89 protein-coding genes, 1 tRNA gene and 1 pseudogene (1 of these 91 only partly in view) are annotated in these 95281 nt (G+C 63.3%); 58 read left to right on the plus strand and 33 right to left on the minus strand.

Annotated elements, in window-relative coordinates; translation table 11 throughout:
- From HG250_RS08485 to purB, 4 genes are all read right to left on the minus strand, one after another.
- A protein-coding gene (locus HG250_RS08485) for an MBL fold metallo-hydrolase (protein WP_240957026.1) crosses the window boundary here: on the minus strand, window positions 1–782 show its 5' portion. It extends 13 nt beyond the left edge of the window; only the first 782 of its 795 coding nucleotides appear in the window; its start codon is at window positions 780–782; the stop codon falls past the left edge of the window.
- Window positions 782–1468 (minus strand): orotidine-5'-phosphate decarboxylase, encoded by a 687-nt coding sequence (pyrF, locus tag HG250_RS08490; RefSeq protein WP_170004629.1) that lies wholly within the window; start codon window positions 1466–1468, stop codon window positions 782–784. The genes HG250_RS08485 and pyrF overlap by 1 nt, the downstream gene beginning before the upstream one ends.
- A complete protein-coding gene (locus HG250_RS08495; RefSeq protein WP_170004631.1) occupies window positions 1465–1923 on the minus strand; it encodes a LapA family protein in 459 nt (152 codons plus the stop codon). The genes pyrF and HG250_RS08495 overlap by 4 nt, the downstream gene beginning before the upstream one ends.
- Before the next feature lie 70 nt (window positions 1924–1993).
- Complete coding sequence (gene purB / locus HG250_RS08500; protein WP_170004809.1) at window positions 1994–3304, minus strand: adenylosuccinate lyase; 1311 nt, start codon at window positions 3302–3304, stop codon at window positions 1994–1996.
- Between the two features lie 252 nt (window positions 3305–3556).
- Between purB and HG250_RS08505 the strand changes: the two genes are divergently transcribed.
- Window positions 3557–6328 carry a DUF3857 domain-containing protein gene (locus tag HG250_RS08505; RefSeq protein WP_170004633.1) on the plus strand — a complete coding sequence of 924 codons (2772 nt, stop codon included), beginning with the start codon at window positions 3557–3559 and terminating at the stop codon, window positions 6326–6328.
- Window positions 6329–6344: 16 nt separating this feature from the next.
- Here HG250_RS08505 and radC read toward each other — a convergent pair whose 3' ends face one another.
- Window positions 6345–7040, minus strand: a complete 696-nt coding sequence (gene radC, locus HG250_RS08510) for a RadC family protein (protein WP_240957028.1) — start codon at window positions 7038–7040, stop codon at window positions 6345–6347.
- Window positions 7041–7139: 99 nt separating this feature from the next.
- On the opposite strand from radC, the gene HG250_RS08515 reads away from it, so the two are divergent.
- From HG250_RS08515 to HG250_RS08555, 9 genes are all read left to right on the plus strand, one after another.
- The gene (locus tag HG250_RS08515; protein WP_170004637.1) at window positions 7140–10379 is read left to right on the plus strand and encodes an intermembrane phospholipid transport YdbH family protein; all 3240 of its coding nucleotides are present in this window, start codon (window positions 7140–7142) and stop codon (window positions 10377–10379) included.
- Complete coding sequence (locus HG250_RS08520) at window positions 10376–10591, plus strand: YnbE family lipoprotein (protein WP_240957016.1); 216 nt, start codon at window positions 10376–10378, stop codon at window positions 10589–10591. The genes HG250_RS08515 and HG250_RS08520 overlap by 4 nt, the downstream gene beginning before the upstream one ends.
- A 56-nt stretch (window positions 10592–10647) precedes the next feature.
- Window positions 10648–11064 (plus strand): YdbL family probable chaperone protein, encoded by a 417-nt coding sequence (locus HG250_RS08525; protein ID WP_170004639.1) that lies wholly within the window; start codon window positions 10648–10650, stop codon window positions 11062–11064.
- 227 nt (window positions 11065–11291) lie between these two features.
- The gene (locus HG250_RS08530; protein WP_170004641.1) at window positions 11292–11618 is read left to right on the plus strand and encodes an AtpZ/AtpI family protein; all 327 of its coding nucleotides are present in this window, start codon (window positions 11292–11294) and stop codon (window positions 11616–11618) included.
- Window positions 11619–11679: 61 nt separating this feature from the next.
- Window positions 11680–12468, plus strand: coding sequence for a F0F1 ATP synthase subunit A (locus tag HG250_RS08535; RefSeq protein WP_338103889.1), 789 nt, complete (start codon window positions 11680–11682; stop codon window positions 12466–12468).
- A gap of 47 nt (window positions 12469–12515) precedes the next feature.
- On the plus strand, window positions 12516–12743 hold the full coding sequence (locus HG250_RS08540) for a F0F1 ATP synthase subunit C (RefSeq protein ID WP_170004643.1): 228 nt from the start codon (window positions 12516–12518) through the stop codon (window positions 12741–12743).
- Between the two features lie 80 nt (window positions 12744–12823).
- A complete protein-coding gene (locus HG250_RS08545) occupies window positions 12824–13318 on the plus strand; it encodes a F0F1 ATP synthase subunit B family protein (protein ID WP_170004645.1) in 495 nt (164 codons plus the stop codon).
- Complete coding sequence (locus HG250_RS08550; RefSeq protein WP_170004647.1) at window positions 13311–13880, plus strand: F0F1 ATP synthase subunit B family protein; 570 nt, start codon at window positions 13311–13313, stop codon at window positions 13878–13880. Before HG250_RS08545 ends, HG250_RS08550 begins: the two co-directional genes overlap by 8 nt.
- 81 nt (window positions 13881–13961) lie before the next feature.
- Window positions 13962–14591: a flavodoxin family protein gene (locus HG250_RS08555; RefSeq protein WP_170004649.1), complete on the plus strand. Its 630-nt coding sequence runs from the start codon at window positions 13962–13964 to the stop codon at window positions 14589–14591.
- Here HG250_RS08555 and gloB read toward each other — a convergent pair.
- The 5 genes from gloB to aroA all read right to left on the minus strand — a co-directional run bounded on the left by gloB (window position 14588) and on the right by aroA (window position 19687).
- Window positions 14588–15352 (minus strand): hydroxyacylglutathione hydrolase, encoded by a 765-nt coding sequence (gene gloB / locus HG250_RS08560; RefSeq protein WP_170004651.1) that lies wholly within the window; start codon window positions 15350–15352, stop codon window positions 14588–14590. The two genes, HG250_RS08555 and gloB, sit on opposite strands and share 4 nt — an antisense overlap.
- 100 nt (window positions 15353–15452) lie before the next feature.
- Window positions 15453–17159: a 30S ribosomal protein S1 gene (gene rpsA, locus HG250_RS08565; RefSeq protein WP_170004653.1), complete on the minus strand. Its 1707-nt coding sequence runs from the start codon at window positions 17157–17159 to the stop codon at window positions 15453–15455.
- 274 nt (window positions 17160–17433) lie between these two features.
- The gene (gene cmk, locus HG250_RS08570) at window positions 17434–18057 is read right to left on the minus strand and encodes a (d)CMP kinase (RefSeq protein WP_170004655.1); all 624 of its coding nucleotides are present in this window, start codon (window positions 18055–18057) and stop codon (window positions 17434–17436) included.
- Window positions 18054–18338 carry a CBU_0592 family membrane protein gene (locus HG250_RS08575; protein ID WP_170004657.1) on the minus strand — a complete coding sequence of 95 codons (285 nt, stop codon included), beginning with the start codon at window positions 18336–18338 and terminating at the stop codon, window positions 18054–18056. Before HG250_RS08575 ends, cmk begins: the two co-directional genes overlap by 4 nt.
- A complete protein-coding gene (gene aroA / locus HG250_RS08580) occupies window positions 18335–19687 on the minus strand; it encodes a 3-phosphoshikimate 1-carboxyvinyltransferase (RefSeq protein ID WP_170004659.1) in 1353 nt (450 codons plus the stop codon). Before aroA ends, HG250_RS08575 begins: the two co-directional genes overlap by 4 nt.
- Window positions 19688–19961: 274 nt before the next feature.
- Here aroA and HG250_RS08585 point away from each other — a divergent pair, with 274 nt between their 5' ends.
- From HG250_RS08585 to rimM, 5 genes are all read left to right on the plus strand, one after another.
- Window positions 19962–20291, plus strand: coding sequence for an FYDLN acid domain-containing protein (locus tag HG250_RS08585; RefSeq protein WP_170004661.1), 330 nt, complete (start codon window positions 19962–19964; stop codon window positions 20289–20291).
- Window positions 20292–20430: 139 nt separating this feature from the next.
- Window positions 20431–20506, plus strand: a tRNA-Ala gene (locus tag HG250_RS08590).
- Between the two features lie 139 nt (window positions 20507–20645).
- Window positions 20646–22133 carry a signal recognition particle protein gene (gene ffh, locus HG250_RS08595; protein ID WP_170004663.1) on the plus strand — a complete coding sequence of 496 codons (1488 nt, stop codon included), beginning with the start codon at window positions 20646–20648 and terminating at the stop codon, window positions 22131–22133.
- Window positions 22134–22165: 32 nt separating this feature from the next.
- Window positions 22166–22675 (plus strand): 30S ribosomal protein S16, encoded by a 510-nt coding sequence (rpsP, locus tag HG250_RS08600; RefSeq protein WP_170004665.1) that lies wholly within the window; start codon window positions 22166–22168, stop codon window positions 22673–22675.
- 5 nt (window positions 22676–22680) lie between these two features.
- Window positions 22681–23175, plus strand: a complete 495-nt coding sequence (gene rimM / locus HG250_RS08605; protein ID WP_170004667.1) for a ribosome maturation factor RimM — start codon at window positions 22681–22683, stop codon at window positions 23173–23175.
- Window positions 23176–23182: 7 nt separating this feature from the next.
- On the opposite strand, the gene HG250_RS08610 is transcribed toward rimM, so the two are convergent.
- A complete protein-coding gene (locus HG250_RS08610) occupies window positions 23183–24136 on the minus strand; it encodes an NAD(P)/FAD-dependent oxidoreductase (protein ID WP_240957017.1) in 954 nt (317 codons plus the stop codon).
- A 40-nt stretch (window positions 24137–24176) separates the two neighbouring features.
- On the opposite strand from HG250_RS08610, the gene trmD reads away from it, so the two are divergent.
- The 5 genes from trmD (at window position 24177) to HG250_RS08635 (ending at window position 29521) form a co-directional block, all read left to right on the plus strand.
- Complete coding sequence (trmD, locus tag HG250_RS08615) at window positions 24177–24923, plus strand: tRNA (guanosine(37)-N1)-methyltransferase TrmD (protein ID WP_170004669.1); 747 nt, start codon at window positions 24177–24179, stop codon at window positions 24921–24923.
- Entirely contained in the window at window positions 24920–25297 is a 378-nt protein-coding gene (gene rplS / locus HG250_RS08620) for a 50S ribosomal protein L19 (protein WP_170004671.1), read from the plus strand. The genes trmD and rplS overlap by 4 nt, the downstream gene beginning before the upstream one ends.
- 230 nt (window positions 25298–25527) lie before the next feature.
- A complete protein-coding gene (locus HG250_RS08625; RefSeq protein ID WP_240957018.1) occupies window positions 25528–27732 on the plus strand; it encodes a S9 family peptidase in 2205 nt (734 codons plus the stop codon).
- Window positions 27733–27833: 101 nt separating this feature from the next.
- Window positions 27834–28859: an aspartate-semialdehyde dehydrogenase gene (locus HG250_RS08630; RefSeq protein ID WP_170004817.1), complete on the plus strand. Its 1026-nt coding sequence runs from the start codon at window positions 27834–27836 to the stop codon at window positions 28857–28859.
- 17 nt (window positions 28860–28876) lie between these two features.
- Entirely contained in the window at window positions 28877–29521 is a 645-nt protein-coding gene (locus HG250_RS08635) for a 2-hydroxychromene-2-carboxylate isomerase (RefSeq protein ID WP_170004675.1), read from the plus strand.
- Window positions 29522–29523: 2 nt separating this feature from the next.
- Here the strand turns inward: HG250_RS08635 and HG250_RS08640 are convergent, their stop codons facing one another.
- Entirely contained in the window at window positions 29524–30783 is a 1260-nt protein-coding gene (locus tag HG250_RS08640) for an Nramp family divalent metal transporter (protein ID WP_170004677.1), read from the minus strand.
- A gap of 76 nt (window positions 30784–30859) precedes the next feature.
- On the opposite strand from HG250_RS08640, the gene HG250_RS08645 reads away from it, so the two are divergent.
- The 4 genes from HG250_RS08645 (at window position 30860) to rimK (ending at window position 35051) form a co-directional block, all read left to right on the plus strand.
- On the plus strand, window positions 30860–31639 hold the full coding sequence (locus tag HG250_RS08645; RefSeq protein ID WP_170004679.1) for an alpha/beta fold hydrolase: 780 nt from the start codon (window positions 30860–30862) through the stop codon (window positions 31637–31639).
- Between the two features lie 52 nt (window positions 31640–31691).
- Window positions 31692–33557: a M2 family metallopeptidase gene (locus HG250_RS08650; protein WP_170004681.1), complete on the plus strand. Its 1866-nt coding sequence runs from the start codon at window positions 31692–31694 to the stop codon at window positions 33555–33557.
- A gap of 130 nt (window positions 33558–33687) precedes the next feature.
- Entirely contained in the window at window positions 33688–34149 is a 462-nt protein-coding gene (locus HG250_RS08655; protein ID WP_170004683.1) for an ATP-dependent zinc protease family protein, read from the plus strand.
- The gene (rimK, locus tag HG250_RS08660; protein ID WP_170004685.1) at window positions 34146–35051 is read left to right on the plus strand and encodes a 30S ribosomal protein S6--L-glutamate ligase; all 906 of its coding nucleotides are present in this window, start codon (window positions 34146–34148) and stop codon (window positions 35049–35051) included. The genes HG250_RS08655 and rimK overlap by 4 nt, the downstream gene beginning before the upstream one ends.
- A 10-nt stretch (window positions 35052–35061) precedes the next feature.
- Here rimK and HG250_RS08665 read toward each other — a convergent pair whose 3' ends face one another.
- From HG250_RS08665 to rpsF, 4 genes are all read right to left on the minus strand, one after another.
- On the minus strand, window positions 35062–36501 hold the full coding sequence (locus HG250_RS08665; RefSeq protein WP_170004687.1) for an AMP nucleosidase: 1440 nt from the start codon (window positions 36499–36501) through the stop codon (window positions 35062–35064).
- 155 nt (window positions 36502–36656) lie between these two features.
- The gene (gene rplI / locus HG250_RS08670; RefSeq protein WP_170004689.1) at window positions 36657–37280 is read right to left on the minus strand and encodes a 50S ribosomal protein L9; all 624 of its coding nucleotides are present in this window, start codon (window positions 37278–37280) and stop codon (window positions 36657–36659) included.
- 13 nt (window positions 37281–37293) lie between these two features.
- Window positions 37294–37518 carry a 30S ribosomal protein S18 gene (rpsR, locus tag HG250_RS08675; RefSeq protein ID WP_170004691.1) on the minus strand — a complete coding sequence of 75 codons (225 nt, stop codon included), beginning with the start codon at window positions 37516–37518 and terminating at the stop codon, window positions 37294–37296.
- Entirely contained in the window at window positions 37518–37883 is a 366-nt protein-coding gene (gene rpsF, locus HG250_RS08680) for a 30S ribosomal protein S6 (protein ID WP_170004693.1), read from the minus strand. Before rpsF ends, rpsR begins: the two co-directional genes overlap by 1 nt.
- Window positions 37884–38112: 229 nt before the next feature.
- Here rpsF and HG250_RS08685 point away from each other — a divergent pair, with 229 nt between their 5' ends.
- Window positions 38113–39060 carry a DUF808 family protein gene (locus HG250_RS08685; protein ID WP_170004819.1) on the plus strand — a complete coding sequence of 316 codons (948 nt, stop codon included), beginning with the start codon at window positions 38113–38115 and terminating at the stop codon, window positions 39058–39060.
- Between the two features lie 19 nt (window positions 39061–39079).
- On the opposite strand, the gene HG250_RS08690 is transcribed toward HG250_RS08685, so the two are convergent.
- Window positions 39080–39355 (minus strand): hypothetical protein, encoded by a 276-nt coding sequence (locus HG250_RS08690; RefSeq protein WP_170004695.1) that lies wholly within the window; start codon window positions 39353–39355, stop codon window positions 39080–39082.
- A complete protein-coding gene (locus HG250_RS08695) occupies window positions 39352–40821 on the minus strand; it encodes a glutamate ligase domain-containing protein (protein ID WP_170004697.1) in 1470 nt (489 codons plus the stop codon). Before HG250_RS08695 ends, HG250_RS08690 begins: the two co-directional genes overlap by 4 nt.
- A gap of 78 nt (window positions 40822–40899) precedes the next feature.
- On the opposite strand from HG250_RS08695, the gene HG250_RS08700 reads away from it, so the two are divergent.
- The 4 genes from HG250_RS08700 (at window position 40900) to dnaN (ending at window position 44781) form a co-directional block, all read left to right on the plus strand.
- Window positions 40900–41727, plus strand: a complete 828-nt coding sequence (locus HG250_RS08700; protein ID WP_170004699.1) for an LD-carboxypeptidase — start codon at window positions 40900–40902, stop codon at window positions 41725–41727.
- Window positions 41728–41763: 36 nt separating this feature from the next.
- A complete protein-coding gene (fabD, locus tag HG250_RS08705) occupies window positions 41764–42699 on the plus strand; it encodes an ACP S-malonyltransferase (RefSeq protein ID WP_170004701.1) in 936 nt (311 codons plus the stop codon).
- A gap of 24 nt (window positions 42700–42723) precedes the next feature.
- Window positions 42724–43476 carry a 3-oxoacyl-[acyl-carrier-protein] reductase gene (gene fabG, locus HG250_RS08710; RefSeq protein ID WP_170004703.1) on the plus strand — a complete coding sequence of 251 codons (753 nt, stop codon included), beginning with the start codon at window positions 42724–42726 and terminating at the stop codon, window positions 43474–43476.
- Window positions 43477–43656: 180 nt separating this feature from the next.
- Window positions 43657–44781 (plus strand): DNA polymerase III subunit beta, encoded by a 1125-nt coding sequence (dnaN, locus tag HG250_RS08715; RefSeq protein ID WP_170004705.1) that lies wholly within the window; start codon window positions 43657–43659, stop codon window positions 44779–44781.
- A 33-nt stretch (window positions 44782–44814) separates the two neighbouring features.
- Here the strand turns inward: dnaN and HG250_RS08720 are convergent, their stop codons facing one another.
- The gene (locus HG250_RS08720; RefSeq protein WP_170004707.1) at window positions 44815–46134 is read right to left on the minus strand and encodes an FAD-dependent oxidoreductase; all 1320 of its coding nucleotides are present in this window, start codon (window positions 46132–46134) and stop codon (window positions 44815–44817) included.
- A 297-nt stretch (window positions 46135–46431) separates the two neighbouring features.
- On the opposite strand from HG250_RS08720, the gene HG250_RS08725 reads away from it, so the two are divergent.
- Both HG250_RS08725 and lepA read left to right on the plus strand, forming a co-directional pair.
- Entirely contained in the window at window positions 46432–48654 is a 2223-nt protein-coding gene (locus tag HG250_RS08725; protein ID WP_240957019.1) for a putative bifunctional diguanylate cyclase/phosphodiesterase, read from the plus strand.
- 140 nt (window positions 48655–48794) lie between these two features.
- Complete coding sequence (lepA, locus tag HG250_RS08730; RefSeq protein ID WP_170004709.1) at window positions 48795–50612, plus strand: translation elongation factor 4; 1818 nt, start codon at window positions 48795–48797, stop codon at window positions 50610–50612.
- A 75-nt stretch (window positions 50613–50687) separates the two neighbouring features.
- Here lepA and HG250_RS08735 read toward each other — a convergent pair whose 3' ends face one another.
- Window positions 50688–51956 carry a glutamate-5-semialdehyde dehydrogenase gene (locus HG250_RS08735; protein WP_170004711.1) on the minus strand — a complete coding sequence of 423 codons (1269 nt, stop codon included), beginning with the start codon at window positions 51954–51956 and terminating at the stop codon, window positions 50688–50690.
- A 52-nt stretch (window positions 51957–52008) separates the two neighbouring features.
- Complete coding sequence (locus tag HG250_RS08740; protein WP_338103894.1) at window positions 52009–52854, minus strand: pyrroline-5-carboxylate reductase family protein; 846 nt, start codon at window positions 52852–52854, stop codon at window positions 52009–52011.
- Window positions 52855–53075: 221 nt separating this feature from the next.
- Here HG250_RS08740 and proB point away from each other — a divergent pair, with 221 nt between their 5' ends.
- The 4 genes from proB (at window position 53076) to ligA (ending at window position 58982) form a co-directional block, all read left to right on the plus strand.
- Window positions 53076–54239 carry a glutamate 5-kinase gene (proB, locus tag HG250_RS08745; RefSeq protein ID WP_338103890.1) on the plus strand — a complete coding sequence of 388 codons (1164 nt, stop codon included), beginning with the start codon at window positions 53076–53078 and terminating at the stop codon, window positions 54237–54239.
- A gap of 162 nt (window positions 54240–54401) precedes the next feature.
- Window positions 54402–55154, plus strand: coding sequence for an outer membrane protein assembly factor BamD (locus tag HG250_RS08750; protein ID WP_170004715.1), 753 nt, complete (start codon window positions 54402–54404; stop codon window positions 55152–55154).
- 88 nt (window positions 55155–55242) lie between these two features.
- The gene (recN, locus tag HG250_RS08755; protein ID WP_170004717.1) at window positions 55243–56907 is read left to right on the plus strand and encodes a DNA repair protein RecN; all 1665 of its coding nucleotides are present in this window, start codon (window positions 55243–55245) and stop codon (window positions 56905–56907) included.
- The gene (gene ligA, locus HG250_RS08760; protein WP_170004719.1) at window positions 56904–58982 is read left to right on the plus strand and encodes an NAD-dependent DNA ligase LigA; all 2079 of its coding nucleotides are present in this window, start codon (window positions 56904–56906) and stop codon (window positions 58980–58982) included. Before recN ends, ligA begins: the two co-directional genes overlap by 4 nt.
- A 4-nt stretch (window positions 58983–58986) precedes the next feature.
- Here the strand turns inward: ligA and HG250_RS08765 are convergent, their stop codons facing one another.
- From HG250_RS08765 to HG250_RS08775, 3 genes are read right to left on the minus strand one after another with little or no spacing between them, the layout of a single operon-like run.
- Complete coding sequence (locus tag HG250_RS08765) at window positions 58987–59673, minus strand: DUF2459 domain-containing protein (protein ID WP_338103891.1); 687 nt, start codon at window positions 59671–59673, stop codon at window positions 58987–58989.
- On the minus strand, window positions 59646–60551 hold the full coding sequence (locus HG250_RS08770) for a 50S ribosomal protein L11 methyltransferase (RefSeq protein ID WP_170004721.1): 906 nt from the start codon (window positions 60549–60551) through the stop codon (window positions 59646–59648). Before HG250_RS08770 ends, HG250_RS08765 begins: the two co-directional genes overlap by 28 nt.
- A gap of 6 nt (window positions 60552–60557) precedes the next feature.
- Window positions 60558–61268: an SDR family NAD(P)-dependent oxidoreductase gene (locus HG250_RS08775; RefSeq protein ID WP_170004723.1), complete on the minus strand. Its 711-nt coding sequence runs from the start codon at window positions 61266–61268 to the stop codon at window positions 60558–60560.
- A gap of 147 nt (window positions 61269–61415) precedes the next feature.
- On the opposite strand from HG250_RS08775, the gene sdhC reads away from it, so the two are divergent.
- From sdhC to sdhA, 3 genes are read left to right on the plus strand one after another with little or no spacing between them, the layout of a single operon-like run.
- Complete coding sequence (sdhC, locus tag HG250_RS08780) at window positions 61416–61796, plus strand: succinate dehydrogenase, cytochrome b556 subunit (protein WP_170004725.1); 381 nt, start codon at window positions 61416–61418, stop codon at window positions 61794–61796.
- A 40-nt stretch (window positions 61797–61836) separates the two neighbouring features.
- Complete coding sequence (sdhD, locus tag HG250_RS08785) at window positions 61837–62256, plus strand: succinate dehydrogenase, hydrophobic membrane anchor protein (protein ID WP_240957020.1); 420 nt, start codon at window positions 61837–61839, stop codon at window positions 62254–62256.
- Window positions 62256–64124, plus strand: a complete 1869-nt coding sequence (gene sdhA / locus HG250_RS08790; RefSeq protein ID WP_170004727.1) for a succinate dehydrogenase flavoprotein subunit — start codon at window positions 62256–62258, stop codon at window positions 64122–64124. The genes sdhD and sdhA overlap by 1 nt, the downstream gene beginning before the upstream one ends.
- 75 nt (window positions 64125–64199) lie before the next feature.
- Here the strand turns inward: sdhA and ypfJ are convergent, their stop codons facing one another.
- Window positions 64200–65072: a KPN_02809 family neutral zinc metallopeptidase gene (gene ypfJ, locus HG250_RS08795; protein WP_170004729.1), complete on the minus strand. Its 873-nt coding sequence runs from the start codon at window positions 65070–65072 to the stop codon at window positions 64200–64202.
- 127 nt (window positions 65073–65199) lie between these two features.
- Here ypfJ and HG250_RS08800 point away from each other — a divergent pair, with 127 nt between their 5' ends.
- From HG250_RS08800 to HG250_RS08820, 5 genes are all read left to right on the plus strand, one after another.
- Window positions 65200–65955 (plus strand): 3-hydroxybutyrate dehydrogenase, encoded by a 756-nt coding sequence (locus HG250_RS08800; RefSeq protein WP_170004731.1) that lies wholly within the window; start codon window positions 65200–65202, stop codon window positions 65953–65955.
- A gap of 79 nt (window positions 65956–66034) precedes the next feature.
- Entirely contained in the window at window positions 66035–67492 is a 1458-nt protein-coding gene (locus tag HG250_RS08805) for a M28 family peptidase (protein WP_170004733.1), read from the plus strand.
- A gap of 148 nt (window positions 67493–67640) precedes the next feature.
- Complete coding sequence (gene guaB / locus HG250_RS08810; RefSeq protein ID WP_170004829.1) at window positions 67641–69095, plus strand: IMP dehydrogenase; 1455 nt, start codon at window positions 67641–67643, stop codon at window positions 69093–69095.
- Between the two features lie 21 nt (window positions 69096–69116).
- Window positions 69117–70295, plus strand: coding sequence for an RsmB/NOP family class I SAM-dependent RNA methyltransferase (locus tag HG250_RS08815; RefSeq protein WP_170004735.1), 1179 nt, complete (start codon window positions 69117–69119; stop codon window positions 70293–70295).
- Between the two features lie 61 nt (window positions 70296–70356).
- On the plus strand, window positions 70357–70860 hold the full coding sequence (locus tag HG250_RS08820) for a tetratricopeptide repeat protein (protein ID WP_240957021.1): 504 nt from the start codon (window positions 70357–70359) through the stop codon (window positions 70858–70860).
- Between the two features lie 31 nt (window positions 70861–70891).
- Here HG250_RS08820 and HG250_RS08825 read toward each other — a convergent pair whose 3' ends face one another.
- Together HG250_RS08825 and HG250_RS08830 are read right to left on the minus strand one after the other, a co-directional pair.
- Complete coding sequence (locus HG250_RS08825) at window positions 70892–71365, minus strand: RNA pyrophosphohydrolase (RefSeq protein ID WP_170004739.1); 474 nt, start codon at window positions 71363–71365, stop codon at window positions 70892–70894.
- A complete protein-coding gene (locus HG250_RS08830; RefSeq protein ID WP_170004741.1) occupies window positions 71362–72318 on the minus strand; it encodes an alpha/beta hydrolase in 957 nt (318 codons plus the stop codon). Before HG250_RS08830 ends, HG250_RS08825 begins: the two co-directional genes overlap by 4 nt.
- Before the next feature lie 240 nt (window positions 72319–72558).
- On the opposite strand from HG250_RS08830, the gene HG250_RS08835 reads away from it, so the two are divergent.
- From HG250_RS08835 to HG250_RS08845, 3 genes are read left to right on the plus strand one after another with little or no spacing between them, the layout of a single operon-like run.
- Complete coding sequence (locus HG250_RS08835; protein WP_170004831.1) at window positions 72559–74469, plus strand: 2-oxoacid:acceptor oxidoreductase subunit alpha; 1911 nt, start codon at window positions 72559–72561, stop codon at window positions 74467–74469.
- On the plus strand, window positions 74466–75512 hold the full coding sequence (locus HG250_RS08840; protein WP_170004743.1) for a 2-oxoacid:ferredoxin oxidoreductase subunit beta: 1047 nt from the start codon (window positions 74466–74468) through the stop codon (window positions 75510–75512). Before HG250_RS08835 ends, HG250_RS08840 begins: the two co-directional genes overlap by 4 nt.
- 34 nt (window positions 75513–75546) lie before the next feature.
- Window positions 75547–76458 carry a metal-dependent hydrolase gene (locus HG250_RS08845; protein WP_170004745.1) on the plus strand — a complete coding sequence of 304 codons (912 nt, stop codon included), beginning with the start codon at window positions 75547–75549 and terminating at the stop codon, window positions 76456–76458.
- On the opposite strand, the gene HG250_RS08850 is transcribed toward HG250_RS08845, so the two are convergent.
- Window positions 76415–77110 carry a phosphatase PAP2 family protein gene (locus HG250_RS08850; protein WP_170004747.1) on the minus strand — a complete coding sequence of 232 codons (696 nt, stop codon included), beginning with the start codon at window positions 77108–77110 and terminating at the stop codon, window positions 76415–76417. The genes HG250_RS08845 and HG250_RS08850 overlap by 44 nt on opposite strands.
- Before the next feature lie 102 nt (window positions 77111–77212).
- Between HG250_RS08850 and HG250_RS08855 the strand changes: the two genes are divergently transcribed.
- The 3 genes from HG250_RS08855 (at window position 77213) to HG250_RS08865 (ending at window position 81247) form a co-directional block, all read left to right on the plus strand.
- Window positions 77213–78649, plus strand: coding sequence for a cryptochrome/photolyase family protein (locus HG250_RS08855; RefSeq protein WP_170004749.1), 1437 nt, complete (start codon window positions 77213–77215; stop codon window positions 78647–78649).
- A 67-nt stretch (window positions 78650–78716) separates the two neighbouring features.
- Window positions 78717–80030 carry an SAM-dependent methyltransferase gene (locus tag HG250_RS08860; protein WP_170004751.1) on the plus strand — a complete coding sequence of 438 codons (1314 nt, stop codon included), beginning with the start codon at window positions 78717–78719 and terminating at the stop codon, window positions 80028–80030.
- A 23-nt stretch (window positions 80031–80053) separates the two neighbouring features.
- The gene (locus tag HG250_RS08865; protein WP_170004753.1) at window positions 80054–81247 is read left to right on the plus strand and encodes a serine hydrolase domain-containing protein; all 1194 of its coding nucleotides are present in this window, start codon (window positions 80054–80056) and stop codon (window positions 81245–81247) included.
- A 28-nt stretch (window positions 81248–81275) separates the two neighbouring features.
- On the opposite strand, the gene HG250_RS08870 is transcribed toward HG250_RS08865, so the two are convergent.
- The 3 genes from HG250_RS08870 to purF all read right to left on the minus strand — a co-directional run bounded on the left by HG250_RS08870 (window position 81276) and on the right by purF (window position 83953).
- Window positions 81276–81659: a PilZ domain-containing protein gene (locus tag HG250_RS08870; RefSeq protein ID WP_240957022.1), complete on the minus strand. Its 384-nt coding sequence runs from the start codon at window positions 81657–81659 to the stop codon at window positions 81276–81278.
- 98 nt (window positions 81660–81757) lie between these two features.
- Complete coding sequence (locus tag HG250_RS08875) at window positions 81758–82471, minus strand: SDR family NAD(P)-dependent oxidoreductase (RefSeq protein WP_420821317.1); 714 nt, start codon at window positions 82469–82471, stop codon at window positions 81758–81760.
- 9 nt (window positions 82472–82480) lie between these two features.
- Complete coding sequence (gene purF / locus HG250_RS08880; RefSeq protein WP_170004757.1) at window positions 82481–83953, minus strand: amidophosphoribosyltransferase; 1473 nt, start codon at window positions 83951–83953, stop codon at window positions 82481–82483.
- Window positions 83954–84207: 254 nt separating this feature from the next.
- On the opposite strand from purF, the gene HG250_RS08885 reads away from it, so the two are divergent.
- The 8 genes from HG250_RS08885 to HG250_RS08920 all read left to right on the plus strand — a co-directional run bounded on the left by HG250_RS08885 (window position 84208) and on the right by HG250_RS08920 (window position 93064).
- On the plus strand, window positions 84208–85449 hold the full coding sequence (locus HG250_RS08885) for a lipoprotein-releasing ABC transporter permease subunit (protein WP_170004759.1): 1242 nt from the start codon (window positions 84208–84210) through the stop codon (window positions 85447–85449).
- Window positions 85442–86173 carry an ABC transporter ATP-binding protein gene (locus tag HG250_RS08890; RefSeq protein WP_170004761.1) on the plus strand — a complete coding sequence of 244 codons (732 nt, stop codon included), beginning with the start codon at window positions 85442–85444 and terminating at the stop codon, window positions 86171–86173. Before HG250_RS08885 ends, HG250_RS08890 begins: the two co-directional genes overlap by 8 nt.
- Window positions 86174–86206: 33 nt before the next feature.
- Window positions 86207–86485 (plus strand): hypothetical protein, encoded by a 279-nt coding sequence (locus tag HG250_RS08895; protein ID WP_170004763.1) that lies wholly within the window; start codon window positions 86207–86209, stop codon window positions 86483–86485.
- Window positions 86486–86498: 13 nt separating this feature from the next.
- The gene (locus tag HG250_RS08900; RefSeq protein ID WP_170004765.1) at window positions 86499–87008 is read left to right on the plus strand and encodes a glutathione peroxidase; all 510 of its coding nucleotides are present in this window, start codon (window positions 86499–86501) and stop codon (window positions 87006–87008) included.
- Window positions 87001–87366: a hypothetical protein gene (locus HG250_RS08905; protein WP_170004767.1), complete on the plus strand. Its 366-nt coding sequence runs from the start codon at window positions 87001–87003 to the stop codon at window positions 87364–87366. The genes HG250_RS08900 and HG250_RS08905 overlap by 8 nt, the downstream gene beginning before the upstream one ends.
- 81 nt (window positions 87367–87447) lie before the next feature.
- Window positions 87448–90921, plus strand: a complete 3474-nt coding sequence (gene dnaE / locus HG250_RS08910; protein ID WP_170004769.1) for a DNA polymerase III subunit alpha — start codon at window positions 87448–87450, stop codon at window positions 90919–90921.
- A 119-nt stretch (window positions 90922–91040) separates the two neighbouring features.
- Window positions 91041–92636: a long-chain fatty acid--CoA ligase gene (locus HG250_RS08915; RefSeq protein WP_170004835.1), complete on the plus strand. Its 1596-nt coding sequence runs from the start codon at window positions 91041–91043 to the stop codon at window positions 92634–92636.
- Window positions 92636–93064, plus strand: coding sequence for a DUF1330 domain-containing protein (locus tag HG250_RS08920; protein ID WP_170004837.1), 429 nt, complete (start codon window positions 92636–92638; stop codon window positions 93062–93064). Before HG250_RS08915 ends, HG250_RS08920 begins: the two co-directional genes overlap by 1 nt.
- 51 nt (window positions 93065–93115) lie before the next feature.
- Here the strand turns inward: HG250_RS08920 and HG250_RS08925 are convergent, their stop codons facing one another.
- Window positions 93116–94186, minus strand: a complete 1071-nt coding sequence (locus HG250_RS08925) for a PA0069 family radical SAM protein (protein ID WP_170004771.1) — start codon at window positions 94184–94186, stop codon at window positions 93116–93118.
- Between the two features lie 653 nt (window positions 94187–94839).
- Between HG250_RS08925 and HG250_RS08930 the strand changes: the two genes are divergently transcribed.
- Window positions 94840–94983, plus strand: coding sequence for a hypothetical protein (locus HG250_RS08930; protein WP_170004773.1), 144 nt, complete (start codon window positions 94840–94842; stop codon window positions 94981–94983).
- 74 nt (window positions 94984–95057) lie between these two features.
- Here HG250_RS08930 and HG250_RS08935 read toward each other — a convergent pair.
- Window positions 95058–95281: pseudogene (locus tag HG250_RS08935) on the minus strand (IS5 family transposase); the annotation flags it as partial.

Genomic DNA, 95281 nt, shown 5'->3' on the forward strand with positions numbered 1-95281 from the left:
GCAAGCGCGATCGTGTGGGCGATGGCGCGGCGGTCCTGCGGCGGAGAATGGCTGACCAGAATAGTGTCCGCCGCGGGAAACGCCGCGCCGAAACTGCGCGCTGCCGAGGCGTAATTCGCCACATCCGCGTCGGCAAGATTGCCGAGCGTCTTCGCATCGCGCCCCTTGATGAGGCATCCGCCAAAGGCGATGTTTGTGCCGGTCACGCCGATGGCGATGTTATCGCTGGTGTGGCCGCCGCCCGGATAGTGGATGGCGAGCGGGGCAAGCCTGTTCTGCGCCGGTCCGATCGCCCAGCCATTGTCGAATGCGAGCGCCCTGTCCGCCGGCAGCATTTCCTGTGCGATCGCCTCGCTATTCGTCAGCGGATGCGCCCAGCTGGTGACGCCCGCCGCCCGCAGCGCGCCGATCCCGCCCATCTTGTCCTGATGAGCGTGGGTGACGATTGCATCGCCGACCGGTGCGCCGAGGACATCTGCCGCGTAATCGAGGATATTGCGGGTCTGCGCGTCGCTCCAGGCCGTATCCACCAGGATACTGCGCTGGCCGGCGATGACGATCAGCCCGTTCGAGCGCACCGGCCCCATTCCGGGCAGGTCCAGCGTGCTGGTGTGCATCACCACATTGTCGGCGATACGGCTGAACACGACTTCGCCGAACGTCTCGGATGCGTAGGCTTCGCGCGTTTCGGCAAGACGGTAAGCATCGCGCGGAGCCTGATAACACCCGCCAAGCAGCAGCGCCGCAGCAGCGATGACCGGAACCCGCAGCGCCGGATACATCACAGCGTCGCCTCGATCGCGCGGGCAGCCTGCAGCGGATCGCCAGCACGGCTGATCGGCCTGCCCACGACCAGCACTCTGGCCCCCGCATCGCGCGCGGCACGCGGTGTCACGACTCGTTTCTGGTCCCCTTGCGCGGGGCCGGTCCCATTCGCGCCGGGGCGCAGGCCGGGCACCACGAAGAACCCGTCCTTCCACTCGCGGTGAACGGCGGAAATCTCGTGCCCCGAACAGACGATGCCATCCAGCCCGGCTGTCCGCGCCAGATCGGCAAGCCGCAGGACCTGATCATGCGCCGAACCTGCGACACCGGTGCGCGCCAGGTCTCGTTCGTCCAGGCTGGTGAGCATAGTGACCGCGACGACTTTCGTGCGTTCGCTTGCGGCGGCCTTCGCATCTTCCATCATCGCGCGGCCGCCGCCGGCATGAACGGTGACGATGGCCGGTTCCAGCACGTTCACCGCCTGCATGGCACCGGCCACTGTATTCGGAATGTCGTGCAGCTTGAGGTCGAGGAAAATGGGCAGTCCGATCTTGGCGACTTCATGCACACCATGGCTGCCGTGGGCGCAGAAGAACTCAAGCCCCAGCTTCAGCCCGCCGATATGCGACTTCACCTTGCGGGCGAGATCCACGGCGGTGCCGAGGCTGGGCAAGTCCAGCGCCAGATAGACAGGATTGCTCATTCGGCATCCCGGGGAAATGTCCTGTTCCCGGCAGGAACGTCGCTGCCATCGCTTTGCAGATGCTGCCCGCTTCGCGGAGCGGTGTCGGCATTCGGAGCGATGGGGGTGTAGCGATCCCGCTCCCGATCGTGCCCGGCGGCGAGTGGTTCTTCCGCCAAGCGATCATGCGGATCACCGGCGGCGACCGGCACCGCCTCGTCAGTGGCAACGGGCGTGCGGACCTCGTTTTCCAGATGCGTGATGCGGCGCGACAAGCGCCATTTGACACCGCGATGAAACAGCCAGAGCGGAATGAAGCCGATCAGGAACGATATGATGACGATGGCGGGAATGTTGGTTTCCACCACCAGATCGCTCCAGATCTGGACCGCGACTTTCTGGTCCCAATTGGCGAAGGAGAACAGCAGCAGCCCGAACAGCAGAAGACCCCAGGCGATAGTACGGAAAACCTGCATTCTGAACGCTCCGGTATTGCATGTCGGCAGCAATGCTAGGCCGCTTCGCAAGGTTTGGGAAGGCGGGCCTTCAGCCGAACACCCGCTTGAATATCGTGTCAACTTCGCGGAAGTGATATTCGAGGTCGAATTTCTCCTCCAGCTCCTTGTCGGACAAGGCGGCGGTGACCTGCGGATCGTCCTTCAGAAGTTGCAGCAGGCTGAGCCGCCCGTCGGATTCCCACACTTTCATGGCATTGCGCTGGACGATGGCATAGGCATCCTCGCGCGACACGCCCGCTTGCGTCAGTGCCAGCAGCACCCGCTGCGAATGGACGAGGCCGCCCATCCGGTCGAGATTGGCCTGCATCCGTTCGGGATAGACCAGCAGCTTGTCCACGACGCCGGTCAGACGCGCCAGCGCGAAATCGAGCGTGATGGTCGCGTCCGGCCCGATGAAGCGTTCCACGCTGGAATGGGAAATATCGCGTTCGTGCCACAGGGCGACATTTTCCAGCGCGGGCAGGGCGTAGGCGCGGATCATGCGCGCCTGTCCGGTCAGATTCTCCGTCAGGATCGGGTTGCGCTTGTGCGGCATGGCGCTCGACCCCTTCTGTCCGGGTGAGAAATATTCCTCCGCCTCCAGAACCTCCGTCCGTTGCAGATGCCTGATCTCAACGGCGAGCCGCTCGATCGAGCCGGCGATCACCGCCAGCGTGGCGAAATACATGGCGTGGCGGTCACGGGGGATCACCTGCGTCGACACCGGTTCGACCGCCAGGCCCAGGCGTTCGGCCACATGCGCCTCGACCGCGGGATTGATATTGGCGAAAGTGCCGACCGCTCCCGATATCGCGCAGGTCGCGATCTCGGCCCGGGCGTTTACGAGCCGCTGGCGGCAGCGCCTGAATTCGGCATGGGCCTGCGCCAGCTTCAGGCCGAAAGTGACCGGTTCGGCATGGATGCCGTGGCTGCGCCCGATGGTAGGCGTGTATTTATGCTCCTCCGCCCGTTTCTTCAGCGCGGCGAGAAGCAGGTCCAGATCCTCGAGCAATATGTCGGACGCACGCGCCAGCTGGATTGCCAGCGTGGTGTCGAGCACGTCGGAACTGGTCATTCCCTGATGCATGAAGCGGGCTTCCTCGCCCACCTGCTCCGATACCCAGGTCAGAAAGGCGATGACATCGTGCTTCGTGACGGCCTCGATAGCGTCGATGGCTTCGACATCGATGGCGGGGTTCGTCTCCCACCAGTCCCACAGCGCCTTGCCCGCGCTTTCCGGTACGACGCCCAGCTGCCCCAGCTTCGTGGTGGCATGCGCCTCGATCTCGAACCAGATGCGGTAACGCGCTTCCGCTTCCCAGATGGCGGACATTTGCGGGCGGGCGTAGCGGGGGACCATGATGTTTCCGTTCTGATCATTGGCGCAGGGTTGAAGATCGTCCGGTGCAGCAGGCATTGCCATGCTGCACCGGATGCGCGGCTAAGGGGCTAAGCCTCCCTGCGCAAGAGCGACAGGTGCGGCATCCACGGCGAATGCGGCGTAATCCGCATTGCAAGGACTCAGCTTCCGTGGTTGAACGGTGCCATTCAGGGGTTGGATGGAACTGGGGCAATTATGTCTGGGCTTTGGCGTTTTTGGGCGAGTCTGCCCGTGCTGGCGATCGCGGCACCGGTCCTTGCAGGTGAAACCGTGCGCTACGAAAGGGCGCCGGAATGGGTAGAGCCGCAGTCGGTTCTTTCCGCGAGCGACACGAAAGGGCCGGCTGAAGTTCTGCTGGTCTGGCAACACCGCCTGGAAGACGGACAGGTGCATTCCTTTCGCGACCGCGCCGTGCGGATCGACAACAGCGATTCGCTAACATCCGAGGGGACGTTGCAGCTCGAATGGATGCCCGACAAGGGCGACCTGTTCGTCCACTCGCTGCAGATTCTGCGTGATGGAGCAACCATCGACCTGCTCGCCGAAGGAGAAAAATTCGAGATCATCCGGCGCGAGCGCGACCTTGAAAATCGATTGCTCGACGGGAAACTTACCGCAACGCTTGCCGTCCCGGGCCTGAGGCAGGGCGACGTGCTGCGGATGAGCCACTCGGTCACCGTGCGCGATCAGGCGCTGGGTAAGGACATGCAGGCCTATCAATATCTGCCTTCCGCGCCGCACCGCATCGGCACAGGCATGATGCTGGCGAGTTGGCCCGCCGATCTGGATGTGAAATGGCAGGCGGGGCCGGATGTCGAACTGGCGGAACCCGAGCTTAAAGGAGGCTATCGCTGGCTCCGTGCCGATTTCCCGCTGCCGAAGCGCGACAATCTGCCCGGCGATGCACCATCGCGCTACAGCCGCGCCAGCATGGTCCGCATGGCGACCTATGAAGACTGGCGCGATCTGTCGCGCAGCATGGCACCGCATTACATTGCGGCGGCTAATATCGCCCGAAGTGGCGGCGCCTCCGCCGAGGTGTCGCGGATCATGGCGGCAAGTGCCGATCCGCTGGAGCGCGCCGCGATGGCGACTCGCATCGTGCAGGACGAGGTCAGCTATCTGCTCGACGGGCTGGATGGCGGCAATTACCTGCCGCAGGATGCCTACGATACCTGGGCGAAACGCTATGGCGACTGCAAGGCAAAATCCGTTCTGCTGACGGCCATGCTGCGCCGCATGGGCATCGCCGCCGACCCGGTGCTGGTGACCACCCGGGGCGGGGACGCGATACCCGAATTGCTGCCGATGCCGGGCAATTTCGACCACATGATCGTGCGGGCGAATATCGGCGGCACGGATTACTGGCTGGACGGCACCAGCACGGCGACGCGGTTGACGAATATCGGTGAAGTGCCGGCATTCCATTATGCCCTGCCGCTTGTGACCGAAGGAGCCGATCTGGTGCCCATGACGCAAAGGGCGCAGCCATACCCCGACAATATCGTCGAGATTCAGCTGGACCAGTCCGCAGGATTCGACCTGCCGTCCATCATCACCATGACCAATCGCTTTGCCGGGGTCAGCAGCGCGAATATCAAGAACTTCGTCGATTCGGCAGACGAGGACGCGCGCCGCGAACTGGCCAGAAACATGGTTCCAGGCACAATGGACGGAGGACAGATCGTCTCCGTCGATCTGGATTACGACGACGATGCGGCCGTGGGAACGATCAAGGTCGTCGGAGTAGCTATGACCGCTTTCGCTTATGAGCGGGGCGAGATTTCTTCGGATCTGAAGATCCTTACCGGAAACGGACAATTCACGGCTGATCGCGCCCGCGCCGCGTGGCGCGATATTCCCGTGGCGACGTCCGGCCCGAGGCGCCAGCGCTGGACCATCGCCATGACCCTGCCTGATGGCGGCAGGGATTACCGGATCGAAGGCGAAGGCAATGTCGATGCGGCCGCAGCGAACACGCTGTATCGTCGCACGTTCCGCCGGGATGGCGCCGTGCTGACGGTGTCGGATGACGCGACGTGGATGGCCGGTGAAATCGCGGCCGAGGACATCCCCGCGCAGAAGCAGGCGGTGCTCGCCCTCGCCAATGCCGATTTCAGGGTTGTGGCACCCGGCGATGCGAAATGGCGCTGGGACTATTCCGAAGACGAACTGACCCGCAGGCTTGCCCCGGCCGCGAGGCTGCACGACCGCGCCGTGGCGGAGGCCGATGAGGACGATTACAACCCGCTTCTGTCACGGGCCCGCTTTGCCGCCACCTATTTCGACTACGAACGCGCGATGGCAGATTATGCGCGTGTGCTGGGCGGCGAACCCACAGCGGACCTTCACCTCGAGCGGGCGCTCGCCGCCAGCGCAATCGGTCTTGACGAAAGCCGTCTCGCCGATCTGCGCGCAGCCTATGATTTGCAGCCCGATGTGGATATCGGCACGGAACTGGCGGTGCAACTTGGCGCAATGGGCCGGACCGAAGAAGCGCTCGATCTCCTGGATGCCCTGCCTGCAGCGCAGGAGGCGCTCGACACGGTGGCCGGCTCGCGCGCCGAAATATTGGCAGGGGCCGGGCGCACGGAAGAAGGATTTCGGATCATCTCCGAACGGGTTGCCGCGCGTGATGCTTCCGCGGCCATTCTGAACGAAGACTGCTGGTTCCGTGGACGGTTTGCCGCCGCCATCAAGTCTGCCTTGAACGATGCGCTGGAAATCTGCACGCGGGCCGTCGAAAGCGCCGCTCACGCGGCCGCTCCCATGGATAGCAGGGCGCTGGTGCATTACCGCCTCGGCAATCTGCCGCAGGCGCTGGCCGATCTCGACGAGGTTCTGAAGCTTGCGCCCGCTCAGGGTTCTTCGCGTTACTTGCGCGGAGTGGTTCGGCTGGAAGAGGGCGACAGGGGCGGGAAGGCGGATATCGAGGCGGCATTGCGGCAGTGGCCGGCGCTGCGGGACACTTTCGCGGAATGGGGGATTGAGCCGAAGATCTGACTTCATCTCCGGAGGATCAGATCAGACCCTTCGTTCGCAGCGAGACATGGCCGTCGCGCCCGACGATAATGTGGTCATGCACGACGATGCCGAGCAGCCGACCGGCTTCCGCGATCCTGTTGGTGATCTGGATATCGGCGCGGCTGGGTTCGGGATTGCCGCTGGGATGGTTGTGAACGAGGATCAGGGCGCTTGCCCCGATATCCAGCGCCTGACGGATTACCTCGCGCGGGTGGACCGCAGCCTCGTCGATCGACCCGTCGCCGACATGATGGTCCAGCACGAGGCGATTTTGCGTATTGAGGAACAGCACCCGGACCCGCTCGACCGTCAGATGGGCCATGTCGATGGTGAGATAGTCGATCAGCGCCTGCCAGCTGCCCAGCACCGGCTTCTGCGTGATCTCGCTACGCGCCATCCGCCGCGCGGCCAGGGCAACGCTCTTGAGCGCGGCGGCAGTCGTTTCGCCGACGCCTTTTACGGATTGCAGCGCACCCGGATCGGCGTTCAGAACCGCGGGCAGGCTGCCGAACCGCTTGATAAGAGCCTTGGCCACGGGTTTGGTGTCGCCCTGCCGCATCCCGGCGAACAGCAGATATTCCAGCACCTCGTAATCGGCCAGGGCTTCGGCACCGCCGTCCAGCAGCCGCTGGCGCAGGCGGGCGCGGTGGCCCTTGCCGGGGTGCTCCGATCGATCTTCAGCTTCAGGCAATTTTTCCCCCGCCAGTAATCGGCCGAAAGCGGCGCCCGCGACATTGGGAGCGGCACGGTCCATTGCCTTTGCAGCGGCTTCGGCGCAAGTGGGTGAGGCATGGCGCTGACGGACGAAAACAGTCTCGAACAAGAGCAAACTGCGCCCAGCGGGCGTAGCCGGCTGTTCTGGATCATGTGGTCGGGCCTCGCAGCGGCGATCCTGGCGGCCGCCGTGCTGGCGACAGCCTGGTTCTCGCGCGAGAATATCGCGCGCGACCTGATCGAGGATCAATTGGCAGCGCTCGACCTGCCCGCGACCTACGATATCGAGAAGATCGCCGGGCGCGAGCAGATCCTGCGCAATATCGTGGTCGGCGATCCTGACGATCCGGATCTGACGGTCGAACGCGCGTCCATCGCGCTGACCTATGACGGCTTCGGCTTTCCCGAACTGGGCCGCATAGAATTGCTGCGCCCGCGTCTGTTCGGATCGTGGCGCGGCGGCAGGGTGAGCTTCGGCAGTCTCGACAAGGTGCTGTTCCCGGACAGCGGCGCGCCGCCCGGATTGCCGGAGATCGATCTGGCGATCCGCGACGGACGCGCTTTGCTGGCGACGGACTACGGCAAAATCGGCCTGAAGGCGGAGGGTTCCGGCAGGCTCGACGACGGGTTCACAGGAATGGTGGCGGCAACCGCGCCGACGATCGCGGCGGCAGGTTGCAAGGTGGGAAATGCGACGGCCTATGGGCGGATCGGATCGACTGCGGATGGACTGACCTTCGCTGGTCCCCTGCGCTTCTCCGCGCTCGAATGCCCGTCACAGGCGGTGGTCCTGCGCGATACGTCCTTGCGGACGGAACTGCGTACCGACGCTGCTTTCGATCGTTTTGGCGTGACCACCCGCATCTCCGCCGGACGGGGACAGCTGGATGCTGCTTTTCTGAACGGGCTGACGGGGACGGTCCGGGCGGATCTGAGCGGCGGGCGCGTGACGTCGAGCTACGCTCTTGCAGCCAGAGGCGCGCAGACGGGTCAGATCCGTGCGGCGTTGCTGACTGCCGAAGGGACGTTTCGCGCCAGCAATGGACTTTCGCGATGGGAAGCGGATGCGGATGTGGAGGCGAATGGCATCAGGCCCGGCGATTCGCTCGACAGGCTGATCGCCGGCCTGGGCATTCAGACCAGTGGCACTTTGCTGAACCCGCTGCTTCGTAAATTGCGCGGGGCCTTCGCCGCAGCGGCACCCGGCAGCAGGCTCGCTGCCTCGGCTATCCTGCGCCGCAACGACGAACGGACCACGATCATCGTTCCCGAGGCTCGCCTGCGGTTGGGCGGGGGCGCAACCCTGCTGCGACTGTCCAGCGCCCAATTACGCACCAACCCCAAGGGCCGGGCGCTGTTTTCCGGCAATTTCGTCACCGGTGGGGCGGGTATTCCCCTCATTTCCGGGCGCACGGAACGGGGTGAAAGCGGCGACCTCGTCCTGCGGCTTGCCATGCGTGAATATTCGGCCGGTACATCGCGGCTTGCCCTGCCCAGTTTGGAAATGCGGCAGGCAGCGGACGGGGGGCTGCGGTTTACGGGGACCGCACGGGCATCCGGACCGCTACCGGGCGGATTCGTCCGCGACCTGGCATTGCCTGTCGACGGCAGTTATTCGGCCGCGGGCGAACTGGCGCTGTGGCGCCATTGCACGGATGTGCGTTTCAGCCGGCTGCAATATGCCAATCTGACGGTGCGGGGGCGGGCGATTACCCTCTGTCCCGAGAACGGAGCGCCGATCCTGCGTAATGGCCAGGGCGATCTGCGGATCGCTGCACGGGCGCCATCGCTGGACGTTTCGGGAAACCTTGGATCGACCCCGATCGCCTTGAGCAGCGGCGCGCTGCGCTTCGCCTATCCCGGTGTGCTCGACATCCAGAATGTAAAGGCCGCCATAGGCCCGAAAGCCACGGCGACGCTTTTCCGCATCCGCGGGCTGCAGGCGCGGCTGGAGCCGGGAGGGGGGATCGGCGGCGTTTTCGACGATGCCGACGTGACCATAGCGAATGTTCCTCTCGACCTGCTCGGTACCAGCGGCAACTGGACATATGCCGGGGGCGCACTCTCGCTGGGCGAAGCCGGCTTCGTTTTGCAGGACAGGGCCGACCCCGACAGGTTCGAACCGCTGGATGCGCGGAATGCGACACTTACGCTGCGTGCCAATCGCATCGTCGCGGCAGCAGACCTCTACAGCCCTGTCAGCGACCGGCTGATTGCCGGCGTCGCGCTCCGGCACGATCTTTCGGACGGGACCGGCTTTGCCGATCTCGCCGTCCCCGGCATCGTATTCGATGACAAGCTGCAGCCCGACCAGCTGAGCCGCCTCGCGCTGGGTGTGGTTGCCAATACGCGCGGCATGGTGACCGGCACCGGACGGCTTGACTGGAATGCCGCAGGTGTGCGCAGCACCGGGGCGTTCTCTTCGCAAGCGCTGGATTTTGCAGCGGCATTCGGGCCGGTGCAGGGTGCCTCGGGAACGGTGGTGTTTTCCGACCTGCTCGGCCTGACGACGGCGCCGAATCAGCGCATATCGGTGCGCTCGGTCAACCCCGGCATAGAAGTGACCGGCGGGACCGTATCCTTCGCCTTGCGGAGCGGCAAAGTCCTGGCGGTGGAGGGCGCCAGCTGGCCTTTCCTCGGCGGCACGCTCACCCTTGCCGAAGTGGATCTGAACCTCGGCAGTCCGGAGGAACGTCGCTATGTCTTCCACATCACCGGCCTCAGCGCCGCCCGCTTCATCGAAAATTTCGGGCTGGAGAATTTCGCTGCGCGCGGCACCTTCGACGGGCGAATTCCGGTCATCTTCGATGCAGCAGGAAACGGCAGGATCGAGGGCGGATTGCTCATCTCCCGCGCGCCCGGCGGCACGATCTCCTATGTCGGCGAACTGACCTACGAAGACCTTTCAGCCATGGCGAATTTTGCATTCGATGCCCTGAAAGCGATCAATTATTCGGAAATGCGCATTGCAATGGACGGCGAACTGACCGGCGAACTCGTGACCCGCGTCCGTTTCGATGGGGTGACGCAAGGGGAAGGCACGAGGAGCAATTTCATCACCCGGCGCATTGCCAGGCTGCCGCTGCGCTTCAACATCAACATCCGCGCGCCATTCTACCAGCTCATCACCACCATCCGGTCGATCTACGATCCTGAATTCGTGCGCGATCCGCGCGAGCTCGGCCTGCTGTCGGACGATGGCGAGCGGCTGAAGGCCGAGACGATCGACCCACCGCCGGCCGAACTCGACGACAATCTGATGCCCGGCACCGAACCCGATATCATTCAGCCCACAGAAAGCGAGAAACTGCCATGAGGCCTGACAAACCGACAGCAGGGGTACGGCTGAAAGCCGGGCCTGCCGCCGCCGCCGCGATGCTGGCTCTTGCCCCTGCCGGATGCATATCGGTCAACGCGCCTGAAGAGCCGATCGTGATCGAGTTGAATATCAATATCCGGCAGGAGGTGATATACAGGCTTGCCGCCGATGCAAGTACGACGATCGACGAGAATGCGGACATCTTCTAATGGTGTTCTACGATACTTTGCCGCAGCAGGTGCAAATTGAACTGGAAGTGATTGCAATGACCCGATCTGACCTTCGTCGCTCCTTCGCTCGCGATATTCTTGGCGGCATGGTCGCCTTCGCGCTGCTGGCCGGTCCGGTCGCCGGCACGGCACAGGCACAATCCCGCGATCCCGCCTATGATTCCGCGCGCAGCGCCGGCAAGGTGGGTGAGAAGATGGACGGCTATCTCGGCATCGTCGGGCCGGAAAGCGCCGAGCTGCGCCGGATCGTGAACGACATCAACATCAAGCGTCGTGCGCTTTATGCCCAGCGCGCCCAGGCGGCCAATGCCACCCTGCAGGAATATGCCCTGACGGCCGGCTGCCTCGCCATCCTGCGCACGGCCCCCGGGGAGAAATATCAGGCGCCGGATGGCAGCTGGCACACGCGCACGTCGCAGCCGCCCATGCGCGACAGCCGCTGCCCCGCCTGACATGGCAAGATCGATCTGAGCGCCGCTCCCGTCAACCGGCAGGGGCGGCGTCTTGCCGTGTCGTCTGGCCGGCTGGCCGGTGCGCAGCCTCTCAAGCAAGGCTCGCCGCAGTTGACTCGCCAACCTGTGCCGCCTAAGGGGACCGCGCCTTCAGCAGGCTGTTTTCGCCTGTGCCGGTTGTTTGCGTTGAGGTTGGCGTTGCCCGACTTGATATGTAAGGGACAGGCATGAGCGACGACAAGCCTGCCCGGGAACCCATAGTCGAGGATGCGCGGATCGACGCGCTCGAAGCGCGGCTGAAAGCCGCACGAGAGCGCGAAGAGGAGCGCAACCGGCCAAAGGCCTCGGTTGCCGATGCGAATTATCGCAGCGGAAACAGGGTGCTGGCGGATCTGCTAGGCGGGATTCTCGGTGGTCTGGTAATCGGCTGGGTCATAGACTATTTCGCCGGTACCACGCCCTGGGGTCTGTTGGTGATGCTGTTCCTCGGGATAGTGGTCGCCTTCAGGAATATCATCACGGCGGCAAACCGTCCGCCCGAAGATCCGCGCTGACGCGGGGATCGGGGCCCTGATAACCAAGCAAAGTCCCATGGGGCGTTAAGGACCTTCAAGCGTGGCAGCCCAGCAGGCCAGTGTCGACCCGATGCACCAGTTCACCATCGAACCGCTAGCCGGTGCGAGCACGTGGGAACTGGTCGGGTACAATATCGCCTTCACCAATTCGGCCCTCTGGATGGCGATCACCGCCATCGTGCTGACGGTCTTCGTCCTCGGCGGCCTGCGGCGGGAACTGGTGCCCGGCCGCTGGCAGATGGCGGTAGAAAGTTTCACCGGCTTCGTCGACGACATGCTGGAAGCGAACATCGGCAAGGCGGGGCGCAAATATCTGCCCTATGTCTTCTCGCTCTTCATGTTCATCCTGTTTGCCAATATCCTTGGCCTGCTGCCGCTTGGCGTGATCGGCCTGCACCCGTTTACCTTCACCAGCCATTTCACCGTCACCGGCATCTTCGCGATCATCTCGTTCTCCATCGTGCTGATCGTGGGCTTTGCAAAACACGGCTTCCATTTCTTTTCGCTATTCGTGCCCGCAGGCACGCCGCTCCCCATGATCCCCCTGATCTTCGTCATCGAATTGGTCAGCTTCATGGTGCGGCCTTTCAGCCTGGGCCTGCGGCTGTTCGTCGCCATGATGGCGGGGCACGTCCTGCTCGAGGTTCTTTCCAGCTTCGTCATCTCGGGTGCCAATGCGGGCATCGGGACCGGCATATTCGTGGGCGGCGCGACCTTCATCCTGATGATCGGCATCTGCGCGCTGGAACTGCTGGTTGCCGGGGTCCAGGCCTATGTCTTCGCCCTTCTGACCGCATTGTACATCAACGACGCGGAAAACCTTCACTAAGCCCAATTTTTTTCGACAACGCGATATCTTATAAAGGAGTTTTACAAATGGACGCAGAAAGCGCACGCATGCTCGGTGCCGGTCTCGCTGCCGTGGGTGCCGGTCTGGCCTCGCTCGGCGTGGGTAACGTCTTTGCCAAGTACCTCGAAGGCGCGTTGCGCAATCCCGGTGCGGCCGACGGCCAGCAGGGCCGCCTGTTCATCGGCTTCGCCGCCGCAGAACTTCTTGGCCTTCTGTCCTTCGTCGTCGCGATGATCCTGATCTTCGTCGCCTGATCTGACCAAAACGGAATACCGGCCGGGACAGCGCGCCCGGCCGGACCTGATTATTTACTCAACCGCCGGGACCGGATCCGATGCCTCAGATTGCCCAGCTTGCAGAAACCTATTCCAGCCAGATTTTCTGGCTGCTGGTTATCTTCGGGCTCGTTTTCTTCATTATCGGACGGGGCATGGTTCCGAAAGTGGTCGAAACCGTCGGTCAGCGCGATGCGCAGATCACCAGCGACCTGGCGGCAGCTCAGGCTGCCCGTGACCGGGCGGACGAGGAAGAGGCCGCCTGGCGGACGCGGGAAAACGAAAACCGTGCGGCCGCGCAGGCGATCATCGCCGATGCCAAGGCTGACGGTGCAAAGCGCAACGAGGTCCGTCTCGGTGAAGCGCAGGCCCGAATTGACCGCGAGACGGATGATGCGGAACGGCGTATCGAACAATCACGGCGCAGTGCGCTCGAAGAGATCGAGGCAGTGGCCGCCGATGCCACGCAGGATATTGTCCGCAGACTTGCGGGGCTCGACATCGACGATGTCGCGGCGCGCTCTGCCGTCAAGGGAGCGATGAACCATGGCTGATACTCCTGGCATCATCGCCGATTACGACAACGATCCGATAGGCGCTGTCGTGGACCCCGGCCAGGCCGGTGTTCACATCGAGCCTGAATTGTGGGGACTGGCCCCCTATCAGATCGTCGCTTTTGCCATGCTGGCGCTGATCCTGATCATGATCTGGAAAAAAGTTCCCGGGATTATATTGGGCGGGCTCGACAACAAGATCGCCGCCATACGCGACCAGCTTGACGAGGCGAAGCGCCTGCGTGCCGAGGCCGAAGCGCTGCGCGACGAATATTCGGCAAAGATCGCCGGCGCAGAAGAGGATGCCGGTGCGATGCTCGAAAGCGCTCGCAACGAAGCTGCGATGATCATCGAGCGGGCGGAAGCAGACGGCCGTGACATGGTGGTCCGGCGTGAGCGGATGGCGCAGGACAAGATCGCCGCGGCAGAACGCGAAGCGGTGGATGAGGTGCGCGCCCGTGCGGCGAGCGCCGCCGCCGGTGCTTCGCGCCGCCTGATTGCCGAACGCCACACGGCGGAGGCCGACCGAATGCTGGCCGACGAGATGATCGCCAATATCTGACCGTCTGGCCGGATCAGGGCAACCGATGCGGAACCGATCGGCGGCTTTACGCGCTCTCCTTCCCATAGAAGGAGAAAATCATTGTCAGCTTCCAAGTCGCTTTCCGCAATCGCTATCAATTGTTCGCTGAAGAAGTCGGGAGGCGAGAAGAGCTCGACCGACGTGATGATCGGCGTGCTGCAAAAACATCTCGCGTCCTACGACGTGCCGGTCGCCGAAACCATCCGGATCGCAGACTTCAACGTCCTGCCGGGTGTAACCTCCGACGAAGGCGAGGGCGACGACTGGCCCGTCATTCGTGAAAAGATCCTGGCACATGACATATTGATTTTCGGCGGGCCCGTCTGGATGGGACAGCTCGGTTCAATTGGCAAACGTGTGCTGGAACGCATGGATGCCTTCCTGAGCGAGACGGATGATTGCGGCCGAATGCCCAGCTTCGGCAAGGTGGCTGTTGCGGCAATCGTCGGGAATGAGGATGGCGCTCACTGGCTTTCGGCGCAGCTATATCAATCCCTCAGCGATACGGGCTGGTCGATCCCGCCGTCTGCCGCCAGCTATTGGGTGGGCGAGGCCCTGGGTAGCACCGATTTCAAGGATCTGGACGAGACGCCGGACAAGGTGACGCAAACCGCGAAGATGGAGGCTTCGAACGCAGCGCATCTGGCGGGGCTGCTCAAGGCCGATCCTTACCCGGGAACAGGCAGCTAACCGGCGAAACTATCCTTGGCATTGCGCAGGGCGGCGAAAGTCTCATGTGAGGCTGTGCCGCCCCAGCGCGCCTGCATTTCCGGCGAATCGGCCCGAAGGAAGGGATTAGTGGCGAGTTCGCGGCCCAGCCTGGTCGGCACAGTGGCTTTTCCCTCGATCCGCTGCTCAGCGATCTCCGCAGCATAGGCCTGAAGCTCGCGGTTGTCGGGATCGGCGTGCAGGGCGAATTTGGCATTGGCCGCAGTATATTCATGTGCGCAATACAGCATGGTTGCTGCGGGCAGAGCCTTGATGCGTTGCAGACTGGCCCAGAACTGTTCCGGCGTTCCTTCGAACATCCGGCCGCAGCCCAGCGCAAATAAAGAATCCCCTACGAAAGCTATTTCAGCGTCCGGCAGATGATATGCGATATGGCCGGCCGTGTGTCCGCCAACGTCGATAACCGCCGCGCCATGATCGCCGATATTGACGCGATCCCCATGGCTTACCATCCGGTCGACACCTGCAATCCTGTCCCTTTCGCCTGTGGGTGCCACGATCCTGCAGCCGGTCGCTGCCTTGATGGCCTCGTTTCCTCCAGCATGATCGGGATGCCAATGCGTGTTCCAGATCTGCGTGATTTTCCAGCCCTTCGTATCGGCTTCGCGCAGGATGACATCGGCCTCGGGCGTGTCGATGCAGACCGTCTCCCCGCTGTCCGGATCGTGGAGCAGGAACCCGTAATTGTCGGACAGGCACGGGAATTGATGGATCTCTAGCATCGGCGCAGTCTAGCGCCGTTCCTCTGAATGCGAAAGGCCCGCCTGCTCCTGTGAGCAGGCGGGCCTCCTTCATGCTTTCGGCAGCAATGCCAAACAGTGCTTAGCTGTCGGACTTCTTCAGCGCTTCGCCGAGGATGTCGCCAAGCGATGCGCCCGAAGCGGACGATCCGTATTGTTCGACGGCCTGCTTCTCTTCCGAAATCTGATAGGCCTTGATCGAGAAGTTGGGCTTCTTCGACCGGTCGAAACCGGTGACCATGGCATCGACCTTCTGGCCGGTCTGGAACCGGTCGGGACGCTGCTCGTCACGGTCGCGGCCGAGGTCCGAACGCTTGATGAAGCCAGTCGCGCCGTCTTCGCCGACCTGGACTTCCAGCCCGCCATCGCGGACTTCGAGCACGGTGACGGTAACGATGCTGCCGCGGCGGAGAGCGTCGCCGGTCGCGCCTTCGGCGGACGGCGCGCCCTTTTCCAGCTGCTTCATGCCGAGGCTGATGCGTTCCTTGTCGGTGTCGACATCCAGAACGACGGCTTCGACCTGCTCGCCCTTGCGGTGCAGCGCCAGCGCGTCTTCGCCCGAGATACCCCAGGCGATGTCGGACATGTGGACCATGCCATCGACGTCGCCGTCGAGGCCGATGAACAGGCCGAATTCGGTGGCGTTCTTGACTTCGCCGGACACTTTGGAGCCGACCGGATGGGCGTCCGCGAATTCTTCCCAGGGGTTGCCCTGCGCCTGCTTAAGGCCAAGCGAAATGCGGCGTTTGTCCGAATCGACCTCCAGCACGACCACTTCGACTTCCTGCGAGGTCGAGACGATCTTGCCGGGATGGACGTTCTTCTTGGTCCAGCTCATTTCGGAGACATGGACCAGGCCTTCGATGCCGGGTTCCAGTTCGACGAATGCGCCATATTCTGTGATGTTGGTGACATTGCCCGTCAGCTTCATGCCGACCGGATACTTGGCCGAAACGCCGTCCCACGGGTCGCTTTCCAGCTGCTTCATGCCGAGGCTGATGCGCTGGGTTTCGGCATTGATGCGGATGATCTGCACCGTGACGGTATCGCCGATATTGATGATCTCGCTGGGGTGATTGACCCGCTTGTAGCTCATGTCGGTAACATGCAGCAGGCCGTCGATGCCGCCCAGATCCACGAAGGCACCATAGTCGGTGATGTTCTTGACCACGCCGTCGATAACCTGGCCTTCGGCAAGATCGTTGATCAGTTCGCTGCGCTGTTCGGCGCGGGTTTCTTCCAGCACCGCACGGCGCGAAACCACGATATTGCCGCGGCGGCGATCCATCTTCAGGATCTGGAAAGGCTGCGGCATGTCCATCAGCGGAGTCACGTCGCGCACGGGGCGGATATCGACCTGGCTGCCGGGCAGGAAGGCCACGGCGCCGTCGAGATCGACGGTGAAGCCGCCCTTCACGCGGCCGAAGATACGGCCATCGACGCGCTTGCCTTCGCCGAATTCGCTTTCCAGCTTGTCCCAGGCGGCTTCGCGGCGGGCGCGATCGCGGCTGAGCATCGCTTCGCCATCGGCATTTTCGACGCGGTCGACATACACTTCGACTTCATCACCGACCGACAGGCCGTGATCGTCTTCGCCGCGCATGAATTCCTTGAGGTCGATGCGGCCTTCGCTCTTGAGCCCGACGTCGATGGTGGCAGCGCCGCCTTCGATGGCGGTCACGGTGCCCTTGACAACGCGGCCTTCGAAGCCGCCATCGTCGGCATTGCCGAGTTGTTCGTTGAGAAGCGCTTCGAAATCGGAACGCGTGGGGTTGGCGGTAGATGCCATGCTGGTGTTGATCCTGACTTCACGTTTTGTCCGGCCAGGCGGTTGTATCCGCCGGTCTTGTTGGCCGATCTCCCCACCGGGCCGAATGCCGCGGCAGGGGCTCTGCATACCGGGGCTGGCGAGGGCGGAACGGGCCGGTTCGGCAGGCGGTGAAGCGCCTTCTTGCGAAAACCTGTCATGCTCGAAAGCTGCCTTCGACCATGACCATCCGGCATGTCGAACGGTCGGGCGCTTAGCGCCGATCGCCTCGGAAAGCAAGCGAAAGCCGCAGTCTTCAGCGGGGGCGGAACTCTTCGACTATCGCGATGGCCGCGGCAACAGCCTCATCCTTGTCCAGCGCAGTCGAATCGAGCACCCGTGCATCGCGCGCAGTCATCAAGGGCGCTTCACTGCGGTTGCGGTCGCGTTCGTCGCGTCGGCGCAGATCGCTTTCAATTTCCGCTAGAGTCACGGCGACACCGTTGCCCTGCATTTCGCGAAAGCGGCGCTGCGCGCGCGCCTCGACACTGGCGGTCACGAACAGCTTCACCTCGGCATCAGGGGCGATGACGGTGCCGATATCGCGCCCGTCCAGCACGGCACCCCCCGATTGGGTGGCGAAAATGCGCTGCCGATCAAAAAGCGCCTTGCGCACGGCCGGGTGGATTGACACCCTGCTGGCCAGGGCGCCTGTCGCTTCGTGCCGCAGTTCGGGATGGCCCAGAAGATCGTCGGCAAACCGCACGGCGGCGAGCGCATCCGCTTCGCTATCCGGATCGCCGCCATCGGCAGCGACCTGCCAGCCTACGGCGCGGTAGAGAAGGCCCGTGTCGAGGTGCGGGAGGCCATACCGGGCCGCAATGGCCCTTGCTACGGTGCCCTTGCCCGATGCGGTCGGGCCATCGACTGCGATAATCATGGGTCTTCGGTCCTGTTCCGGCGCTGTGTGCGGATTGCCTTTACAAGGCCCCAGATCGCCACGCTGGCCCAGACGCCTTCGAGGACGAGCGAAGGCAGGTTGGTATTCACCAGCAGCGACAGAGCGAGCAGGGCAGCGCCGACAAGATTGGTGCCATGCAGCATGACAGGGTTGGGCTGTTTAACTGCGGTGACATAGGCATAGGCCGCGACGATCAGCACCATGCCGGCAAAACCGACGATATTCGCGGTGCCGGAATCCATGATCGGCAGGGACGTCATGCCGTGCCGCCTCGTCCGGTCGCCTGTTCGAGCAGGTTGACGAAGGTGGGAAAGCTGGTGGCGATCGGCCGTGTGTCGTCGATCGAGACTCCATTGCGGCTGAACAGCCCCGCCATGGCCATGCTCATGGCGATGCGGTGATCGAGATGGGTGACGCAAGGCTCGCCATCGGAAGATGTACCCGGCAGCGGGTCGCCGCCCGTGCCCTCGATCACCAGCCCATCTTGAGTTTCGGTGACATTCGCGCCCGCCCGGGTCAGCGCCGCGGCCATGACCGACAGCCTGTCAGATTCCTTCACCCGCAATTCCTCCAGTCCGCTGGTGATCGTGCGCCCCTGCGCCACCGAAGCAGCCACGAACAGGGCGGGAAATTCGTCGATCATCGAAGGGGCGAGCGCAGGGTCTATGGCGATCCCCTTCAATGCTGAATGGCGGACACGTAAATCGGCCACCGGCTCGCCTCCGACTTCGCGCCGGCCGGATTCCTCGATCCGTCCACCCATGGAACGGAGCACGGCGATCAGCCCGGTGCGGGTTTCGTTCATGCCGACATTGCCGATGGTGATGTCGCTGCCGGGTACGATCAGCGCGGCGACGATGAAGAAGGCCGCCGATGACGGGTCGCCCGGCACCTCGAGCGACTGCGGCGAGAGATCGCATTCGCCGTGCAGATGGATGACACGCTCGCCGTTCTCCTCCGCGATGTCGAGAGCCGCGCCGAAGCCGCGCAGCATTCTTTCGGTGTGATCCCGCGTCGGTACGGGTTCGATGATCGTGGTGGTGCCCGGTGTGTTCAGCCCGGCGAGGAGGATCGCGCTTTTCACCTGCGCGCTGGCCACGGGCAGGCGATAGCGGATCGGTACGGCGGGGCAGAGGCCGCGCATAATGATCGGCAGGGTCGTGCCGGGGCTGGCGGTAAAATCGGCACCCATGGCCGACAGCGGCTCGGTCACGCGCTGCATGGGGCGGCGCGACAGGCTGGCATCGCCGGTGAAGGCCGCGGTAATCCCATGGCTCGCGACCAGACCCATCAGCAGCCGGGTGGAGGTGCCGCTGTTCCCCATGTCGAGCGCGCCGGCGGGTTGCAACAAGCCGCCGACGCCGACGCCATGAACGTGCCATGCGCCATCGTCCTGCTTCTCGATCGCCGAGCCCATCGCTCGCAGGGCTGCTGCGGTGGCCAGCACATCCTCACCTTCCAGAAGGCCGGAAATGCGGCTTTCCCCGATGGCGAGTGCAGCCAGGATAAGCGCCCGGTGGCTGATCGACTTGTCGCCCGGCACGCGAATTTCGCCTCGCAGCGGTCCTGCGGGAATGAAACGGTGCGGCGATGCGGATCCAGCGATCATAGGAGAAATCAGCGGCTTTCCGAAGAGCAGGCGGATGGCGCAGGGCGCGAGTGCAGAGCGGGAACGCGCGGCTTTTGACAGGGGGCAGCCCCTATGGCAAGGCGCGCCGGTGCCCGTTGGCTGCCCCGTCGGAGATGTTCCTGCGGCCAGCAGCACTGCGGTTTTGCGGATGGCTGTCATGGTTGTCCTTGACTGCCGACGGCTTCGAGCCACATCGGGATTATTCGGATTTACTGCCCGCCCTGTTCGCGGGCTTACCTATCGAGGAAATGCTATGGTCAAGCCTGAATGGGGTACGAAACGTACGTGCCCGAAATGCGGCACCCGCTTCTACGATCTCGGCAATGACGAGCCGGTGAAATGCATCGAATGCGACGAGGAATGGAACCCCGAACCGGTCCTGAAGTCCAAGCAGCCGATTCCCTTCGAGGATACGGAGAAAAAGAAGGACGACGACAGCGAGGCGGATTCGGATCTGGCCGATGACGATCTGGACGATATCGACGAGGATGACGATTCGCCGGACAATGATGTCGACCTGGGCGGTGACGACGATCTCGGCGTCAGCAAGGGCAAGGGTGACGACGAGGAACCCGAAAGCTGATATCGCCTGTCGGTTGGTCCGTTGATGGCTGGACGGAATGCGGAGGCGAAAAAGAGCCTTGCCATTCCGGCCAGCCGGCCATAAACGGCCCATCCAGTCAGCGCCCGGTGGCTTCAACGCAGGTCGGGCACGGACAGATGGGGCCTTAGCTCAGCTGGGAGAGCGCCTGCATGGCATGCAGGAGGTCAGCGGTTCGATCCCGCTAGGCTCCACCATCATTTTCATGTTATGAAGGTGATGGTTACAGATTGCAGTCGGCCGAATGGCCGCGCGCCAGCCGACGAGGTTTCGTCCGCTGGCGTTTTTGGCGTTTAGCGCCGCAAGGGCCGATCAGGCCGGACGGGAGTGTAAGCGATGTTCGATTCCCTTTCCGATCGCCTTGGCGGCGTTTTCGACAAGCTGCGCGGGCGCGGCGCGCTTCGTGAGGATGACGTGCGCGGCGCCATGCGCGAAGTGCGTATCGCCTTGCTCGAGGCCGATGTCGCCTTGCCGGTCGTGCGCCGCTTCGTCGATGCGGTGACGGAAAAGGCGGTCGGGCAGGACGTTCTGAAATCGGTGACGCCCGGCCAGCAGGTCGTCAAGATCGTCAATGACGAACTGGTCGAGATGCTCGGCGGCGAAGGTCACATCGACCTGATGCTGGAGGCGAAGCCGCCGGTCGTCATCATGATGGTCGGCCTGCAGGGATCGGGCAAGACGACCACGACGGCCAAGCTGGCGACATATATTCGCGAGAAACACGGCAAGAAGTCGTTGATGGCGTCGCTGGACGTCAACCGGCCTGCCGCTCAGGAGCAGCTGGCGGTGCTGGGCGAACAGACCGGCGTCGCAACACTGCCGATCGTCACCGGGCAGCAGCCGGTCGATATCGCCCGCCGCGCGCTCGAATCAGCCAGATTGCAGGCCGCTGACGTGCTGCTGCTGGACACGGCTGGCCGCCTGCATGTCGACGAAGCGCTGATGGCGGAGATGAAGGCGGTGTCCGCTGTTTCCAGCCCGACGGAAACGCTGCTGGTGGTCGATTCGCTGACCGGGCAGGATGCGGTGAACGTCGCGCAGAACTTCTCGGGCGAGGTCGACCTTACCGGCGTGATCCTGACGCGGATGGACGGCGATGCGCGCGGCGGTGCGGCCCTGTCGATGCGGGCTGTGACCGGCCGGCCGATCAAATTCGCCGGCACGGGCGAGAAGCTCGATGCGCTGGAGGCGTTCCACCCCAGCCGCGTTGCCAATCGCATCCTTGGCATGGGCGATGTCGTCAGCCTGGTCGAGCGCGCTGCCACCGCGGTCAAGGCGGAAGAGGCCGAGGAACTCGCTCGCCGCATGTCGAAGGGGCAGTTCGACCTGAATGACCTGCGCACCCAGCTTCGCCAGATGCAGAACATGGGCGGGCTGGGCATGCTCGCGGGAATGATGCCGGGCATGAAGAAGGCCAAGGCCGCCCTGCAGCAGAGCGGGATGGACGACAAGGTGCTGGTGCATATGGACGCGCTCATCGGATCGATGACAGTGAAGGAGCGCGCCAATCCGGCGATCCTGAACGCCAAGCGCAAGCGCCGTGTGGCCGCCGGGTCCGGCCTTCAGGTGCAGGATCTGAACCGACTGCTCAAGATGCACCAGGAAATGGGCAAGGCGATGAAGCAGATTCGCAAGATGGGCGGATTGAAGGGCCTTGGCGCGCTGTTCGGCAAGGGCGGGATGGGCGCAGCTATGCCTGGTCTGGGAGGGTCCGGTCTCGGCGGGCCGGGCGGCGGCGGTTTGCCGGGTCTTGGTGGTCCTGGCGGCAGCGGCGGCGATATTCCGCCCGAACTTCAGGATCTTTTCAATAACAAGAACAAGTAAATTCAGATATCTATTTCAGAAAGGTATAATCCATGGCAATTGCAATCCGTCTTTCCCGCGGTGGCGCGAAGAAGCGTCCTTATTACCGCATCGTCGCTGCCGACAACCGTGCGCCGCGCGACGGCAAATATCTGGAGCAGATCGGCACCTATAATCCGCTGCTGGCCAAGGATGACGAGAAGCGCGTTCAGTTGAACGAAGATCGTGCCCGCTACTGGCTCGGCGTCGGCGCACAGCCCAGCGACCGCGTGCTGCGCTTCCTCGACGCTGCCGGCATCCGCGAGCGTGACGCGCGCAACAACCCCAACAAGGGCAAGCCGGGCGAGAAGGCGACCGAACGCGCCGAAGAACGCGCCACCAAGGCTGCCGAAGCCGCAGAAGCCCTGAAGGCTGCCGAAGAAGAAGCCAGGAACGCTCCTGCCAAGGAAGAGGAAGCTCCGGCAGAAGCCGCATCGGGCGCGACCGCTGGCGAAGAGAACGCCGCTGCCGAAACCGCCGAAACGGCCGGTGAAGCCCAAACCGAAGCCAAGACCGAAGGCTGAACGCCTTGGCACGAAACGAGCCCGTGACGCTGGCCGCCGTGACCGGCGCGCATGGCATCACGGGTGAGGTTCGCCTGAAACTGTTCGGCGAAGGCGTGGAGAGCCTGAAGGCTTTCCGCGCCTTCAACGCTGGCGCGTTAACGCTGAAGAAAATTCGCAGCGACAACAAGGGCGGGGCGGTCGCCCGCTTCGCCGAAGTGGCGGATCGCAATGCTGCCGAAGCCCTGCGCGGAACGGTTCTGACAGTTCCGCGCGATGATATGCCCACGCTTGAGGAAGGTGAATATTACCACGCCGATCTGCTGGGCCTTCCCGTGCAGACGCCGGATGGTAATGCCGTCGGAACGATCGTGGCGGTGGAGAATTTCGGCGCGACGGATATCGTGGAGGTGGAGCGTCAGGGCGGCAAGCGCTTCATGGTGCCGATGACCTCCGAAGCTATACCGTCCTGGGACAGCGAGCGGCTGGTGATCGATCCCGCTTACGCAGACGCGGACTGACTGCCGTTTAGCGATAGAGCGTGTATTTGTCGGCCAGATAGTTGCGGATCGTGGTTGCGGCGACTCCCGCCTGGCCCATGGCATGGCTGATCTGGTCCAGACCTTTCACGACATCGCCCGCCGCAAACAGACCTTCCACGCTGGTGCGCTGATGTTCATCGACGTCCAGGCATCCGTCTTCCGATGCTGTCGCGCCGACATCGACCGCCAGTTCGGACCGGATGTGAGAACCCAGCGCCGGATAGACGCTGTCGAATGCGAGCATACCGTCGGCGGTTTCGACGGCCAGCCTGTCGCCTTCGATAGCGTAGCTGCCGCATGGACCTGATTTTCGAATAATGCCTGCTTCATCCAGCTTGGTATTGCAGGCATCATCGAGATCGTGTTCGCCGTCAGGCGAAATCAAGGTCAGGTCGCGTGTATAGCCGCGCAGGAACAGCGCCTCCGCCGTCCCGTGATCGCCCGTGCCGATGACGGCGACCTTCCTGTCCGTCACCTCGTAACCGTCGCAGATCGGGCAGTAGCGCAGCAGGCCGCGTTCCAGTGCCGCATCGTGCAGATCGTCCGCCATTTCGGGCGGGTGGCGATTGAAAACGCCGGTCGCGATCAACACGGTGCGGGCCTTGACTGTTCGTTCCCCGGTGGTGACTTCGAAAAACTGGCCGTCTTTCCTGAGGCTCTCAACCCGCCTCTCTTCGCGAACAGCGCCGAACTCCGCCGCCTGCTGCTGCATCAGCGCCAGCAGGGCAGTGCCCCTGATGCCGCCGGGATAGCCGGCATGATTATGCGTGCGGGGGATCAGGGCCGCACGCGAAGTGCCGCAATCGAACAGCCGGATGGAGAGGTGGAACCGGGCCAGATATATCGCCGCCGTCAGCCCGGCTGGTCCGGCACCGATTATGATGCAATCGTCCACATGGACAGTGTCCGATTTGCCTTCAGCATCCATTTTCCTGCCCATCCGCTTGCCAAATCCCTTTCCTGAGGGCCATGGCGTGCCCATGTCCTTTGCCGCAACCGTTCTAACGCTTTATCCGGAAATGTTCCCCGGACCTCTCGGCCATTCGCTCGCCGGCCGGGCGCTGGAGGACGGGCGCTGGACGCTCGATACAGTGCAGATCCGTGACTTTGCAAGCGACCGGCATCGCACCGTGGATGATACGCCCGCAGGCGGCGGTGCGGGCATGGTGCTGAAGGCGGATGTGCTGGGTGCGGCGGTGGATCACGCCATTGCGCGCCAGCCGGATGCCCCCGTTCTCGCCATGACGCCGCGGGGCCAGCCGATTACCCAGGCGCGGATCCGCTCGCTGGTGCAGGGTGCGGGCGTGACGCTGCTGTGTGGCCGCTTCGAAGGGTTCGACGAAAGGATTTTCGCCGCCCGCCCGATCGAGGAGGTCTCGCTGGCCGATATCGTGCTGTCGGGTGGCGAGATGGCGGCCCTGTCGATACTGGATGCTTGCATTCGGCTGCTGCCCGGCGTAATGGGCGCGGCTTCCAGCGGTGTCGAGGAATCCTTCGAGGAAGGGCTGCTCGAACATCCGCAATATACCCGCCCTGTGGAATGGGAAGGGCGCATGATCCCCGAAGTGCTGCGATCGGGGGATCATGCGAAGATCGCAGGCTGGCGCAAGGCCATGTCCGAAGATCATACTCGGTTACGCAGGCCGGACCTTTGGGAACGCCATGGTGGCGTTCGGGCCCGACCTGCCTCTGGCGTGCGGCATGAAGATAAGGAAGCGGACCAGTGAATCTGATCCAGACCCTCGAAGCCGAAGCAATCGGCGCCCTTTCCGCGGGCAAGGAAATCCCCGAATTCCGCGCTGGCGATACCGTCCGCGTCGGTGTGCGCGTTGTCGAAGGCACGCGTGAACGTGTCCAGAATTTCGAAGGCGTTGTCATCGCCCGCTCCAATCGCGGCATGGGCAGCAACTTCACCGTCCGCAAGATGAGCTTCGGCGAAGGCGTGGAGCGTGTGTTCCCGCTCTACTCGCCCATCATCGACAGCCTGACGGTCGTGCGCCGCGGCATCGTGCGCCGGGCCAAGCTGTATTATCTGCGCGGCCGCACCGGCAAGCGCGCGCGTATCGCGGAACGCCGCGACAACGCGCCCAAGGGCAGCTGAGAACCGACTGCTGCTTATTGGCGGTCGTTTGAAAAAGGGGCGTTCCGGCTTTATGGCTGGGGCGCCTTTTTGCATTTGGGCGCCCTTTGGCCAACAGGACCCGGTTCAGCCGTTCTCTCCCGGACACTTTATCCATGACGATCCGCAATCTCCATCTGCTTGCCGCCGTATGCGCTGCGCCCTGGGCGCTTATGGCATTCGGCCAGCCCCTTTCCGCGCAGGAAACGCCCATGTCCGACCGATCCGATGCCGCATCCGCTCCGGCCACCGCTGCGGGCGAGCTGGACTTTGCGCGCGTCTTTGCCAGTCCCTCGCTCGACGGCGCTGCGCCGCGCGGGGTAAAGCTGTCGCCGGATGGGCGTTACCTGACCCTGCTGCGGAACCGCGAAACCGATCGGGAGCGCTACGATCTCTGGGCCTATGACCGCGAGACGGAAGACTGGCGGATGCTGGTCGACAGCGAAAAGCTGGGATCCGGCCGTGCGCTCTCCGAAGCTGAGAAGATGCAGCGCGAGAGGCTGCGGATCGGCAGCCTGAAGGGCATTGTCAACTATGAGTGGGCGGCGGATGGCGAGGGGCTGCTGGTGCCGGTGGAGGGGGACCTCTATTACGCCGCGCTGGATGGCAACGTTCGCCGCCTGACCAATACCGAGGCGGGCGAACTCAACCCCGCGCTCAGCCCCCGTGGCGGTTTCGTGTCGTTCGTGCGCGATGGCAGGCTGTTTACCGGCCAGCTTGGCGGCGCCGAACCCGTCGCCATCACGCCGCCCGAAACGGCAGGCACCGTCCACTGGGGCGAAGCCGAATTCGTCGCGCAGGAGGAAATCGGCCGCCGCACGGGCTATTGGTGGAACCCCGACGACAGGCGCATCGCCGTCGCCCGGTTCGACGAAGAACCCGTTGCAACGGTCACCCGTGCCGCGATCGGCGCGGAGGGCACCGAAACCTTCGAGCAGCGCTATCCCCTCGCCGGAACGGCCAATGTCGACATCGCCCTTTTTATCATGGACCCAGATGGGACGGAGCGGGTGCAGGTGGACCTCGGCAACGAGCGCGATATCTATCTGGCGCGGGTCGACTGGGCACCGGATGGCCGCACCCTCTATGTCCAGCGCCAGAACCGCGAACAGACCCGGCTGGACATGCTGGCTGTCGATCCGGCGACCGGCGCGTCGCGGGTTCTGTTCACCGAGGAAAGCGCGCCGCGTAGCTGGATCAATCTGACCGACAATTACCGTTTCCTGAAAGACGGCTCGCTCATCTGGTGGTCGGAAAGGGGCGGGTTCGGCCATCTCTATCATTTGACCGATGGTGACTTCCGCCCGCTGACCTCCGGCGACTGGATGGTGACCGACCTCGTCGGCGTGGACGAGGAGGCAGGCCGCGTCTTTTTTACCGCCACGAAGGATGACATCCTGGCGACGCAGATATACGCGCTCGATCTTGCTGCGCCTGGAAATGTGCAGCGCCTCAGCGATCCGGAGTTCGTGAATACTGCTGACATGGACAGCGCCGGGCGAACGCTGATCGTGCAGCGGTCCAATCATACGCAGCCGCCGCAAAGCTATCTCGCCGATACAAGCGGAAACCGCCTCGCCTGGATTGCTGAAAACCGCATCGATGCGGATCACCCTTACGCGCCTTATCTGGCCAGCCATCGTCCGGCGGAATTCGGCACGATCGAGGGGCCGGACGGCACTCCGCTGCATTATCGCATGGTCCGCCCGGAGCCTGTAGAGGGTGAGAAGCGTCCGGTCCTGTTCTATCACTACGGCGGTCCGCACGCTCAGGTCGTGACGCGGCGCTGGCGAGGCGCTCTGGAGCAGGCGGTGGTGGATGCCGGCTACATCTGGTTCGAACTGGACAATCGCGGCAGCGCCAATCGCGGCGTCGCCTTCGAACAGCCGATCTACCGCGCGATGGGCAGCGTCGAGGTCGCGGATCAGCGCGCCGGTGCCGAATTCCTCAAGACGATTGCATTCGTCGATGCCGATAAGGTCGCCACCTATGGCTGGTCCTACGGCGGGTACATGACCCTGCGGATGCTGGAAGCCGACCCCGGCCTCTATGCCGCCGGGATCGCCGGCGCGCCGGTGACCAAGTGGGAATTGTACGACACGCATTATACCGAACGCTACATGGGCAATCCGATAACGGAACCTGCGCCCTATGCAGTGTCCGGCGTGATCGAAAACGCAGCGCGCATCACCGATCCGCTGCTGCTGATCCACGGGCTGGCGGATGACAATGTCGTGTTCGAGAACAGCAGCGCCTTGATTGCAAAGATGCAGGCGGAGGCTGTTCCTTTCGAAATGATGCTCTACCCGGGTCAGACCCATTCGGTCGGCGGGCCGATGATCAGCCTGCATCTCTGGAACAGCATCATGGCATTTCTTGCAAGGAACGGCGTCGCGCCGGACGGCACCGCGGATTGAGCGCAAGGGGCCGGACCGCCGCGGGGTTACAACTGCGCGGTCCAGCGCCTATGTCCCTGAACGAAAGCGCCAGCGGGGCGCACAAGGTCTGGAGAACGCAATTGGGTTATCGCGTCGTCGTCGTAGGTGCCACCGGCAATGTCGGGCGGGAAATCATGGCCATTCTGGCCGAGCGGGAGTTCCCTTGCGACGAAGTGGCCGCAGTCGCCAGCGCGCGCAGCCATGGCAGCGAGGTGGAATTCGGCGATACAGGCAAGATGCTGAAATGCCGCAATATCGAACATTTCGACTTCGCTGGCTGGGATATCGCCCTGTTCGCCGCCGGGTCGGACGCGGCGCGCACCTATGCGCCCAAGGCGGCGGCGGCAGGCTGCGTCGTGATCGACAATTCCTCGCTCTACCGCATGGACCCCGACGTGCCGCTGATCGTGCCCGAGGTAAATCCCGATGCGATCGACGGATATGCGAAGCGCAACATCATCGCCAACCCGAACTGCTCCACCGCGCAGATGGTCGTGGCGCTGAAACCCTTGCACGATGCCGCCACGATCACTCGCTGCGTGGTCTCGACCTACCAGTCCGTGTCCGGCGCGGGCAAATCGGGAATGGACGAATTGTTCGAACAGAGCCGGGCCATTTTCGTCGGTGACAGCGTGGAACCGACCAAATTCACCAAGCAGATCGCCTTTAACGTCATTCCCCACATCGACTCTTTCCTCGACGACGGTTCGACGAAGGAGGAATGGAAGATGGTGGTCGAAACCAAGAAGATCCTCGATCCCAGGATCAAGGTCACCGCCACCTGCGTCCGCGTGCCGGTGTTCGTCGGCCATTCCGAAGCGATCAATCTGGAATTCGCAAACGAGATCGACGCCCAGACGGCGCAGAACATCCTGCGAGAAGCGCCCGGCATCATGCTCGTCGACAAGCGAGAGGACGGCGGATACGTAACCCCGGTCGAATGCGCGGGCGACAGCGCCACCTATGTCAGCCGGGTGCGCGACGATCCGACGGTGGAAAACGGCCTCGCATTGTGGTGCGTGTCGGACAATCTTCGCAAGGGGGCCGCGCTCAACGCCGTGCAGATCGCCGAATTACTGGGGCGGCGTCACCTGAAAAAGGGCTGAAGAAAGGGAACGCTGCGATGCATGAAGCCGATCTCTACTTTTCGTTCCGCTCGCCCTACAGCTATCTTGCCATCGGTCGTTACCGCCAGATTGAGCGGGACCATGCATTGCAGCTGCACCTGCGGCCGGTCTATCCGCTCGCGCTGCGCCAGCCCGATTTCTTCGAACGCAATCATCCCAACTGGCTGCGCTACACCCTGATGGACGTGGTGCGTCTGGCGCAATATCTGGAAATCCCGTTCGGGCCGCCTCGCCCCGACCCGATCGTTCAGGACATGACGACGCGCAAGATCGCGGAGGAGCAGCCGCATATTCGCCGCATCACCCGGCTCGGCCAGGTGGCGGCGCGGCATGGGAAGGGCATCGCCTTCGCCCATGAGGCCGGTCGCCTGATCTGGGGCGGGGCGGAAGGCTGGCACGAAGGCGAACATCTTGCGGGAGCAGCAGAGCGCGCGGGGCTGGACCTGGCGGAAATGGATGCCGAAGCGGAACGGGACGCCGCCGCGCTGGACCGAGAAATCGCGGCCAATCAGGACGCTCTGGAAGCGGCCGGCCACTGGGGCGTGCCGACTCTCGTCTACAAGGGTGAGCCGTTTTTCGGCCAGGACCGGATCGAACTCGCCTTGTGGCGGATGCAGCAGGATGGCCTCGCTGAACGCTGATCCTATCCAGTCAGGCCGATCACCTGCTGCGCCGTCAATATCACGAACAATCCCGCCGACCCGGCCAGCACCGCATTCGCCAGCCAGCCATTGCGCGCCTCTGCAGGAACGCGGGTGGAATTCAGCAGCAACAGCAGTGTCACGGCCAGGAATGGCATGAACAGGGCGCCGAACGTGCCGTAGATTATCACCAGCAGGAACGGGCGGTCCGCGAACAGGAGCAGCATCGGCGGGAAGGTCAGCCACCCCAGATAGAAGCGGAAGGCGGGTGACTGTTCCTCGCCGCCTGCCGTCAGGCTTGCAGCGGGCGCGCCCTTCATCTGGTACCACCAATCGGCGAAGAACAGGCTCATTCCGTGCCAGACGCCCAGCAGCGACGACATGGCCGTGGCAGCGAAGCCGATCAGGAAGGCGATGGCGGTGAAGCGGCCGTAACGGGCCGCCAGCACGTCCGACAGGCCGAGCAGCCCCCGGTCGCTGTCCTCCAGCGCAATGCCGGCAGCGAACAATATTTCCGCGCCCACGATCAGCATGGCGATGACGAAGATGCCGGTGACGACATAGGCCACCGCATTGTCGAGGCGCATCAGCGGCAGCCATCCGATACCGCGCCATCCTTTCACCTGCGTCCAGTAGCCATAGGCCGCTGTCGTGACCGTGCCGCCGACCCCGCCGATCAGCCCCAGCGTGTAGAACAGCGACCCTTCCGGCAAGTGGAACTGCAATCCCGAAGCGATACCCGGCAACGAGGGCGTGACCAGCACCGCCAGCCCAACCATGATGACGAACATCACTCCCACCATGATCTTCATGACAGTCTCGAATATGGCGTAGCGATTGAACCGCACGAACAGATAGCCGCCCACTCCGGCGATTACGGCCCACGCCCACAGCGGCAGGGCGGGAAACAGGGCCGCAAGCGGCAGGGCGGTCGCGCTCATCGCGGTGGCGCCGTAGATGAAGCCCCACACGATGACGTAGACACCGAAATAATAGCCGGTCCATGTGCCCAGCGAACGCCAACCGGCGAGGATGGTCGACCCGGTGGCGAGGTGGTAGCGCGCCGAGCCTTCGGACAGGGCAATCTTAACCACGCAGCCGAGGATGGCGGCCCACAGCAGCGCATAGCCGAAGCGCGATCCCGCGATCAGCGTGGCCACGAGATCGCCTGCGCCGACCCCGGTCGCGGCGACCACGATGCCGGGGCCGAGATGCCGCCATTTCTGCCGGCCGGCCGGCACCTGCTCGTCCGCTTCCTTCATCGCTGCCTCATCCCCGATCACCGCCCGTTTGCAGCCTCCATTGCCAGCACGGCGGCAGGCTGGCAAATGGCCGGATATGACAGAACTGGACACGCAGCGAATTTCGTCCTTCGACGGTCAGCCACTGGCCGTGCACCGTCTGCGACAGGCGAGTGGCGGCAAACCCGTGATCTTGCTGCACGGCCTGTTTTCCGATGCGCGGATGAACTGGGTCAAGTTCGGCCATGCACAGCGCCTTGCCGAAGCAGGGTTCGACCCCATCATGCCCGATCTGCGCGCCCACGGAGCGAGCGCCGCTCCGGCAGATGCGGCGGCCTATCCTGCCGATGTTCTGGCGCGCGACGTTGCCGCCATCGTCGAGACGCTTGGGCTGGACGCGTTCGATCTCGTCGGCTTCTCGCTGGGCGCGCGAACGGCGGTGCGCAGCGTGGTGAGCGGCCTGGCGCCGCGGCGGCTGGTTCTGGCGGGCATGGGGCTGGAAGGGCTGGCCGGCTGGAACGACCGGGCCGCGTTTTTCATCGATGCCATCGACCGGTTCGAAACCGTGAAGCAGGGCGACCCGGCGTTCTTCGCGGTGCAGTTCATGAAAAGCATGAAGGTCGACCGCCCCGCCGCGCGTCTGCTGCTCCATTCCGTCAGCGATACCACGCCTGAAGAACTCGCGGCCATAGAAATGCCGACGCTGGTGCTGTGCGGGGCGCAGGACAGGGATAATGGTTCGCCTCAGGCGCTGGCCGATGCACTGCCATCGGCCCGGCTTCAGGAAATACCGGGAACGCATATGAGCAGCGTGACCGAGGCAGCGATGGGCGAAGCTATCGTCGCCTTCCTCCGGCAGGATGGTGATGGCGAATGATTCAGCGCTTGCACAGGTTGCTCTCGCTATCGCATTGGTAAAGCTCGTACGAATGAAGGAAAAGCTCTTGAAGATATTCGCTTCCGTCGCCCTGTCCGCTCTTGCGCTGGGCCTTGCCAACCCGGCCAGCGCTCACACCGAAGGCGCGGCTCCTGCGGCTTCCGGCACGCAGTTCCCGATGACGGCCGACGGGGCCGCCGCTTTCGTCACCGCGGCGGAACGGGACTTGTTCGACTATTCGATCGAGGCGAGCCGTGTCTATTGGGTGAACTCTACCTACATCACCGAGGATACCGATGCGCTGGCCGCTAAGGTCGGAGCGGAAGGGACGGAGAAAAGCGTAAAATATGCGCTGGAAGCGGCGAAATATGCGCGCGTTCCCGGCCTCGATCCCGATGTGGCGCGCAAGCTGGACATATTGCGCAACGGCATCGTGCTGCCCGCACCGACCACGCCGGGTGCGGCGACCGAACTCAACGAGATCGCCACCAGCCTCAACAGCCAGTATGGCAAGGGCAAGGGCACGCTGAACGGCCAGCCGATCAGCGGTTCGGATATCGAAGCCGAAATGGGCAATCTCGAACGCACGCCTGCCGAACTGGCGGAGATGTGGGCCAGCTGGCACACCAATGTCGGCGCGCCGATGAAGGATGATTACGCCCGCATGGTCGCAATCGCCAACGAAGGTGCCGAAGAACTCGGCTTTGCCGATACGGGCGCGATGTGGCGGTCGGGATATGACATGCCCGCCGATGCATTCGCCGCCGAAACGGAACGCCTGTGGCAGGAGGTGAAGCCGCTTTACGACAGCCTTCACACCTATGTCCGGCGCAAGCTCAACGAGAAACATGGCGATGCGGTGCAGCCCGCCACCGGCCCGATCCGTGCCGACCTCCTCGGCAATATGTGGGCGCAGGAATGGGGCAATATCTATCCCATCGTGGCGCCGGAAGGTGCGGGCGATCTGGGCTACGATCTTACCGACCTGATAGCGAAGAAGGGCCTGTCCGAGGTGGACATGGTCCGCACCGGCGAGGGGTTCTTCTCCTCGCTCGGCTTCGACGCTTTGCCCGAAACCTTCTACGAACGGTCGATGTTCGTGAAGCCCGCCGATCGCGAGGTGGTCTGCCACGCCAGCGCCTGGGACGTCGACAACAAGGACGATATCCGCATCAAGATGTGCATCAAGCCGAATGCGGATGATTTCACGACCATCCACCATGAACTCGGGCACAATTACTATCAGCGCGCCTATAATGATCAGGACTATCTTTATCTGAACGGCGCGAATGACGGTTTCCATGAAGCCATCGGCGATGCCGTCGCCCTTTCGATCACGCCCGAATATCTGGTGCAGATCGGGTTGCTTGACCGCGCGCAAGTGCCCGGTGCCGACAAGGACATCGGCCTGTTGCTGCGCCAGGCGATGGACAAGGTGGCGTTCCTGCCCTTCGGCCTGCTGGTCGACAAATGGCGCTGGGGCGTGTTCGACGGCTCGATCTCGCCTGCGGAATACAATGTCGCATGGCACGATCTGAAGCGCGAATATCAGGGCATTACCCCGCCGGTGGAGCGCCCTGCCGATGCTTTCGACCCCGGCGCGAAATATCACGTACCCGGCAACACGCCCTACACGCGGTATTTCCTCGCGCGCATCCTGCAGTTCCAGTTCTACAAGGCCGCCTGCGATCAGGCCGGCTGGACCGGGCCGCTGCATCGCTGCAGCTTCTACGGCAACGAGGAAGTGGGCGAGAAGCTGAATGCGATGCTGGAAATGGGCGCGTCGAAGCCCTGGCCCGATGCCCTGGAAGCCTTCACCGGCACGCGCGAGATGAGCGGCAAGGCGCTGCTCGAATATTTTGCGCCGCTACAGGCGTGGCTGGACGAACAGAACGCCGGGCAGACGCCGGGCTGGTAAAGCGCCCGGCCACCGGCTATCGGCTGCGCTACCGCGTTTTCCGGGTAGATCGTATGTCGGGCTGTATTATCGCCAATCTGAATTTCGGCGCTGCGATGCGTTTCGCAGCGCCGGTTCTGTTCATATCGCCATGAGCGAACGGTTCCCGACCGATATCGTCGGCTGGCGCGAGATGTTGTGCCTGCCGGAACTGTCATCCCACCGCATCCCGGCCAAGATCGACACCGGCGCCCGTACGTCGTCGCTTCACGCCACCGATATCGAGCGTTTCGAGCGTGACGGCCATCGCTGGCTGCGCTTCCAGCTCGACATAGGCGAAGGGCAGAGCGAACCGGTCACCTGCGAAGTCCCGCGCGCCGACCGCCGGGTCATCACCAGTTCCAATGGCGAGGCGCAGGAGCGGCCCATCATCAAGACGATGCTGCAACTGGGCAGCCAGTCGTTTCGTGCCGAATTCAGCCTTGCCGACAGGTCCGACATGCGCTTTCCGATCCTGATCGGCCGGACTGCCTTGAGAAAACGTTTCCTGGTCGCTTCCGGGCGATCCTATCTTCAATCCACCGCCGAAGAGCGCAAAAGGATGCTCGGATGAAAATCGCCATGCTGGCCCGCAACGCCAATCTCTACTCGCACAGGCGGCTGGTGGAGGCGGCGGAGGAGCGCGGCCACGAACTGCATATCCTCAACACCCTGCGCTGCACCGTGAACATCGCCAGCCATCGCCCCACGCTGACCTATAATGGCCAGCAGCTCGAAGGGTATGAAGCGGTCATCCCGCGGATCGGGGCGTCGATCACCAATTACGGCCTTGCCGTGCTGCGGCAGTTCGAGATGAGCGGCGTGTGGCCCCTTAATGAAAGCGTCGCCATCGGCCGCAGCCGGGACAAGCTGCGGAGCATGCAGATCCTGGCCAAATACGGCCTTGGCCTGCCGCTGACCGCCTATGCCAACGACCCCAAGCAGGCCGAGGAAATCATTCGCGCAGTGAACGGGCCGCCCGTCGTCATCAAGCTGCTGGAGGGCACGCAGGGCATCGGCGTGGTGCTGGCCGAAACCATGTCGAGCGCGAAATCCGTGATCGAGGCGTTTCGCGGCGCGAATGTGAATATCCTGGTGCAGGAATTCATCAAGGAAGCGGGCGGCACGGACATCCGCGCGCTGGTCATCGGCGGCAAGGTGGTCGCCGCCATGAAGCGTACCGGCGCGCCGGACGATTTCCGCTCCAACCTCCACCGCGGCGGAAGCGCCCAGCTTATCAAGATCACGCCCGAGGAGCGCTCCACTGCCGTGCGCGCGGCCAAGCATATGGGGCTGAACGTCTGCGGCGTCGACATGCTGCGTTCGAACCACGGTCCGGTCATCATGGAGGTGAATTCCTCCCCCGGTCTCGAGGGGATCGAGAAGGCGACGGGCAAGGATATCGCCGGTCAGATTGTCGATTTCATGGTCACCCATGCGAAATCGGGCAAGACGAAGACCAAGGGGGCGGGCTAGTCCGCAGCTATCAGCGGAACGGCGGTTCGTTGAAGGCGCGCAGCTTGCGGCTGTGCAGGTTCGTGCCTTCGTCGCGCAGGATATCGCAAGCGGTCACGCCGATCTGCAGATGCGCGGCGATGGCCTGTTCGTAGAAGCGGTTTGCCTGCCCCGGCAGCTTGATTTCGCCGTGCAGCGGCTTGTCGCTGACGCATAGCAGGGTGCCGTAGGGCACGCGAAACCGGTAACCCTGCGCGGCGATGGTCGCGCTTTCCATGTCGATACCGACGGCGCGGCTGAGCGACAGGCGGCGCGCCGAATGGGTAAAGCGCAATTCCCAGTTGCGATCGTCGGTGGTGACGACTGTGCCGGTCCGCATCCGCTGCTTGAGATCGGCCCCGTGCGTGCCGCTGACCCGCTGCGCCGCGCCGGCGAGTGCCTGCTGAACCTCGGCGATAGCGGGCAGCGGGATCTCCGGCGGCAGGACATGGTCCAGCACGTGATCGTCGCGCAGATAGGCATGGGCGAGCACATAATCGCCGATCTTCTGGCTGGGGCGCAGGCCGCCGCAGTGGCCGATCATCAGCCATGCCTCGGGGCGCAGCACGGCCAGGTGGTCGGTAATGGTCTTCGCATTCGATGGCCCGACGCCGATGTTCACCAGCGTGATGCCGCCGCGATCCTTGCCGACCAGGTGATAGGCAGGCATCTGGTGCCGGCGCCATGCCGTGTCCGACAGTTGGCCGCGGGCGTGGTCGGTGGCCTCGGTCAGATACATGCCGCCCGCGCCGGCCAGCGCTACATTCCCGGCACAGCCCAGTTGCGCTCCTGCCCAGTCGACGAATTCGTCTACATAGCGGTGGTAATTGGTGAACAGGACGAAGCGCTGGAAATGTTCGGGATCGGTGCCGGTATAATGGGCAAGCCGCGCGAGGCTGAAATCCGTTCGCAAGGCGTCGAACAGCGACAGCGGATAGGCTTGTGCCGCTTCGGGTACATAGATCCCGTCGGCAAGTTCATCGCCGATCAGCGCGAGTTCGGTCGACGGGAAATGGCGGGCGATATCCTGCGGGCTGATGCTTGCAAGATCGGTGCCGGTGCTGCCGTCGAGCACATAGGGAAAGGGAATCTCCTGACGCGAGGGGCGCACCTCGACCCGCACGTCGTAGTCCGCCGCGATCATCGACAATTGTTCGGAAAGGTAATCGGCGAACAGTCTGGGGCGGGTGATCGTCGTGCCATAGGTGCCCGGCTCGGTCAGGCGGCCGAAGGAGCGGCTTCGCGCCGTCGGCTGGGTTCCGCCGGAATAATGCACGAGCAGTTCGGGATAGGCATAGCTGCCGTCCTGCCGGCGGACCTTGGACGGCAGGCTGCCGTCGCGGGCGAATGCGGAAATATCCTCCCGAAGCCGGCTGACCGCCGCATCGTAAAGGCGGACGAGTTCGGCTATGATACTGTAGGGGTGGTCCATGGTGGCGGCAGGTAGCGCCCGTTTTCCTACTTTTCAAAGATTATCGTCATGCCGCAATGACCGGTTTGCCGCGCCAGGTCAGGCCTGATGCAGGCATGGAAAAGGGGCGCGTTCCTTGCGAACGCACCCCTCGAAATCGTCAGAAGCGTTAAAGTTCAGGCGCTGGCGCCATCCCTTGCTGCTTCGTCTTCGTCATTGCCTTCCAGCATGTCCGCCGGAATCTCCCCCGGTTCGAGCGTGCGATCCTGTTCTTCGGTAAAACCTTCGGTCTCCCGCGATTCCTCGAACATCTGCGCCATGACATCGACGCCCTGGCTCTGCAGTTCGGCTTCGTCTTCGGAACGCGCTACATTGGCTTTCACCGTCACGTGCACTTCGGGGTGGAGATCGATCCGGACTTCATGAACGCCGAGCGCCTTGATCGGGTTGCCCATGATGACCTGCTTCTTGTCGATCTCGTGACCCTTCTCGGCCAGACCCGACACGATGTCGCGGACGTTCACGGAACCGTAGAGCTGGCCGGTATTGGACGACGCGCGGATCAGGACAATTTCAGTCCCGTCCACGTTCTCGCCCTGCTTTTCGGCTTCGCTGCGGCGTTCGGCGTTTTCACTTTCGAGACGATCGCGATTGGCTTCGAAAACCTTCTTGTTGGCATCGTTGGCGCGCAGGGCCTTCTTCTGCGGAAGCAGGAAGTTGCGGGCGTATCCGTCACGAACCGTGACGACATCGCCGATGCTGCCGAGCTTTTCGATCCTTTGCAGGAGGATGATATCCATGAAAAATTCCTCCTTACTTCACGATGTAGGGCAAGAGGCCGATGTGGCGCGAACGCTTGATCGCCTTGGCGAGTTCGCGCTGCTTCTTGGCCGAAACTGCGGTGATACGCGACGGAACGATCTTGCCACGTTCGGACATGAAGCCCTGAAGCAGGCGCACGTCCTTGTAATCGATGGCGGGCGCGTTCTTGCCCGAGAACGGGCAGGATTTGCGGCGGCGGAAAAACGGACGGGCCATCAGTTGCGCTCCTCACGGTCGCTGCGACGCTTGCGCTCGCGGTCGTTCTTGCGCATCATCACGGACGGGCCTTCCTCATGCTCGTCCACGCGGATCGTCATGTAGCGGATCACATCTTCGTTGATGCGGGTCTGGCGTTCGAGTTCCTCGACGACGGCGCCGGGGCCCTCGATGTTGAGCATCACAAAATGCGCCTTGCGGTTGCGGTCGATCTTGTAGGCGAGATTCTTCAGGCCCCAGGTTTCCGTCTTGGTAACCTTGCCGTCATTCGCTTCGATGATTTCGGTGGCTGTCGAGGCCAGCGCGTCGACCTGAGCATGGCTCAAGTCCTGACGCGCGAGAAAGACATGCTCGTAAAGAGGCATGCTCCAATTCCTTCACACTGTAATGCCGATCGCTGGCTGATCCGCAGGATTGCGGGGCCCCTCCGGCTTTCTTGGGCTGCGCGCCAGTGGCGGCAGTGCCGTGTCCCTTAGCGGATTGCAGCGACATGGCAAGCCTGCCTTAACGCTTGCCAGCCCGTGCCTGCCTGACGCAAAAGGGCGCACGATCACGATCAGGGGCCGCGAAGCCCGCGACAAGGGGGAGAATGAAGTGCCGGGTGGATTGATAGCCTTGCTTGACGATGTGTCGATCATCGCCCGCGCAGCGGCAGCCTCGGCGGACGATATCGGCGTGGTCGCCGGGCGCGCAGGATCGAAGGCGGCTGCCGTCGTCATCGACGATGCCGCAGTGACACCCTCCTATGTAACGGGCTTGTCACCGGCACGCGAACTGCCGATCATCTGGCGGATTACGAAAGGCAGCTTCAGGAACAAGCTGCTGATCCTGCTGCCGGTCGCCCTGCTGCTGAGTTACCTGCTGCCCTGGGCCATCACTCCCATCCTGATGCTCGGCGGCGCTTACCTCTCCTATGAGGGCGCCGAGAAAGTGATGGAGAAGCTCGGCGGCAGCAAGCACGGACAGACGGTGGACGATGCCATCGAGGACCCCGTCGCCTTCGAGAAACAGCGCACGTCGAGCGCTATCCGCACCGACCTGATCCTGTCGGCCGAGATCATGGCGATCACTTTGAACGAGGTTGCCGCCGAAACCCTGGTCACCCGCGCGGGGGTCCTGGCGATTGTCGGCATCCTGGTTACCGTGGTCGTCTACGGTGCGGTCGCGCTCATCGTGAAGATGGATGACGTCGGCTTGCACCTCGCGCAGAAGCGCTCTGCCGCAGCGCAGAAATCCGGTCGCTTCCTGGTGCAGGCCATGCCGCATCTGCTGACGCTGCTGTCGGTGGTCGGCACGATCGCCATGCTGTGGGTCGGCGGCGGGATCATCCTCCACGGATTGGCCGAGCTCGGCCTTGCCGGGCCTGAACATTTCGTCGAGGAATTGCAGCACGGCGTCGCCGGCATGGCAGGCGCGCTGGGTGGAGTCCTCGGCTGGATTACCTATGCCGCGGCTTCGGCGCTGGTCGGACTGGTTCTCGGCTTCCTGCTGGTCCTGACCCTGCATCCGCTGGTGGCGAAGTTCACCGGCGGGCCGCATTGAAGGCAGGCGGAAGGACTTTTCATCCCGGCTGTGAGAGGTCCAGCCCGCAGCGGCTGCAATTGCGATTGGGCCACGGCAGCATGATGAATTTGCGGAAGAACAGATTGCTGCCGCAGCGGGGGCAGTTGAAGGTCAGGATTCGGCGGTTCAGCACCACCAGGACTACGATCACGCCGGCGAAGGCGAGTGTCGAATGGCCGTAGAACCGATCGACCATGACGATGAACAGACATCCGAACAGGACATTGCCGATCATTGCCCAGGCGTGGCGCCGGGCCTGGCGGTAAACGCTCACGACAGGCGGGCCAGCAGGTCTTTCGCAAATTCGGTCAAAGTATCGTCGCGTGCGCCCATGATCACGATGCGATCGCCCGGTCCGGCGATCTGGATGAGTCGGTCGGCGACCGATTTGCGTTCGGGCAAATATATCGCCTCCACTCCATTTCCGGCGTGCTGTTCGATCATGCGCACGATCCGCGCGCTTCCTTCGCTGCGATCTACCGTGCCGCCGTGATAGACCGGGTCGGAAAGGATGACGACATCGCCCTCGTTCAACTCGCGCGCGAAAGTCTCCGCCAGCTCCTCGCCCATCTGGCGCAAGGGTCCGTAACCATGGGGCTGGAAAAACACGAGTACGCGACCGGGCTGCGAGCGCAGGGTGCGAAGCGTTGCCGCGCATTTTTCGGGGTTGTGGCCGAAATCGTCGATGATGGTGATGGCCGAATGAGTGGTGCCGATCACGTCGAAACGCCGCGCCAGGCCCTTGAAGCGGGAGAGCGAATCGACCGCTTTCGCCAGCGGCACGCCCGCCACCCCGGCAGCGGCGATCGCGGCCAGCGCATTGGCAAGATTGTGGCGGCCCGGCATGTCGAGCACGAGGCGTGCGCTCGTGTCCGCCCGGCGATCCGTCACCTCGGCTTCGATGCAAGTGCGCTTTTCGACGATCGTTTCCTTGTCCGCCAGAACGGTCGCGCAGCCATTTTCCACCCCGAAGCTCGTCGCTTCCTGCGCGCGATGGATGAGGCGAAAGGCTTCGTCATCGTCGGCATTGACCACGGCGTGACCGGATGCGGCCAAATAGTCGCCGAACAGGCCGCGCAATTCCTCCATGCTCTTGTGATCGAGGCTGACGTTGAGCAGCACCCCGATTGCGGGGCGGTACAGCGCGATCGAGCCGTCGCTTTCATCGACCTCGCTGACGAAAACTCCCCCGGATTTTCCTTCTGCGATCCGGGCGCTGGCATAGGGGTGATCCGCTGTCTGGAAGTTCTTCATCACCGCGCCATTCATCACGGTAGGGTTCATGCCGTTGTCCGCGAGAATCCAGCCCAGCATCGCCGTGACGGTCGATTTGCCGCTGGTGCCGCCGATGGCGACGGCGGTGTCGCTGTCGTTGAACAATGCGGCGAGCAGTTCGGCGCGGCTCATCCGCGGACAACCCAGTTCGCGCGCGCGCGCCACCTCCGGCACGCTGTCCTCCACCGCGGCGGATGCGATCAGCACCTGGTCACTGCCGGTGATGCCGCTGCCGTCCTGCGGGTGGAGTTCGAAGCCCTGCCGTTCAAGCGCCGCGAATTTTTGCGGCGATCGGCCCTGGTCGAAACTGCGGTCGGAACCTGCGACCTCGGCACCGCGTGCTTTCAGGATCTGCGCGAGCGGCAGCATGCCCGATCCGCCTATCCCGCAGAAGAACCACGGCCGACCTGCAAGATCGCGGGTGAGGTTGGGGGCACTGGACGGTGCAGTCTCGCTGTCGCTCATGCTGCCCTGCCTATTGAAGGGCCGATGGATTGGCAATGAATGGTGACGCCCGATGTGCCGCGCGCTAGGGCAGGGAACATGACCCGCATAGCCATCTGCGCCCCCGCCACCCCCATCGACCGCGCAGTGGCCGCCGCCGTGAACGCGATCGCCTCAGCGGAATTTCCCGGTCTCGAACTGGCGTTTCATGAACAATGTTTTGCGCAGAATGGCCATTTCGCCGGTCACGATGCCGAACGCCTGGCAGCTTTGCTGGACTGCGCCAGTGATGCGGCGACCGATGCCGTATGGTTCGCCAAGGGGGGCTATGGGTCCAACCGGATTGCATCGGACGCCGTGGAGCGGTTGAAGGGTCGCGACCTTGCGATCCCCATTTTCGGCTATTCGGATTGCGGTTATCTTCATGCCGCCTTGGCCCGGCATGGCATCGGCAGGGCGGTCCATGGGCCGATGCCGGTCGACATACGCCGGGACGGCGGAACGGAGGCGGTGCGGCGTGCGCTCGACTGGTTTGCGGGCGGGCGAAGCGGAGAAGATCGTTCCGCTGACGGCGCACCGGCTGTCGCTTTCAATCTGACGACACTGGCGATGCTGTGCGGCACGCCGCTGATGCCGGATCTGAATGGCGTGCAGATCATGGTGGAGGAGGTGGGCGAACATCTCTACGCCATCGACCGCCTGTTCTTCCACGTGACGGCGCATCTGCAAGGGGTAGCCGGCTTGCGGGTGGGGCGCTTCGGTGCGATTCCGGAAAACGACCGTCCCTTCGGACTCCAGCCCGCCGACATCGCCCGGCACTGGTGCGAGAGGAGCGGCATCCCCTTTCTCGGCAGGGCCGATATCGGGCACGATGCTGGCAACAAGATCGTGCCGTTTACTCTTGCGGCTCTGCCGGCGAGGTCATAGGCCGCTCACCCGCCGACAAGCGAACAGGAGCCATTCATGCGTGCGTTTATTTTCCCAGGGCAGGGCAGCCAGAAAGTCGGCATGGGCAGCGAACTCGCAGCCGCCAGCCGCATCGCGCGCGAGGTGTTCGAGGAAGTGAACGATGCACTCGGCCTCGATCTGTTGCGGATCATGCGCGAGGGGCCGGAGGAATCGCTGACGCTGACCGAAAATGCGCAGCCTGCGATCATGGCGAATGCCATCGCCGTGCTGCGCGTTCTGGAAATCGACGGCGGCATTGCGCTGGCCGACAAGGCAGATGCGGTGGCTGGCCATTCGCTGGGCGAATATACCGCATTATGCGCGGCCGGTGCGTTTACCCTTGCGGATACGGCGCGGCTGCTGAAGCTGCGCGGGCAGGCGATGCAGGCTGCGGTGCCCGTCGGCGTTGGCGGGATGTGCGCGCTGCTCGGCGCCGATGTGGAAAAGGCGCAGGGCCTTGCCGATGCGGCGGCGGAAGGCGAGGTCTGCGAGATAGCGAATGACAACGATCCGTCGCAGGTCGTGCTGTCCGGCCATATCGGAGCGATCGAGCGCGCCGTGGCGATGGCGAAGGATCACGGCATCAAGCGCGGGCTCATGTTGCCGGTGTCGGCTCCGTTTCACTGCAGCCTGATGCAGCCCGCCGCCGATGCGATGGCCGCAGCGCTGGAACGTGTTCCGCCTGCTGCGTTTCGCCTGCCGGTCTATGCCAATGTCACGGCGGCGCAGGTGACCGATCCCGCCGAAGAAGCCGATCTGCTGGTGCGGCAGGTGACGGGTCGCGTGCGCTGGCGCGAAAGCGTGATCGCGATGCGTTCCGCCGGCGTGGGTCAGTTCGTCGAACTCGGCGGAAAGGTTCTCGGCCCGATGGTCAGCCGCATCGACAGGGAAGCCGATATCACCAGCGTGCAGACGATGAACGACATCGAGGCGCTGGCCCGCGATCTCTAGATCCTGACGCAGGAGAAATATTTCATGTTCGACCTTACCGGCAAGACCGCACTCGTCACCGGGGCAAGCGGGGGCATAGGCTCCGAAATAGCACGCGCGCTTGCCCGTCAGGGTGCACGCCTCGCTCTTTCGGGCTCGAACGCAGCGAAGCTGCGGTCCTTCCGCGAGGAACTTCAGGACGATTTCGGCGGCGATCATGTCGAGATCACCTGCGACCTTTCCGATGCCGAAAGCGTGGAGCAACTGGTGCCCGCCACCATCGACACATTGGGCAGTCTGTCCATTCTGGTAAACAACGCCGGCATCACCCGCGACAATCTGGCGATGCGGATGAAGGACGAGGAATGGAACGAGGTCATGCAGATCAATCTGCAGGCTGCGTTCCGCCTGATGCGCGCCGCTGCCCGGCCGATGATGAAGGCGCGGTTCGGCCGGATCGTATCGATCACCAGCATCGTGGGGGCGACCGGAAATCCGGGGCAGATGAACTATGCCGCCGCCAAGGCCGGGCTGACCGGCATGTCGAAGAGCCTGGCGCAGGAACTGGCCAGCAGGGGCGTGACCGTGAACTGCGTCGCACCCGGCTTCATCCGCACCGCCATGACCGATGATCTGCCCGACGCGCAGAAAGACGCGCTGAATGCCAGGATTCCGATGGGCCGCATGGGCGAGGGCGGCGATATCGGTGCCGCGGTGGCCTATCTGGCAAGCGACGAGGCGGGATACGTGACCGGCCAGACCCTGCACGTGAATGGCGGGATGGCGATGCTGGGCTGAACCAAACTCTGCTCAAGCCGGCGCGGCGGCGGGCGAACAGGATATGCACGGATTTATCCCCAGCCTATCGGCGGCCGCAGGGGATGGTTCTTGCCCCTGCGGCCACCCCCGCTAAGGATGACACGATAAATTCCGGCGTCCGTGGGCGAATCCGGCCCCGGGGCGCACAAGGGGGAAATAATGAAGGCAACAATCGAACGCGCCACGCTGCTGCGGTGCCTGTCACACGTGCAGTCCGTGGTGGAACGCCGCAACACCATCCCCATCCTGTCGAATGTGCTGATAGATGCCGGCGAAGGTGCGCTGAAAGTCATGGCTACCGATCTCGACCTTCAGGTGGTGGAGAACATGGCGGCGGCAGCCGTGGATGCACCGGGTGCGATAACCGTTTCCGCCCATCTGCTGTTCGATATCGCGCGGAAGCTTCCGGAAGGCAGCCAGGTCAGTTTGGATGCGGCGGAAAACCGCATGACAGTGAAAGCGGGGCGCAGCCGGTTCTCGCTGCCGACCCTGCCGCGCGACGATTTCCCGGTGATCGTGGAAGGCGACCTGCCGACCAGCTTTGAACTACCCGCCAAGGTGCTGGCCGAACTGATCGACCGCACCCGCTTCGCCATCTCGACCGAGGAAACGCGGTATTATCTGAACGGTATCTTCCTGCATGTTTCGGATGAAGACCGCCCCGTGCTGAAGGCCGCGGCAACGGACGGGCACAGGCTGGCGCGGTTTACCCTGCCGCGTCCCGATGGCGCGGAAGGAATGCCTGACGTCATCGTGCCTCGCAAGGCCGTCGCCGAATTGCGGAAGCTGCTGGAAGAAGCGCTGGACGGCAATGTCCAGATCGACCTCTCCGCCAGCAAGATCCGCTTCACCATGGGCGGGGAGGGCGGCGTCGTGCTCACGTCCAAGCTGATCGACGGAACCTTCCCCGACTACAGCCGCGTCATTCCGACCGGCAATGACAAGCTGCTGAAGATCGACCCGAAGAGCTTCTATGAAGGCGTCGACCGGGTCGCCACCATCGCGACCGAGAAGACGCGCGCCGTCAAGATGGGTCTCGAAGCCGACAAGGTCGTCCTGTCGGTTACCAGCCCCGATAATGGCACCGCCGCGGAAGAAGTGCCGGCACAATATGGTTCGGAATCCTTCGAGATCGGCTTCAACGCCAATTATCTGAAGGATATCCTGGGCCAGATCGACAGCGATACGGTCGAACTGCATCTGGCCGACGCCGGTGCCCCAACGCTGATCCGGCAAGACGACAAGAGCGCCGCGCTTTATGTCCTGATGCCGATGCGGGTCTGACCGGCGGCGCCTCGGGCGAAAAACGACCGGTCATTACGGACCCCGCGCCGCAATCATGTCGGCGATATCGACGAATTTTTCGCGGGGCGAGCCATCGCGTGCGGCGGCTTTCTCTGCCTGTTCGATGCGCTGCCAGTCGCGAAATGTCACGACGTCCAGCCCGGCTTCCCCGGCGAAGAGGTCGAAGCCGAGGCGGCCCGGTTTCGCCGTTCGCGATGACGATGCAGCATCGAGATCGGCAGCAATCCGGTCGATGATTGCATAGCCATCGGGGCGGTTCGTGCCGATGGTACCGGTGGGCCCGCGGCGCGCCCAGCCGACGCAGTACAGGCCATCCGAAATACGGCCCTCCTCATTGTCGAAGCGGCCCAGCCGGTCGTCGAAAGGCACACCTGCGATCGGCGCCGTGCGATAGCCGATGCAGCTGACGACCAGATCGGCGGGAATGGAATAGAAATCGCCCGTTCCGACAAGTTCGTTCCCGTCGAATGCCGTTCGTTCGACCCTGATCGCGGAGATTCGGCCTTTGCCGACGAGTTCGGCTGGGGAGGCATAGAAATCAAAGACGATTTGGATATCCGCATGCTTCTGATCGGGTTCGGTTTCGGCATATTGGCGGACCAGAGCGACGGATTTCCTTCGTCCCGGCTCAAGTGCAGCGTCCGACGCCTGCACGGGAAGATCGGCGGCATCGACGATCGGCCTTGCCCGCTCCAGCTGGCCCAGTTCGCCCAGTTCCTTCGGCGTCATGGCGATTGCATGGGGACCGCGCCGGCCGAGGACCGTGATGCGTTCGATGCGGGAGGACTTCAGCCGTTCCAGGGCATGACCGACAATGTCGCTGCCTGCGAATTCCGCTTCGCTCTTGGCGAGAATCCGCGCGACATCCAGCGCGACATTGCCCATCCCGATGATGACGGCATGTCGCCCTGAAAGATCGGGATCGAGCGCGGCGTGAGCGGGGTGACCATTGTACCAGCCGACGAATGCCGCGCTACCGAACACATTGTCCAGATCTTCTCCCGGCAGTCCCAGTTTCCGGTCGTCGGGGGCGCCGGTTGCAAGGACGACGGCGTCGTAAAGTTCGCGCAACCGCTCGATGTCCAGATCCGTGCCGATCGCGACATTGCCGACGAAGCGGACATTGTCCATCAGCGCCGTCTTTTCATACCGGCGCGCCACGGCCTTGATCGACTGATGGTCGGGCGCCACCCCGGTGCGGATCAGGCCGTAGGGAACGGGCATCCGGTCGAAAATATCGACCTGCACATCGTCGCCCCACTGCTTCTGCGCGGCTTCGGCCGTGTAATAGCCCGCCGGACCGGAGCCGACGATCGCGATGGTCACTGGCATTCCCTGTCTCCTGTCTGGAGCGCGAGAATGGCTGCAAACAAGGGGCATCTCAAGCGCCTTCTGCTGCCACGGCCGCATGCAGATGATTGCCGCAGGCTTAACTGTTTCTCAAACACCGGGCGCGTAATGGTCCGCGATGGACGAGGTTCTTCATTTCGGATTGCATAGCGGTGGTGCTTACCACGGTATGGGAGCGGGACCCGCCACCCCCTGCCGCAGGAAGCAGGACGCCTGGCTGACTGCAGAGGCACGCGAGGGGAGCCATGCGGCAGACCCTGCTGCAACAAGGCTGAAAGCATGACGATGCATACGCTGTTTTCAAGGTTCGGCCGTTTCGCATCGGAGCATCCGGCCAGCCATGATGAGAAGGTCGCCGCACCGAAGGCGCTCGATCTGCGTGGCAGAATTGCCCTGATGGACGAGTTCGAAAACACCGGTCTGCGCTGGTTCTGGGCGACCGACGAGGAAGGACTCCTCACCTATCTGTCGCACAATGCGGCAGAGCAGCTTGGCACCGATGAAGCGAACATGCTTGGGCAAAAGCTGACATCGCTGTTCACTCTCGACTACGAGGGCAATATCGACGGGGTGCAGCGACCCTTGGGGTTTCTGATGAGTGCGCGGCATACGATTGCCGATCTGCCGGTCAAGGTCGCGATTGACGGACATGAAGTCTGGTGGCGTGTCTCGGGCAAGCCGGTCTCTGACGCTGCCGGAGAGTTCCGCGGCTATCGCGGCAGTGCCAAGGACATCACCGCCTTGCGCGAAAGCCAGATCGATGCGTCCCGCCTGGCCCAGTTCGATGCGCTGACCGGGCTTTCCAACCGCCACCGCATGACCAAGCGGCTCACCTCTACGCTCAACGCCTATCGCATGGCGAAGCGAAGCTGCGCCGTGATGATGCTGGATCTGGACCGCTTCAAACAGGTGAACGACACGCTGGGCCATCCGGCCGGCGACGAACTGCTGAAGCAGGTGGCGCAGCGCCTCGAAACCGTCATCCGCAACAAGGGCGAGATCGGTCGTCCCGGCGGGGACGAGTTCCAGATCATGCTGCCCGACATCGACGATCGCGGCACTCTGGGCGAAATCGGTTCACGCGTGATCCAGATGATCTCGCAGCCCTATTCCATCGATGGCAGCCGGGCGATCATCGGCACATCCATCGGCATCGCCATCGCACCCTACGACGGCCTGGAAACCGAGGAACTGGTCAGTGCGGCCGATCTCGCGCTGTATGCCGCCAAGGGCGGCGGGCGCGGACAGTTCCGTTTCTATTCCAGCGAATTGAAGGACGGGGCCAATCTGCGGCGGCAGATCGAGGAGGGCTTGCGGGATGCGCTGGCAAGCGGCACGATCGATTTGCACTACCAGCCGCTGGTGAGGACCGCCAATCACACCGCCAGCGGTTTCGAAGCGCTGATGCGCTGGAATCATCCCGAACGCGGATGGATAAGCCCGGCGCAATTCATACCCGTTGCCGAAGATACCGGCATCATAGGCAACCTGGGCGAATGGGCGCTGATGCGCGGCTGTCAGGATGCGGCGACATGGCCCGGCGATCTGCGGGTGGCGGTCAACATCTCGGCGGTGCAGTTCGCATCGGACGATCTGCCCCGAATCGTCGAGCGCGCATTGCAGGCCAGCGGCCTGGCACCGAACCGGCTGGAACTGGAGATAACCGAGAGCATCTTCCTGGGCGATCCGCATGCAACCCACGTCATGTTCCGCGACCTGAAGGCAATTGGCGTGCGGCTGGCGCTGGACAATTTCGGGACCGGCTATTCCTCGCTCGGCTATCTGAAGGATGCGCCATTCGACAAGATCAAGATTGACCAGAGCTTCATTCGGGGGGCCACGGAGCAGGGTAACAACAACGCTGCCCTTATCACCGCCATCGTCAGCCTGGCCGAAGCACTCGACATGGAAACCGTGGCGGAAGGCGTCGAATCGCTCGACGAATTGTCGCTGGTGACGGATCTCGGCACCAGCCACGTTCAGGGCTTCGTATTCGCCAGCGCGCTGGCCCAGGCCGAAGTTCTCTCGCGGCTGGAAGAGGGACAGCTTGCCTACCAGCCCGTCGGTCCCGCCAAACACCGGGCGGGCAGGCGAACGCTCTATCGCAAGGTCGGCATCATCCATGAAGATCATCGGTACGAAGGGGTACTCCGTAACCTGTCCCGCACCGGCGCGATGGTCGAAGGCCTTCTCGACGTGCCCACCGGAACGCAGCTGGTTCTCGACATGGGTGAAGGCCAGTTGGCGGTCAGCACGGTACGCAGGTCGAACGAGGCGGTCCAGGGGCTCGAATTCGAAACGCCGCTGGTCGATGACGGGGCGGGCGGTCTATGTACGCGCCACCGCATCTCACCTTACGCGCTTGCGGCCGCGGGAATGCCGCTTGCCGCGCTTCCGAGTGGGCATTACCCGCTTGATCAGGCGGCGAACGGCCCTGCCCCATCGGGACGGCCGAAGTTCCTGCAGGTCGAGCTTTCCTCGCTCAGCAATTCACCGCGCTGAAGAGGCCGGCGCAACGGGTCCGAAAGCGCTGGAGGTGAAGCACTCTAGTTGCTGACAGGTGCGATGCTTGGCGCTAAGGGCAGGGCGACCGTGCCCGCAACAGCCGTGCGCCCCTTCCTGCCCCTGATCGACCGGTGGACATGACCGACCTTAGCCTAATCCGCAATTTCAGTATCATAGCCCATATCGACCATGGAAAATCCACCCTGGCCGATCGCCTGATCCAGTTCACCGGCGGGTTGACCGACCGGGAGATGAGCGAGCAGGTGCTCGACAACATGGATATCGAACGCGAGCGCGGCATTACCATCAAGGCGCAGACCGTTCGCCTGAATTACACGGCGAGGGATGGCGAGACCTATCAGCTCAATCTGATGGACACTCCCGGCCATGTCGATTTCGCCTATGAGGTCAGCCGCAGCCTGGCCGCCTGTGAAGGCGCGATACTGGTGGTGGACGCCGCGCAGGGGGTCGAGGCGCAGACCCTCGCCAATGTCTATCAATCGATCGAACATGACCACGAAATCGTGCCGATCATCAACAAGATCGACCTTCCCGCTGCGGAACCGGAGAAGGTCAAGGCCGAGATCGAGGACATTATCGGCATCGACGCTTCGGAGGCGGTGCTCACCAGCGCCAAATCCGGCATCGGGATCGAGGATGTGCTCGAGGCGGTCGTCACTCGCATTCCGCCCCCGGAAGGCGACCGCGCCGCGCCCCTGAAGGCGATGCTGGTCGACAGCTGGTACGATCCCTATCTCGGCGTCGTCATTCTGGTGCGCGTCATAGCCGGCACGCTGACCAAGGGCCAGCACGTCAAGTTCATGCAGGGCGGCACCGAACATCTGGTCGACCGGGTGGGCTGCATGAACCCCAAGATCGAGCAATTGTCGCAGTTGCAGGCGGGCGAGATCGGCTTCATCACGGCGCAGATCAAGGAAGTGGAACAGGCGCGCGTCGGCGACACCATCACGACCGTGAAGAACGGGGCGGACAAGGCGCTGCCCGGCTACAAGGAAGTGCAGCCGGTCGTCTTCTGCGGGCTGTTCCCGGTCGATGCCGCCGATTTCGAGAAATTGCGCGAAAGCATCGGCAAGCTGCGCCTGAACGATGCCAGCTTCAGCTTCGAGATGGAAAGCAGCGCGGCGCTGGGCTTCGGTTTCCGTGCCGGCTTTCTTGGGCTTTTGCACCTTGAGATCATCCAGGAACGCCTGACCCGCGAATATGATCTCGACCTGATTACCACTGCGCCTTCGGTGGTCTATCGCATCCAGCTCGGCAAATCGAAAACCGACGATGCGCGCGAGATCGAACTGCACAATCCGTCCGATTACCCCGACCCGAACCGGATCGAGATGATCGAGGAGCCCTGGATCAAGGCGACGATCTACACGCCCGACGAATATCTGGGTGCGATCCTGAAGCTGTGCCAGGATCGGCGCGGCATCCAGATCGACCTGACCTACGTCGGCGGCAGGGCGCAGGTTACTTATGAATTGCCGCTCAACGAAGTCGTGTTCGATTTCTACGACCGGTTGAAAAGCATCAGCCGCGGCTATGCCAGCTTCGATTACGAGCAGATCGGCCTGCGCGAAGGCGACCTCGTGAAGATGAGCATCCTCGTCAATAACGAGCCTGTCGACGCCCTGAGCATGATCGTCCACCGCGACGTCGCCGAAGCGCGCGGGCGGGGCATGTGTGAACGGCTGAAGGACCTGATCCCGCGCCATCTTTTCAAGATACCGATTCAGGCAGCCATCGGCGGCAAGGTCATCGCCCGCGAAACGATCAGCGCCATGCGCAAGGACGTGACGGCCAAATGCTATGGCGGCGACATCAGCCGGAAGAAGAAGCTGCTTGAGAAGCAGAAGAAGGGCAAGGCCAAGATGCGCGAATATGGCAATGTCAGCATCCCGCAGGAAGCCTTCATCGCCGCGCTGCGCATGGGCGAGGAATAGTAAACCCGTCTTGTCCGCACACGAATGAAAGGGGCGGTGCCGGGCATGACACCGCCCCTTTTCTTGGGGACTGGATCAGGGCCGCGTCTGGCCCTGGCCATGCACCAGATATTTGAAGCTGGTGAGCTGTTCGAGGCCGACCGGACCGCGCGCATGCATCTTGCCGGTCGCGATGCCGATTTCCGCGCCCATTCCGAATTCGCCGCCGTCGGAAAACTGGGTCGAGGCATTGTGCATCACCACGGCACTGTCGATGGCGGTCAGAAAGCGCCGGGCTGCCTCGTCATTTTCAGTCAGGATGGCGTCGGTATGGCCGGATGAATGGCGGTCCACGAAAGCGATGCCTTCGTCCAACCCGCCGACAATCCTGATCGAGGCGATGGGATCGAGATATTCGGTGTCCCAATCTGCATCGTCGGCAGGCTTCAGGCGAGAGTCGATACCCACGGCCTCTGCATCGCCGCGCAATTCGCATTCCGGCATCGCATCGGCCAGGCGCGGGACGACATCCTTCGCCACCGCCCGGTCGATGACGATGCTTTCGGTCGCTCCGCAAACGCCCGTGCGGCGCAGTTTCGCATTGCGGATGACGGTGATCGCCTTGTCGAGATCGGCATCTTCATGGACATAGCTGTGCACATTGCCATCGAGATGCAGCAGGGTCGGCACCTTCGCCTGGTCGCGCACGAGTTCGACGAGGCCGCGGCCGCCGCGCGGGATGACCAGATCGACATAATCCACCGCCCGCAACAATTCCGCAACCGCTTCGCGCGAGGTGGTGCGGATGGTCTGCACCGCATCCTCCGGCAATCCTGCGGCCTTCAACCCGGCCTGCATGCAGGCGACGATTTCGCGCGTTGAATGGCGGCTTTCCGAACCGCCTCGCAAGATGATCGCATTGCCCGATTTCAGGCAGAGTGCGCTGGCATCGGCACCGACATTGGGACGCGATTCATAGATCATGCCGATCACGCCGATGGGAACGGCGACTCGCTTGATGTTCAGCCCGTTCGGCCTGTCGAACTCCGCCAGCACCTGGCCGACGGGATCGGGCAGGTCTGCAATCTGGTCCAACGCGTCGGCCATGCCGTTCACGCGCGTCTCGTCCAGTTTCAGCCGGTCGATGTAACTGTCGGGCTTCTTGCCCGCCACGCCGGCGACATCCTGTGCATTGGCTTCCAGCAAGGCAGGCATAGCCTTGCGCAGGGCCTTGGCCGCTTCGCGCAAGGCCTCGTTCTTCGCTTCGGTCGAAGCTGCCAGCAACTGCTTGGAAGCGGCGCGAGCCTTCTTCCCCAGTTCGGCAACATGGGCGGCCGGGTCGATCTGATCGGTCATGTCATTCATGGTCTGTCCTTCATCCTTATAGTGGCCGGCTTCGATTGGTCAGCGCAGCTTTTCAGCGCAGTTCCACGGCCCGGTCGTAAGCAGCCCGTAGCGTGTCGTTGAAAAGACGCGACAATTCGCCGTCACCCAGTCCATTTAGGGCCTGAAGCCCGGCGTAGGTCGTACCGTTCTTGCTGGTGACGGAATCACGCAGTTCCTCCAGCGGCTGTTCGCTTTGCCGGGCCATGGCCACGGTTCCGGCCATGGTGCCGAGAACCATTGCGCGGGCCTGATCCTCATCGAAACCGAGGTTCATCGCCGCAGCGACATAGGCGCGGGCAATCTCGAAAACGTAACCTGGCCCCGATCCGGCGACTGCCGTCACGCGGTCCAGCATATCCTCGCTGTCAACGGTGATCGCGGTGCCTGCGCGTTGCATCATCGCATCGGCATGGGCGATCTGGTCAGGAGTCGCGTCCTCACTGGCGCAAAGCCCCGCCACGCACTGCCCGATGGCGGCGGGCAGATTGGGCATGACCCGGATCACCGGACGATCCCCGGCGGCTTTCTTCAGGCGCTCGATAGAGGCACCGGCGGCAATCGACATCACGTAACCGTCTTCGGCGATGCTGCCGGCATACAGGGGCAGCACCTCGTCGATCTGCTGCGGCTTGATGGCCACGATAATCGTGTCGAACGTCTCGCCATCCAATTGTTCGCGGTCTGCAACAAGGCGGATGCCTTCGGGCGCGCTGTCGAGGAACGGATCGACGATGGTGAAGCTGTCGCCGCCGCGCGCCCAGTGGCCGAGCAAGGCTCCGCCCATCTTTCCGCAGCCGATCAGCAGGATCTTTCGAGATTCTTCAGTGATGGTCCAACCCCTGTTGTTGTTTTTCAGACGGTAACCTCCTTGCAGCAGAGGTCAGATGTGCATGTGCGCGTCAGAAGCTGCGATGCCAGCAGTTCCGACCTTACATCCGAACGCATGAGGCACCGCGAAGGGTCCGTGACGCGCCCTATCGGCAAGTGCAGCTTCGGCAGATGCTGCCCTGGCGGTTGTGCGCTGCACCATGTAAACCTAGATAACCCTTTTCCGATTGCAACCGCCCGCGCCAGATTACGCGCCAGAAAGGATACCGCGTGCCGAACAAGAAGAAGCGTCTCGTCGTCAAGATCGGCTCAAGCCTGCTTGCCAATTCCGAGCTGCTGACACCCCGGTTCGGATTCCTGCAACGCCTGCTGTCCGATATCGCCACCCTGCGCAGCGAAGGATATGAAGTCATCATCTGCAGTTCGGGATCGGTCGCGCTGGGCCTCAACATCGTCGGCGCGACTCCGCAGGACGCCGGCCTTGCCGACAAGCAGGCTGCCGCTGCTTGCGGAATGCCCCTGCTGCTCAATGCGTACAAACAGATCGCGCATGAATATGGATTCGATATCGCGCAGATCCTGCTGACGCTGGGCGATTTCGAGGATCACCGCCGGTTCCTGAACACCAAGAATACCATACACCGCCTGCTGCGGTCCGGGATCGTGCCGATCGTGAACGAGAACGACACCATCACGACGGAAGAGATCCGGGTCGGCGACAATGACCGCCTGGCAGCCAAGATCGCGCAGATGGTGGAGGCGGACGATTTCGTCATCCTGACCGAAGTGGACGGTCTTTACGACCGCCACCCCGACCAGCCCGGCGCCACACTGATCGAGGAAGTGTCCGATGTGAGCAAATATCTCGAGGCGACGAAGGGCAAGAGCACGCTGGGCACCGGCGGAATGCTGACGAAATTGCTGGCGGCCAACATGGCGCAGAATGCCGGCTGCACGACCTTTATCGCCAATGGGGAGGTGGAAAACCCGCTGGTGTCCGTCATTCGCGGCACTCGCAAATGTACGAAGTGCCTTGCCTTCGAAAATCCGGGTTCGGTCTGGACGACATGGCTTGCGGATCGTCTGCAGATGGCCGGCAGCATCGTCATATCCAATGATTCGGTAAAATCCCTGAGCGAGGGATCGGGCGTTCGCCGTCAGGATGTCGTCTCGCTGGACGGTGATTACACCCGCGGCGACGTGCTGCACATCTATGACCGCAACGGAACGGAACTCGCACGCGGCCTGACCGAATATACTTCGGAAGAAGCCCGCACCCTCATCAACAATCTGGATGTCGAGGCCGAACAATTGCTCGGCTACAAGACGCATGCGGAACTGGTGCGACCTGAAAATCTCGTCCTGCTGGAAGAGAAGCATCTCACCTGGCAGGCGCCGGATGGATTCATGAAGAACGAAGGCGGGCTTCCCTGAACCCGCTTCTCTCCGGTCCCAAGGCCCGGCGCAACTTCACTTTGCGTTCAGCACGGGCAGGGCTATAGGCGGCGCATGCAGATCACATCGCGTTCTTCCGCCCGCCCTTCGTTCAGCCGCACTGCCGCATTCCGCACGGCAGCGGGTCGCGCGGTCCTGAGCATGGCAGCGGCTTCCCTGCTGCTGGGCGGATGCAGTTCGGGATCGGCGGAACGCGACACTGCCTATGTCGCGCGCGATGTCGAAACTCTGTATGGCGAGGCGAAGCGCCGCCTCGATACCGGCAACGCCCCGCTCGCCGCTGCCCTGTTCGACGAGGTGGAGCGTCAGCACCCCTATTCGCCCTGGGCCCGCCGCGCGCAGTTGATGAGTGCCTTCGCTTATTATTCCAACCGGGATTACAACAAGGCGATCCAGAGCGCGCAGCGCTTCCTGTCGATCCATCCCGGCAACAAGGATGCGCCTTACGCCTATTATCTGATCGCCTTGTCCTATTACGAACAGATCAGCGACGTTACCCGCGACCAGCGGGTGACGGAGCAAGCGCGGACGGCATTGCGCGAAGTCGATCGCCGCTTTCCGACGACCGAATATGCCGCCGATGCGCGGCTGAAGCTCGATCTCGTCGAAGACCATCTTGCGGGCAAGGAGATGGAGATCGGCCGCTATTACGAAAGGGCCGGGCGCTGGACTGCGGCGCAGATCCGTTTCCAGAACGTTGTCGAGAATTTCCAGACCACCAGCCATGCGCCCGAAGCGCTCTATCGCCTCACCGAAACCAGCCTCGCGCTTGGTATTCCGGCCGAGGCGAAGAAATATGCCGCCGTGCTGGGCACCAATTATCCGGGCAACAAATGGTACGAGAAGGCCTATGAACTGGTGCAGGACGAGGCGCCGACCCTGATCGGCGGCTGAATGCGGTTCGATGCTGCCGCGCACCCGGTCTGATTGCATGACGACAGACGGTGACGCGCGCTGTAAGCTGCGCTAGACAGCGGCGGCGATGCTCACCCGGCTTTCCATCCGCAACATTGTCCTGATCGAGGCGCTCGACCTCGCCTTCACGCGCGGGCTGGGCGTGCTGACCGGGGAAACCGGTGCGGGCAAGTCCATCCTGCTGGATGCGCTCGGTCTCGTACTCGGCAATCGCGCCGAAACCGGCCTTGTCAGGGCCGGTGCGGAAAAGGCAAGCGTCACCGCCGCGTTCGAATTCGCCATCCTGCCGCCGGCGATTTCCTCCGTTCTCGACGAGGCGGATATCGACGTCGAACCGGGCGAGCCGATCATCCTGCGGCGCCAGATGAAGGCCGATGGCGGCAGCAAGGCCTTCGTGAACGATCAGCCGGTGGGCGTGGCCCTGCTGCGAGACATGGCGGGCGCCCTGGTCGAACTGCACGGGCAGCATGACGATCGCGGCCTCGTCAATCCACGGGGCCACCGGATCCTGCTGGACCGCTTCGCAGGTTCCGATGTCGCGCGGGTGGAGGGCGCCTATCGCGAATGGCGCGGCGCTCAGGCCGCGCTCGATGCGGCGCGGGCGGATATGGATCAGGCCCGTGCCGACCAGGATCTGCTGCTCGCCCATCTCGAGGAACTGACCAGGCTCGAACCGGTGGAGGGGGAGGAAGAGACGCTCGCCCTGCGCCGTGCCGACATGCAGAAGGGCGAAAAGCTGTCCGGCGATCTGGAGGACTTACGCCATTTATGGGACGGTTCCGATTCGGCGCTGGCGACCATGCGCGGTGCTGCGCGGCGGCTCGACCGGATTGCAGCGGAGCATGCCCTGCTGGCAGATGCGCTGGCGGCGCTGGACAGGGCCGTGATCGAAGCAGGCGAGGCGGAGGAAAAGCTGGCGGCGGCGGCAGAGGCGCTGGAGTTTGAACCGGCGGAACTCGACCGGATCGAGACACGGCTGTTCGAATTACGTGCTCTGGCCCGTAAACACGACTGTCAGGTCGACGATCTGCCGGCGCGGATGCGTGCGATGCGCGGCAAGCTGGACGCGATCGAGAGCGGAGAAGCGGGGCTCGGCGCCCTCGAACAAGCGGCGCAGGCCGCGCATGAGGATTACCGCAGCAAGGCCGCCAGGCTCCACGACAGGCGCGTTGCAGCAGCCAAACGGCTGGACAGGGCGGTCGCTGCCGAACTGGCGCCGCTGAAGCTCGACGCTGCCCGTTTCCGGACCGAAATTACCGAATTGCCGCCAGAACGCTGGGGCCCTGACGGCATGGACAGTGTGGAATTCCTGATCGCAACCAATCCGGGGGCGGATTTTGCGCCGCTAGGCAAGATCGCCAGTGGCGGCGAATTGTCGCGTTTCATCCTCGCGCTGAAAGTCGCCCTGGCGGAGCAGGGCGGGGCCGCTACCGTGATTTTCGACGAAATCGACCGCGGAGTCGGCGGTGCCGTGGCAAGCGCCATCGGCGAACGGCTGGCGCGGCTCGCCTCGGGCGGGCAATTGCTTGCCGTCACGCATAGCCCGCAAGTAGCTGCGCGCGGCGCACAGCATTACGTCATCGCCAAATCATCCACCGGAACGGTCACGCGAACATCGGTGGCGGCGCTCGACGATGCGGGCCGCAAGGAAGAGATCGCCCGGATGCTGTCGGGGGCGGAAATCACCACGGAAGCCCGCGCGCAGGCGGATCGGCTGCTGGAGCGGGCATGAAGCGCGTCGCAGATCTGGACGAAGCGGAAGCCGCCAATGAACTGATGCGGCTGGCGCGGCAGATCGCGCGGCACGACCGGCTCTATCATGCCGAGGACGCGCCCGAGATCAGCGATCAGGAATATGATGCGCTGACCCGCCGCAATCACGCGCTGGAGCAAGCCTTTCCGCATCTGGTCCGTGCCGATTCGCCGTCGGCTGCGGTGGGACATGATATCGCCGCCTCGCCGCTGTCGAAAGTGCCGCATGCAGTGCGGATGATGAGCCTCGACAATGCATTTACCGATGAAGAGGTGCTCGACTTCGTGGCGAGGGTGCGGCGCTTCCTGGCGCTGGACGATGGCGAGCCTCTCTCCTTTACGGCGGAGGACAAGATCGACGGCCTTTCCTGCTCGCTGCGCTATGAGCACGGGCGGTTGGCCATGGCGGCCACGCGCGGCGATGGCCAGGTGGGAGAGAATGTCACCGCCAATGTCGCGTCGATTGCCGATATCCCGCAGCAGATTGCAGGCGATGTGCCCGAAATTTTCGAAGTGCGCGGCGAGATCTACATGGAAACTGCCGCTTTCGCCGCGATGAATGCCGCGCAGGAAGCGGCGGGAGAAAAGATTTTCGCCAATCCGCGCAATGCCGCTGCAGGATCGCTGCGGCAGAAGGATGCAGCCGTCACGGCAAGACGCCCCTTGCGGTTCTGGGCGCATGGCTGGGGCGCGGCGAGCGAGTTGCCCGCCGAAACGCAATTCGCGATGATGCAGAAGATCGCAGGCTGGGGATTTCCCGTCTCGCCCGATCTCGTGCCATGTTCCGGCCCTCAGGAGATGTTGCGCGCCTTCGCCGATATGGCCGAGCGCCGGGCTGCGCTCGCATATGAGATCGACGGAGTCGTCTTCAAGGTCGATCGGCTGGACTGGCAGGCGCGGCTCGGTTTCGTGGCGAAAGCGCCGCGCTGGGCGCTGGCGCGCAAATTTCCGGCCGAACGCGCGGAAACGACGCTGGAGGCCATCGACATTCAGGTCGGGCGGACGGGCAAGCTGACGCCGGTGGGGCGGCTTGCCCCGGTGCTGGTGGGCGGCGTCACCGTCACGAATGTCACGCTGCACAATCGCGACGAGATCGAGCGTCTGGGCGTTCGGCCCGGCGACAGGGTGCAGGTCCAGCGTGCCGGAGATGTCATTCCGCAGCTCGTCGCCAATCTCAGCCCTGATGTCAGGCGGCCCGCCTTCGCTTTCCCCGATCATTGCCCGGAATGCGGCAGCGAGGCCGTGGCGGAGGAAGGCGAGGTCGATATCCGCTGCACCGGCGGGCTGGTCTGTCCCGCCCAGCGGACCGAGAGGCTGAAGCATTTCGTCAGCCGCGGTGCGCTCGATATCGACGGGCTGGGGGAAAAGACGATAGACCAGTTCTTCGCGCTGGGATGGCTGGGCAGCCCGGCCGACATATTCCGCCTGAAGGACAGGCGCGCCGACATTCTCGCGCTGGATGGATGGCAGGAAAAGTCTGTGGAAAAACTGTTGGCTTCTGTGGAAGCACGCCGCCGTCCCGATGCGGCGCGGCTGCTGTTCGGCCTTGGCATCCGGCACATCGGCATCGTCACCGCGCGCGATTTGCTGCGGCATTTCCATACCTTGCCGGCCCTGCGCGATACGGCGCAGAAAGCGCGTGCCGGGAGCGAGGATGCGATCGCTGCCCTGACTTCCATCGACGGCGTCGGCCCTGCCGTGGTGGAAGCGCTTGGCGACTTCTTCCACGAAGACCATAATGTCGCAGTGTGGAACGATCTGCTGACGGAACTCGACCCGCCGATATTCGAGGTCGCCACGCTCGAAAGCCCTGTTTCGGGCAAAACGGTCGTGTTCACGGGCAAGCTGGAGACGATCAGCCGCGACGAGGCGAAAGCCCAGGCCGAAAAGCTGGGCGCAAAGGCGGCGGGCACGGTCAGCGCGAAAACCGACCTCGTGGTTGCCGGACCGGGAGCGGGATCGAAGCTGAAAAAGGCGCAGGACCTCGGCATCGCCACCATGGATGAAGCCGGGTGGGTGGCGATGGTGGCCGAGGCCAGCGGCAAAAGCGCCTGATCGCCTAGCGCGGCACCCATTTCATGATACCGCCTGCAAAGGGCGTCCACAAACCGACTCGTATGCCTGCGGCTGCCAGAGTGTCGCTGGTCCACTGGTTGCAGCTGTTGCCGATATGATAGGTACCGGGCGCGTCGTAAAACACGTCGTAATCGGCATATCCGGGGTGAACCACGCGCATTGCATCGGGCCGTATCTGCCGCTCCACATGCCTGACCAGCAGCCGGTATTCCGCTTCGCTGATCCGGATGATCCGATTATCCGGTCCGGGTGCAGGCCGGACGTAATGCGCTACATGAAGCAGGCCCTCGCCACCCGACAGCGCATTCAGGGCGGTGGTCAGGCGCAGATCCTGCCATTCCGGCGTGTTCAGGAAAATGTCTCGCTCCCCCCAGCTTACCGACACATGCGTATATGGTGCGCCGGGTCGCTGAAGGTCGGAGGCGGGGAAGTCCTGCCGCCAGTCCTTCTGCTGCGTAATCAATGGCATGACGATGGCCGTGTGCACGCCGTTGGTTTCCACCATGATGTCGACCCCATCCGCCGGCTCCTGCCAGTCCGGATTGCGCGGAATGGTCGATCCCATCCATGCCGCCAGCAGGAACAGCATCGTCACACCCAGCGCGGTCAGGGCGCTCCACCGCAAGGCCGTCCCTATGGCCTTCAGGGCAGATTGCGTTTTCGGAGCCACAGGATCGACCAGTCACCGTTGATGATACGCGCGGCGAGGCGAAACCCGGCTCGGCGATAGGCCCGGCGCACGGCCAGTTCCTGCGTCTGCAACAGGCCGGCAAGCAGCAGATGCCCGGACGGAGCCATGGCGTCTGCGATTTCGGGCGCGAGTTCGACCAGCGGCCCGGCAAGGATGTTCGCAATGACGAGATCGTAAGGCGCACGCACGCGCAGCGCCGGATGGTCGAGCCCGGACGCGGTCAACACCATCATCGTGCCGGCCCTCGTGCCCAGCGGCACCCCGTTCAGCGCCGCATTGTCACGCACTACATGCTCGCAGATCGGGTCGATATCGCTCGCTGTCGAAAATGCGCGCGGCCACAGCGCCATGGCTGCGAAGCCGAGCAGCCCGGTGCCCGTGCCGATATCGATGGCGTTCCGCACGATGACGCCGTTGCGCTTCATGCCGTCGAGCATTGCGAGGCACCCCGCCGTCGTCTCGTGCTGCCCGGTGCCGAACGCCTGGCTTGCCGGGATGACGAACTCGACAGTGCCGTGCTGACCACTGCCGGGATAGTCGGGCGTGCGCACGACGAAGCGGCCCGCCTGTATCGGCGGCGCGGCCTGCTGGCTGACCGTAACCCAGTCCTGTTCGGCTATCCTCTCGCTCGTCACCTGCGGCTTCGGATCGCCGAACAGGGCGGCGACGGCAGTCAGATCGGCGCGGCGGGGCTTGCGCGGCAGATAGGCCTCCAGCACCCATTCCAGCGGCGTATCTTCGGCCCGCTCATGGCCTGAAAGCACGATCTCGGCGTCCCAGTCGTCCAGCTCCTCGTGCCGCAACAAGGCGGCCTGAACCGCTCTCTTCCCGGCGCGTGCCACGATCTTCCAGCTCATGATCGGTCAGCGGACATGGCTGGCGCCGTTCACGTCCAGGGTCGCGCCGGTCATGCTGGCGGGTGCGTCCAGCGCGCAGAAGGTGATGATGCCGGCGATCTCCTCCGGTTCGGCCACGCGGCCAAGGGGAATGTCTGCCAGCAGCGCCGGGCCGCCCCTGCTTTCCAGATAATCGCCGGCCATCGCGGTGTCGGTGAAACCGGGCGCCACGGCGAAGCTGGTGATATTCTGGCCGGCATAGGCGCGGGCGATGGTCTTGTGCAGGGCGAGCATGCCGCCCTTGGATGCCGCATAATGCCAGTGGGCCGGCGAATCGCCGCGATGTCCGGCCCGGCTGGCGACATGGACGATGCGGCCGGAAATGCCGCGGTCCTGCCAGTGGCGGATGGCGAGTCGGCAAAGCCGGGCGCTGGCCGTCAGGTTGATCCGCAGCGTTTCCTCCCAGGCATTCAGCCAGTCGGCATCTGTCGCCTCGATCGGGTTGGGGCGGAACAGCCCGGCATTGTTGACCAATATGTCCAGGCGCCCTCCGGCGCGCTGCAAGGCCGCGGCCCATAGCTCGTCAGGCGCATCCATTTCGGTGAAATCTGCCGCTAGGGTTTGCTGGTCTGCCGGCTTCGTCCCGTGGCCGATGACCCGGGCGCCGCGCGTCTCCAGTGCCTTACGGCTTGCGGCACCGATACCGCGGCTCGATCCGGTGAGTAGAATGGTTTTCATGCCGCGCACCATCGGGATTTTGCCGCACTATGTCGAGCATTCTTGCGGCGTGCCGCTTGTAAGCTGCGGCTTGCCTCATATTTCCATTGCGCTAAGAGGCCCACAGACGACGATCTCGCAAAGCATTTGACAGGCAGGATAACAACGATGGCAGGACGGCCGCTCTCCCCGCATCTCTCGATCTGGAAATGGGGCCCGCACATGCTGGTGTCCATCCTCCACCGCGTGACCGGCGATGGCATGGCGACGGTCGGCTTCGGAATCCTGCTGTGGTGGCTCGGGTCGCTGGCGTCCGGCCCGCTCGCCTATGCCGATTTTCTCGCCGTGATGGGATCGCCTGTCGGCATCATCGTGCTGGTTCTCATTTCCTGGGCGTTCTTCAATCATGCGGCTTCGGGAATCCGTCATTTCGTTCTCGATCTTGGCGCGGGGTACGAACTTGAAACGAACCGCAGGTGGTCCGTGGCCACACCGATCATCGGCGTTGCCCTGACAATCCTGTTCTGGGTGGCGATCCTGCTGACCTGATCCGCTGCCGCCTCATGATATACCTGAGTTTAAGGAAAAGATGATGGACAGGAATTCCCCGCTCCAGAATGCCGGTGCCAAGGGCACGGCGATCGGCAATGTCCGCGGCCTTGGTGCTGCGCATGAAGGCGCGGGCCACTGGTTGCAGCAACGCTTCACCGCAATCGGCAATCTGATGGCGGTCTCGTTCCTGCTGATCTCCTTCATCCTGCTGCCTGATTATTCCTATCTGACCGTGCACGCATGGCTGTCCGATCTGCTGCCGGCATTCGCTCTCGCCCTGCTGATCGTTTCGACGTTCTGGCACGCGCGCCTCGGGCTTTCCGTGCTGATCGAGGATTATGTCGATGATGCCGGCAACAAATTCGCAGCCAAGGCGCTGCTCAATATCGCTATCATCGCGGGTGCCGGTTTCGGCCTGTTCAGCATCGCCCGCATCGCGCTTGCAGGAACTCTCTGATGGCCAATCCTTCCCCCCAGACACCCGGAACCACTCCCAAGGATTTCAAGAACGGCGGCACGAACCAGCCTGACTACGCCATCGTCGACCATACCTATGACGTGGTCGTGGTCGGCGCGGGCGGTTCAGGCCTGCGCGCCACGATGGGCAGCGCCGAAGCCGGGTTGAAGACCGCCAATATCTCCAAGGTCTTCCCGACCCGGTCGCATACCGTCGCGGCACAGGGCGGTATCGCCGCCAGCCTTGGCAACAACACGCCCGACCACTGGTCCTGGCACATGTACGACACCGTCAAGGGCTCCGACTGGCTGGGCGATCAGGATGCCATCGAATATCTGGTGCGCGAGGCCCCGCAAGCCGTTTACGAGCTGGAACATGCCGGCGTTCCGTTTTCCCGCAATGAAAACGGCACGATTTATCAGCGCCCCTTCGGCGGCCATATGCAGAACATGGGCGAAGGGCCGCCGGTGCAGCGCACCTGCGCCGCCGCCGACCGTACGGGCCATGCCATGCTGCATGCCCTGTATCAGCAGAGCCTGAAATACGACGCGGATTTCTTCATCGAATATTTCGCCATCGACCTCATCATGGAAGACGGGCGCTGCCGCGGCGTGATCGCCTTGTGCATGGACGATGGTTCGATCCACCGCTTCCGTGCACATTCGGTCGTGCTGGCGACGGGCGGCTACGGCCGCTGCTATTACACGGCAACCAGCGCGCATACCTGCACCGGCGATGGGGGCGGCATGGTCCTGCGCGCCGGTCTGCCGCTGCAGGACATGGAATTCGTCCAGTTCCACCCGACCGGTATCTACGGCGCGGGTGTCCTCATCACGGAAGGTGCGCGGGGCGAGGGCGGTTACCTGACCAATTCCGAAGGCGAGCGGTTCATGGAACGCTATGCTCCCTCGGCAAAAGATCTCGCCAGCCGCGATGTCGTGTCGCGCTCCATGGCGCTGGAAATGCGCGAAGGGCGCGGCGTCGGGGCTGAAAACGACCATATCTACCTGCATCTCGATCACATCGATCCCAAGGTGCTGGCCGACAGGCTGCCGGGCATTACCGAAAGCGGGAAGATTTTCGCAGGTGTCGATCTGACGCGCCAGCCGCTGCCGGTGACGCCGACCGTGCATTACAACATGGGCGGCATACCGACCAATTATCACGGCGAGGTTGTCACCATCGGGAAAGACGGCAATCCTGAAACCGTGGTGCCCGGCCTCTTCGCGGTGGGCGAGGCGGCCTGCGTCTCCGTTCACGGGGCCAACCGGCTCGGCTCCAATTCGCTGATCGATCTCGTGGTGTTCGGCCGCGCGACCGGCCATCGCCTGAAGGAACAGATCAAGCCGCATTCGTCGCATGATTCGCTGCGGTCGGACAGCGCCGATCTGGCGCTGGAGCGGCTGGACCACTTCCGTTTCAACAAGGGCGGGACGCCGACGGCGGCGATCCGCGCCGAAATGCAGAAGACGATGCAGCGTCACGCCGCCGTGTTCCGCGACAGCAAGCTGATGGCGGAAGGCGTGTCGCTGCTGCGCGACACGAACAAGAGACTGGAAGACGTCAGCGTCACCGACAAATCGCTGATCTGGAATTCCGACCTGATCGAGACACTGGAGCTCGACAATCTGATGTCGCAGGCGGTCGTGACGATGGCATCGGCGGAAAACCGCAAGGAAAGCCGCGGCGCGCACGCGCATGAGGATTATCCGGAACGCGACGATGCGAACTGGATGAAGCACACGGTCGCCTGGTTCGAAGGCTGGGGCGGCAAGGGCGGCGATGTCAGAATCGACTATCGGCCCGTGCATGAATACACGCTCACAGACGACATCGACTATATCGAGCCGAAGAAGCGGGTCTACTGACCTGAACATATTTGCAGGATTGAGGGCGGGAACGGCAGATATCGTTCCCGCCCTTCTTCATTCAGCCACGCTGTCTTACTGGCGAAGATCGGCGAAGGTGTCGCATTGATCCTCATCACCCGTTCGCAGGCCGATCTGCAGCCAGCGCATCCGCTGCTCGCTCGAACCATGAGTGAAGCTTTCCGGATTGACCCTGCGACCTGCGCTGCGCTGTAGCGTATCGTCGCCGATCGCGCTGGCGGCGGTCAGCCCTTCTTCCAGATCGCCCGGTTCGATCAAATTGCGATTCCGTCCGGCCCATACGCCGGCGTAGCAATCGGCCTGCAATTCCATGCGAACCTGCAACTGGTTGGCGGCTTGCGGTTGCTGCGACTGCGCGCTGCGGATCTGGTCGGCCATGCCGGTCAGTTTCTGGACGTGGTGGCCATATTCATGCGCCATGACGTAATACCGGGCAAAATCGCCTTGCGCGCCCAATTCGCGGCTCAACTGATCATAAAATGCGGTATCTATATAGATGCCCTGGTCGGCGGGGCAGTAGAACGGCCCCATGGCGCTCGATGCCATGCCGCACCCGGTATTCTCCGTTCCGCCGCCCAGGAATGTGAGCGTCGGCTGGGAAAAGGAGATGCCGGCCTGCTGGAACAGCGGTTGCCACGTCTCGTTCAGCGAACCCAGCGCATTGCAGCTTTCGACCGAATAGCTGTTGTCGTCGCAGATCTCGGCGGTGCTCTCGTTGCTGACCTGCCGGGCAGGCGCAGAGGTCTGTGTCCCTTCGACCATGCCGATGGTTTGCATGGGATCGACGCCGAACACGACCGCGCCGATCAGCGCGATCACCAGCGTCCCGCAGCCGATCTTGCCGCCGCCGCCACCGGGGAAGCCGCCTCTGCCACCACCGCCGCGCCTGACGTTCACGCTGCCGGGATTGAACGGATTGAGCCTCATGATTTCCCCCTGTCTGCCCTGCTTCTATCCTGCGGGCAGTGTCGTTTGCATTTTCCTGATCCGCGGAACATAGCAAAGAGCTGCGGCGTTCCCTAGCCGATCAGTTACGAACCTTCTGGAGTGCCATATGTTCCTATCCGGGCGCACCGCCCTCGTCACCGGTTCCACCTCGGGCATCGGACTCGCGATCGCACGCGCGCTGCATAGCGAGGGCGCGCATATCGTTCTGAACGGGTTTGGGGACGAGGCCGCAATAGCCGATCTGCGCAAGGAGATGGACGCACGGCACATCGATGCCGATCTGCTCACCTGCGAGGGTGCGGAAAGCCTGATGGCCGAGGCAGGCGATGTAGACATTCTGGTCAACAATGCCGGCATGCAGAATGTCGCTCCGATAGAGGATTTCGCCCCGGCGAAATGGGACGCGATCATTGCGCTTAATCTGACGGCGGCATTTCATACCGTTCGCCTCGCCGTTCCGCATATGAAGCGCAGCGGCTGGGGCCGGATCATCAACACGGCCAGCGCGCATTCCCTTGCGGCATCGCCGTTCAAGAGCGCCTATGTCGCCGCCAAGCACGGGCTGGCGGGACTGACGAAGACCGTGGCGCTGGAATTGGCGCAGACCGGGGTGACGGCAAATTGCATCAGTCCCGGCTACGTCTGGACCCCGCTGGTCGAAGGGCAGATTCCCGATACGATGAAGAGCCGCGGCCTGAGCCGGGAGGAAGTCATCAACGACGTGCTGCTCGCCAGGCAGCCAACCAAGCGGTTCGTGCAGCCAGAGGAAGTGGGCGCGCTGGCAGCGTTTCTGTGCCGGGACGAGGCGGGAAATATCACCGGATCAAATTACAGCATCGACGGCGGCTGGACCGCTGCATAAGCCTCGCGCCCGGACCTCGGCCTGCCGACCCGCTGTTCGCCTGCTGATGCGCGCAGCGTCGGGCAGTGCGCTCGCCTGCATGCTTGCGGCATGCGCTGCAACATCAGCGCCGCCAGGGCAATCGTCGTTCAGGGCACAGGCCGCTGCTCCGGATAGCGAGATCGAAGCCGCGCTCGCCCGGCATATCGGCATTCTGGCCAGCGATGCTTTCGAAGGACGCCGGCCCGGTACGCCGGGCGAGGCCAGAACCTTGAGCTATCTCGCGCGCCAGTGGCAGGCCATCGGGCTTCAATCCGGCACGAACGATCCCGCCAATCCTTGGTTCGCACCCGTCCGCCTCAATCTGGCAAGACCCCAGTCCAGCACGGCCGTCTTCCGCCGTGATGGGCGGTATGTCTCAGTGGGTGAGGACGAGGTCCGCATCTTTACCAGCGGCACTCGTGGGCTGACCAGCGATGCGCCGGTCCTGTTCGTGGGAGAGGAAGGGGAAATTTCGGCGAAGGCGCTGGCCGGGCGCGTGGCCGTGATGCTGGCGGATGCTTCCGGAAGCCTGGAAAGGCGGCAGTCGCTGTTCAATGCGGGCGCTGCGGCCGTGTTGTCGGTCGTGGCTGACGCGGCGGCGCTGGCGCGGGTTGCCGAGCTGCGGAACGAGGGCGAATACCGGCTGGACGGCATAGGCGAGGATCGGCTGGACGGATTTATCACGGCGGCAGCCATGGCGCGGATCGTGGGCGCCGAGAAATGGAGGCGCTGGCAATCGGCAGCAGCAGGCTCACCGGATTTCAGGCCGCAGCAGACCGGCGCAACGGTAACGCTGGAGGCGGTTTCGGCACCTGCCGATGTGCTGACCCATAATCTGGTGGCTCGCCTGCCGGGCAGGAACCCGGCAAAAGGCGCGGTTCTGGTGCTCGCCCATTGGGATCATTTCGGCATCTGCGCGCCGCAATCGCCGAACGACCGAATTTGCAACGGTGCCATCGACAATGCCAGCGGTCTTGCCGTGATGACCGAACTCGCGCGCAGGCTGGCGGCTGGGCCAGTGCTGGACCGGGACATCTATTTTCTCGCGACCACGGCCGAGGAATGGGGCCTGCTCGGCGCCAAGGCCTTCCTGCGCGATCCGCCGGTCCCGCTCGACAGCATCGTCGCGGCCTTCAATCTCGACACGGTGGCAGGTGCCCCCCGCGATGCACGCGTCGCGGTGATTGGCAGGGGCCTCACGCCGCTCGACGATGCGATAGCAGGTCTGATCGCCGGCGCAGGTCGCCAGAGGGGCGACGACGAATTTGCCAGCCGCTACCTCCGCAGGCAGGATGGCTGGGCCCTGCTGCAGGGCGGCGTTCCGACGCTTATGGTGACGAGTGCCTTTGCCGATCCTGCCACCCTTCGCGACTACACGGCCGAGGATTATCATCGACCGACCGATGAAGCGGAGAATCTGGAACTGGGCGGCGCGGTGCAGGATCTGCTGCTGCACGAAGCCATGGTGCGCCATTTCGGCGATTCCGATCACTGGCCTGCGGTTCCGGCAGGGTAGCGCCGCGCCGCCCCGCGCCGCTTCATCATGAATCGTGATGCCCCGCGGCAATGCCCTCCGGTGATATGCCCCTAGCGGTAATCGGGCCGCATCGTTAAGGGACGGGCACGAATCCTCCCCCAAAGATGCGAAGATGGAAAGCGGCACCATGGACATCCCGATCGGCCTTACCTTCGATGACGTTCTGCTGCGGCCCGCCGAAAGCGACATCCTGCCCAGCATGGCGGATACGAGTACGTTCCTGACGCGCGAGATTGCCCTCAACATTCCCATCGCCTCGGCAGCGATGGACACCGTGACGGAGGCCGACATGGCCATCGTGATGGCGCAGATGGGCGGCATCGGCGTGCTGCACCGCAATCTTGAGATCGAGGAACAATGCGCCGCAGTGCGCGCGGTGAAGCGGTTCGAGAGCGGCATGGTCGTGAACCCCATCACCATCGGCCCGGACGCCACCCTGGGAGAGGCGCAGGCCATCATGGCACAGCACCGGATCAGCGGCATCCCGGTCGTGGACAGGGGCGGACGCCTCGCGGGTATCCTGACCAATCGCGATGTCCGTTTCGCCGACAATCCCGGCCAGCCGGTCCGCGAATTGATGACGAGCGAGAACCTTGCCACGGTCCCGCTCGGCACCGGGCAGGAGGAAGCGCGCCGGCTGCTGCACCAGCGCCGGATCGAGAAACTGATCGTGGTGGATCAGGACTATCGCTGCATCGGCCTCATCACGGTCAAGGATATCGAAAAGGCGGTAACCTATCCGCATGCGACCAAGGACGTGACGGGCCGGTTGCGGGTGGCTGCGGCAACCACCGTCGGCGACAAGGGGCTGGAGCGCACGCGGGCGTTGATCGAGGCGGAAGTGGACGTGGTCATCATCGATACCGCGCATGGCCATAATCGCGATGTCGCCCGCGCGGTGGAAGCGGCCAAGAAGCTGTCAAATTCCGTGCAGATCGTGGCCGGCAATGTAGCGACCGCCGAGGCGACGCGGGCGTTGATCGATGCGGGGGCTGATGCGGTGAAGGTCGGCATTGGGCCGGGTTCCATCTGCACCACGCGCGTGGTCGCCGGGGTGGGGGTGCCGCAGCTGACCGCCATCATGGACAGCGCGAACGAAGCTGCAAGGTCCGGCGTGCCCGTCATTGCCGATGGCGGCCTGCGAACCAGTGGCGATGCCGCCAAGGCACTCGCCGCCGGTGCATCCTGCGTGATGATCGGGTCGATCCTCGCCGGAACCGAGGAAGCGCCCGGCGAAACCTTTCTGTATCAGGGCCGCAGCTACAAGAGCTATCGCGGCATGGGCAGCGTGGGCGCGATGGCGCGGGGAAGCGCGGACCGCTATTTCCAGCAGGACGTGTCGCAGCTGAAGCTCGTGCCCGAAGGGATCGAGGGGCAGGTGCCCTACAAGGGCGCGGCGAAAGATGTCGTGCATCAGCTGGTCGGCGGCGTGAAGGCGGCAATGGGCTATACCGGTTCCGCAACGCTGAAAGACCTTCGTGAACGGGCGCAATTCGTGCGGATTACCGGCGCAGGGCTGTCCGAAAGCCATGTGCATGACGTGGCGATCACGCGTGAGGCACCGAATTATCCGACGCGCTGACCGCCTGGCAGGGGTGCAGTCGTGAGACCTGCCGCGCGGGTGCAGGCTGCGATTGAGCTGCTCGACACGATCGTGGACGCGGCCCGCAACAACGGCGCCCCGGCGGATCGCATCGTCGCGGAATATTTCCGCAACCGGCGCTATGCGGGTTCCAAGGATCGCCGCGCCGTGCGGGAACTCGTCTATCGCGCAATCCGGGCCTGCGGGCCGGTCCCGCGCACCGGACGTGCGGCGATGCTGCGCGTGGCGGAAATGGACGCAGGCCTGGCCGAATTGTTCGACGGTTCACCGCATGGTCCTCCGGCCATCGGCAAGCGGGAAGTGCCCGCTGATGGGGGTGTCGCGCCGGATTGGTTGCTGGAATGGCTCGAACTGTCGGGCATCGCCGGGGAGGAAGCCGCCGCGCTGCTGGAGAGGGCGCCGCTGGATTTGCGGGTCAACACCTTGAAAGCAGAACGGGCCAATCTCGATCTGCCGATCGCGGCGGAGCGCCTGCCTCTGCCCGCCGCATTGCGCCTTCCGGCGGGCACGTCGGTCGAACAATGGGACGCCTACCGGGATGGGCTTGTCGAAATCCAGGACCACGGGAGCCAGATCGCCTGCTCGGCGATGCAGGCGAAACCCGGTGAGCATATCCTCGATCTCTGCGCGGGCGCGGGCGGCAAGACGCTGGCGCTTGCCGCTGCGATGCAGAACCGGGGCACGCTGATCGCGAGCGATACCGACCGCGGCCGCCTGTCGCGCCTTGCGCCGCGAGCGGCGCGGGCGGACGCCGGCATGGTCGAGGCCGTTTTGCTGAATCCGGGAGAGGAGCGCGAGGCGCTTGCCGCGCATCTGGGCCGGGTCGACGGTGTCCTGGTGGATGCGCCTTGCTCCGGCACCGGAACCTGGCGCCGCAATCCCGAGGCGCGGTGGCGGACAGACCGCGACCAGCTGCTGGCGTTCGCCGACGTGCAGGACAGGCTGCTGGAGATCGCGGCGGATCTGGTTCGTCCCGGCGGACGCATCACCTACATCACCTGTTCGCTGCTCGACATCGAAGGTGCCGATCGGATCGCAGCGTTTCAGGGCAGGCATCCGGACTGGACGATCATCCGACCGGACCTGCCCCTCGGTCGCGAACATGGCGGCGGCACTCGGCTTACTCCGCTTCACGACGGCACGGATGGATTTTTCATCGCCTGTCTATGTTCGCCATGATAGCTTGGCCCGAATGGCTCTTCCAATTTCCTCCGCGCCATCAGCCCTGAAGGACAAGCTCATGCGTTACGCCCCGATTGCCGCCGCCCTGTCGCTGCTGATCGCGGTGAATGCAAGCGTCGGACAGGGTGCCGAACCGGAGGCCAGCCCGCGCGCAGCCGTGCTGATCGCCGAAGGCCGCGCTGCGCTGGAAGCCGGTGAACCGCAACAGGCGGTGGACGCATTCGAAGCTGCCTATGCCGTCGACCCTGCCTATGATCCTGTCCTGCTGGAACTCGCCAATGCGGCGCGGCATCAGAATTTGCAGGGCAAGGCGATCCGCTATTACCGGGAGGCTCTGGCCCGCAATCCCAGCGATTTCGCCGCCATCGCGGGTGAGGGCGAGGCCCTGATCGAGAAAGGCGCCATCGAAAGGGCACGCGGCAATCTGGCGCGTCTGGAATCGCAATGCGGGGCGAACTGCCCCGAGACGCTGGCATTGGCCGCCCGGATCCAGAGCGGAGCGCAGCCGCGCATGGTAACGGCCGAGAGCCTTCTGCCCGATCCGATCGTCATTCCGAACTGAACGGGATTGTCGCGGCCGGGTGCCGCAGATTTCAGATCAGATCGCGAAAGGCATCGAGTACGCTGCGATACACGCGTTTCTTGAACGGGATTATCATCTCGGGCAATCGTTCGAGGTCCAGCCATTGCCATGCGCAGAATTCCGGATGGTCATGAGCGTCGAGGTCGACATCCGCATCCTCGCCCGTGAAGCGCGCCAGGAACCAGGTCTGGCGCTGTCCGCGATAGCGCCCGCCCCATAGTTTGCCCTGCAATTCCTCCGGCAGATCATAGGCGATGTCGTCATCCATTTTGCGCAGGATCGAGACCTTGTCGGCGGTCAGGCCGGTTTCCTCGTGCAATTCGCGCAAGGCGGCTGCCTTCAAATCTTCGCCTTCATCGACGCCGCCCTGGGGCATCTGCCACCAGTCGCCCTCGCGATTGTCGATGCGCCTGCCGACGAAGGCGCGGCCTTCGTCATTGACGAGCATGATCCCCACACAGGGGCGGTAGCCCAGGTCGCTCATCTGCCGTGCCGCTCCAGCATCAGTTTCATCGCGGCAAGAATGGCCTGCATGTCCTCATGCGCGCTCGGCATCGCCTTGCGCAGATTGACGAAGCCGTGAATGTTTCCCCGCATTTCCAGGTAAATGACGTCCACGCCGGACTGGATCAGCGCGCAGGCGTAATTCCGACCCGAATCGCGCAAGGGGTCGAGGCTGGCGGTGGCCACGATCGTCGGCGGCGTCGGCGCGTGATCGGCCAGGATCGGTGTGTTGCGGCGGTCGCCTTCCGCAGGGGCATAGCACCGCGTGAAGAACTGCATGGCGTCGCGGGTGAGCAGATAGCCTTCCCCGAAATCCGCGAAGGATTGCGTGACGCTGATATCGTCGGCCAGCGGATAGATCGGCACCTGCATTATCACCGGCGCATCGGCAGGCTTTTCGATCAGGGATTGCGTGGTGACGATTGCCAGATTGCCGCCGGCGCTGTCGCCCATCGGGATCAGGCCTGAAACCTGCAAGCCCAGATCGGATGGGCTGCCTGCAACCCAGCGCGTGGCCGCCTCGCAATCGTCCGGGGCCGCTGGAAACGGGTTTTCCGGAGCAAGCCGGTAATCGACCGAGATGACCGGAAGCTCGAGTTCGGCCGCAATCTGCGTGCAGAGGCGGTGGTGGGTTTCGATATCGCCGATGACGAAACCGCCGCCGTGATAGAACATGATCACCGGGGCAGGGGAGGTCCGGTCCGCCATGGCATCGTAAAGCCGCAAGGGAATGTCGCCGGCCGGGCCGGGACAGGAAAGATCGCGAATGACAGGAATGTCGCGCGCGTCCCGTTCGGCGATATGCTGGGTCGCCATCATCGAAGCGCGGGCTTCCTCCAGGCTCATTTCCGACAGCGGGGGTCGGCCCGCAGCTTCGAGGAACTGCAGGAATGCGCGCACATCCTCGCGGACAAAAGGTTGTTCATCGGCCATCAGCGCATCCAATCCCATGGGTTGAGGCGGCAAGCTAGAGGGTGCGCATGATCTTTTCCACTCGACATTTTGCAAGGGGCCGAGAAAATCTTCATTGCGGCAAGGGATAGCTGTGCATAGTTGCGGTGCAGGAATGCACTCCCACGAATAGACGCGCGGCCGCACAGGGGCAGCGTAGGACAAGGAAATTTCATGGCAAGCCAGGCTGCCGAAGCTGCTCCCGAAAAATTCGGGCAAGACATGTCGCAAGGTTCCGCGCCCGATGCGGTGACCGTTCGCTTCGCGGGTGACAGCGGCGACGGAATGCAACTGACCGGCGGCCAGTTCACCCTGTCGACCGCGCTGGCCGGCAATGATCTGGCCACTTTCCCCGATTTTCCGGCAGAGATTCGTGCGCCCCAGGGCACCTTGTTCGGCGTTTCCGCATTCCAGATCAATTTCGGCAGCCGCCGCATCAACACCGCCGGCGATGCGCCCGACGTGCTGGTGGCGATGAATCCCGCCGCGCTGAAGGTCAATCTCGAAGCGTTGAAGCCGGGCGGGCTGATCATTGCCGACACTGGTGAATTTACGAAGCGTAATCTCGACAAGGCGAAATACGACCGCAATCCGCTGGAGGATGGCAGCCTGGCAAAATGGGACCTGCTCGCCTTCGATATCTCCGAACTGACGGTGGAGGCGGTCAAGCCCTTCGGCCTGGGGCGCAAGGATGCCCTGCGGTCCAAGAACATGTGGACGCTGGGCCTCGCGCTGTGGATGTTCGACCGCCCGCGCGAACCGATCCACCAGTGGCTGAGAGAAAAATTTCGCAGCAAGCCCGACATTGCGGATGCGAATATTGCCGCGCTGGATGCGGGGCACGCTTATGGCGAAACGGCGGAACTCGCCGGACCGCTGCAGCAGTTGCATATCCCGCCGGTCGAGAGCGCGCCGGGGTTGTACAAGACGGTAACGGGCGCAGAATCGATCTCGCTTGGCCTCGTCGCAGGCGCGCAGCTGGCCGAACTGCCGATGTTTTTCGGCGGCTATCCGATCACGCCGGCCAGCGCCATTTTGCATCATCTGTCGCGGCTCAAGGAATTCGGCGTCACGACTTTCCAGGCGGAGGACGAGATTGCCGCCATCTGCGCGGCCATCGGCGCCTCCTATGCAGGACAGCTGGGCGTTACCTCATCCTCAGGCCCCGGTATCGCGCTGAAGACCGAGGCGATGGGGCTGGCCATCATGACCGAACTGCCGCTGGTCATCGTCAATTCCCAGCGCGGCGGCCCCAGCACGGGCCTGCCGACCAAGACCGAGCAGAGCGATCTGTATCAGGCTGTCTATGGCCGCAATGGCGATGCGCCCATGCCGGTAATCGCCGCGCGCAGCCCCTCCGATGCCTTCGAATGCGCGATCGAGGCCTGCCGCATCGCGGTGCAATATATGACGCCGGTGATGCTGCTTACCGACGGCTATATCGCCAATGCGGCGGAGCCGTGGAAGGTGCCGGACCCTGCGGATTTTGCGCCGTTCCCGGCAAAATTCCTGGAACAGAAGAATGCAGGCGATAATTTGCTGCCCTATGCGCGCGATGAAAATGGCAAGCGCCCGTGGATCAAGCCCGGAACGCCCGGCCTGATGCACCGGATCGGCGGGATCGAGAAGGCGCAGGGCACCGGCCATATCGATTATTCGCCCGCCAATCACCAGGCGATGACCGACGCGCGTGCCGCGAAGATTTCGGGCGTCGCCGTGCCGGATCAGGATGTCGCGCTCGGCTCCACGTCCGGCAAGCTGGCGGTCGTCGGCTGGGGATCGACCTATGGCCCCATACATCAGGCCGTCGGACGTGCGCGCCGGAGGGGCATGGACGTGAGCCATATCCATGTGCGTCATATCTGGCCGCTGCCGGCCAATCTGGGCGAGCTGCTGCGCGCCTATGACAACGTGCTGGTGCCCGAAATGAATACCGGCCAGTTCAAGACCGTGCTGCGCGATCAATATCTCGTCGATGCCCGCCCGCTGACCAAGACCAGCGGCCAGCCTTTCTCCATCGCGGAACTGGAGGAAGCGATCGGCACATATTTCGACGGTATTGCCGGCAACGAGGGCGGCGAAGTGCCCGTCAACGACACCCAGCTTCCCAGCCCCGAGGCGATGAACCCATGAACGCACCTGTAAAGATCGAGACCTCGCTGAAGGATTGGGAAACCGACCAGGAAGTGCGCTGGTGCCCCGGTTGCGGCGATTATGCCATTCTGAAGGCGGTGCAGCGCACCCTGCCGCAGATCGGTGCCGACCCTGCGAACACCGTCTTCATTTCCGGCATCGGCTGCTCCAGCCGGTTTCCCTATTATATGGAGACCTATGGCTTCCACACGATCCACGGCCGCGCGCCGGCGGTGGCGACAGGGGTGAAGCTCGCCAATCCGGACCTCGACATCTGGCTGGTGACAGGCGACGGCGACGGGTTGAGCATCGGCGGCAATCACATGATGCATGTGCTGCGGCGGAACGTCGACATGCAGATCATGCTGTTCAACAACGAGATCTACGGCCTGACCAAGGGTCAGGCATCGCCGACCAGCCGCGAAGGTACGCGCAGCCCGTCCAGCCCGCTTGGCTCGGTCGATCATCCCGCCAATCCCTGCGCCTTCGCGCTGGGTTCCGGCGCACGTTTCGTGGCGCGCGGGTTCGATGTTTCGAAGAAATTGCCCGAAGTGCTGATCGCGGCTCATGCGCACAAGGGCGCGGCTTTCATCGAGATTTTCCAGAATTGCATCGTTTACAACAAGGACGTGTTCGACGATTTTGCGGCGCCCAAGGGCGCCGAGGAACGGCAGCTGTGGCTGGAGAATGGCGAACCGATGCTGTTCGGGTCGGAAAAGACCGGCGGCGTCAGGGGGCTGGCTCTCGATCCCGCCGGGCCGGGGCTGAACGTCGTGACTGTCGAAGCCGGCGACTGGCAGGCGGCCGGAGTGCTGGTCCATGACGTGACCAACCGCGCCATCGCCCACATGCTGGCCGAACTGCCTTTCGGGCCATTCCCGATGGCCTTGGGCGTTCTCTATGACGATCCGCGCCCGACCTTCGAGGCCGCCGTGGCCGAGGAACGCCGCCGGGCGAGCGAGGGCAAGGTGGCCAGCCTCGCCAAATTGCTGGCGAAGGGCCAGACCTGGACGGTGGACGGTACGGCACCCGACCCGATCTGATCGCTGCCCGATTGCTGGATAGGCGCGGCGCGCGATGGATAATCTGACCCATGGCCTCGTCGGCGCGCTGATGGGGCAGGCCGGGCTGAAGCGCCGCACGGGCCTCGCCATGCCGGCGCTGATCATCGGCGCAAACCTGCCGGATATCGACGCTGCCTGCACTCTTTACGGGGTGCAGAGCCTCGCCATGCGGCGGGGGCTGACTCACGGGCCGCTGGCTTGGCTGCTGCTGCCGATTGTGCTGGCGGCGCTGCTCTACGCATTTGACCGGTGGCAGGCTGGACGCGGTAAACGGCCCGCGGGGCGGCTGCCAGTGCATTTCGGCTGGCTGTGGGCGCTATCCTTCGCCGCCTGCCTCACTCATCCGGCCCTCGACTGGCTGAATGTCTATGGCATCCGCCTGCTCGAACCGTTTTCCAGCCGCTGGTTCCACGGTGACGTCCTGTTCATCATCGATATCTGGCTGTGGCTGGGCATGGGGCTGGCCCTGTGGCTTTCCCTGCGGCGCGAACGCACCACCGGCGGCGACTGGCGCAAGCCTGCGCGGATCGCATTGGCGGCAGCCACGGCCTATATCGGCGTGAATGCAGCGAATACGGCGCGCAGCGAAGCGGCGGTGCAGGATGCTCCGACCGGCCAGGATCTGATCATCGCCAAGCCGGTGCCGCTCAATCCCTTTCAGCGTGAGTTGGTGACGGGCGGCGAGGGCCTGTATGCGGTGAATGGAACAGCCTTGCCCGGCGTGCCGCTTTCCGCCTGCGATCTCGATAGGGCCGCCGCGCGCAATCCCGATGTGCGCGCGTTCCTGTTCTGGTCGCTGGCACCGTTCGTCGAACCCGGCAGCGACGGTATTCTGCGGCTGCGCGATGCGAGATTTTACGATCCGCTGGCCCGCGACCGTTTCACCGTTCCCTTGCCGCCGGAAACGTGCCCCGGAGTGAGGTAGCTTCGGCCGTGCGGTCGAAAAATGGTGCTGCCATGAAAGCGCAGGCCGCCCCGCCAAGCCAGCCCGCCACGACATCGCTGGGGTAATGCACTCCCAGCCAGACGCGGCTGAACGCGACAAGTGCGGCGATGATCACGGACAGGGTCAGCAGGATCGGCCGCAAACCCCGATTATGCGCCGATATTGCAAGGGCAGCAGCGATGAAGATCGTTGCCGAATTGAACGCGTGGCCACTCGGGAAGCTGAAGCCGTCGGCATGCATCAGATGCGGAACGATGTCCGGCCGAACCCTTGCAAACAGCAGCTTGAACGCATAGCCGATGCCCCATCCGCCCATGACCGTGGCTGCGTATAGAGCCGCCAGAACCCGGCGCCCGCGCGCGACGAAAATGGCAGTGACACTGGCCGCGAACAGCAGGCGCACGGTCACGCCGCCCAGCGCGGTGATATCACGAAATGCTTCCGTCATCAGGGGCCGTGACGCGAAGGGCAAACCGTCCGTGCCGCGCCAGTAAGCAAGCGCGCCGCGATCAGGCCCGCTCAGGAACTCACTGCCGAAGGTCAGCATCGCCACCATGGCAAAGCCTGTCCAGCAGGCGAGCGCTGCCCTGGCAGCCGAGGGCCATTCGCGGATTACCAACCGAAAATCCATCTCTTGGCAGAGCGGCGCTTGTGCTGAACATCCATCGGTAAAGGAACCGCTCGCCACGTCCACCTGTTCCGAAAGGCAGATGATATAAATCGGAGATTTCTATTGAGCAGCGATGAACCCGCACCTCAGATCGTCTGGCTGAGGCGCGATCTGCGACTGGCCGATCAGCCCGCGCTTCACGCCGCTGCACAGGCCGGCCCGGTCATTCCGGTCTATGTTCTCGATGACGACAGGCCGGGAAGCCGCACGTTCGGCGGCGCGCATCGCTGGTGGCTGCACCATTCGCTGCACAGCCTTGGTAAGGCCTTCGCAGCCGAGGGTTCAGCGCTCGTGCTGCGGCGGGGCGACGCCGTGCAGGTGCTTGTCGGGATCGCGCAGGAAAGCGGCGCCACGGCGATTCATGCGATCCGGCACTACGAACCCTGGTGGCGCGACGCCGAGGAAGAGCTGGTCGGGGCACTCGACGGCCTTGCCTCGAACGCTGACGACGATGCCTGCCGCCTCTGCCTTCACGATGGCAATTACCTGCTTCCGCCGGGAACCGCGCTGACCGGGTCGGGCAATCCTTACAAGATTTTCACGCCGTTTTCAAAAACCGTTCTGGAACAGTTCCCGCCTCGCAATACCCTGCCGCAGCCGGACAGCATCGCGGCGCCGGATGTCTGGCCTGAAAGCGACGATCTTTCCGATTGGAACCTCCTGCCGACGAAGCCCGACTGGGCGCGGGCCATGGCGGAGTTCTGGCAGATCGGCGAAGCGGCGGCACATGAAAGGCTCAGGCATTTCGAGGACGACGTCGCCCGCTATGACGATCGGCGCAATCTGCCATCGGAAGATGGAACCTCGCGCATGTCGCCGCATCTTCACTGGGGCGAAATATCGCCGGTGCAGGTCTGGCACGCAATGAAAGGCCGGCGGGGGCAGGGCTGGGCGACCTTCGAAAAGGAACTGATCTGGCGCGATTTCGCACAGAATTTGATCTATCAATTCCCGCGCTATCCTGAGGAATCCTATCGCGACGATTTCGACCGGTCATTGTGGCGCAACCCCGATCGCGGGCACCGGATCGAAGCCGATCTGGAGGCCTGGAAGCGCGGGCAGACCGGCTACCCCATCGTCGACGCCGGAATGCGCCAGCTGTGGGCGCTCGGCTGGATGCACAACCGCGTGCGCATGATCACGGCCAGCTTTCTGATCAAGCACCTGCTGATCGACTGGCGGCACGGCGAACGGTGGTTCTGGGATACGTTGGTCGATGGCGATTACGCGTCGAACGGCTGCAACTGGCAATGGGTGGCCGGCACAGGCGTCGATGCCAATATGTTCCCCCGGATCATGGCGCCGCTCAGCCAGAGCGAGAAATTCGCCGCCGCCGAATACATTCGCGAGTGGGTGCCCGAACTCGCCGAGCTGCCGGACGATCAAATCCACGACCCGGACGACGAACACCGGCCCGCAGATTATCCGGCGAAGCTGATCGGCCATCGCGAAGCGCGCGAACGTGCGTTGCGGGCCTATCGGAAGATGAAGGAGGATTGAGCACGAGGCGCTGTTTCGGCAGGCTGGCACCTTGCTCGCAGGCTGGTCAGGGGCCATAGGACGCGGCATGATCGGGGCGGAGAAAACTGCGGAAACCAAGAGGCGCGGGCGGACCGCCAGCCCTCAGGCACTGCTCGGCAGCGGAACCCGCTTCGCCGGCGGGTCCGGCTGGCTCGCCCGCAGGCTTGCGCCGGGTTTCCACCGCATTCTGGACAGGTTGGATCAGGGAATCGTGGCAGGTGCGATCCACGGTCATCTGCCCGATGGGACAACGCGGGTGCTGGGCGGGCGGAAACCGGGGTTCGAGGTCACCGTCAGGCTGCACGATTGGCGCGCGCTGGTGCGGCTGGCGACGGCAGGTTCGATCGGCTGGTATCAATCCTGGGCGGCCGGCGAATGGGAGGCCGACGACATGGTCGCGCTATTCGCGTTGTTCATGGCCAATGGCGAGACATTGGGCGATGCCGGGCGGGCCAGCGGGCCGTGGCGGATGGCCCTGCGCTTCGCCCATTGGCTGAACCGCAACACAAAATCGGGATCGGCCCGGAACATCCACGCCCATTACGATCTCGGCAATGCATTTTACCGCGAATGGCTGGACCAGAGCATGGTCTATTCCAGCGCCCTGTTCGCGAAGGACGCCGGCCCCAGCCAGATGCAGCAGATGTTGAGCGAGCTCGACTATGCGCAGCTGGCGAAGGTCACCGCCATGCTGAACCGGGTCGGGGTGCAGCCAGGCGATTCTCTGCTGGAAATCGGCTGCGGCTGGGGCATGCTGGCCAATGCAGCGGCCATGACCGGGGTGCAGGTCGACGCGATCAGCCTATCGGAAGAACAGCTCGCCTTCGCGCGCGACAAGCGGGAGCCGGGAGCCACCAACCCGGATTTTCGAAAATGCGATTACCGCGATGTTTCCGGCCAATATGATGCGATCGTCAGCGTCGAAATGGTCGAGGCGCTGGGCCGGGAATATTGGCCCGCCTTCATGGATTGCATCGCCGACAATCTCAAGCCGGGCGGAAAAGCGGCCATCCAGTACATCTCGATACAGGAAAATCTGTTCGACGCCTATGCCGCCAGCGCCGATTTCATCCAGGCCTACATCTTTCCCGGTGGCTTGCTGGTGCGGACCAGCGAGTTCCGCCGACTGGCGCAAGAACGCGGACTGCGCTGGGAAGATCAGCATGATTTCGGGATGGATTATGCGGCAACGCTGGCGATCTGGCGCAGGAATTTTGACGATGCCGTCGCAAAAGGGCGTTTGCCCGAGGAATTCGATGCAGATTTCGTGGCCCTGTGGCGATATTATCTGCAATATTGCGAAGGCGGCTTTCGCGGCGGCGGTATCGATGTGCATCAGGTGACGCTGATCAAGGAATGAACAGCGCATGAGAGGGGGCGATCATGACAATCATCGGCAAGGGTTTCGGAGCCGCGATCATCGGCAGTCTGCTGGCAGGATGCGCCGCCATTCCGGACGCACCCGCGGCCATCGCGCCTGCCGAAAATATCCGCATGACCATGCCGCCCGCCAGCGTCACGCCCGCCGATCAGAACGTGCTGTTCTGGTCCGATGCGGAAAGGCAGGATCGCTTTTCCAGCATGGAGCGCTGGTTTCCGGGCCACGAGGTCGAGGCTGCGCCCTCGCCGCGCCCTTTGCCGCGGGGCAGCGCCCTGCCTGCCGGACTGCAGGGGGAACTGCGGGCCTTCATGCGCGACACCAATGCAGCAGGCGTGATGATCCTGCAGGACGGCAAGGTCCGCTTCGAGGAATATGCCGGCGGTTTCGGCCCTGGAGAGCGCTGGACGAGCTTTTCGGTCGCGAAGAGCTTCACCTCGACCCTGCTGGGTGCGGCGATCCGCGACGGCTTCATCGCCAGCCTCGACGACAGCGTGGCCAGATACATACCGGAAATGCGCGGCACCCCTTACGAAGATGTGACGGTGCGCCAACTCGCCACCATGACCTCCGGCATTCGCTGGAACGAGGATTACGCCGATCCCGCCAGCGATGTCGCCCGCATGGGCACCTATCCCGCTGCGCCGGGAGAGGACCAGATCGTCAATCAGCTCCGCCGACTGCCGCGCGAAGCGCCCGCAGGCGAAAAATGGGTGTACAAGACCGGAGAAACCAATTTGCTGGGCGTGCTGGTCGAAAGGGCGACCGGCACCAGTCTGGCCGATTACGCCAAGGAGAACATCGTCGATCCTGCTGGCTTCGCCGGAGACATGTTCTGGATGGTCGAACAGGGCGGGCGGAATATCGGCGGATGCTGCCTGTCGCTGCGGCTGGCGGATTACGCGCGTTTCGGCCAGTTCGCGCTCGAGGGCGGGGGCGACCAAGTGCCGGAAGGCTGGTTCGCCGCCGCAACCGCGCCGCAGGTCAGGTTCTCCGGCGATGGAGCGGGCTACGGCTATCAATGGTGGACCTATGCCGGCGGAGCCTGGGGTGCGCAGGGTATCTTCGGCCAGGCCATCACCGTGCTGCCGGAACAGGACATCGTGTTCGCGGTCGTCGGCAACTGGCCGAGCGCCACCGACAATGCGGCCCGCGAGGCGCAGCGCGATCTGGCCAGGCGGATCGCGGCGGCGTCCTAAGCCAGATTTCATCTGGTTTCCAACTGCCTCAGATAGCGCTGCGGTACACCGTGCTGACCTGATAGCGAGCCAGCACATTGTCGTGAACGATCGGATTGAGCAGTTCGGCGAAAGCGCAGCCGACGATGCAGTTTTCCCACCAGACAACCTCGCATTGCAGCGACTGCAATCCCGGCACGGTCAGCCAGCCCACCTGTCCGACATGCATCCGGTTTATCGCTGCGGCTGAAAAGCCGGAGATGGAAAGATCATGCACGATCGTCTGAAATGCGCGTCCGCCCGAGGCGCGAAGCTGGCTGGGGATCGTCAGCCTGGTGCGGGGGGAGCAGCGGTCTTCCTGCGCCGCGATATGGTAATTGCCCTGAACGGCGACGCAGTCGTGATGCTCGTAAGCCCCATGTAGATCCTGCATGCTTGATCCTCCCCCGGTAGACAGCCTTTCCCGCACCTTTCGGGACAGGCTTTGCAAGTGATGAGGGGTGCTGCTTACCGGCAGGATACAGAACAGGGTTAAGAAGGATTGACGACCCTCTCGCGGTGACCGGTCGTGAAGCCTTCGGTCAGCAGGGCAGCGATGCGCTCTCCCACGATTTCTGCGGGCTTGACAGTCTTCGGGTCTTCGCCGGGATAGGCCTTGGCCCGCATGGACGTGCGGGTCGCGCCGGGATCGACGATGGCGACCCTGATTTCGCTGATCCGCTCCACTTCCTGTGCATAGCAGTCCAGCAGCGTCTCGAATGCCGACTTGGTCGCGGCATAGGCCGACCAATAGGCGCGCGGTTCGGTCGCGACGCTGCTGGTGAGGCCGATCACCCGCGCGGCATCGGCACGCTTCAGCAAAGGATCGAAGGCGGCGAGCAGCGCCTGCGTCGCCAGGATGTTCGTCGTGATCGCCTGCCCGAACTGCTTGGGTTCGATCTGGGTCACCGGCGTCAGCGTCGGCAGGTAAGCGGCGGAGATCACCAGCGCATCCAGCCTGTCCCAGCGCCCGGCGATCGCGCTGGCCAGCCGCGCTATCCCATCGGTTTCGCCGAGATCGACGGGCGCGATGGTCGATGCGCCGCCGGCATCGTGGATTTCATCCTCAATCTTCTCGAGCGCCTTCACGTCGCGCCCGGTCAGGACGACATGCGCGCCCCTGCTCGCGAGCGCCAGCGCCGTCGCGGCCCCGATCCCCCTGCTTGCCCCGGTGACGAGCGCCAGCCTGCCGTTCAGTGTTTCCATTTCAGACAATCAGGCAACCTTGTGAACGGGGAAGGACAATTGCGCGGCCGCTTCGTGCCGGGCGTGAAGATCGGTCAGCGACGTGGGATAATCTCCGGTGAAGCAGGCGTCGCAGAATTGTGGGCAGGCCTTGTTGCGCGGCTCCGACCCGACGGCGCGATACAGCCCGTCGATCGAGACGAAGGCGAGGCTGTCCGCCTTGATGAATTCGCGCATGGGTTCGACCTCCATACGCGCGGCCAGCAGTTTCGATCGTTCGGGCGTGTCGACGCCGTAGAAGCAGCTATGTGCCGTGGGCGGACTGGCGACGCGGAAATGGACTTCGCTAGCGCCCGCATCGCGCATCATCTCGACGATTTTCATGCTGGTCGTGCCGCGGACGATGGAATCGTCGATCAGCACGATGCGCTTGCCTTCGACAAGCCCGCGATTGGCGTTATGCTTGCGCTTGACGCTGGAGTGACGGATGCTGTCCGACGGCTGGATGAAGGTGCGCCCCACATAATGCGACCGGATGATGCCGAGTTCGAAGGGTATGCCGGATTGCTGTGCATAGCCGATAGCCGCAGGCACGCCGCTGTCGGGAACGGGGATGACGAGGTCCACATCCGCCGGGCTTTCGATGGCGAGCTGCGCGCCGATCGCCTTGCGGGCGGAATAGACGCTGCGCCCGTCGAAAACGCTGTCGGGGCGGCTGAAATAGACATGTTCGAAAATGCAGGGCCGCGACGGATTATTGCCGAACGGACGGAGCGATTCGATCTCTCCATCGAAGTTCACGCGCACGACCTCGCCCGGTTCGACTTGGCGGACGAATTCCGCGCCAGCGACATCGAAGGCAACCGTTTCGCTGGCGAACAGCACCGCATCGCCCAGCCTGCCCATCACCAGCGGCCTGATGCCGAGCGGGTCGCGGCAGGCGATCATGCCTTCGGGCGTCATGACGATGAGGGAATAGGCACCCTCGACCAGGCGCAGCGCATCGGTCAGCCGGTCGATCAGCGTGGGATAGCGGCTGGTCGCGACGAGATGGATGATGACTTCGGTATCGGAGGTCGACTGGAAGATCGCGCCCCGCTTCACCAGATCATCGCGCAGCGTCTTCGCGTTCGAGATATTGCCATTATGCGCAACCGCAAATCCGCCGCCCGCCAGGTCGGCGTAGAGCGGCTGGATATTGCGCAGGCCCGATCCGCCGGTGGTGGAATAACGCACATGCCCGGCCGCCATGAAGCCCGGCATTTCCGCGATGGCTTCGCTGGAGGAGAAATTGTCGGCAACATGGCCCAGGCCCCGCCGGGCGAAGAATTCCGTGCCGTCATAGCTGATGATGCCGGCAGCTTCCTGCCCGCGATGCTGAAGCGCATGGAGGCCCAATGCCGCGACTGCCGCGGCGTCGGCCGCATTGATGGCACCGAATACTCCGCATTCTTCGCGAAGCTTGTCGCCATCCAGGTCCAGGAAAGGATTGGTAAGGTTCATAACGATGCCCGTGGTGCCTGCCTGACGCCAAAAGTGCTGGCGGTTTCGCCGGTGTTGAGCGCAATGGCGATGTTGCGGCGTGATTACAACCTCCCGGGTGACTGGCGCATGTATGATTTGCCCGTCTTGCGAACAGGTATGCGATGGCCGCACGAAGAACATTCGTTTGCGGACTCAGCAAAGGTTGCCTAGATGCCACCGCACGCCGCGCATCCGCGCATCCGACGTTTCCTGAACCGTAAAGCCCCGCACCCTTGATCCTTTCCCCATTCGAATGGACGATTGCCAAGCGATACATGCTGCCCGGACGGGGGGAGGCATTCATCGCGCTGGTCGCCGGCATCAGCGTCGGCGTGGTCATGCTCAGCGTGGCGATGCTGGTCATCGTGATGAGCGTGATGAACGGGTTCCGCGCCGAACTGCTCGACAAGATCGTGGGGCTGAACGGTCACGCCATCGTGCAGGGTTACGGGGGCCGTATCGACAATTGGGAAGGTGTGCTCGACGATATCCGCAACACCCAGGGCGTCACCAGCGCCAGTCCGCTGATCGAACAGCCGCTGCTGATTACCCTGAACGGCCGTGCCGAAGCGGTCATCGTGCGGGGGAACACGGCCGAAGACATCGACAAGCTGGAAAAGAACGTCGTCGCCGGCAATCTCGGGGAGGTGGAGCCGGGTTCGGGTACCGTCGCCATCGGCGCGCGGCTGGCGGAGAATATCGGGGCAGCGGTGGGCAGCACCGTGACGGTGATCAATCCGCAGGGGCGCTCTACGCCGTTCGGCACGGTGCCGCGGCAGGTCGGCTACCGGGTCGCCGCCATCTTCGAGGTCGGGGTTTACGATTACGATCAGGCCTTCGTCATCATGCCGATTCCCGACGCGCAGACATTGCTGCTGATCGGCGACCAGATCGGCACGATCGAGGTGACGACGCGGGATGCCGACGAGGTCGACGAGATCCTCGCGCCCGTGACGGCGCAGCTTGCGGGCAGGGCGCAGGTGTCGAGCTGGAAGGTCATAAACAGCACCATATTCGAAGCGCTGGAGGTTGAACGCGTGGCAATGTTTTTCGCCCTGTCGATCATCGTGGTGGTGGCTGCATTCAACATCCTGTCGAGCCTTGTCATGCTGGTGCGCGCCAAGACGCGGGATATCGCCATCATGCGCACGATGGGCGCGTCGCGGCGCAGCCTGCTCAAGATTTTCGTGACCACCGGTTTCGTCATCGGCGCAATCGGCACGCTGGCGGGCCTTGCACTCGGCTTCCTGGTGCTGTTCTTCCGTCAGAACATCGTCGGGGCGATCGGCGCAGTCACCGGGCAGAACCTGTGGGATCCGCAGGTTCGGTTCCTTTCCGAACTGCCGTCCAAGACCGATCCTGCAGAGATCATCGGCATCAGCGTGCTTGCGCTGGGGCTGTCGTTCCTGGCCACCCTATATCCGGCGATGAAGGCGGCGAGCACCGATCCCGTGCAGGTTCTTCGCTATGAATGACTCCCCGGCCGTCAGCCGCGCAAGCGCCGAACCCGTGGTGCGGCTGCGTAATCTGACTCGCTCGTTCGAACAGGGCGGAGTGCGTATCGATGTGCTGCGCGGGGTTGATCTCGATATCGCTCAGGGCGAAATCGTCGCGCTGCTCGGTCCTTCGGGATCGGGTAAATCGACGATGCTCCAGGCGGTCGGCCTGCTGGAAGGCGGGTTTGGCGGGGGGCTGGAGATCGCCGGGGTGGAAGCTGGCAAACTGCCGTCCGACGGGCGAACCGAATTGCGGCGCAATCATCTCGGCTTCGTTTATCAGTTCCATCATCTTCTGCCCGATTTCAACGCGCTGGAAAATGTGGTGCTGCCGCAATTGGTGGCGGGCAAACCGCGGGCTGCTGCGGAAGAACGGGCCGCGTCCATTCTCGGCGCGCTTGGCCTCGAACACCGGCTCAATCACAGGCCAAGCCAGCTTTCCGGGGGCGAGCAGCAGCGCGTCGCCGTCGCCCGCGCCATCGCCAACCGGCCCAAGCTGGTGCTGGCCGACGAACCCACCGGCAATCTCGACGAAAAGACATCGGACCGCGTTCTCGCGCAGTTCCTCGAACTGGTGCGCGAGGAAGGAAGTTCGGCGCTGGTCGCAACCCATAATGAAGGGCTTGCGGCCCGCATGGACAGGGTGGTGCGCCTGCATGAAGGATTGCTCGAACAGGAACCGGACGGCGGCCGGCAGGGTTGATCGGGTGAGACACATATTTCAGGAACAATGAGCATGACCGATCATCCCAGTACCTACAGCGCCGACGACACGTTCCGCGAGGGCGTGCAGTGGGATGACCGCGCATCGTTGCATATCGCGCATGACGGGCAGGGCATCTTCGATTCCATGAAGGGTCTGCGGCGGGGTTCGCTGGCGGAGCTCGTTGCGCAGGTTGCCTCCATGCCCGAAGAGGAACGCCGCAAATACGTGATACAGAAGGCGGGCGACCACAAATTGGGCAATGCCGAGATCATGGCGCTGGCCGCGCGCGACGATTTTCCGCTGAGATAGCCGAATACCCGCGATGACCAATGTCGCTGAATTCCATGCAACCATGCCCGGCGGTGACCGCCGCAGTCTTGCCGCATATGCCGGCAAGGTCATCCTCATCGTCAACACGGCCAGCCATTGCGGCTTCACCAGCCAATATGAAGGGCTGGAGCAGTTGCAGCGCCGTTTCGCCGAACGCGGGTTCACGGTCCTGGCATTCCCCTGCAACCAGTTCGGCGGTCAGGAACCTGGCGACGCTGCCGAAATTGCCGAATTCTGCCGCGTGAATTACGACACGACCTTCCCGCTGATGGGCAAGATCGAGGTGAATGGCGACCGGGCCGACCCGCTCTTCGACTGGCTGAAGAAGGAAGCGCCGGGCCTGCTGGGAAGCAGGCGCATCAAGTGGAACTTCACGAAGTTTCTCGTCGGGCGCGACGGTCAGGTCGTGCGGCGCTATGGCCCTGCCGACAAGCCGGAAGCCATCGCCGCAGATATCGAGCGCGAATTGAAGCGGCAGAATACAGTCGCATCCGATGATTGACAGCGCGCAGGCATGGTTCCTGTCGCTTGGCACGAATTACGGCGTCAATCCGTGGATCTTCGGTGCGATATATGTCGGCGCAATTCCGTTCTTCCTCCTGTCGATCGCATGGCTGGTGCGCCGCGCACGCGCCGGCCGGTCCATCGTCGCGCCGGCGATGCTGGCGGGATTCTTCTTCGTTTCCGCCTATCTCTACCTTGCCATAGCAGGGCGCAATATTCCGGTCTGGGTGTGGCTGTTCCTCACCCTGCTCGTCGCCTGGGGGGCATTCACGACCATACGCGATACGCGGGCCAGGGTGGCCGCAGCCAGGATCGATGGCGACCCGTCCGTTACTCGCGACGACGAGACTCCGTAACTGTCGACAGACCTGTGCAAACCGGCAGTTGCATCCCTGCCGCGAGATTGCTCTTCCCTGCCAATTCCCTATTTCGAGATCATGGCCAGACACGCTCCTTTCGTTCCGCTTCGCATCATGTCGTCCTATTCGATGCTGGAAGGCGCGATCGATCCCAAGGACATCGCGAAACTGGCGAAGGAACGCGGCTTCCCCGCAATCGCCATCTGTGACCGGAACGGGCTGTACGGAGTGGTCGCCTTTGCCGAAGCCTGCTTCAGGGAAGGCGTGCAGCCGATCATCGGCACGCTGCTGGGCGTGGCGCGCGACGCCGCCGGCAAGCAGGTGGATTATCTGCCGCTCTACGCCCAGGATGAGGCCGGCTACGACAATCTGTGCCACCTTGTCAGCAAGGCGCATCTGAACCGCCCGCTGGAATATGAGCCGCACGTTGCCCTTGCCGATCTCGACGGTCACACCGACGGGCTGATCGCGCTGAGCGGGGGCGCGGAAGGTGCGATGTCCCGGCTTTTCGCCGAAGGGCAGGGCCGCGATGCACAGGCCATGTGCGACCGCTTGCAGAAGCTGTTCACCGGCAGGTTCTATGTCGAATTGTCCCGGCGCGACAATCCGGTGCAGGACCGCGCCGAAGACGCTCTGATAGATCTCGCCTATGCCCGCGATCTGCCGCTTGTCGCCACCAATCCGGCCAATTTTGCCGAGGCGCATTTTCACGCGGCACACGACGCCATGCTGTGCATCGCGCAGTCCAGCCAGATCGATGCCGATGACCGGGTGCGCTCCAACCCCGAAAGCTACGTCAAGACTGCCGATGTCATGGCCCGCACCTTCGACGATCTGCCGGTGGCGACCGCAAATACGCTGACCATCGCCCGCCGCTGCGCCTTCGCGCCGCCAAGCCGCGCGCCCATCCTGCCAAGCCTTGCCGGCGATCAGGAAGGTGAGGCCCGGATGCTGGCCGACGATGCGCGCGCAGGGCTGCAAGCGCGCCTTGCGCCTTATGGCGAGTTGAGCGCCGAAGAGCGGAAAGTCTATGACGACCGCTTGGCATTCGAGGTGGACGTCATCACCGGCATGGGCTTTCCGGGCTATTTCCTGATCGTTGCCGATTTCATCAAATGGGCCAAGGACAATGGCATTCCGGTGGGGCCGGGCCGTGGATCGGGTGCGGGCAGCCTGGTGGCGTGGGCGCTGACCATTACCGATCTCGACCCCATAAGGCTGGGGCTGCTGTTCGAACGCTTTCTCAACCCGGAACGCGTTTCGATGCCCGATTTCGATATCGATTTCTGCGAAACCCGCCGCGGCGAAGTCATTCGCTACGTGCAGAAGAAATACGGTGACGATCACGTCGCGCAGATCATCACCTTCGGCAAGATGAAGGCCCGCGCCGTGCTGCGCGATTGCGGGCGCATCCTGCAGATGGGCTATGGCCATGTGGATCGTATCTGCAAGATGATCCCCAATCATCCGACCGACCCGTGGACGCTGATGCGGACGCTGAACGGGTCGGCGGAATTCAAGCGGGAGTATGACAATGACAATGACGTGAAGCGGCTGGTCGACCTGGCCATGCAGCTTGAAGGCTTTCCCCGCAATTCCAGCACCCATGCGGCAGGCGTGGTGATCGGCGACAGGCCGCTGGCGCAACTGGTGCCGCTCTACCGCGATCCGCGGTCCGACATGCCGGTGACGCAGTTCGACATGAAATATGTCGAGACTTCGGGCCTCGTCAAATTCGACTTTCTCGGCCTCAAGACCCTTTCGGTGCTGCGAAAGGCAGTCGATCTGCTGGAGAAGCGCGGGATCGGGATCGACCTGTCGAACCTGCCGATGGAGGACGAGACAGTCTTCGCCCTGTTGCAGCGGGGCGATACCGTCGGTGTGTTCCAGCTGGAATCCGAAGGCATGCGCCGTACGCTGGCCGCGGTAAAGCCGACCAATTTCGGCGACATCATCGCGCTCGTTTCGCTCTACCGCCCTGGCCCGATGGACAATATTCCGCTGTTCGGCAAACGCAAGAACGGCGAGGTCGCGATCGCCTATCCGCATGGCAAGCTGGAAGGCATTCTCGCCGAAACCTACGGCATCTTCGTCTATCAGGAACAGGTCATGCAGGCGGCCCAGATCCTGGCCGGCTATTCACTGGGCGATGCCGACCTTCTGCGCCGCGCGATGGGCAAGAAGGTCCAGGCCGAAATGGACGCGCAGCGCCAGCGTTTCGTCGATGGCTGCCGCGAGGTGTCCGGCATCGAGGCGAAACAGGCGAACGAGTTGTTCGACCTTATCGACAAATTCGCAGGCTATGGTTTCAACAAATCGCACGCTGCCGCCTATGCCTTGCTGGCCTATCAGACGGCATGGCTGAAAACGCATTACCCGCATGAATTCTACGCCGCATCCATGTGTTTCGACATGCATCAGTCGGAGAAGCTGGCCGTTTTCGTGGACGATGCACGGCGGGCCGGGATCGAGATCACGCCGCCCGATATCAACCGCAGCGAGGCCGAGTTCACCGTCGAGCAGACGGATGATGGCTACGCCGTGCGCTATGCGCTCGCCGGCCTGCGCAATGTGGGAGAGAAGGCGATGGAGAGCATCGTCGGCGATCGCGAGGCCTCCGGATGGTTCGAAAGCTTAGAGCAATTGTGCGACAGATTGCCTGCCGGGTCGATGAACCGCCGCCAGATGGAGGCGCTGGCCTGCGCAGGCGCCTTCGACCGGCTGGAGCCGAACCGCGCAAAGGTTATCGAGAATGTCGAGATGCTGCTGGCGGTTGCCGATGCTGCCGAGCGGGAGCGCAACAGCGGGCAGGCGGCGCTGTTCGGCGGCGAGGACACGCAGGATCGGGCTCTGCGGCTCAAGGACACACCGGAATGGACGCGGCCCGAAAGGATGGACCGCGAGCGGGAGGCCTTCGGCTTTTTCTTCTCCGCCCATCCCGTGCAGCAATATCGCGTGGTGGCCTCGGCCAATGGCGCGCGCAGCTATGCCAGCCTGATGGAAGGCGGCGCAACGGGGGGCAGGGCGCCTGCCGTCATGGCGGCGATGGTCGAAAGCGTCAAACGCGGGCAGACCCGCCGCGGTGCGGACTTCATCCGCGCCGAATTTTCCGATCAATCGGGCCAGTTCAGTGCCGCCTGTTTCGAGGAAGGCCTTCTGGAACAGTTCCAGAAGTGGGCGGCAGATGGCACCTGCGTCCTGCTCAATGTCGAACTCGACAGTCCCAGCCCCGACGAACCGCCCCGTATCACCGTACGCGGCGCGCGGCCGCTGGAGGATGTGAAGAGCGGATCGCGCATGGCGCTCACGATGGAGATACGCAGCGAAGCGGCCCTGCTGGCCCTGCGTGAGGCCCTCGTGCCCGGAACGCCCGGCATGGGCGAGGTGACGGTGGTTTTGCGGACGGATAGTGGGGAAAGGCCGACCTTACGCCTTGGCAGCGATTTCGCGCTCGACGGTGAACTGGCGGAACGGCTGGTGGAGATCGACGGGTTGAATGATGTCTCGCTCACAAGCAGGCGCGGCGCCGCGCATCTGCGCCTGGTGGCCTGATCCGTCCCCCTCCTTCGCCTGATCGGGAACCGGCGCGGCCGGCAGCGACAGGCCAATTGCCCTGCCGCACAACCATCGTCATAGTACGACACGACGACAGGCAGGAGAGGATGATGAATATGCCGGACCTTGGCGCAATGCAGGACTGGTCGCTGGTGGTCACACACCTCGTGGATCACGCCGCGCGCGAACATGGCACGCGCGAGATCGTCACCCGCTGGGCCGACGGCAGCCAGACCAGGACAGACTGGGCCGGCATCCGCCGCGACGCCCTGAAGATGAAGCAGGCGCTGGAGAGCTGCGGTATCCGAAAGGGCGACCGGATCGCGACATTGGCGATGAACCATGCGCGGCATCTGGTCAGCTGGTACGGCGCGGTGGGGGCAGGCGGCATCCTCCACACGATCAACCCCCGCCTGTTCGAAGACCAGCTGGAATATATCGCCAATCACGCGGAGGATCGCGTGCTGCTTTACGATGCGGCCTTCAAGCCGCTGGTGGAAAAGATGAAGCCGCTCTGGACGACCATCGAACAGTACATCTGCTATGACGATGGCGAGTTCGAAAGCTGGATCGGTGCCGAAGACGGCGACACCGACTGGGCCGATGTGGACGAGCGCGACCCGTGCATGCTGTGCTATACCAGCGGCACGACGGGCAACCCGAAGGGCGTGCTCTACGAACACCGTTCCACCATGCTTCATGCCCTGTCCGGCATGCAGCCCCACGCCTTCGATTTCGACGCCAGCACCGTCATGCTGCCGGTGGTGCCGATGTTCCACGCCGCCAGCTGGGGGCTGCCGTGGACAGGAGCCGCAGCGGGGGTGAAATTCGTATTCTCCGCCGTGAACGAACCCGAGGTGCTCTGCAATCTGATGACCGAGGAAAAGGTCACCGACAGCGCGGGCGTGCCGACGGTCTGGCTTGGCATCTTCCAATATTGCGATGCCAATGATCTGCCATTGCCGAAGCTTGCAACCGCCACCATCGGCGGGTCGGCCGCGCCCCGCTTCATGATCGAACGGCTGATGAAGAACGGCACCCGCGTGGCGCATGCCTGGGGCATGACCGAGACAAGCCCCATCGGAACTGTCGGCGCGCCGACACATGATTGGGCGGAGAAAAGCTTCGACGAGAAGGTTTCCATCGTGGCGATGCAGGGCCGCCCCGTTTTCGGCGTGGAGCTGCGCACAGTCGAATTGGACGACATGGCGACCGAACTGCCGCGCGATGGCAGGACTTCAGGCGCTTTGCAGATTCGCGGGCCATGGGTGGTGAAGCGTTATTTCAAGGCGGAAGAGGATGCGACGAACGTGGATGGCTGGTTCGATACCGGCGATGTCGGCATCATCCATCCCGATGGCACGCTGCAACTGACTGACAGGACGAAGGACGTCATCAAGTCGGGCGGGGAATGGATCAGTTCGGTCGAGCTCGAGAATGCCGCCGCCGGGCACCCCGCCGTGGCAGAGGCAGCCGCGATCGGCATGGCGCATCCGAAATGGGACGAACGTCCCGTCCTCTTCGTCGTCCGCAAGCCGGGCACGAATGTCACGGGGGAGGAGTTGCGCGCGTTCCTCACCGGCCATGTTGCCAAGTGGTGGCTGCCCGACGCGATCGAATTCATCGATGAGATACCGCACACGGCAACCGGCAAGATCAGCAAGAAGGATCTGCGCTCGCGCTTCAGCGATTATGTTCTGGAGGATGCATGATGACCAATCACGTCGACCCCACACGCGCAGCCTTCGACGCCTTCAAGGCGCTGCCGCGCGACCGGCCCATTCATATGCTCAACCTGCTGCTCTATCGTGATGAGGCGCACTACCCTGAAGGGCATCACAATGCGGGCAAGGGCTGGACGGGCAGGGAAGCCTATGCGGAATATGGCCGCACCAGCGAACCGATCTTTCGCCGGGTTGGCGGCAGTGTCGTCTGGCGGGGCATTTTCCAGAACATGCTGACCGGCCCCGAAAAGCAGTGGCACGACGGCTTCATTGCAGCTTACCCCCATGCGGGTGCTTTTCTCGAAATGGTCACCGACCCTGAATATCAAAAGGCCGTGATCAATCGCCAGGCCGCGGTGCAGGACAGCAGGCTCATCCGTTTCTCGCCCGGTGAAGCCGGAGGCGGGTTCGGCTGACGGGGCGCAGGGCTGCTTTCACAGACTCCCGGTCGTAGCAGTTCCGCAACGTCAGAGCAGCCGCATCTGTCCGCCGATCTCCGGCTTGCGGAACCGCGAAATATCGAGCGTGAACTTCTCCTTGCCGATACCGGCACGGCGGCAGGCGAGTTGAAAGCGGGCGCGGAACAGATCGGCCCAGACGCCGCTGGGCCTGAGACGCGTGAAGAAGCCCGGATCATTGTCCTTCCCACCCCGGATGGACCGAACGATGTTCATGACCTTGTCGGCGCGTTCGGGGAAATGCGTTGCCAGCCATTCGCGAAACAATGGCGCCACCTCATGCGGTAGCCGCAGCGGAATCCAGCCCGCGCTCTGGACGCCGAGTTCGCCGGCCTGCCCGACGATGGCTTCCAGATATTCGTCGGTAATGGCGGGAATGACTGGCGAGATCGAGCAATGCGCCTGAATACCGGCCTCCACGATTCGCCCCAGGGCAGCCATGCGTTTCGCCGGTGAAGCGGCGCGCGGTTCCAGCATACGGGACAATTTTGCATTGAGACTGGTGACGGATATGCTCACCGCCACCAGCCGCAGGCGCGCCATTTCCTGCAAAATATCGAGATCTCTTAGGATTCGATCGGATTTAGTCGTAATGGTTACCGGATGGCGAGCATCGAGGCAGACCTCCAGGATTGCGCGAGTGATCCTGTAAGTATTTTCAATCGGTTGATGAGGGTCGGTATTGGTGCCCAGTGCAATCGGGCGAGGCCGATAGTTCGCCTTCGCCAGCGTCTGACGCAGCAAGCGTGCCGCATCGGGCTTGGCAAACAGGCGGGTTTCGAAATCGAGGCCGGGCGACAGATCGTGATAGGCATGCGTCGGGCGCGCGAAGCAATAGATACAGCCGTGCTCGCATCCGCCGAAAGAGTTGATCGAGCGGTCGAAAAAGATGTCGGGCGATGTATTGAACGAAAGGATCGTCCTGGGGTGCAATTCGGTGACCGTGGTGGTCGCAGCAGGTTCCGCTCCATCCACCAGAGCGGCCTGATCCTGCCATCCACTGTCGCTCACATGCGCCGGTAAACCGAATCGCCTGCTCGCCTGATTGTTGGTAGCGCCTCTGCCTTTCACATATGCCATGGATAGAACGTATCAAGAACGCATGGCCGGAGTCGACTCATAAGTGTCACCTGCCCACGAATGTATTCGCTGCACTTATCTGGTGAATTTTCCTGAGGATCCACTGCCGGCAATCCTTGCCGGCTGTACCATCCTGTCACGACCAAGACGCCAAGTAACGGGAAATTGAATGTGCCGACTGTCGCAACTTTGGCCGACTTGGTTAATGGGCGAAAGAAAAGCGCGATGGAAATTATCCGGATCGCGTCGATGCCCCTCGGGTCGCAATGCAGCATGGTCGGTATTCTGACCTGCTGAATAGCTTGGGGGAGAATGGGACTGGGTGCGGGGCAAAGCGTTCGTTCATAGCCGACATTTTCGTGGCGCTGACCCAAAGCGGATCATTGCCGCCGGATCAATGAAGCGGGCAGGCGACACATGCCGACCATCAGGTGTGCGCCTGACGGCAGCGCCCCGCTGGACAGCGCTTTCAGTGGTGCCAGCTTCGGCCGATCCGTTCCGCCGACAGGGTGCGGTGCTTCTGCCGATCCGCCTGAGCTGCGCGAGCGCGAACGTGCCGTAACTGCAATCGGGATGGTGCCAGCGGCGCAAGGTTCGAAGAAGGGCAAGCAACGACCGAACCGGCGCTTGCGGCTCTGAACCGCCGGGTCGACATGGAGCAGATCGCCGGCGAAGGGGCGGTTCTGATGGCTGTCCGGGCTGACGACGAGGTGATCGGCCAAATCCGGTTCCAAATTTCGGATGCCGTGCCGCTGGACTATGATCCCGTCTATGATAAGCTGGTACTTGGTAGTTAGTGCCGGACATAGTTGACCGCCATCGCTATTTGAAATCGCCCCGAACTATTTTCGATTCCCGACTGCTTCAGAAGCTAGGTTTCGTGGACAAAGGGTATCCAGAGTTTGATTGAAGCGAGGGCGACGAAGCCAAGGTAGGATTCTTTGGTTTTGTCGTAGCGAGTGGCGACCCGGCGCCAGTTCTTCAGCTTGTTGAACAGCCGCTCGACCAGGTTGCGCCAGCGGTATTTCTCCCGGTCGTGCGGGGCTGGGTTGCGGCGGTTGCTCCTAGCCGGGATCACCGCCTCGACGCCGGCAG

The organism is Pseudopontixanthobacter vadosimaris, from assembly GCF_012979275.1.
GTDB classification, from domain to species: Bacteria; Pseudomonadota; Alphaproteobacteria; order Sphingomonadales; family Sphingomonadaceae; genus Pseudopontixanthobacter; species Pseudopontixanthobacter vadosimaris.

Excerpts from the sequence above, each read along its gene's own strand:
- pyrF (WP_170004629.1), bottom strand. The coding sequence starts at position 1,468 with ATGAGCAATCCTGTCTATCTGGCGCTGGACTTGCCCAGCCTCGGCACC.
- HG250_RS08495 (WP_170004631.1), bottom strand. The coding sequence starts at position 1,923 with ATGCAGGTTTTCCGTACTATCGCCTGGGGTCTTCTGCTGTTCGGGCTG.
- purB (WP_170004809.1), bottom strand. The coding sequence starts at position 3,304 with ATGGTCCCCCGCTACGCCCGCCCGCAAATGTCCGCCATCTGGGAAGCG.
- HG250_RS08515 (WP_170004637.1), top strand. The coding sequence starts at position 7,140 with ATGGCGCTGACGGACGAAAACAGTCTCGAACAAGAGCAAACTGCGCCC.
- HG250_RS08520 (WP_240957016.1), top strand. The coding sequence starts at position 10,376 with ATGAGGCCTGACAAACCGACAGCAGGGGTACGGCTGAAAGCCGGGCCT.
- HG250_RS08525 (WP_170004639.1), top strand. The coding sequence starts at position 10,648 with ATGACCCGATCTGACCTTCGTCGCTCCTTCGCTCGCGATATTCTTGGC.
- HG250_RS08530 (WP_170004641.1), top strand. The coding sequence starts at position 11,292 with ATGAGCGACGACAAGCCTGCCCGGGAACCCATAGTCGAGGATGCGCGG.
- HG250_RS08540 (WP_170004643.1), top strand. The coding sequence starts at position 12,516 with ATGGACGCAGAAAGCGCACGCATGCTCGGTGCCGGTCTCGCTGCCGTG.
- HG250_RS08545 (WP_170004645.1), top strand. The coding sequence starts at position 12,824 with ATGCCTCAGATTGCCCAGCTTGCAGAAACCTATTCCAGCCAGATTTTC.
- HG250_RS08550 (WP_170004647.1), top strand. The coding sequence starts at position 13,311 with ATGGCTGATACTCCTGGCATCATCGCCGATTACGACAACGATCCGATA.
- gloB (WP_170004651.1), bottom strand. The coding sequence starts at position 15,352 with ATGCTAGAGATCCATCAATTCCCGTGCCTGTCCGACAATTACGGGTTC.
- rpsA (WP_170004653.1), bottom strand. The coding sequence starts at position 17,159 with ATGGCATCTACCGCCAACCCCACGCGTTCCGATTTCGAAGCGCTTCTC.
- cmk (WP_170004655.1), bottom strand. The coding sequence starts at position 18,057 with ATGATTATCGCAGTCGATGGCCCGACCGCATCGGGCAAGGGCACCGTA.
- HG250_RS08575 (WP_170004657.1), bottom strand. The coding sequence starts at position 18,338 with ATGACGTCCCTGCCGATCATGGATTCCGGCACCGCGAATATCGTCGGT.
- aroA (WP_170004659.1), bottom strand. The coding sequence starts at position 19,687 with ATGATCGCTGGATCCGCATCGCCGCACCGTTTCATTCCCGCAGGACCG.
- HG250_RS08585 (WP_170004661.1), top strand. The coding sequence starts at position 19,962 with ATGGTCAAGCCTGAATGGGGTACGAAACGTACGTGCCCGAAATGCGGC.
- ffh (WP_170004663.1), top strand. The coding sequence starts at position 20,646 with ATGTTCGATTCCCTTTCCGATCGCCTTGGCGGCGTTTTCGACAAGCTG.
- rpsP (WP_170004665.1), top strand. The coding sequence starts at position 22,166 with ATGGCAATTGCAATCCGTCTTTCCCGCGGTGGCGCGAAGAAGCGTCCT.
- HG250_RS08610 (WP_240957017.1), bottom strand. The coding sequence starts at position 24,136 with ATGGGCAGGAAAATGGATGCTGAAGGCAAATCGGACACTGTCCATGTG.
- trmD (WP_170004669.1), top strand. The coding sequence starts at position 24,177 with ATGTCCTTTGCCGCAACCGTTCTAACGCTTTATCCGGAAATGTTCCCC.
- HG250_RS08625 (WP_240957018.1), top strand. The coding sequence starts at position 25,528 with ATGTCCGACCGATCCGATGCCGCATCCGCTCCGGCCACCGCTGCGGGC.
- HG250_RS08635 (WP_170004675.1), top strand. The coding sequence starts at position 28,877 with ATGCATGAAGCCGATCTCTACTTTTCGTTCCGCTCGCCCTACAGCTAT.
- HG250_RS08640 (WP_170004677.1), bottom strand. The coding sequence starts at position 30,783 with ATGAAGGAAGCGGACGAGCAGGTGCCGGCCGGCCGGCAGAAATGGCGG.
- HG250_RS08645 (WP_170004679.1), top strand. The coding sequence starts at position 30,860 with ATGACAGAACTGGACACGCAGCGAATTTCGTCCTTCGACGGTCAGCCA.
- HG250_RS08650 (WP_170004681.1), top strand. The coding sequence starts at position 31,692 with ATGAAGGAAAAGCTCTTGAAGATATTCGCTTCCGTCGCCCTGTCCGCT.
- HG250_RS08655 (WP_170004683.1), top strand. The coding sequence starts at position 33,688 with ATGAGCGAACGGTTCCCGACCGATATCGTCGGCTGGCGCGAGATGTTG.
- rimK (WP_170004685.1), top strand. The coding sequence starts at position 34,146 with ATGAAAATCGCCATGCTGGCCCGCAACGCCAATCTCTACTCGCACAGG.
- HG250_RS08665 (WP_170004687.1), bottom strand. The coding sequence starts at position 36,501 with ATGGACCACCCCTACAGTATCATAGCCGAACTCGTCCGCCTTTACGAT.
- rplI (WP_170004689.1), bottom strand. The coding sequence starts at position 37,280 with ATGGATATCATCCTCCTGCAAAGGATCGAAAAGCTCGGCAGCATCGGC.
- rpsR (WP_170004691.1), bottom strand. The coding sequence starts at position 37,518 with ATGGCCCGTCCGTTTTTCCGCCGCCGCAAATCCTGCCCGTTCTCGGGC.
- rpsF (WP_170004693.1), bottom strand. The coding sequence starts at position 37,883 with ATGCCTCTTTACGAGCATGTCTTTCTCGCGCGTCAGGACTTGAGCCAT.
- HG250_RS08695 (WP_170004697.1), bottom strand. The coding sequence starts at position 40,821 with ATGAGCGACAGCGAGACTGCACCGTCCAGTGCCCCCAACCTCACCCGC.
- HG250_RS08700 (WP_170004699.1), top strand. The coding sequence starts at position 40,900 with ATGACCCGCATAGCCATCTGCGCCCCCGCCACCCCCATCGACCGCGCA.
- fabD (WP_170004701.1), top strand. The coding sequence starts at position 41,764 with ATGCGTGCGTTTATTTTCCCAGGGCAGGGCAGCCAGAAAGTCGGCATG.
- fabG (WP_170004703.1), top strand. The coding sequence starts at position 42,724 with ATGTTCGACCTTACCGGCAAGACCGCACTCGTCACCGGGGCAAGCGGG.
- dnaN (WP_170004705.1), top strand. The coding sequence starts at position 43,657 with ATGAAGGCAACAATCGAACGCGCCACGCTGCTGCGGTGCCTGTCACAC.
- HG250_RS08720 (WP_170004707.1), bottom strand. The coding sequence starts at position 46,134 with ATGCCAGTGACCATCGCGATCGTCGGCTCCGGTCCGGCGGGCTATTAC.
- HG250_RS08725 (WP_240957019.1), top strand. The coding sequence starts at position 46,432 with ATGACGATGCATACGCTGTTTTCAAGGTTCGGCCGTTTCGCATCGGAG.
- lepA (WP_170004709.1), top strand. The coding sequence starts at position 48,795 with ATGACCGACCTTAGCCTAATCCGCAATTTCAGTATCATAGCCCATATC.
- HG250_RS08735 (WP_170004711.1), bottom strand. The coding sequence starts at position 51,956 with ATGAATGACATGACCGATCAGATCGACCCGGCCGCCCATGTTGCCGAA.
- HG250_RS08750 (WP_170004715.1), top strand. The coding sequence starts at position 54,402 with ATGGCAGCGGCTTCCCTGCTGCTGGGCGGATGCAGTTCGGGATCGGCG.
- recN (WP_170004717.1), top strand. The coding sequence starts at position 55,243 with ATGCTCACCCGGCTTTCCATCCGCAACATTGTCCTGATCGAGGCGCTC.
- ligA (WP_170004719.1), top strand. The coding sequence starts at position 56,904 with ATGAAGCGCGTCGCAGATCTGGACGAAGCGGAAGCCGCCAATGAACTG.
- HG250_RS08770 (WP_170004721.1), bottom strand. The coding sequence starts at position 60,551 with ATGAGCTGGAAGATCGTGGCACGCGCCGGGAAGAGAGCGGTTCAGGCC.
- HG250_RS08775 (WP_170004723.1), bottom strand. The coding sequence starts at position 61,268 with ATGAAAACCATTCTACTCACCGGATCGAGCCGCGGTATCGGTGCCGCA.
- sdhC (WP_170004725.1), top strand. The coding sequence starts at position 61,416 with ATGGCAGGACGGCCGCTCTCCCCGCATCTCTCGATCTGGAAATGGGGC.
- sdhD (WP_240957020.1), top strand. The coding sequence starts at position 61,837 with ATGATGGACAGGAATTCCCCGCTCCAGAATGCCGGTGCCAAGGGCACG.
- sdhA (WP_170004727.1), top strand. The coding sequence starts at position 62,256 with ATGGCCAATCCTTCCCCCCAGACACCCGGAACCACTCCCAAGGATTTC.
- ypfJ (WP_170004729.1), bottom strand. The coding sequence starts at position 65,072 with ATGAGGCTCAATCCGTTCAATCCCGGCAGCGTGAACGTCAGGCGCGGC.
- HG250_RS08800 (WP_170004731.1), top strand. The coding sequence starts at position 65,200 with ATGTTCCTATCCGGGCGCACCGCCCTCGTCACCGGTTCCACCTCGGGC.
- HG250_RS08805 (WP_170004733.1), top strand. The coding sequence starts at position 66,035 with ATGCTTGCGGCATGCGCTGCAACATCAGCGCCGCCAGGGCAATCGTCG.
- guaB (WP_170004829.1), top strand. The coding sequence starts at position 67,641 with ATGGACATCCCGATCGGCCTTACCTTCGATGACGTTCTGCTGCGGCCC.
- HG250_RS08820 (WP_240957021.1), top strand. The coding sequence starts at position 70,357 with ATGCGTTACGCCCCGATTGCCGCCGCCCTGTCGCTGCTGATCGCGGTG.
- HG250_RS08825 (WP_170004739.1), bottom strand. The coding sequence starts at position 71,365 with ATGAGCGACCTGGGCTACCGCCCCTGTGTGGGGATCATGCTCGTCAAT.
- HG250_RS08830 (WP_170004741.1), bottom strand. The coding sequence starts at position 72,318 with ATGGCCGATGAACAACCTTTTGTCCGCGAGGATGTGCGCGCATTCCTG.
- HG250_RS08835 (WP_170004831.1), top strand. The coding sequence starts at position 72,559 with ATGTCGCAAGGTTCCGCGCCCGATGCGGTGACCGTTCGCTTCGCGGGT.
- HG250_RS08840 (WP_170004743.1), top strand. The coding sequence starts at position 74,466 with ATGAACGCACCTGTAAAGATCGAGACCTCGCTGAAGGATTGGGAAACC.
- HG250_RS08845 (WP_170004745.1), top strand. The coding sequence starts at position 75,547 with ATGGATAATCTGACCCATGGCCTCGTCGGCGCGCTGATGGGGCAGGCC.
- HG250_RS08850 (WP_170004747.1), bottom strand. The coding sequence starts at position 77,110 with ATGGATTTTCGGTTGGTAATCCGCGAATGGCCCTCGGCTGCCAGGGCA.
- HG250_RS08860 (WP_170004751.1), top strand. The coding sequence starts at position 78,717 with ATGATCGGGGCGGAGAAAACTGCGGAAACCAAGAGGCGCGGGCGGACC.
- HG250_RS08865 (WP_170004753.1), top strand. The coding sequence starts at position 80,054 with ATGACAATCATCGGCAAGGGTTTCGGAGCCGCGATCATCGGCAGTCTG.
- HG250_RS08870 (WP_240957022.1), bottom strand. The coding sequence starts at position 81,659 with ATGCAGGATCTACATGGGGCTTACGAGCATCACGACTGCGTCGCCGTT.
- HG250_RS08875 (WP_420821317.1), bottom strand. The coding sequence starts at position 82,471 with ATGGAAACACTGAACGGCAGGCTGGCGCTCGTCACCGGGGCAAGCAGG.
- purF (WP_170004757.1), bottom strand. The coding sequence starts at position 83,953 with ATGAACCTTACCAATCCTTTCCTGGACCTGGATGGCGACAAGCTTCGC.
- HG250_RS08890 (WP_170004761.1), top strand. The coding sequence starts at position 85,442 with ATGAATGACTCCCCGGCCGTCAGCCGCGCAAGCGCCGAACCCGTGGTG.
- HG250_RS08895 (WP_170004763.1), top strand. The coding sequence starts at position 86,207 with ATGACCGATCATCCCAGTACCTACAGCGCCGACGACACGTTCCGCGAG.
- HG250_RS08900 (WP_170004765.1), top strand. The coding sequence starts at position 86,499 with ATGACCAATGTCGCTGAATTCCATGCAACCATGCCCGGCGGTGACCGC.
- HG250_RS08905 (WP_170004767.1), top strand. The coding sequence starts at position 87,001 with ATGATTGACAGCGCGCAGGCATGGTTCCTGTCGCTTGGCACGAATTAC.
- dnaE (WP_170004769.1), top strand. The coding sequence starts at position 87,448 with ATGGCCAGACACGCTCCTTTCGTTCCGCTTCGCATCATGTCGTCCTAT.
- HG250_RS08915 (WP_170004835.1), top strand. The coding sequence starts at position 91,041 with ATGCCGGACCTTGGCGCAATGCAGGACTGGTCGCTGGTGGTCACACAC.
- HG250_RS08920 (WP_170004837.1), top strand. The coding sequence starts at position 92,636 with ATGACCAATCACGTCGACCCCACACGCGCAGCCTTCGACGCCTTCAAG.
- HG250_RS08925 (WP_170004771.1), bottom strand. The coding sequence starts at position 94,186 with ATGGCATATGTGAAAGGCAGAGGCGCTACCAACAATCAGGCGAGCAGG.
- HG250_RS08930 (WP_170004773.1), top strand. The coding sequence starts at position 94,840 with ATGGAGCAGATCGCCGGCGAAGGGGCGGTTCTGATGGCTGTCCGGGCT.